At 72.2% G+C, this 111,807-nt stretch carries 108 protein-coding genes, 3 pseudogenes and 2 riboswitches (1 of these 113 only partly in view); of the genes and pseudogenes, 66 read left to right on the forward strand and 45 right to left on the reverse strand.

The window, feature by feature from the left end; translation table 11 throughout:
* The first annotated feature begins 168 nt into the window (after positions 1-168).
* The 10 genes from clsA (at position 169) to IE153_RS34900 (ending at position 10,639) form a co-directional block, all read left to right on the forward strand.
* On the forward strand, positions 169-777 hold the full coding sequence (clsA, locus tag IE153_RS34855) for a cardiolipin synthase ClsA (protein WP_189593716.1): 609 nt from the start codon (positions 169-171) through the stop codon (positions 775-777).
* Positions 778-891: 114 nt separating this feature from the next.
* Entirely contained in the window at positions 892-3,387 is a 2,496-nt protein-coding gene (locus tag IE153_RS34860) for a mannose-1-phosphate guanyltransferase (RefSeq protein ID WP_189593717.1), read from the forward strand.
* Positions 3,388-3,485: 98 nt separating this feature from the next.
* A complete protein-coding gene (locus IE153_RS34865; RefSeq protein ID WP_107057743.1) occupies positions 3,486-4,400 on the forward strand; it encodes a DUF881 domain-containing protein in 915 nt (304 codons plus the stop codon).
* Positions 4,397-4,729: a small basic family protein gene (locus tag IE153_RS34870; RefSeq protein WP_003988855.1), complete on the forward strand. Its 333-nt coding sequence runs from the start codon at positions 4,397-4,399 to the stop codon at positions 4,727-4,729. Before IE153_RS34865 ends, IE153_RS34870 begins: the two co-directional genes overlap by 4 nt.
* A 5-nt stretch (positions 4,730-4,734) precedes the next feature.
* Positions 4,735-5,673, forward strand: coding sequence for a DUF881 domain-containing protein (locus IE153_RS34875; RefSeq protein ID WP_189593718.1), 939 nt, complete (start codon positions 4,735-4,737; stop codon positions 5,671-5,673).
* 61 nt (positions 5,674-5,734) lie between these two features.
* Positions 5,735-6,688, forward strand: a complete 954-nt coding sequence (locus IE153_RS34880; RefSeq protein WP_102909885.1) for a zinc-ribbon and FHA domain-containing protein — start codon at positions 5,735-5,737, stop codon at positions 6,686-6,688.
* Between the two features lie 53 nt (positions 6,689-6,741).
* The gene (gene ftsR, locus IE153_RS34885) at positions 6,742-7,479 is read left to right on the forward strand and encodes a transcriptional regulator FtsR (protein ID WP_189593719.1); all 738 of its coding nucleotides are present in this window, start codon (positions 6,742-6,744) and stop codon (positions 7,477-7,479) included.
* Between the two features lie 86 nt (positions 7,480-7,565).
* Positions 7,566-8,039 (forward strand): bifunctional nuclease family protein, encoded by a 474-nt coding sequence (locus IE153_RS34890; protein WP_026253112.1) that lies wholly within the window; start codon positions 7,566-7,568, stop codon positions 8,037-8,039.
* A gap of 295 nt (positions 8,040-8,334) precedes the next feature.
* Positions 8,335-9,018, forward strand: coding sequence for a MerR family transcriptional regulator (locus IE153_RS34895; RefSeq protein ID WP_142165133.1), 684 nt, complete (start codon positions 8,335-8,337; stop codon positions 9,016-9,018).
* A gap of 166 nt (positions 9,019-9,184) precedes the next feature.
* Positions 9,185-10,639 carry a DNA polymerase IV gene (locus IE153_RS34900; protein WP_189593720.1) on the forward strand — a complete coding sequence of 485 codons (1,455 nt, stop codon included), beginning with the start codon at positions 9,185-9,187 and terminating at the stop codon, positions 10,637-10,639.
* Here IE153_RS34900 and IE153_RS34905 read toward each other — a convergent pair.
* Positions 10,558-10,932: a PRC-barrel domain-containing protein gene (locus IE153_RS34905; protein WP_189593721.1), complete on the reverse strand. Its 375-nt coding sequence runs from the start codon at positions 10,930-10,932 to the stop codon at positions 10,558-10,560. The two genes, IE153_RS34900 and IE153_RS34905, sit on opposite strands and share 82 nt — an antisense overlap.
* A gap of 113 nt (positions 10,933-11,045) precedes the next feature.
* Positions 11,046-11,141: riboswitch (glycine riboswitch) on the forward strand.
* A 175-nt stretch (positions 11,142-11,316) separates the two neighbouring features.
* Here IE153_RS34905 and gcvP point away from each other — a divergent pair.
* On the forward strand, positions 11,317-14,202 hold the full coding sequence (gene gcvP, locus IE153_RS34910) for an aminomethyl-transferring glycine dehydrogenase (RefSeq protein WP_189593722.1): 2,886 nt from the start codon (positions 11,317-11,319) through the stop codon (positions 14,200-14,202).
* Positions 14,203-14,269: 67 nt separating this feature from the next.
* On the opposite strand, the gene IE153_RS34915 is transcribed toward gcvP, so the two are convergent.
* On the reverse strand, positions 14,270-14,689 hold the full coding sequence (locus IE153_RS34915; RefSeq protein ID WP_189593723.1) for a TOBE domain-containing protein: 420 nt from the start codon (positions 14,687-14,689) through the stop codon (positions 14,270-14,272).
* Between the two features lie 94 nt (positions 14,690-14,783).
* Positions 14,784-15,179: a TOBE domain-containing protein gene (locus IE153_RS34920; protein WP_010041352.1), complete on the reverse strand. Its 396-nt coding sequence runs from the start codon at positions 15,177-15,179 to the stop codon at positions 14,784-14,786.
* A gap of 128 nt (positions 15,180-15,307) precedes the next feature.
* Between IE153_RS34920 and IE153_RS34925 the strand changes: the two genes are divergently transcribed.
* Positions 15,308-15,904 (forward strand): DUF1707 SHOCT-like domain-containing protein, encoded by a 597-nt coding sequence (locus IE153_RS34925; protein WP_189593724.1) that lies wholly within the window; start codon positions 15,308-15,310, stop codon positions 15,902-15,904.
* A 1-nt stretch (position 15,905) separates the two neighbouring features.
* Here the strand turns inward: IE153_RS34925 and IE153_RS34930 are convergent, their stop codons facing one another.
* Positions 15,906-17,885: an APC family permease gene (locus tag IE153_RS34930; protein ID WP_189593725.1), complete on the reverse strand. Its 1,980-nt coding sequence runs from the start codon at positions 17,883-17,885 to the stop codon at positions 15,906-15,908.
* Between the two features lie 424 nt (positions 17,886-18,309).
* Between IE153_RS34930 and IE153_RS34935 the strand changes: the two genes are divergently transcribed.
* Genes IE153_RS34935 through IE153_RS34950 form a run of 4 tightly spaced genes read left to right on the forward strand, consistent with a single transcriptional unit; the run spans position 18,310 to position 22,550 of the window.
* On the forward strand, positions 18,310-19,602 hold the full coding sequence (locus IE153_RS34935; protein WP_189593726.1) for an extracellular solute-binding protein: 1,293 nt from the start codon (positions 18,310-18,312) through the stop codon (positions 19,600-19,602).
* Between the two features lie 6 nt (positions 19,603-19,608).
* Positions 19,609-20,607 (forward strand): carbohydrate ABC transporter permease, encoded by a 999-nt coding sequence (locus IE153_RS34940; protein ID WP_189593727.1) that lies wholly within the window; start codon positions 19,609-19,611, stop codon positions 20,605-20,607.
* A complete protein-coding gene (locus IE153_RS34945) occupies positions 20,604-21,446 on the forward strand; it encodes a carbohydrate ABC transporter permease (protein WP_189593728.1) in 843 nt (280 codons plus the stop codon). Before IE153_RS34940 ends, IE153_RS34945 begins: the two co-directional genes overlap by 4 nt.
* Before the next feature lie 54 nt (positions 21,447-21,500).
* On the forward strand, positions 21,501-22,550 hold the full coding sequence (locus tag IE153_RS34950; RefSeq protein ID WP_189593729.1) for an endo-1,4-beta-xylanase: 1,050 nt from the start codon (positions 21,501-21,503) through the stop codon (positions 22,548-22,550).
* A 61-nt stretch (positions 22,551-22,611) separates the two neighbouring features.
* Here IE153_RS34950 and IE153_RS34955 read toward each other — a convergent pair whose 3' ends face one another.
* From IE153_RS34955 to IE153_RS34965, 3 genes are all read right to left on the reverse strand, one after another.
* Positions 22,612-23,637 carry a LacI family DNA-binding transcriptional regulator gene (locus IE153_RS34955; protein WP_229829324.1) on the reverse strand — a complete coding sequence of 342 codons (1,026 nt, stop codon included), beginning with the start codon at positions 23,635-23,637 and terminating at the stop codon, positions 22,612-22,614.
* 210 nt (positions 23,638-23,847) lie between these two features.
* Complete coding sequence (locus IE153_RS34960; RefSeq protein WP_030835828.1) at positions 23,848-24,051, reverse strand: DUF5999 family protein; 204 nt, start codon at positions 24,049-24,051, stop codon at positions 23,848-23,850.
* Between the two features lie 434 nt (positions 24,052-24,485).
* Entirely contained in the window at positions 24,486-25,070 is a 585-nt protein-coding gene (locus IE153_RS34965; RefSeq protein WP_189593731.1) for a hypothetical protein, read from the reverse strand.
* Positions 25,071-25,613: 543 nt separating this feature from the next.
* On the opposite strand from IE153_RS34965, the gene IE153_RS34970 reads away from it, so the two are divergent.
* On the forward strand, positions 25,614-27,131 hold the full coding sequence (locus tag IE153_RS34970; protein WP_189593732.1) for a glutamate-cysteine ligase family protein: 1,518 nt from the start codon (positions 25,614-25,616) through the stop codon (positions 27,129-27,131).
* Between the two features lie 68 nt (positions 27,132-27,199).
* A complete protein-coding gene (locus tag IE153_RS34975) occupies positions 27,200-28,000 on the forward strand; it encodes a CPBP family intramembrane glutamic endopeptidase (protein WP_189593822.1) in 801 nt (266 codons plus the stop codon).
* Positions 28,001-28,050: 50 nt separating this feature from the next.
* Here IE153_RS34975 and IE153_RS34980 read toward each other — a convergent pair whose 3' ends face one another.
* A complete protein-coding gene (locus IE153_RS34980; protein ID WP_189593733.1) occupies positions 28,051-28,869 on the reverse strand; it encodes a PhzF family phenazine biosynthesis protein in 819 nt (272 codons plus the stop codon).
* A gap of 166 nt (positions 28,870-29,035) precedes the next feature.
* On the opposite strand from IE153_RS34980, the gene IE153_RS34985 reads away from it, so the two are divergent.
* Positions 29,036-29,671, forward strand: a complete 636-nt coding sequence (locus IE153_RS34985) for a PadR family transcriptional regulator (RefSeq protein WP_189593734.1) — start codon at positions 29,036-29,038, stop codon at positions 29,669-29,671.
* A 91-nt stretch (positions 29,672-29,762) separates the two neighbouring features.
* Here the strand turns inward: IE153_RS34985 and IE153_RS34990 are convergent, their stop codons facing one another.
* Positions 29,763-30,191, reverse strand: coding sequence for a type II toxin-antitoxin system Rv0910 family toxin (locus tag IE153_RS34990; RefSeq protein ID WP_189593735.1), 429 nt, complete (start codon positions 30,189-30,191; stop codon positions 29,763-29,765).
* Positions 30,192-30,413: 222 nt separating this feature from the next.
* Between IE153_RS34990 and IE153_RS34995 the strand changes: the two genes are divergently transcribed.
* The 7 genes and pseudogenes from IE153_RS34995 to IE153_RS35025 all read left to right on the forward strand — a co-directional run bounded on the left by IE153_RS34995 (position 30,414) and on the right by IE153_RS35025 (position 38,220).
* Positions 30,414-30,962, forward strand: a complete 549-nt coding sequence (locus IE153_RS34995; protein WP_435811866.1) for a Clp protease N-terminal domain-containing protein — start codon at positions 30,414-30,416, stop codon at positions 30,960-30,962.
* Between the two features lie 85 nt (positions 30,963-31,047).
* Positions 31,048-32,052, forward strand: a complete 1,005-nt coding sequence (locus tag IE153_RS35000; RefSeq protein WP_189593823.1) for an EamA family transporter — start codon at positions 31,048-31,050, stop codon at positions 32,050-32,052.
* Between the two features lie 223 nt (positions 32,053-32,275).
* Positions 32,276-32,620, forward strand: a pseudogene (locus tag IE153_RS35005) (EamA family transporter); the annotation flags it as partial.
* Between the two features lie 180 nt (positions 32,621-32,800).
* Positions 32,801-34,930: an MMPL family transporter gene (locus IE153_RS35010; RefSeq protein WP_189593737.1), complete on the forward strand. Its 2,130-nt coding sequence runs from the start codon at positions 32,801-32,803 to the stop codon at positions 34,928-34,930.
* Positions 34,931-35,067: 137 nt separating this feature from the next.
* On the forward strand, positions 35,068-36,429 hold the full coding sequence (locus IE153_RS35015; RefSeq protein ID WP_189593738.1) for a sensor histidine kinase: 1,362 nt from the start codon (positions 35,068-35,070) through the stop codon (positions 36,427-36,429).
* A complete protein-coding gene (locus IE153_RS35020) occupies positions 36,426-37,097 on the forward strand; it encodes a response regulator (RefSeq protein WP_189593739.1) in 672 nt (223 codons plus the stop codon). Before IE153_RS35015 ends, IE153_RS35020 begins: the two co-directional genes overlap by 4 nt.
* A gap of 98 nt (positions 37,098-37,195) precedes the next feature.
* Positions 37,196-38,220 (forward strand): annotated as a pseudogene (locus IE153_RS35025) (transposase).
* 153 nt (positions 38,221-38,373) lie between these two features.
* On the opposite strand, the gene IE153_RS35030 reads toward IE153_RS35025, so the two are convergent.
* Together IE153_RS35030 and IE153_RS35035 are read right to left on the reverse strand one after the other, a co-directional pair.
* A complete protein-coding gene (locus IE153_RS35030) occupies positions 38,374-39,006 on the reverse strand; it encodes an FMN-binding negative transcriptional regulator (RefSeq protein ID WP_189593740.1) in 633 nt (210 codons plus the stop codon).
* Positions 39,006-39,698 (reverse strand): pyridoxamine 5'-phosphate oxidase family protein, encoded by a 693-nt coding sequence (locus IE153_RS35035; protein ID WP_189593741.1) that lies wholly within the window; start codon positions 39,696-39,698, stop codon positions 39,006-39,008. Before IE153_RS35035 ends, IE153_RS35030 begins: the two co-directional genes overlap by 1 nt.
* A 35-nt stretch (positions 39,699-39,733) precedes the next feature.
* On the opposite strand from IE153_RS35035, the gene IE153_RS35040 reads away from it, so the two are divergent.
* The gene (locus IE153_RS35040; protein WP_189593742.1) at positions 39,734-41,065 is read left to right on the forward strand and encodes an aminotransferase class I/II-fold pyridoxal phosphate-dependent enzyme; all 1,332 of its coding nucleotides are present in this window, start codon (positions 39,734-39,736) and stop codon (positions 41,063-41,065) included.
* Between the two features lie 34 nt (positions 41,066-41,099).
* Here IE153_RS35040 and IE153_RS35045 read toward each other — a convergent pair whose 3' ends face one another.
* Positions 41,100-42,053 (reverse strand): DMT family transporter, encoded by a 954-nt coding sequence (locus tag IE153_RS35045; RefSeq protein ID WP_189593743.1) that lies wholly within the window; start codon positions 42,051-42,053, stop codon positions 41,100-41,102.
* A 75-nt stretch (positions 42,054-42,128) separates the two neighbouring features.
* Between IE153_RS35045 and IE153_RS35050 the strand changes: the two genes are divergently transcribed.
* On the forward strand, positions 42,129-43,031 hold the full coding sequence (locus tag IE153_RS35050) for a LysR family transcriptional regulator (RefSeq protein ID WP_189593744.1): 903 nt from the start codon (positions 42,129-42,131) through the stop codon (positions 43,029-43,031).
* 450 nt (positions 43,032-43,481) lie between these two features.
* On the opposite strand, the gene IE153_RS35055 is transcribed toward IE153_RS35050, so the two are convergent.
* Positions 43,482-43,952: a pyridoxamine 5'-phosphate oxidase family protein gene (locus tag IE153_RS35055; protein WP_189593745.1), complete on the reverse strand. Its 471-nt coding sequence runs from the start codon at positions 43,950-43,952 to the stop codon at positions 43,482-43,484.
* A gap of 134 nt (positions 43,953-44,086) precedes the next feature.
* On the opposite strand from IE153_RS35055, the gene IE153_RS35060 reads away from it, so the two are divergent.
* Positions 44,087-44,737: a cysteine hydrolase family protein gene (locus IE153_RS35060; RefSeq protein WP_031105085.1), complete on the forward strand. Its 651-nt coding sequence runs from the start codon at positions 44,087-44,089 to the stop codon at positions 44,735-44,737.
* Here IE153_RS35060 and IE153_RS35065 read toward each other — a convergent pair.
* Positions 44,724-45,212, reverse strand: a complete 489-nt coding sequence (locus IE153_RS35065) for a Rieske (2Fe-2S) protein (RefSeq protein WP_189593746.1) — start codon at positions 45,210-45,212, stop codon at positions 44,724-44,726. The two genes, IE153_RS35060 and IE153_RS35065, sit on opposite strands and share 14 nt — an antisense overlap.
* A 198-nt stretch (positions 45,213-45,410) precedes the next feature.
* Between IE153_RS35065 and IE153_RS35070 the strand changes: the two genes are divergently transcribed.
* A complete protein-coding gene (locus IE153_RS35070) occupies positions 45,411-46,166 on the forward strand; it encodes a HipA family kinase (RefSeq protein WP_189593747.1) in 756 nt (251 codons plus the stop codon).
* Positions 46,163-46,576: a DUF3037 domain-containing protein gene (locus IE153_RS35075; RefSeq protein WP_189593748.1), complete on the forward strand. Its 414-nt coding sequence runs from the start codon at positions 46,163-46,165 to the stop codon at positions 46,574-46,576. The genes IE153_RS35070 and IE153_RS35075 overlap by 4 nt, the downstream gene beginning before the upstream one ends.
* 61 nt (positions 46,577-46,637) lie before the next feature.
* Here IE153_RS35075 and IE153_RS35080 read toward each other — a convergent pair whose 3' ends face one another.
* A complete protein-coding gene (locus IE153_RS35080; protein ID WP_189593749.1) occupies positions 46,638-47,123 on the reverse strand; it encodes an excalibur calcium-binding protein in 486 nt (161 codons plus the stop codon).
* 231 nt (positions 47,124-47,354) lie between these two features.
* Between IE153_RS35080 and fabG the strand changes: the two genes are divergently transcribed.
* From fabG to IE153_RS35105, 5 genes are all read left to right on the forward strand, one after another.
* Positions 47,355-48,116 carry a 3-oxoacyl-ACP reductase FabG gene (gene fabG / locus IE153_RS35085; protein WP_097215411.1) on the forward strand — a complete coding sequence of 254 codons (762 nt, stop codon included), beginning with the start codon at positions 47,355-47,357 and terminating at the stop codon, positions 48,114-48,116.
* A gap of 13 nt (positions 48,117-48,129) precedes the next feature.
* On the forward strand, positions 48,130-48,888 hold the full coding sequence (locus IE153_RS35090; RefSeq protein ID WP_033307414.1) for an SDR family oxidoreductase: 759 nt from the start codon (positions 48,130-48,132) through the stop codon (positions 48,886-48,888).
* A gap of 198 nt (positions 48,889-49,086) precedes the next feature.
* Positions 49,087-50,673 (forward strand): ABC transporter substrate-binding protein, encoded by a 1,587-nt coding sequence (locus tag IE153_RS35095; protein WP_189593750.1) that lies wholly within the window; start codon positions 49,087-49,089, stop codon positions 50,671-50,673.
* Between the two features lie 93 nt (positions 50,674-50,766).
* The gene (ung, locus tag IE153_RS35100) at positions 50,767-51,450 is read left to right on the forward strand and encodes a uracil-DNA glycosylase (protein ID WP_189593751.1); all 684 of its coding nucleotides are present in this window, start codon (positions 50,767-50,769) and stop codon (positions 51,448-51,450) included.
* 121 nt (positions 51,451-51,571) lie between these two features.
* Positions 51,572-52,072 (forward strand): hypothetical protein, encoded by a 501-nt coding sequence (locus tag IE153_RS35105; RefSeq protein WP_189593752.1) that lies wholly within the window; start codon positions 51,572-51,574, stop codon positions 52,070-52,072.
* Between the two features lie 665 nt (positions 52,073-52,737).
* Here the strand turns inward: IE153_RS35105 and IE153_RS35110 are convergent.
* Positions 52,738-53,250, reverse strand: a complete 513-nt coding sequence (locus IE153_RS35110) for a DinB family protein (RefSeq protein ID WP_189593753.1) — start codon at positions 53,248-53,250, stop codon at positions 52,738-52,740.
* Positions 53,251-53,293: 43 nt separating this feature from the next.
* Positions 53,294-53,884 carry a TetR/AcrR family transcriptional regulator gene (locus IE153_RS35115; RefSeq protein ID WP_189593754.1) on the reverse strand — a complete coding sequence of 197 codons (591 nt, stop codon included), beginning with the start codon at positions 53,882-53,884 and terminating at the stop codon, positions 53,294-53,296.
* Positions 53,885-53,965: 81 nt separating this feature from the next.
* Between IE153_RS35115 and IE153_RS35120 the strand changes: the two genes are divergently transcribed.
* Positions 53,966-55,150, forward strand: coding sequence for an FAD-dependent monooxygenase (locus IE153_RS35120; RefSeq protein ID WP_189593755.1), 1,185 nt, complete (start codon positions 53,966-53,968; stop codon positions 55,148-55,150).
* A 13-nt stretch (positions 55,151-55,163) separates the two neighbouring features.
* Entirely contained in the window at positions 55,164-56,069 is a 906-nt protein-coding gene (locus tag IE153_RS35125) for a Gfo/Idh/MocA family protein (protein ID WP_189593756.1), read from the forward strand.
* Here the strand turns inward: IE153_RS35125 and lnt are convergent.
* Both lnt and IE153_RS35135 read right to left on the reverse strand, forming a co-directional pair.
* Positions 55,993-57,558 carry an apolipoprotein N-acyltransferase gene (lnt, locus tag IE153_RS35130; protein WP_189593757.1) on the reverse strand — a complete coding sequence of 522 codons (1,566 nt, stop codon included), beginning with the start codon at positions 57,556-57,558 and terminating at the stop codon, positions 55,993-55,995. The genes IE153_RS35125 and lnt overlap by 77 nt on opposite strands.
* A 128-nt stretch (positions 57,559-57,686) precedes the next feature.
* On the reverse strand, positions 57,687-58,157 hold the full coding sequence (locus IE153_RS35135; RefSeq protein ID WP_189593758.1) for a nuclear transport factor 2 family protein: 471 nt from the start codon (positions 58,155-58,157) through the stop codon (positions 57,687-57,689).
* Between the two features lie 96 nt (positions 58,158-58,253).
* Here IE153_RS35135 and IE153_RS35140 point away from each other — a divergent pair, with 96 nt between their 5' ends.
* Positions 58,254-58,856 (forward strand): DUF4291 domain-containing protein, encoded by a 603-nt coding sequence (locus IE153_RS35140; RefSeq protein WP_189593759.1) that lies wholly within the window; start codon positions 58,254-58,256, stop codon positions 58,854-58,856.
* A 42-nt stretch (positions 58,857-58,898) separates the two neighbouring features.
* Here IE153_RS35140 and IE153_RS35145 read toward each other — a convergent pair whose 3' ends face one another.
* The 3 genes from IE153_RS35145 to IE153_RS35155 form a co-directional block, all read right to left on the reverse strand.
* Entirely contained in the window at positions 58,899-59,078 is a 180-nt protein-coding gene (locus IE153_RS35145) for a hypothetical protein (protein WP_097215398.1), read from the reverse strand.
* Positions 59,079-59,198: 120 nt separating this feature from the next.
* Positions 59,199-60,074, reverse strand: coding sequence for an undecaprenyl-diphosphate phosphatase (locus IE153_RS35150; RefSeq protein WP_189593760.1), 876 nt, complete (start codon positions 60,072-60,074; stop codon positions 59,199-59,201).
* 159 nt (positions 60,075-60,233) lie between these two features.
* On the reverse strand, positions 60,234-60,704 hold the full coding sequence (locus tag IE153_RS35155) for a winged helix-turn-helix transcriptional regulator (RefSeq protein WP_189593761.1): 471 nt from the start codon (positions 60,702-60,704) through the stop codon (positions 60,234-60,236).
* Positions 60,705-60,797: 93 nt separating this feature from the next.
* Here IE153_RS35155 and IE153_RS35160 point away from each other — a divergent pair, with 93 nt between their 5' ends.
* Positions 60,798-61,967 carry a thiolase family protein gene (locus IE153_RS35160; RefSeq protein ID WP_189593762.1) on the forward strand — a complete coding sequence of 390 codons (1,170 nt, stop codon included), beginning with the start codon at positions 60,798-60,800 and terminating at the stop codon, positions 61,965-61,967.
* A 22-nt stretch (positions 61,968-61,989) separates the two neighbouring features.
* Here the strand turns inward: IE153_RS35160 and IE153_RS35165 are convergent, their stop codons facing one another.
* Positions 61,990-62,781, reverse strand: coding sequence for a TVP38/TMEM64 family protein (locus tag IE153_RS35165; protein WP_189593763.1), 792 nt, complete (start codon positions 62,779-62,781; stop codon positions 61,990-61,992).
* A gap of 340 nt (positions 62,782-63,121) precedes the next feature.
* On the opposite strand from IE153_RS35165, the gene tuf reads away from it, so the two are divergent.
* Together tuf and IE153_RS35175 are read left to right on the forward strand one after the other, a co-directional pair.
* Entirely contained in the window at positions 63,122-64,291 is a 1,170-nt protein-coding gene (tuf, locus tag IE153_RS35170) for an elongation factor Tu (protein ID WP_189593764.1), read from the forward strand.
* A 110-nt stretch (positions 64,292-64,401) separates the two neighbouring features.
* Positions 64,402-65,247 carry a spermidine synthase gene (locus IE153_RS35175; protein ID WP_189593765.1) on the forward strand — a complete coding sequence of 282 codons (846 nt, stop codon included), beginning with the start codon at positions 64,402-64,404 and terminating at the stop codon, positions 65,245-65,247.
* Here IE153_RS35175 and IE153_RS35180 read toward each other — a convergent pair.
* Complete coding sequence (locus IE153_RS35180) at positions 65,209-66,513, reverse strand: MFS transporter (protein WP_189593766.1); 1,305 nt, start codon at positions 66,511-66,513, stop codon at positions 65,209-65,211. The two genes, IE153_RS35175 and IE153_RS35180, sit on opposite strands and share 39 nt — an antisense overlap.
* A gap of 107 nt (positions 66,514-66,620) precedes the next feature.
* Between IE153_RS35180 and IE153_RS35185 the strand changes: the two genes are divergently transcribed.
* Positions 66,621-66,953 carry a hypothetical protein gene (locus IE153_RS35185; RefSeq protein WP_031107976.1) on the forward strand — a complete coding sequence of 111 codons (333 nt, stop codon included), beginning with the start codon at positions 66,621-66,623 and terminating at the stop codon, positions 66,951-66,953.
* 69 nt (positions 66,954-67,022) lie between these two features.
* Here the strand turns inward: IE153_RS35185 and IE153_RS35190 are convergent, their stop codons facing one another.
* Positions 67,023-68,033: a DUF8017 domain-containing protein gene (locus tag IE153_RS35190; protein ID WP_189593767.1), complete on the reverse strand. Its 1,011-nt coding sequence runs from the start codon at positions 68,031-68,033 to the stop codon at positions 67,023-67,025.
* A 174-nt stretch (positions 68,034-68,207) separates the two neighbouring features.
* On the opposite strand from IE153_RS35190, the gene IE153_RS35195 reads away from it, so the two are divergent.
* A complete protein-coding gene (locus IE153_RS35195) occupies positions 68,208-68,645 on the forward strand; it encodes a DUF4442 domain-containing protein (protein ID WP_189593824.1) in 438 nt (145 codons plus the stop codon).
* A 200-nt stretch (positions 68,646-68,845) separates the two neighbouring features.
* Here IE153_RS35195 and galU read toward each other — a convergent pair whose 3' ends face one another.
* Positions 68,846-69,793 carry a UTP--glucose-1-phosphate uridylyltransferase GalU gene (gene galU, locus IE153_RS35200; protein WP_189593768.1) on the reverse strand — a complete coding sequence of 316 codons (948 nt, stop codon included), beginning with the start codon at positions 69,791-69,793 and terminating at the stop codon, positions 68,846-68,848.
* A gap of 351 nt (positions 69,794-70,144) precedes the next feature.
* On the opposite strand from galU, the gene IE153_RS35205 reads away from it, so the two are divergent.
* The 3 genes from IE153_RS35205 (at position 70,145) to IE153_RS35215 (ending at position 75,298) form a co-directional block, all read left to right on the forward strand.
* Positions 70,145-72,010, forward strand: coding sequence for an RICIN domain-containing protein (locus IE153_RS35205; protein WP_189593769.1), 1,866 nt, complete (start codon positions 70,145-70,147; stop codon positions 72,008-72,010).
* A 182-nt stretch (positions 72,011-72,192) separates the two neighbouring features.
* The gene (locus IE153_RS35210; RefSeq protein WP_189593770.1) at positions 72,193-74,577 is read left to right on the forward strand and encodes a phosphoketolase family protein; all 2,385 of its coding nucleotides are present in this window, start codon (positions 72,193-72,195) and stop codon (positions 74,575-74,577) included.
* An 82-nt stretch (positions 74,578-74,659) separates the two neighbouring features.
* Positions 74,660-75,298 (forward strand): DedA family protein, encoded by a 639-nt coding sequence (locus IE153_RS35215; RefSeq protein WP_031107054.1) that lies wholly within the window; start codon positions 74,660-74,662, stop codon positions 75,296-75,298.
* A gap of 78 nt (positions 75,299-75,376) precedes the next feature.
* Here the strand turns inward: IE153_RS35215 and IE153_RS35220 are convergent, their stop codons facing one another.
* A complete protein-coding gene (locus tag IE153_RS35220) occupies positions 75,377-75,904 on the reverse strand; it encodes a gamma carbonic anhydrase family protein (RefSeq protein ID WP_189593825.1) in 528 nt (175 codons plus the stop codon).
* 112 nt (positions 75,905-76,016) lie between these two features.
* On the opposite strand from IE153_RS35220, the gene IE153_RS35225 reads away from it, so the two are divergent.
* Positions 76,017-76,814, forward strand: a complete 798-nt coding sequence (locus IE153_RS35225) for an acyltransferase (RefSeq protein ID WP_189593771.1) — start codon at positions 76,017-76,019, stop codon at positions 76,812-76,814.
* A 238-nt stretch (positions 76,815-77,052) separates the two neighbouring features.
* Here IE153_RS35225 and IE153_RS35230 read toward each other — a convergent pair whose 3' ends face one another.
* Positions 77,053-77,910 (reverse strand): DMT family transporter, encoded by an 858-nt coding sequence (locus tag IE153_RS35230; RefSeq protein ID WP_097215384.1) that lies wholly within the window; start codon positions 77,908-77,910, stop codon positions 77,053-77,055.
* Between the two features lie 97 nt (positions 77,911-78,007).
* Here IE153_RS35230 and IE153_RS35235 point away from each other — a divergent pair, with 97 nt between their 5' ends.
* Positions 78,008-78,580 carry an XRE family transcriptional regulator gene (locus tag IE153_RS35235; RefSeq protein WP_189593772.1) on the forward strand — a complete coding sequence of 191 codons (573 nt, stop codon included), beginning with the start codon at positions 78,008-78,010 and terminating at the stop codon, positions 78,578-78,580.
* 43 nt (positions 78,581-78,623) lie between these two features.
* Entirely contained in the window at positions 78,624-79,181 is a 558-nt protein-coding gene (locus IE153_RS35240) for a YbaK/EbsC family protein (RefSeq protein WP_031107058.1), read from the forward strand.
* 60 nt (positions 79,182-79,241) lie between these two features.
* Here IE153_RS35240 and IE153_RS35245 read toward each other — a convergent pair whose 3' ends face one another.
* Positions 79,242-80,396 (reverse strand): cation diffusion facilitator family transporter, encoded by a 1,155-nt coding sequence (locus IE153_RS35245; RefSeq protein ID WP_189593773.1) that lies wholly within the window; start codon positions 80,394-80,396, stop codon positions 79,242-79,244.
* Between the two features lie 63 nt (positions 80,397-80,459).
* Here IE153_RS35245 and IE153_RS35250 point away from each other — a divergent pair, with 63 nt between their 5' ends.
* Positions 80,460-80,819: an ArsR/SmtB family transcription factor gene (locus IE153_RS35250; RefSeq protein ID WP_189593774.1), complete on the forward strand. Its 360-nt coding sequence runs from the start codon at positions 80,460-80,462 to the stop codon at positions 80,817-80,819.
* An 11-nt stretch (positions 80,820-80,830) separates the two neighbouring features.
* Here the strand turns inward: IE153_RS35250 and IE153_RS35255 are convergent, their stop codons facing one another.
* The 3 genes and pseudogenes from IE153_RS35255 to IE153_RS35265 form a co-directional block, all read right to left on the reverse strand.
* Entirely contained in the window at positions 80,831-82,054 is a 1,224-nt protein-coding gene (locus tag IE153_RS35255) for a 4-hydroxybenzoate 3-monooxygenase (protein WP_189593775.1), read from the reverse strand.
* Positions 82,055-82,076: 22 nt separating this feature from the next.
* Positions 82,077-82,685: pseudogene (locus tag IE153_RS35260) on the reverse strand (APC family permease); the annotation flags it as partial.
* An 88-nt stretch (positions 82,686-82,773) separates the two neighbouring features.
* Positions 82,774-83,202, reverse strand: coding sequence for a CoA-binding protein (locus IE153_RS35265; protein ID WP_189593776.1), 429 nt, complete (start codon positions 83,200-83,202; stop codon positions 82,774-82,776).
* Positions 83,203-83,299: 97 nt separating this feature from the next.
* Positions 83,300-83,460: riboswitch (cobalamin riboswitch) on the forward strand.
* Between the two features lie 83 nt (positions 83,461-83,543).
* On the opposite strand from IE153_RS35265, the gene IE153_RS35270 reads away from it, so the two are divergent.
* The 6 genes from IE153_RS35270 to IE153_RS35295 all read left to right on the forward strand — a co-directional run bounded on the left by IE153_RS35270 (position 83,544) and on the right by IE153_RS35295 (position 88,490).
* Positions 83,544-84,560, forward strand: coding sequence for an ABC transporter substrate-binding protein (locus IE153_RS35270; protein ID WP_189593777.1), 1,017 nt, complete (start codon positions 83,544-83,546; stop codon positions 84,558-84,560).
* Positions 84,557-85,609, forward strand: a complete 1,053-nt coding sequence (locus tag IE153_RS35275) for a FecCD family ABC transporter permease (RefSeq protein ID WP_435811868.1) — start codon at positions 84,557-84,559, stop codon at positions 85,607-85,609. The genes IE153_RS35270 and IE153_RS35275 overlap by 4 nt, the downstream gene beginning before the upstream one ends.
* Entirely contained in the window at positions 85,606-86,478 is an 873-nt protein-coding gene (locus IE153_RS35280; RefSeq protein ID WP_229829325.1) for an ABC transporter ATP-binding protein, read from the forward strand. Before IE153_RS35275 ends, IE153_RS35280 begins: the two co-directional genes overlap by 4 nt.
* A gap of 102 nt (positions 86,479-86,580) precedes the next feature.
* Positions 86,581-87,297: a hypothetical protein gene (locus IE153_RS35285; protein WP_189593778.1), complete on the forward strand. Its 717-nt coding sequence runs from the start codon at positions 86,581-86,583 to the stop codon at positions 87,295-87,297.
* Positions 87,294-87,836 (forward strand): SixA phosphatase family protein, encoded by a 543-nt coding sequence (locus IE153_RS35290; RefSeq protein ID WP_189593779.1) that lies wholly within the window; start codon positions 87,294-87,296, stop codon positions 87,834-87,836. Before IE153_RS35285 ends, IE153_RS35290 begins: the two co-directional genes overlap by 4 nt.
* A 27-nt stretch (positions 87,837-87,863) precedes the next feature.
* Complete coding sequence (locus IE153_RS35295) at positions 87,864-88,490, forward strand: YigZ family protein (RefSeq protein WP_031111701.1); 627 nt, start codon at positions 87,864-87,866, stop codon at positions 88,488-88,490.
* 60 nt (positions 88,491-88,550) lie between these two features.
* Here the strand turns inward: IE153_RS35295 and IE153_RS35300 are convergent, their stop codons facing one another.
* The gene (locus IE153_RS35300; protein ID WP_229829326.1) at positions 88,551-90,089 is read right to left on the reverse strand and encodes an MFS transporter; all 1,539 of its coding nucleotides are present in this window, start codon (positions 90,087-90,089) and stop codon (positions 88,551-88,553) included.
* A 71-nt stretch (positions 90,090-90,160) separates the two neighbouring features.
* On the opposite strand from IE153_RS35300, the gene IE153_RS35305 reads away from it, so the two are divergent.
* Entirely contained in the window at positions 90,161-90,763 is a 603-nt protein-coding gene (locus tag IE153_RS35305) for a MarR family winged helix-turn-helix transcriptional regulator (RefSeq protein ID WP_189593780.1), read from the forward strand.
* Between the two features lie 65 nt (positions 90,764-90,828).
* Here the strand turns inward: IE153_RS35305 and IE153_RS35310 are convergent, their stop codons facing one another.
* Complete coding sequence (locus IE153_RS35310) at positions 90,829-91,182, reverse strand: SDR family oxidoreductase (protein ID WP_308432231.1); 354 nt, start codon at positions 91,180-91,182, stop codon at positions 90,829-90,831.
* A 148-nt stretch (positions 91,183-91,330) separates the two neighbouring features.
* On the opposite strand from IE153_RS35310, the gene IE153_RS35315 reads away from it, so the two are divergent.
* From IE153_RS35315 to IE153_RS35325, 3 genes are all read left to right on the forward strand, one after another.
* On the forward strand, positions 91,331-91,726 hold the full coding sequence (locus tag IE153_RS35315) for an asparagine synthase-related protein (protein WP_229829327.1): 396 nt from the start codon (positions 91,331-91,333) through the stop codon (positions 91,724-91,726).
* A 183-nt stretch (positions 91,727-91,909) separates the two neighbouring features.
* A complete protein-coding gene (locus tag IE153_RS35320; protein ID WP_189593781.1) occupies positions 91,910-93,073 on the forward strand; it encodes an exonuclease SbcCD subunit D in 1,164 nt (387 codons plus the stop codon).
* Positions 93,070-96,066: an AAA family ATPase gene (locus tag IE153_RS35325; protein WP_189593782.1), complete on the forward strand. Its 2,997-nt coding sequence runs from the start codon at positions 93,070-93,072 to the stop codon at positions 96,064-96,066. The genes IE153_RS35320 and IE153_RS35325 overlap by 4 nt, the downstream gene beginning before the upstream one ends.
* Positions 96,067-96,068: 2 nt before the next feature.
* Here IE153_RS35325 and IE153_RS35330 read toward each other — a convergent pair whose 3' ends face one another.
* Positions 96,069-96,515: an Lrp/AsnC family transcriptional regulator gene (locus tag IE153_RS35330; RefSeq protein ID WP_142165198.1), complete on the reverse strand. Its 447-nt coding sequence runs from the start codon at positions 96,513-96,515 to the stop codon at positions 96,069-96,071.
* A 93-nt stretch (positions 96,516-96,608) separates the two neighbouring features.
* On the opposite strand from IE153_RS35330, the gene IE153_RS35335 reads away from it, so the two are divergent.
* Complete coding sequence (locus IE153_RS35335; protein ID WP_189593783.1) at positions 96,609-97,082, forward strand: rhodanese-like domain-containing protein; 474 nt, start codon at positions 96,609-96,611, stop codon at positions 97,080-97,082.
* Positions 97,083-97,127: 45 nt separating this feature from the next.
* Positions 97,128-97,646 carry an immunity 21 family protein gene (locus IE153_RS35340; protein ID WP_189593784.1) on the forward strand — a complete coding sequence of 173 codons (519 nt, stop codon included), beginning with the start codon at positions 97,128-97,130 and terminating at the stop codon, positions 97,644-97,646.
* Between the two features lie 275 nt (positions 97,647-97,921).
* On the opposite strand, the gene IE153_RS35345 is transcribed toward IE153_RS35340, so the two are convergent.
* Positions 97,922-99,613, reverse strand: a complete 1,692-nt coding sequence (locus IE153_RS35345) for a DUF885 domain-containing protein (RefSeq protein ID WP_189593785.1) — start codon at positions 99,611-99,613, stop codon at positions 97,922-97,924.
* 31 nt (positions 99,614-99,644) lie between these two features.
* Entirely contained in the window at positions 99,645-100,136 is a 492-nt protein-coding gene (locus IE153_RS35350) for an Lrp/AsnC family transcriptional regulator (protein WP_030835643.1), read from the reverse strand.
* 67 nt (positions 100,137-100,203) lie between these two features.
* Here IE153_RS35350 and IE153_RS35355 point away from each other — a divergent pair, with 67 nt between their 5' ends.
* A complete protein-coding gene (locus tag IE153_RS35355) occupies positions 100,204-101,448 on the forward strand; it encodes a trans-sulfuration enzyme family protein (RefSeq protein WP_189593829.1) in 1,245 nt (414 codons plus the stop codon).
* Between the two features lie 9 nt (positions 101,449-101,457).
* Here the strand turns inward: IE153_RS35355 and IE153_RS35360 are convergent, their stop codons facing one another.
* From IE153_RS35360 to IE153_RS35380, 5 genes are all read right to left on the reverse strand, one after another.
* Positions 101,458-102,714 carry a GNAT family N-acetyltransferase gene (locus IE153_RS35360; RefSeq protein WP_189593786.1) on the reverse strand — a complete coding sequence of 419 codons (1,257 nt, stop codon included), beginning with the start codon at positions 102,712-102,714 and terminating at the stop codon, positions 101,458-101,460.
* 109 nt (positions 102,715-102,823) lie between these two features.
* The gene (locus IE153_RS35365) at positions 102,824-104,386 is read right to left on the reverse strand and encodes an alkaline phosphatase D family protein (protein ID WP_189593787.1); all 1,563 of its coding nucleotides are present in this window, start codon (positions 104,384-104,386) and stop codon (positions 102,824-102,826) included.
* A 127-nt stretch (positions 104,387-104,513) separates the two neighbouring features.
* Complete coding sequence (gene pdxR / locus IE153_RS35370) at positions 104,514-105,953, reverse strand: MocR-like pyridoxine biosynthesis transcription factor PdxR (RefSeq protein ID WP_189593788.1); 1,440 nt, start codon at positions 105,951-105,953, stop codon at positions 104,514-104,516.
* A 67-nt stretch (positions 105,954-106,020) separates the two neighbouring features.
* The gene (locus IE153_RS35375) at positions 106,021-106,851 is read right to left on the reverse strand and encodes an alpha/beta fold hydrolase (protein ID WP_189593789.1); all 831 of its coding nucleotides are present in this window, start codon (positions 106,849-106,851) and stop codon (positions 106,021-106,023) included.
* Between the two features lie 107 nt (positions 106,852-106,958).
* Positions 106,959-107,612: an NADPH-dependent F420 reductase gene (locus tag IE153_RS35380; RefSeq protein ID WP_189593830.1), complete on the reverse strand. Its 654-nt coding sequence runs from the start codon at positions 107,610-107,612 to the stop codon at positions 106,959-106,961.
* Positions 107,613-107,721: 109 nt separating this feature from the next.
* On the opposite strand from IE153_RS35380, the gene IE153_RS35385 reads away from it, so the two are divergent.
* Positions 107,722-108,606, forward strand: a complete 885-nt coding sequence (locus IE153_RS35385; protein WP_189593790.1) for an RNA polymerase sigma-70 factor — start codon at positions 107,722-107,724, stop codon at positions 108,604-108,606.
* A 168-nt stretch (positions 108,607-108,774) separates the two neighbouring features.
* The gene (locus IE153_RS35390; protein ID WP_189593791.1) at positions 108,775-109,536 is read left to right on the forward strand and encodes a GntR family transcriptional regulator; all 762 of its coding nucleotides are present in this window, start codon (positions 108,775-108,777) and stop codon (positions 109,534-109,536) included.
* A 260-nt stretch (positions 109,537-109,796) separates the two neighbouring features.
* Here the strand turns inward: IE153_RS35390 and IE153_RS35395 are convergent, their stop codons facing one another.
* The 3 genes from IE153_RS35395 to IE153_RS35405 form a co-directional block, all read right to left on the reverse strand.
* Positions 109,797-110,945, reverse strand: coding sequence for an ROK family transcriptional regulator (locus tag IE153_RS35395; RefSeq protein ID WP_189593792.1), 1,149 nt, complete (start codon positions 110,943-110,945; stop codon positions 109,797-109,799).
* An 89-nt stretch (positions 110,946-111,034) separates the two neighbouring features.
* A complete protein-coding gene (locus tag IE153_RS35400) occupies positions 111,035-111,697 on the reverse strand; it encodes a response regulator (RefSeq protein ID WP_189593793.1) in 663 nt (220 codons plus the stop codon).
* A 14-nt stretch (positions 111,698-111,711) separates the two neighbouring features.
* A protein-coding gene (locus IE153_RS35405; RefSeq protein WP_189593794.1) for a sensor histidine kinase crosses the window boundary here: on the reverse strand, positions 111,712-111,807 show its end. It continues 1,074 nt past the right edge of the window; 96 of the gene's 1,170 nt are visible here — the last part of the coding sequence; its start codon lies beyond the right edge, outside the window; it ends in the stop codon at positions 111,712-111,714.

Genomic DNA, 111,807 nt, shown 5'->3' on the forward strand with positions numbered 1-111,807 from the left:
CCTTACAGCGCCGATGGTACTGCAGGGGGGACCCTGTGGGAGAGTAGGACGCCGCCGAACTCCTTTTATAGCTCTGGCTCTTGGGCGCACAGCCCAAGAGCCAGAGCTTTTTTGCGTTGAGGTAAGGTCAGGGAGCATCGTTGGCTCATTCCCACAGGAGGCCCCCGGGTGGAGGTTCAGGAGACTCGCGTCCAGACGGACCGTGCGCTCACCATCCCGAACATCCTCAGCATGGCCCGCCTCGTCGGCGTGCCCGTCTTCCTGTGGCTGATCCTGCGTCCTGAGTTCGGTGGGCCCAAGAGTGACGGGTGGGCCCTTCTGGTACTGGCCCTGAGCGGAGTCAGCGACTATCTGGACGGCAAGCTCGCGCGGCGCTGGAACCAGATCAGCAGCCTCGGCCGGCTCCTCGACCCCGCGGCTGACCGCCTCTACATTCTCTCGACCCTGGTCGGCCTCACCTGGCGGGAGATTCTGCCCCTCTGGTTGACCGCTGTACTTCTGGCGCGGGAGCTGGTTCTGCTGGTGATGGTTGGCATCCTCCGCCGGCAAGGCTATCCGCCGCCCCAGGTGAACTTCCTGGGTAAGGCCGCCACCTTCAACCTGATGTACGCCTTCCCCCTGCTTCTGCTCAGTGACGGAAGCGGCTGGATCTCGTCACTGGCTGCCATTTTCGGATGGGCGTTCGCCGGATGGGGTACAACGCTGTACTGGTGGGCAGGAGTCCTCTACGTGGTACAAGTCCGCCGCCTGGTCCGTGCGGACGCCATGGCCGATTGAACTCTCGGATGGTCCTGCTGCCGTAGCGGAGCGATGGCCCGTGCTGGATAAGTGAGGGACAATCCTGGCGGGGGAAGTCGGCTAGACCGTCTCTTTGAGGAGGACGCTTCCGACATGAAGGCCGTCGTGATGGCCGGAGGTGAAGGCACACGCCTTCGCCCCATGACCTCAAGCATGCCCAAGCCGCTCCTGCCGGTGGCCAACCGGCCGATCATGGAGCATGTTCTTCGGCTGCTCAAAAGGCATGGGCTCAACGAAACAGTCGTGACTGTCCAGTTCCTGGCTTCGCTCGTCAAGAACTACTTCGGTGACGGCGAAGAGCTCGGTATGGAGCTCACCTATGCCAATGAGGAGAAGCCACTCGGTACCGCCGGAAGCGTCAAGAACGCCGAGGAAGCGCTGAAGGACGATGCCTTCCTCGTCATCTCCGGCGATGCGCTGACGGATTTCGACCTCACCGATCTCATCAATTTCCACAAGGAGAAGGGTGCGCTGGTCACGGTCTGCCTGACGCGTGTGCCCAATCCGCTGGAGTTCGGGATCACCATTGTCGACGAGGAAGGCAAGGTGGAGCGCTTCCTCGAGAAGCCCACCTGGGGCCAGGTCTTCTCCGACACCGTGAACACCGGCATCTACGTGATGGAGCCCGAGGTCTTCGACTACGTCGAGCCCGATGTGCCCGTCGACTGGTCCGGTGACGTCTTCCCGCAGCTCATGAAGGAAGGCAAGCCCATCTACGGCTACATCGCCGAGGGCTACTGGGAGGACGTCGGCACGCACGAGAGCTATGTGAAGGCGCAGGCCGACGTCCTGGAGGGCAAGGTCGACGTCGACATCGACGGTTTCGAGATCTCCCCGGGCGTGTGGGTCGCCGAAGGAGCGGAGGTCCATCCGGACGCCGTTCTCCGTGGACCCGCCTATATCGGTGACTACGCCAAGGTCGAGGCCGGCTCCGAAATCCGTGAGCACACCGTCGTAGGCTCCAACGTGGTCGTCAAGAGCGGTGCGTTTCTGCACAAGGCCGTCGTCCACGACAACGTCTACGTCGGGCCCCACAGCAATCTGCGCGGCTGTGTGGTCGGTAAGAACACCGACATCATGCGTGCGGCGCGGATCGAGGACGGGGCGGTCATCGGTGATGAGTGCCTGATCGGTGAAGAATCGATCGTCCAGGGCAATGTTCGGGTCTACCCGTTCAAGACCATCGAGGCCGGCGCCTTCGTCAACACCTCGGTGATCTGGGAATCCAGGGGCCAGGCGCACCTCTTCGGTGCCCGTGGTGTCTCCGGCATCCTCAACGTGGAGATCACGCCGGAACTCGCGGTGCGTCTCGCGGGCGCGTACGCCACGACGCTGAAGAAGGGCTCGACCGTCACCACGGCCCGGGACCACTCGCGTGGTGCTCGTGCATTGAAGCGGGCGGTGATCTCCGCGCTGCAGGCCAGCGCGATCGACGTGCGGGACCTGGAGAACGTGCCGCTGCCCGTGGCCCGGCAGCAGACCGCGCGCGGCAGTGCGGGCGGCATCATGATCCGTACAACTCCTGGGGTGCCGGACTCCGTCGACATCATGTTCTTCGACGGGAACGGTGCGGACCTGTCGCAGGGTAGTCAGCGGAAGCTGGACCGGGTGTTCGCGAGGCAGGAGTACCGTCGGGCGTTCCCCGGTGAGATCGGGGATCTGCACTTCCCGGCCAGCGTCTTCGACTCGTACACCGGGTCGCTGCTGCGGAACGTCGATACGACAGGCATCTCCGAGTCGGGGCTGAAGGTCGTCGTGGACGCGTCCAACGGAAGCGCGGGACTGGTGCTGCCGAGCCTGCTCGGCAAGCTCGGGGTCGACTCGCTGACGATCAACCCCGGTCTCGACGAGTCCAGGCCGACCGAGACGGCCGACATGCGGCGGTCGGGGATGGTGCGGCTCGGGGAGATCGTGGCGTCCTCGGGAGCCGCGTTCGGTGTGCGGTTCGACCCCGTCGGTGAGCGGCTGTCGCTCGTCGACGAGAAGGGTCGGATCATCGAGGACGACCGGGCGCTGCTCGTGATGCTGGACCTCGTCGCCGCCGAGCGGCGCAGTGGACGGGTCGCGCTTCCGGTGACCACGACCCGGATCGCCGAGCAGGTGGCGGCGTACCACGGGACGCAGGTCGAGTGGACGACCACTTCTCCCGACGACCTCACGCGCGTCGGCGGCGAGGAAGGGACGATCTTCGGCGGTGACGGCAAGGGCGGTTTCATCGTCCCCGAGTTCAGCAGCGTGTACGACGCCACCGCGGCCTTCGTACGGCTCATCGGACTCGTGGCGCGGACACAGCTCACGCTCAGCCAGATCGACGCGCGCATTCCGCGGGCGCACGTCCTGAAGCGCGATCTGGCGACCCCGTGGGCCGTCAAGGGGCTCGTGATGCGGCGGGTCGTCGAGGCGGCAGGAGATCGCTTCGTGGACACCACGGACGGTGTGCGGGTGGTGGAGACCGACGGCCGCTGGGTGATGGTGCTGCCCGACCCGGCCGAGGCCGTCACCCACCTGTGGGCCGAAGGGCCGGACGACGCCTCCGCGCAGGCCCTGCTGGACGAATGGTCGGCGGTCGTGGACAGCGCCGGCCGGTAGAACGGGCTGCACGCGTGCGTGCCGGACAAGTGTCCCCAACGGGGCCTGTCCGGCACGCCGGTGGGGCCGTTCGGAGGTAGTGCTCGCGACGTGCGACGATGTGCGGCATGCCGCAGCAACCCCCCATTCGGAGCACACCCACGCGGCCCCGGCGCCCGGATGCGTCCATGTCGTTGCTCACCAACGTCATGGACCACAGCCTCGACGACGGATATGCCGAGGCCGCCGAGCGCAAGAAGGCCGCGGGCGACAGCGGCATGCCGAAGACGCTCAGGGCGAAGCTGGGGCTTGCCGCCGGACTGGTGCTCGCGGCCCTGGTCGTGACCGTCGGAGCGGCGCAGGCGCGGGTTGCCGCCCCGGTCGTGGCCAAGGAGCGGGAAGAGCTGGTCGACCGCATCGACCGGGAGACCGAGGCGGCGGACAAGCTGGAGGACTCCGTCGACGAGCTGCGCGGGGACGTGAGCGCACGGCAGCGCGAGGCACTGAAGCACAGCGGTGGCAGCGCGGACTCCGATCTTGCGGGCCTCCTGTCCGGCGCGGTCGCGGTGCACGGCCCCGGTGTGAAGCTCGTGGTGAACGACGCCAAGGAAGCCGCCTCGGGCGGCGACGGCGACCCGCGTGAGACCTCCGGTTTCTCCGACACCGGCCGGGTGCGTGACCGGGACATGCAACGCGTCGTCAACGGGCTGTGGGAGTCGGGCGCCGAGGCCGTCTCGATCAACGGGCAGCGGCTGACGGCGCTGTCCGCGATCAGGGCCGCGGGGGACGCCATACTGGTCGACAACAAGCCGCTGGTACCGCCGTACACGGTGCTGGCGGTGGGGGACGGGCAGCGGCTGAGCACACGGTTCCAGAACAGCGCGGACGGGTTGTACCTGAACGCGCTGCAGGAGAGCTACGGCATCAGGACAGGCATCTCCGTGGAGGACGACCTCCGGCTGCCTGCCGCACCGAGTGTGACCGTACGTACAGCACAGCCGAGCATTGAGAAGAGCGAGAAGGGCACATCGTGATCGCCGTACTGGGCCTCGTCGTGGGAGTCGTGGCCGGCCTGTTGGTCCGGCCTGAGGTTCCGGCGGTGGTCGAGCCTTATCTGCCGATCGCCGTCGTGGCGGCGCTCGACGCCGTCTTCGGCGGTCTGCGGGCCATGCTCGACGGCATCTTCGACGACAAGGTCTTCGTGGTGTCGTTCCTGTCGAACGTGGTGGTGGCCGCGCTGATCGTGTTCCTGGGCGACAAGCTGGGCGTGGGCGCCCAGCTGTCCACCGGTGTGGTGGTCGTCCTCGGCATCCGGATCTTCTCCAACGCCGCGGCGATCCGCCGGCACGTGTTCCGGGCGTGAGGCCGATGAGCGATCACGACGAGAAGCCGGACAAGCCCGCCGAGGAGCGCGGCGACGCGCGCGACGACAGCGCCGGGCCCGGGAACGGGCTGCGCAAGGAGCTGCCCCAGGAGGTGCCCGCGGCTGCGCCCGCCGCCGAGGAGACTCCCGAGGAGCCGGAGCGCCGGCAGGCAGCGGAACCACAGCAGGCGCCGGAACCGAAGCCGGAGCCCGAGCCGCGGCTGACCGGGCGGCAGCGGCTGGTGCAGGGGGTGTGGCCGCCGCGTGTCACCCGGGCACAACTCATCGTCGCGGTGCTGCTCTTCGGTCTCGGATTCGGGCTGGCCGTGCAGGTGGCCTCGAACAGCGACAGCGACAGTGCCCTGCGTGGCGCACGTCAGGAAGATCTTGTCCGCATCCTCGATGAACTGGATGACCGTACTCAACGTCTTGAGGACGAGAAGCAAGGTCTCGAGAAGCAGCGCGACGAGCTGGAGAACAGCTCTGACCAGGCCGAGGAGGCCCGGAAGCAGACGATCGAGAAGGAGAGGCAACTCGGCATCCTCGCGGGCACGGTGGCCGCGCAGGGGCCCGGCATCACCATGACGATCCAGGACACGAAGGGGACGGTCGAGGCGGACATGCTGCTCGACGCGATCCAGGAGCTGCGCGCGGCGGGTGCGGAGGCGATCCAGGTCAACGGCGTACGGGTCGTCGCGAGCACGTATCTCACGGACTCGGGCAAGGGTGTGGGCGTCGACGGGAACAAGATCAACGCGCCCTATCGTTTCAAGGTCATCGGCAAGTCGCAGGACCTCGAGCCGGCGCTCAACATCCCCGGAGGTGTGGTGCAGACTCTCGAGAAGGAACAGGCCACCGTCACGATCGAGCGGTCCACCGACATCGTCGTGGACGCCTTGCGAGCAGCGAAGCGGCCTGACTACGCTCGGTCGTCCTCGCAGTGAACCGGGGGTGCATGGGCGGCGTTCGGCGAGGGCATGAGGTTGCGGGGGGTCGGCGCACCGAATGGGCGGTGCGTGGTGGAAACTGTCTGGTGCAGACGGACGTTGTCAGGATGTCCGGGTCGGCCAGAGTGTTCAGTCAGGGTTCGTCCTGCCCCACGGGCGGGTCTGTTTCGGTCAAGGGGAATCGCCCGTGAAGTTGTTTGCGAAGTTGTTCGGCAAGAGCGCGCGAGAAGGCAGCGACAATGCGACCGCTCGCCATCGCGCACAGCCTGACGCGGAGGGCCAGCGGCCGCTGTTCCGGGACCAGGTCGGCGGCCCGGGCGGCGATGTTTCCGGTGGTCAGGGCGCGCCGTCGGTTGACCCTGCGCAGCCCGGCGGCATAGGTTTCGGGCAACCGTCAACCTCAAGTGCGGGTGGAGGGTTTTCCGACCCGTATGCGTCCAACGCCCCCGGTGGGCAGCCGCGGCAGGAGGATCCGATGTCGGCCCTGGTGTGTACGAGGTGCGGTAACCGCAACGCGGAGAACAGCCGTTTCTGCTCCAACTGCGGCGCGCCGCTGAGGGCGGGGGCGACGCCGGAGCGTCCGTCCGAGACGACCTCCACGATCTCCATCTCCGGTCTCGAGGCCTACGACAGCGAGACCACCGGTCAGACGCCGATGCCGACCCTGTCGCCCGAGGCTCAGGCCGCCGTCGACGCGCTGCCGCTGGGCTCCGCGCTCCTGGTGGTGCGCCGCGGGCCGAACTCGGGCAGCCGTTTCCTGCTGGACGGCGACCTGACCACGGCCGGCCGGCACCCGCAGAGCGACATCTTCCTGGACGACGTGACGGTGTCCCGGCGGCACGTGGAGTTCCGCCGTGGTCAGGACGGTTCGTTCACGGTGGCCGACGTGGGCAGCCTGAACGGCACGTATGTGAACCGGGAGCGGATCGACCAGGTCGCCCTGAACAACGGCGACGAGGTGCAGATCGGCAAGTACCGGCTGGTCTTCTACGCCAGCCAGCGGGGCTACTGACCGGGCTCGGTCCGGACAGGCCTCGGCGAAGGTCCATCCGTCAGGGAAGGTCCATGCTTCAAACACCGAGCGGCGGTGCCGGACACGGCACCGCCGCCACGGACAGTGGGCTGCTGAGCATCGGCGCGGTGCTGAACGCGCTGCGCGACGAGTTTCCCGAAGTGACCATCTCCAAGATCCGCTTCCTGGAGTCGGAAGGGCTCATCGAGCCGCAGCGGACCCCGTCGGGGTACCGCAAGTTCAGCGCCCATGACGTCGACCGCCTCGGCCACGTCCTGAGGATGCAGCGGGACCACTATCTGCCCCTGAAGGTGATCCGGGAGCACCTGGAGGCCATGGAGCGCGGTGAGGCCGTGCCGCTGCCGGTCGTGGGGCGTCAGCGGGACGGTGCGTCCGCCTCCGAGCCGCCCGAGGGGCCCACAGCGGCCAGGATCGGGCGGGATGAGCTGCTCGCCGCCGTCGGCGTCGACGAGCAGGAGCTCAAGGAGTGGGAGTCCTACGGCCTCCTCACTCCACTGGAGGACGGAGCGTACGACGCCGAGGCGGTCACCGTCGCCCTGCTCGTCGTCGAACTCGGGCGGTTCGGGATCGAGCCGCGGCACCTGCGGGCCATGAAGGCCGCCGCGGAGCGGGAGGCCGGTCTCGTGGACCAGGTGGTGGCCCCGCTCAGGCGGCACCGCAACCCGCAGACCAGGGCCCATGCAGAGGCCCGTACCAAGGAGCTGGCGGGGCTCACGGTGAAGCTGCACGCCGCTCTGGTGCAGACGGCGCTCGGGGTACGACTGCCCTGAGGCGGGGCCGGCTGCCGGGGGCCGGATCAGGCGCCCTATCCCGGCCCGACTACCCAAACGTCCCGAGCACGGCCTAGGGTTGCTGTGTGAACGAGCTCGATGTCGTAGGTGTCCGGGTCGAAATGCCCTCCAACCAACCGATCGTGCTGCTGCGTGAAGTGGGAGGCGACCGTTACCTCCCCATCTGGATCGGACCGGGGGAGGCGACGGCGATCGCCTTCGCCCAGCAGGGGATGGCTCCCGCGCGGCCGCTGACACACGACCTGTTCAAGGACGTGCTGGAAGCCGTCGGCCAGGAGCTCACGGAAGTGCGCATCACGGACCTGCGTGAGGGCGTCTTCTACGCGGAACTCGTCTTCGCCAGCGGTGTCGAGGTGAGCGCCCGTCCGTCCGACGCCATAGCGCTCGCGCTGCGCACCGGGACGCCGATCTACGGCAGTGACACGGTGCTCGACGACGCCGGTATCGCGATCCCGGACGAGCAGGAGGACGAGGTGGAGAAGTTCCGCGAGTTCCTCGACCAGATCTCTCCGGAGGACTTCGGCACCAGCAGTCAGTGAGTTGATCGAGGAGCGGCAGCGGTCGGAAGAGTCGTGTGGGCGGCCCGGCGGACGGTGTGGTCCGTGACCGGGCCGCCCGCCGTTTGTGTCATGGGTGAAATGCCCGCATGTGCCGGTGGCGCGTGAGAGCGTCATACGGTTCGTGCCGGACACATTCGGCTAGCCTTTCCCCGCGGTGGGGCACGGGAAACCACTCTCAGGGTGATTATCACTCGGCGTGGCGAGTGTGGCGATCGTTGACGCACCCCTGGTGACTGCCTACCGTCGAGAAGGCAGGTCAAGGACGGAGGTCGGCGTGAGAAGCAGCGGCGACGGTACGGCTGGGGGCGGCCCCGAGCGCAGTCTCAGGGCGAGCGGTCCGTACCCTCCCCCCGGCTCACGGCCCCTCCCGGGCGGGGGGTGCCCCCAGCCCGGTGGTGCGGCTGATCACGCTCCGCAGCGACCGACAGCGGTGCCGAGCAGCGGAGGGACGACGTCCATGGCGTCCGAGCAGATCGGCTATCGCGGTCCCACGGCCTGTGCGGCCGCCGGTATCACCTACCGGCAGTTGGACTACTGGGCCCGCACGGGGCTCGTCGAGCCGAGCGTGCGCCCCGCCTACGGGTCCGGGACGCAGCGGCTGTACAGCTTCCGGGACGTGGTCGTCCTGAAGATCGTCAAGCGGTTCCTCGACACCGGGGTGTCGCTGCAGAACATCCGCACGGCCGTCCAGCACCTCAGGGAACGCGGTTTCAGTGATCTGGAGCGCATGACGCTGATGAGCGACGGCGCGACGGTCTACGAGTGCACCTCGCCCGATGAGGTCCATGCCCTGCTCCAGGGCGGCCAGGGTGTGTTCGGGATCGCCGTGGGCGTGGTGTGGCGGGACGTCGAGAGCGCCCTGTCCCAGCTGCACGGTGAGCGCATCGACACCGGCGAGACCCTGGTGGGGCCCAACCCGGCCGACGAGCTGGCGCGCCGCCGGAACCGGGCCGTCTGATCCGTCGGGCGGCGCGGGATGTGCCGGTCGCAGGAGGAGGGACGTTTCCGCGCCCGGCCATAAGCGGTTTCCGATGGGGTGCCAGGGGGTACCTCAACGGCTTCCGGTGGGGCATTTCGGGCTGCCGCGCGGGGCGTTGTCAGTGGCGTAGGGCAGCATCGGAGTTGTGAGAACCGCGCCCACGATCCTGCATCTCGACATGGATGCCTTCTTCGCTTCGGTGGAGCAGGCGTCCAAGCCGAGTCTGCGGGGGAAGGCCGTGGTCGTGGGCGGGCTCGGGCCGCGTGGGGTGGTGGCGACCGCGTCGTACGAGGCGCGGGTCTTCGGGGTGCATTCGGCGATGCCCATGGGGCAGGCCCGGCGGCTGGCTCCCAACGCCGCGTATCTCGTGCCGCGCTTCACGCTCTACAAGTCGATCAGCGAGCGGGTGATGGAGCTGCTGCGTGCGCTGTCGCCTCTGGTGGAGCCGCTGAGTCTGGACGAGGCGTTCGTGGACCTGGAGGCCGGGGGCGTGGCCTGGGACGAGCCGTCGGCGCGGCTGGCCGGGGTCAAGCTGCGCGCGGACATACGGGCCGTCACGGGGCTCACGGGGTCGGTGGGACTCGCCGCCTCCAAGATGCTCGCGAAGATCGCCTCGGAGGAGGCCAAGCCCGACGGGCTGGTGGTGATCGAGCCGGGGACCGAGCGGGCGATGCTCGGGCCGATGTCGGTGCGGACGCTGCCCGGGGTGGGGCCGGCGACGGGGGACCATCTGAGACGGGCCGGGATCACCACGGTCGAGGAGATCGTCGAGGCGGGCGAGGACGAACTGGTCCGGCTGCTGGGGAAGGCGCACGGGCACGGTCTGTACGCCATGGCCCTGGCGCGCGACGACCGGCCGGTGGTGGCGGAACGCGAGACGAAATCGGTGTCGGTCGAGGACACCTACGACGTGGACATCCATGACCGGACGCGGGTCGGGCTGGAGGTGCAGCGGCTCGCCGAGCGCTGTGTGCGCAGACTGCGCGGGGCCGGGCTGTCGGGGCGGACGATCGTGCTGAAGGTGCGGCGGTACGACTTCTCGACGCTCACCCGGTCCGAGACGCTGCGCGGGCCCACGGACGATCCCGCGGTGATCCGTGAGGCGGCGGCCAGGCTGCTGGACTCGGTCGATACGACCGGTGGGGTGCGGCTCCTCGGGGTCGGGGTCAGCGGCCTCGCCGACTACACGCAGGAGGACCTGTTCGCCCAGGCGGCGGGGGAGCGGGCCGTGGCGGAGGGTCCGGTCGAGGAGCACGCCGTGGCGGCGGCCGAGGAGCAGCCGTCGCTCGCCGAGCGGCGGTGGCCCGCCGGGCACGACGTGCGGCATGCCGAGTTCGGTCACGGATGGGTGCAGGGCAGCGGCCTCGGGCGGGTCACCGTACGGTTCGAGACGCCCGACTCGGAGCCCGGGCGGGTGCGGACGTTCCGGGTCGACGATCCGGACCTGGAGGCGGCGGATCCGTTGCCGTTGGTGTTACGAGGGCCGGATGGGGGAGGCGGCGTGCCCGGGGCGGCGTCTCAGGCCGTCTCGTCGGTGCCCGCGAGCTTGCCGAAGTCGCGGTCCGGCAGCGGGGGCGGGGCGGCGACGTCGAGACCGTAGTGGTGGTAGAGCTGCAGTTCCTGCTCGGGGGAGAGGTGGCGGCCGACGCCGAAGTCGGGGGCGTCCTTGATCAGGGCGCGTTCGAAGGGGACGTGGAGGGCGCCCTCGATCAGCTCGCTGGGCTCCAGGGGGACGAAGGCGTCCCTGCTGAACAGGCCGGTCCGTATGGCCGCCCACTCCGGTTCGCCGGTGGCGTCGTCGAGGTAGACCTCGTCGATCGTGCCGATCCTGGTCCCGTTGCGGTCGAACGCCTTGCGGCCGATCAGGTTGCGCGGATCGATATCGGTTCGCACGGGCCCTCCACATGGTCGCACCTCATCCGTAAACACTACAAAACGGTACAAGTGGGGATGCGGCCACTCGAAGGTTCGTGCGTTGACCTCGCTGGTACGCTGGCAGCGGCTGTTGACCCCGCGCGGGAGAGTCCTCCAGACATCATCGGAGGCGCCGAAGGAGCAAATCCTCCCCGGAATCTCTCAGGCTCACGTACCGCACGGACGAGGTCACTCTGGAAAGCAGAGCGGGTGTCGACGGATTCCGCTCTCACCGACGGTGAAAGCCGGAGGCCTTCGGGCGATCCGGTGAAGCTCTCAGGTTGAGATGACAGAGGGGGAGGCCGTCCGGGTACCCGTGCCGTGGTGCCCCTCGCAGGTCGTGTCGACCAGGAGGCCTCCGTAATGACCGCCCACCGCATTCCGCTCTCCGAGCTCGAAGAGGCAGTCCCCTTCGAGCAGCGCCACATCGGCCCCGACCACGAGGCCTGCGCCAAGATGCTCGCCCAGGTCGGCTACGGCTCGCTGGACGAGCTCACCGCCGCCGCGGTTCCGGCCGTGATCAAGAGCGCCGAGGCACTGGACCTCCCGGGCGCCCGCAGCGAGGCCGAGGTGATCGCCGAGCTGCGCTCCCTCGCCGACCGCAACCAGGTCCTCGGCTCGATGATCGGCCTCGGTTACCACGGCACGTTCACGCCGCCGGTCATCATGCGCAACGTCATGGAGAACCCGTCCTGGTACACGGCCTACACGCCGTACCAGCCGGAGATCTCGCAGGGCCGGCTCGAGGCGCTGCTCAACTTCCAGACGACGGTCGCCGACCTGACCGGACTGCCGACCTCGGGCGCCTCCCTGCTCGACGAGGGCACCGCGGCCGCCGAGGCCATGGCGCTGTCGCGGCGCCTGGGCAAGAACAAGAAGGGCCTGTTCCTGGTCGACGCGGACACCCTGCCGCAGACCATCGCCGTGATCCAGACCCGTGCCGAGCCGACCGGCGTCGAGATCGTCGTCGCCGACCTCAGCGAGGGCATCCCCGCCGAGATCGCCGAGCGCGAGATCAACGGCGTGCTGCTCCAGTACCCGGGCGCCTCCGGTGTCGTGCGGGACATCAAGCCGGTCATCGACCGGGCGCACGAGCTCGGGGCGCTCGTCACCGTCGCCGCCGATCTGCTGGCGCTGACGCTGCTGAAGTCGCCCGGTGAGCTCGGCGCGGACATCGCCGTCGGCACGACGCAGCGCTTCGGCGTCCCCATGGGCTTCGGCGGACCGCACGCCGGCTACATGGCGGTCCAGGACAAGATGGCGCGCAGCCTGCCCGGGCGACTCGTCGGCGTGTCCGTCGACGCCGACGGCAACAAGGCCTACCGGCTGGCGCTGCAGACGCGTGAGCAGCACATCCGCCGTGAGAAGGCGACCAGCAACATCTGCACCGCGCAGGTGCTGCTGGCCGTCATGGCCGGCATGTACGCCGTCTACCACGGCCCGGAGGGCCTGAAGGGCATCGCGCGGCGCACCCACCGGTACGCCACGGTCCTGGCCGCCGGGCTCGAGGGCGGTGGCGTCGAGGTCGTGCACGGGGCGTACTTCGACACCCTGACCGTGCGGGTCGAGGGCCGGGCCGCCGAGGTCGTGGCCGCTGCCCGGGACAACGGGGTCAACCTGCGGCACGTCGACGCCGACCACGTCTCGATCGCCTGCGACGAGACCACCACGCGCGCCCAGCTGCGCGCCGTGTGGGCCGCCTTCGGCGTCGAAGGGGTCGTCGAGGCGCTGGACGCGGCCACCGAGGACGGGCTCCCGGCCGCGCTGCTGCGGACCGACGACTACCTGACACACCCCGTCTTCCACCAGCACCGCTCCGAGACCGCCATGCTGCGCTACCTGCGCAAGCTGGCCGACCGCGACTACGCGCTCGACCGGGGCATGATCCCGCTGGGCTCCTGCACCATGAAGCTCAACGCGACCACCGAGATGGAGCCGGTCACCTGGCCCGAGTTCGGGCAGCTGCACCCCTTCGCGCCCGCCGAGCAGGCCGGGGGCTACCTCACCCTCATCCACGAGCTGGAGGACCGGCTCGCCGAGGTCACCGGCTACGACAAGGTCTCCCTCCAGCCGAACGCCGGGTCGCAGGGCGAGCTGGCCGGTCTGCTCGCCGTCCGCGGGTACCACCGGGCCAACGGGGACGAGCAGCGCACCGTCTGCCTGATCCCGTCGTCCGCGCACGGCACCAACGCCGCCAGCGCCGTGATGGCCGGCATGAAGGTCGTCGTCGTGAAGACCGCCGAGGACGGCGAGATCGACGTCGAGGACCTGCGGGCCAAGATCGAGCAGTACCGCGACCAGCTGGCCGTGCTCATGATCACGTACCCGTCCACGCACGGTGTGTTCGAGGAGCACGTCGCCGACATCTGCGCGCAGGTGCACGAGGCGGGCGGGCAGGTCTACGTCGACGGGGCCAACCTCAACGCGCTCGTCGGGCTCGCCAAGCCGGGGCACTTCGGCGGCGACGTCTCGCACCTGAACCTGCACAAGACCTTCTGCATCCCGCACGGCGGCGGCGGTCCCGGCGTCGGCCCGGTCGCGGTGCGCGAGCACCTCGCGCCCTACCTGCCGAACCACCCGCTGCAGCCCGAGGCCGGCCCGAAGACGGGCGTCGGGCCCATCTCGGCGGCCCCGTGGGGCTCCGCCGGTATCCTGCCCATCTCGTGGGCGTACGTCCGGCTCATGGGCGGCGAGGGGCTGAAGCGGGCCACGCAGGTGGCCGTGCTCAGCGCCAACTACATCGCCAAGCGGCTGGAGCCGCACTACCCGGTGCTCTACACCGGCCCCGGCGGTCTCGTCGCCCACGAGTGCATCATCGACCTGCGGCCGCTGACCAAGGCGACCGGCGTGAGCGTCGACGACGTCGCCAAGCGGCTGATCGACTACGGCTTCCACGCGCCGACCATGTCGTTCCCGGTCGCCGGGACGCTGATGATCGAGCCGACCGAGTCGGAGGACCTGGCGGAGCTGGACCGCTTCTGCGAGGCGATGATCGCCATCCGCGCGGAGATCGAGAAGGTCGGCTCCGGCGAGTGGCCCGCGGAGGACAACCCGCTGCGCGGCGCCCCGCACACCGCCGGCGCGCTCGCCGGGGAGTGGGAGCACGCCTACAGCCGTGAGGAGGCCGTCTTCCCGGCCGGGGTGTCGACCGCCGACAAGTACTGGCCGCCGGTGCGCCGCATCGACCAGGCCTACGGCGACCGGAACCTCGTCTGCTCCTGCCCGCCGCTGGACGCGTACGAGGACTGACGACCGGCCGACCGGTCACAGGGAGGGGCTCCGCGGTGCGGGGCCCCTCCCGCCATGTATGGGCGAGTCATGCGGTGGCGAGTGACACCTCGGTCGCCTTGACCAGCGCGACGACGGGGGTCCCGGGCGAGAGGGCCAGGTCCTCCGCGGCGTCCCGGGTGATCGCGGCGGTCAGTTCGCCGCCCTCCACCGTGACGCGGACGGATGCCATCGCCTCGCCGGCGGCCAGTTCGGTGACCGTACCGGGGAGCTGGTTGCGGATCGACAGGCCCTCGATGGGCGCGGTCGCCAGGGAGACCTCCGTCGACTTCATCAGGGCGCGCACGGCGGTGCCCGGGGCGAGACGGAGGTCTTCCGCGGCTTCGCGGGTGATCGCCGCGGTCAGGTCCTGGCCGCCGGTGAGGCGGACCGTGACCGTCGCCATGGCCTCGCCCGTGGTGACGGCGGTGACGGTGCCGGGGAGCTGGTTGCGGATGCTCAGGCTCATGGGTGCACGGTAGCCCGGTGGTGGTGTTTTGGTCTGGTATGAGATGGTTTGCGTCGTCTCGGCCCGCGTGAAGCAGACCTTCGCCCTCCAGGCCTCAGACGCGGTCGATATGGACGTTCGTCGACTTCACGCGGGCCGTCGCCTCCATGCCCACCTCCAGCCCCAGTTCCTCCACCGCCTCGCGGGTGAGCAGGGAGACGAGCCGGTGCGGGCCGGCCTGGATCTCGACCTGGGCGGCGACGTCGCCGAGTTTGATCGCGGTGACGATGCCGGGGAAGGCGTTGCGGGCCGAGGTGTACGGGGTGTCCTCCTCGGCGGTGCCGGACCGGGCGAGTTCGACCGAGAAGGCGGCCAGGTCACGCCCGTCGACGAGCCGTCGCCCGGCCTCGTCGCGGTGGGTCGTGATGCGGCCCGCGTCCGCCCAGCGGCGGGCGGTGTCCGGGCTCACGCCGAGCAGCCGTGCTGCCTGGCCGATCGTGTAGGACTGCATGCCGGTCACGATAGGGGCGGGGCGAGGGAACGGTGGATGCGGGGTTGGCCGTTGGGTATAACGCGATATAGCGTTAGTGGTCGAGTGGGTGGGCCGGGCGGCGTGCCCGGGGGATCGGGGGTGGAGAGATGGCGGCCGAGATCGCGCGGACCGGAGGATCGCCCGAGGTGAGGGCGTCGCACGCGGACCGGGACCGGGTCGTGGACGTGCTGCGCGTCGCCGCGGGTGAGGGGCGGCTCACCCTGGAGGAGCTCGAGGAGCGACTGGAGACGGCCCTGTCCGCACGCACGGTGGGCGAGCTCGCCGTGCTGACGGCGGATCTGCCCTCGGTGGCCGGTCAGGCGTCCGGTGAGGCCGAGGACGTCGTCCGGATCCGGCAGGAGGGGGCCTCGGCCCGCCGGGGTGACGGCTGGGCGGTGCCGCGGCGGCTGGAGATCCGTTCGGCGTGGGGTGAGGTGACTCTCGACTTCACCGACGCGGTGATCACCCACGACACCCTGGACATCGACCTGGACCTGCGGGCAGGCGCCCTGAAGCTGCTGACCCGGCCGGGTGTCGTGGTCGACACCGGCGGCCTGGTGCTGAACCACTCCGGGATCAAGGCCCGCCGGCCGGCCGACGCCCCCGTCCTGCTGCGGATTCGGATCACGGGCGAGATCCACTACGGGCAGGTCGTGGTGCGCCCGCCGCGAAGGGGCTTCGGGAGGAACGGCGCGACGGCCTGACTCAGCCCACGTGCACCCTCGGCCGCCGCTTGCGGTCCGGCTCCGCCTCACGCAGGACCTCGCGGGTCACCGGGGCGACCTCGCCCTGCCCGAACAGGAAGAAGCGCAGGAAGTTGGCGAAGGGTCCGCCCTCGGTCCACTCGAAGTAGATGTGCGGGGTGCGGCCCGTCGCGTCGCGGACGTGCAGTAGCAGCGCGGCCAGGGCGTTGGGGATCGAGGACGATTCCAGAGTCAGGACGCGGTAGCGGCCGTGCAGCACCTCACCGCGTACGGTCAGGCCCGCCTCGAACTCGGAGGGGTCGGTCACCGTCACCTCGACGAAGACGAAGTCCTCCTGGCCGGACACGTCGTTGTCGTGCCGGATCTGCTCGATCTTGTCGCGGTACTCGGCGATGTCGCGCCGGTCGGGCTCGTTGGCGATGAACCGTATCCGGCGGCTGGCCATGTCCCGGACGAAGCGCTCCGCCATGTCGTCCAGCGTCACGCTGGTCACGCGCAGCTCGAAGGCCCGGGCCAGCCGTGACAGCAGGGAGACCAGGATGATGCCGGCGATGAAGCAGGCGCCGATCTTCACGCCGTCCGGGCGCTCGATGACGTTGAGCACGGTCGTGTAGAGGAACACCGCGGAGATCACCGCGAAGGCGATGGTCCAGTTCCGCTGCCGGGCCTTGCGGGCGGCGATGGTCACCGCGATCGCGGCGGAGCTGATGAGGACCAGCACGCCGGTGGCGTAGGCGCCGCCCTGCGCGTTGACGTCGGCGTCGAAGATCCAGGTCACCAGGAAGGCGATCAGGGTGAAGACGATGACCATGGGCCGCACGGCGCGGGCCCAGTGCGGGGCCATGCCGTAGCGGGGCAGGTAGCGCGGCATCAGGTTGAGCAGGCCGGCCATCGCGGACGCGCCGGCGAACCAGAGGATGGCGATCGTCGAGACGTCGTAGACCGTGCCGAAGGTGTTGCCCAGGTAGTCGTGGGCCAGGTACGCGAGCGCACGGCCGTTGGCCTGGCCGCCCGCCTCGAACTCCTTCTCCGGGATGAGCAGGGTGGTGATGAAGCTGGTCGTGATCAGGAAGACGCTCATGATCAGCGCGGCCGTGGTGAGCAGCTTCTTCGTGTCGCGGATGCGGCCGGTCGGCCGTGCCTCCGTGTCGTCCGGGTCGCCCTGGACGTGCGGCATCACGGCGACGCCCGTCTCGAACCCGGAGAGCCCGAGTGCCAGTTTCGGGAAGACGAGCAGGGCGACGCCGATCATGGCGAAGACGTTGCTGTGCTGGGTGGTGAGGGCGCTCGACCAGTCGGTGATCACATGGCCGGCGGTGATGACGTGGTAGAGGCCGACGACCACCACGACCGCGTTCAGCGCGAGGTAGGCGCCGACGAGGGCGACCGCGACGCCGATCGCCTCCAGGAAGCCCTTGAGGAACACCGCCCCGAGCAGGGCCACCAGGACCAGGGTGATCAGCGTCTGTTTGTCGTGCAGGGCACCGGTCAGATGGGGGTTCTCCACGAGGTGGGTGGAGGCGTCGGCGGCCGACAGTGTGATGGTGATGAGGAAGTCGGTGGCGGCGAACCCCAGCAGGGTCAGCACGAACAGCTTGCCCTGCCAGAAGGAGAGCAGCCGTTCCAGCATGGCGATCGAGCCCTCGCCGTGGGGGCTCTCCTCGGCCACGCGGCGGTAGACGGGCAGGGCGCCGGCCAGGGTGACGACGACCAGGACGATGGTCGCGATCGGTGACAGCAGTCCGGCGGCGAGGGCCGCGATGCCCGGCTGGTAGCCGAGGGTCGAGAAGTAGTCGACGCCGGTCAGGCACATCACCCGCCACCAGCGCTGTCCCCGGTGCGGGGGCTCCGGCTGAGCGTGGGGCCCGGTGTGGCCACCGTCCTTGCCCATGTCGGACAGGCCTTCCAGCATCCAGGCGCGCAGACGGCCGGGTGGAGTGGGTTCCGGACGGCTCGGTGCCGGGTGCTCGGTGGTGGCCATCGACGTGCTCCCGATGTGCGGCTCAGCGTGGTTTCCGGCCATCACTGGACGGCCCGATCAGCGTAAGCGGAGCGTGATGCAGTGGCCCATGAAAGAGAGGGCTGAGGGCGTCAAGCTTCCGTTAAGACTGGCGGGCCGGGCGGCCGCAGGGGTGAAAACGCGAGATGAGACCCCGTGGCACGACTCCGCCCACGGAACGAGCGCTGCCGATCCGCGGCTCGAACGCGGACACCCTGTGTGATCGCGGCCGTGCGGCCTTCGGAACGTTCGCCTGTTGATCCGAATGTTTCGCGACCGCGACCGGGCCCTGCTCCGCAGAGAGATTGACCGCGTACAAGGGGTTGCCACCCTTTGGCCGCTGTCTCTAGGGTGCGGCAGCAACGAAGCTTTCTGGATCTCGTTCGAAACTTTCGAGGAGGGCATGATGGGCGACCCGGCACTGTCCCGCCGCGGCTTCCTGGCGGCCTCCGCCGCGGCCGGTCTGGGGATGACGGCACTGACCGCATGCGGCGGGGACTCGGACGGAGGGTCGTCGGGGACGACCACGATCGAATGGTGGAACATCTCCACCACCCAGCCGGCCAAGGGCGTCTGGGCCGCTCTCGCCCGGAAGTACGAGGCGCAGAACCCCAAGGTCAAGATAAAGATCGTCCAGATGGAGAACGACGCCTACAAGTCGAAGATGACGGCGTTGACCGCCTCCGGGAAGCTGCCCGACATCTTCCACACCTGGGGCGGCGGCGTGCTGAAGCAGCAGGTCGACGCCGGGCTCGTCGAGAACCTCACGGACCGGACCAAGCCGTGGGGCGACGCCCTGCTGCCGGTCGCCCGAGAGCCGTACCTGCTCGACGACCAGGCCTACGGCATCCCGTTCGACATCGGCATGATCGGCTTCTGGTACAACAAGGCGCTCTTCGAGAAGGCCGGCATAGCCGAGCCCCCGACCACCTGGAGCGACTTCCTCGACGCCGTGCGCAAGCTGAAGGCCGCCGAGGTCACACCGCTGGCCCTGGCCGGCAAGGAGAAGTGGCCCGGCATGTACTACTGGGCCTACCTGGCGATGCGCACCGCCGGCGCCGAGGCGCTCCAGAAGGCCTACGACGACAAGGACTTCACCACCGCCGCCTTCGTCGAGGCGGGCGAGCACCTGAAGGAACTCGTCGGCCTCCAGCCGTTCCAGAAGGGCTTTCTCGGCGCCGCCTACTCCACCCCCACCGGTCAGGCCGCCACCGTCGGCAACGGCAAGGCGGCCATGGAGCTCATGGGCCAGTGGGCGCCCACGGTCCAGGCCGACGCGGGCAAGGGCCTCGGCAAGGACCTCGGCTTCTTCCCGTTCCCCGCGGTCGAGGGAGGCAAGGGCGCCATCACCGAGGTGTTCGGCGGAGGCGGCGGGCACGCGCTGCGCCGGGGCGCCCCGCAGGAGGCCGTCGACTTCCTCAAGTTCTTCGCGTCCGAGGCCACCGACCTGGAACTGGTCAAGAAGACCGGTGTGCTGCCCGTGGTCCCGGCGGCCGAGAGCGCCATCGCCGACCCCAACATCAAGGCCGTACAGGCGCAGCTGAAGGCGGCCACCGGCTTCCAGCTCTACCTCGACCAGGCGTACGCGCCCGCCGTCGGCCAGGAGGTCAACGACAGCGTGGCCGCGCTCATCGCCGGCTCCAAGTCGCCCGGGCAGGTCGCCCAGTCGATCACGAAGACCGCGAAGGAAGAGCAGTAGCCGGCGATGACCTCCACGTTCCTGCCGGACAAACGGACCGGCCCCGGCGCCGGTTCCCCGCCCCCGGCCGCGGACCGGCCCACGGGTCGGGCCCGGCGCCGCACGCTGCACTGGCTTACCGCGGCCGGCTTCCAACTCCCGGCCCTGGTGCTGTTCCTGGGGCTCGTGCTGCTGCCGATGCTGTTCGCCCTGTACGCCGCGTTCTTCCGCTGGGGCGGCTTCGGCATGCCCTCCGACTACATCGGCGGCGAGAACTTCACCCGGCTCCTGAAGGACGACGTCTTCCTCGGCGACCTGTGGCGCTGCCTCGTTCTCGTGGTGCTGTCGCTCGCCGTCCAACTGCCGTTCGCCCTCGCCATGGCCGTCCTGCTCAACCAGCGGATGCGCGGCCGGGCGGTGTACCGGATGCTGTTCTTCGCCCCGTACGTCCTGTCCGAGGCCATCACCGGAATCCTCTTCGGCATGATCTTCGCCCCGGACGACGGCTTCGCCGACCAGGTCCTCGGCAAGATCGGGCTGGAGGGGCTGGGCGGGGAGTGGTTCGCGGATCCGTCCACCGTCATGGCGACCGTGTTCCTGGTCATGACCTGGAAGTACTTCGGCTTCCACATGATGCTCTACCTGGCCGGACTCCAGGCCGTCCCGCGGGAGCTGACCGAGGCGGCGCTCATCGACGGGGCGAATGCCTGGCAGCGGTTCCGCAACGTCACGCTGCCGCTGCTCGCGCCCACCCTGCGCATCAGCGTGTTCCTGGCGGTCATCGGATCGATCCAGCTCTTCGACCTGGTGTGGGTGACCACCGCGGGCGGCCCCGACCACCACTCCGAGACCATGGCCGTGACCATGTTCCAGTACGGCTTCAAGCGCTACCAGGTCGGCTACGCCAGCGCGATCAGCGTCGTCATGTTCGGCATCAGCCTCGTCTTCGCCCTCGCCTACCAGCGGTTCGTCCTCCGGCGCGACCTGGAGGGGGCCACCACGACCATGCGGGGTGACGGAAAATGACAGCAAGTCAGAAGACCCGGGCGAGGGGGAGGGCCTGGAGCCTGCACCTCGTCCTGACCGTCGTCGGCGCGGTCATGGCCGTCCCCCTGCTCTACGCCACGCTCTCCGGCTTCAAGTCCACCGACGAGCTCTCCCGCAACCCGGTCGGTCTGCCCGAGTCGTGGGTGGCCTCCAACTACACCCAGATCCTCGGCTCGGGGGACTTCTGGCGGCTGATCGGCAACAGCACGCTGATCGCGATCGGTACGACCGTCCTGATCGTCGCGGTCTCCGCCCTGTCGGCCTTCTCCTTCGCACGGTTCGCCTTCCGGGGCCGGGAAGCGCTGTTCACGCTGTTCACCATGGGGCTGATGTTCCCGTTCGCGGTGGCCGCCCTGCCGCTGTTCCTGCTGCTGCGCTCCCTGGACCTGCTGGACAACCCCCTCGGCGTGATCCTGCCGCAGGCCGCCTTCGGACTGCCGATGACGATCATCATCCTGCGGGGCTTCTTCCGGCAGATCCCGGGCGAGCTGGAGGAGGCGGCCACGCTCGACGGGTGCAGCTCGTTCGGCTTCTTCTGGCGGGTGCTGCTGCCCATGGCCCGGCCCGCGCTCGGCACCGTCTCCGTGCTGGCCGTGGTCACCAGCTGGAACAACTTCTTCCTGCCGCTGCTGGTGTTCACCGACTCCCAGTGGTGGACGCTGCCGATCGGCGTCCAGCAGTTCCAGGGGCAGTACTCCGCCGACTACGCCAAGGTCTTCGCCTATCTGGTGCTGGCCATGGTCCCCGCCCTCGCCTTCTACTCGGTCGCCGAGCGTCAGCTCGTCGGCGGCCTCACCGCCGGCGCCACCAAGGGCTGACCCGCGCCACGAACGTACGGCTCTACCCACCCACCCGTCGTGAGGAGTCGCACCATGCGCACCACCCGTCTCAGACTCGCCGGCGCCGTCGCCGCGCTCCTGGTCGCCGCCGGCATCGGCGCCGGCACACCCGCCCAGGCGGGGCACCAGCAGCCCACTCTCGCCGACCTCGCCCAGCGGCACGGCCGCTACTTCGGCAGCGCCACCGACAACCCCGAGCTCGTGGACGGACCGTACAAGGCCCTGCTCGGCAGCGAGTTCGACCAGATCACGCCCGGCAACGGCATGAAGTGGTACGCGACGGAGCCCCAGCAGGGCGTGTTCGACTTCTCCCAGGGCGACGAGATCGTGAACCTCGCCCGGGCCAACCGGCAGAAGGTGCGCGGCCACACTCTGGTCTGGCACAGCCAGCTCCCCGGGTGGCTCACCAGCAGGGAATGGACGGCCCCGGAGCTGAGGGCCGTACTGAAGAAGCACATCCAGACGGAGGTACGGCACTACCGGGGCAAGGTGTTCGCCTGGGACGTCGTCAACGAGGCGTTCAACGAGGACGGCACCTACCGGGAGTCGGTCTTCTATAAGACGCTCGGGCCCGGCTACATCGCCGACGCCCTGCGCTGGGCACACCAGGCCGATCCGCGCGTCAAGCTCTACCTCAACGACTACAACATCGAGGGGATCGGCCCGAAGAGCGACGCCTACCACCGCCTGGCCAAGGAGCTGAAGGCCGCGGGCGTCCCGCTGCACGGCATCGGCCTCCAGGCCCACCTGGCGCTGCAGTACGGATATCCGGCCACCCTGGAGGACAACCTCCGCCGCTTCTCCCGGCTCGGTCTCGACACCGCGCTCACCGAGGTCGACATCCGGATGCAACTGCCCGCGACCGAGGAGAAGCTGGCACAGCAGGCCGAGTGGTACACCGACGTGACCGAGGCGTGCCTGTCGGTGCGGCGGTGCGTCGGCATCACGCTGTGGGACTACACCGACAAGTACTCGTGGATCCCGGCGTTCTTCCCGGGCGAGGGCGCGGCCCTGCCGTGGGACGAGGAACTGCGGCGCAAGCCGGCGTACTTCGCGCTGCGCGAGGCGCTCGGGGGGAGGTAGCGGGGGTGGGCGGCGCCCTGCCGGACAGGGGGTGGCGGGGCGCCGTACCTCGCGGTGGAGGTCAGGCCGGGGGCGCGGTGCTCGCCCGGACCACCAGGTCGGTGCCCAGCTCCACCCGTGGTGAGTCCGGCTGCTCGTCGCGGGTCATGCGGAGCACCGTGCGCACGGCGAGTTTGCCCATGTCGGCCAGGGGCTGGCGGACCGTCGTCAGGGGCGGTGCCGACCAGCGGACCTCCGGAAGGTCGTCGAAGCCGACCACGCTCATGTCCTGCGGCACCCGCAGCCCACGCCGGCGCAGTGCCTCGATCGCGCCGAGTGCCATCTGGTCGCTGGCCGCGAACAGCGCGGTCGGCGGCTCGGGAAGGTCGAGCAGGGTGGTGCAGGCGGTGAACCCCGACTCGGGGCGGAAGTCGCCGGGGACGACCAGGGAGGCGTCCATCGTGATGCCGGCGCCCTCCAGGGCCGCGCGGTAGCCGTCCAGGCGGGCCCGGGAGCACAGCAGCCGGGGCGGTCCGGCGATCAGGCCGATCCGGCGGTGACCGAGGGACAGCAGGTGCTCGGTGGCCGCCATGCCGCCCGACCAGTTCGCGGCGCCGATCGTGGGGGCGTCCAGGGCGGGGGCGCCCGCCGGGTCGACGACCACGAGAGGAACGCCGAGGATCCGCAGCTCCTCGTGCAGGGTCGGATCCAGGGCGGACGTCACGAGGATGACGCCGTCGGAGGCGCGGGCCCGCAGGTTGCGCATCCACTCGTGGGCGTCGCCCGAACGCCCGTGGATGGCCGAGACCACCGTGCCGACCCCGGATGCGTGCGCGACCTCCTCGACCCCGCGGATGATCTCCACGGCCCAGGGGCTGTCGAGGTCGTTGAAGACCAGGTCGAGCAGGGCGGCACGGGCGCCCGGGGCCGCGGGGCGCTTGCGGTAGCCGTGTCGGCGCAGCAGGTCCTCGACCCGGGCCCGGGTCTGCGGCGACACGTCGGACCGGCCGTTGACGACCCGGGACACGGTCGGCACGGACACACCGGCCTGCCGGGCGATCTCCGTGATCGTGACCTTGCCCTCGGCGTCGGCCCCACGTGCTCCCACTTGCCCCACCTCCGTCGACGGGTGACCGCGAAACTTCCAGGAGTCTTCCGGAAAACGGGCATCCCTGGGAAGGCGTACGAGGCGGGAACGGAACGTGGCGGCGGGTGACGGAAAGTGACGGCCTGCGGACATGCGTCGGGGCCGGTGCGCAGGGTGTCCTGCGGCCGGCCCCTCATGTCTGCCGGCGGGGCGTCCCCCCGCCGAACGGCCTCAGGCGGCCGTCATCACCTGGCCGGCCAGCGGGCGGTGCGGGGCGATGGCCCGGCCGTCCGGCAGCAGCTCGCCGGTGTCCTCGAAGAGCACCACGCCGTTGCACAGCAGGCTCCATCCCTGTTCCGGGTGGTGCGCCACGAGGCGGGCGGACTCCCGGTCGGCGGAGTCGGCTGAGGGGCACTGGGTCTGGTGCTGGCACATGGGTGGGATCTTTCGCTGGGTCGAGATGGACGATGGGATTGCGTCGGCTGAGTCGGATGTCGTGTCTGTTCCGCGGCTAGAAGTGTCGTTCATGGCCGCCCCCCGTTGTGATAAGTCGTCGGAACCCAGTGTTGCCCCACGGGCGTCAATCCGCAGGGATTTCGCGGCACCGCTTCTTACAGGTTCAGGACGCATCACCCGCGCGGACGGTTCATCCCAACTGCACTGTCCCTTCGGGTGGTTCGCACTGGCCGGATAGGGCTAGTCCGCTCGGGTCGGATCCCTTCCGGCTCGTACGAGCCAATGAATGCTCGTACGAGCGATCGTGTGAGCGATAAAGGGATCGTGCGAGCGGTTCGTGGTCGAACGTGCGGTAAATGAACGACCCCGCCGCCGGGAATTCGGCGACGGGGTGCGGAGAACTGCGGGGTGCTTCAGGCGGGTGAGCCGAGGAGTCTGGTGGGAGCCGCCCGGTGGGTCAGCACCGGGAGGAGTTCGGCGACGCGGTGCGGGCGGTGGGCCGCTATGCCGGGAGGCGCCGGCGCCAGCGGAACGAGCAGGTCGGTGGCGGCGGGGTGGCCGGTGGCACCGTCCGCGGTGCAGTCCTCGTGCAGCCAGAGCGTCAGCATGTACAGGCCCGGCACCGACAACAGGCGGGGCTGGTACGGCTGCGGCATCGTCTCGGCCTGGCGCAGGGCGCGCTCGGTGGAGGTGATGTACGGGCCCTCGAAGAAATGGGAGAAGGCCCAGCCGTCGGGAGTCAGCATGGTCTCCGCCGCTGCCACGGCGTGGTCGCCGCAGCGGATCAGGAAACGCCACCCGGCCAGCCGGGTCGCGGACACGCCCTCGGCGGTGACGTGGTCGAGGACGTGCACGGGCAGGGGGAGCTCGGGTGTGGCGGGTCCCTGGGTGCCGAGCAGGGAGGGAGTTCGGGCTTCGCGAACCGCGGTGGGAGAGGAGAGCGCAGTGAGGACGGAACGGAGTGCGGGCGCGGGAGCCGGAGGGACATGCAGCGGCATGGTGGGTCGCCTCTCATTCAAAGGCACGGTGGCGCGAGGGCGGGGGCGGACGGCGCTGTCAGCTCACGAGGGTCAGAGAGGCAGGGGCCGGGTCATGTGAACGAGAGGGGGGTGGGGTCCGCGTCGCCTCGACGGCAGGACCCATCGACCGTGGGCGCCAACCTTCTGCCTTGTTCGCGGAGTTTATACGACACGGGTTCAGACTGTGTTTCGTCTAGCCGTTTCCGGTGAGTAGAACAAGGGTACATTCGGTCGGCGTTACGCGAGAATTATCCCGATTCCAGGTGGGGTGCACTGCGATGACCTCGGCGCATGTCCGCGAACCGGTCGGCCCATTCTCGTCGGCGTTTTTCACGAGTTCCCGGGGGCCGTTACCCGTCCTGTGTGACTTGCCGAGTGAATGTGCCACCGGTCACACGTGACCAGCGTAGCGGCCGACGGGTCCGCCCGGGACGTTATCGATCGCTTTCACTGGGCATCCTCCACCTGACCGGGACCCAGACAGCCGGATCCCGGCCCGCATCACCGAGAAGGGACGCTTCGATGGGGGAGAAGGTCGCGGCAGGCCGGTTCGACCTGTCCGATCGCCAGCGCTACCGCGACAAGCTGCGTCAGTGTCTGACGGGCTTGGAGCGACTCCTGGCGGAGCAGCGGTTCGATCGCCCCAAGAACCTCATGGGGCTGGAGATCGAATTGAATCTCGCGGGTGCCGACGGCATGCCGAAAATGTTGAACGGGCAAGTCCTCGAACGCATCGCGAGCCGTGACTTCCAAACAGAACTCGCCATGTTCAACCTGGAAGTGAACATTCCTCCACACCGTCTGGGGGGCCGGGTTTTCGACCGTCTCGCGGAGGAACTCCGTACGTCACTGGCATATGCCGACCGAAAAGCCGGCGAGGTCGACGCGGGAATTGTGATGATCGGTATTCTGCCGACTCTCGACCGTGACGACCTGGTGTCGTCGAACCTCTCCGACGTCGACCGGTACACCCTCCTCAACGACCAGATCGTGGCCGCCCGCGGCGAGGAGTTCACCCTCGACATCGACGGCGTGGAGCACCTGAGCTGCACCTCGAAGTCCATCGCGCCGGAGGCCGCCTGCACCTCGGTGCAGCTGCACCTCCAGGTCACCCCGGCCCGCTTCGCCGACGTGTGGAACGCGGCCCAGGCGGTCACCGCCGCGCAGATCGCCGTCGGCGCCAACTCGCCCTTCCTCTTCGGCCGCGAGCTGTGGCGCGAGTCGCGGCCCCCGCTGTTCCAGCAGTCCACCGACACCCGCCCGCCCGAGCTCCAGGCCCAGGGCGTCCGGCCGCGCACCTGGTTCGGCGAGCGCTGGGTCGGCTCGGCGTACGACCTCTTCGAGGAGAACCTGCGCTACTACCCGGCCCTGCTGCCGATCTGCGACGACGAGGACCCGCTGAAGGTGCTCGACCAGGGCGGCACACCGTCGCTCGCCGAACTCGTCCTGCACAACGGCACGATCTACCGCTGGAACCGCCCGGTCTACGGCATCGCCGACGGGGTCCCGCACCTGCGCGTGGAGAACCGCGTCCTGCCGGCCGGACCCACCGTCATCGACGTCATCGCGAACGCGGCCTTCTTCTACGGGGTCGTCCGGGCCCTGGCCGAGGAGTCCCGGCCGGTGTGGACCCGGCTGCCGTTCGAGGCGGCCGCCGCCAACTTCGACGCCGCGTGCAAGGACGGCATCGACGCCCGCTTCACCTGGCCCCGGCGCGGCCGGTACAGCGGCATGGCCGAGGTCGACGCGGTGAACCTGATCCGCGACGAGCTGCTGCCGCTCGCCGAGGCCGGGCTGGACGCCTGGGGAGTCGAGCCGGCCGATCGCGATCTGTACCTGGGCGTGATCGAGGAGCGGTGCCGGCGCCGGGTGAACGGAGCGAGCTGGCAGGCCGCCACGTTCCACACGGCACTGGACGCCGGCCTCTCCCGGGACGACGCGCTGGCCGCCACCACCCGGCGCTACCGCGAACTGATGCACAAGGGCGACCCGGTGCACACCTGGCCGGTGGGACTGCCCGAGCCGGTGTCGCTGGGCTGACTCCGCCGCCGGGACGGGATCCCGCTGCCGCCATACTGATCCGACAGGTCGGTGAAGTGGAGGCAGGTGTGCAGGCGGAGGCGAGCCCGGTGGGCGATTCCATTCCCCAGCAGGGGCTCTCACGGCGGATGCTCCGCAACGAGACGCTGCTGGTCCTCGCGCTGTCGCTGGGCGCGAGCGGAGTGTCCGCGCTGATCAGCTTCACCGGGTCGGTCACCAAGCCGGGCGGCCTCAAGGACCAGGCGGCCACGATGAACGCCTCGGCGGCGCCCGGGCGGCCCTGGCTCGACCTCGCCTGGCAGCTCTTCGGGATCACCACGGCGCTGGTGCCCGTCGCGCTCGTCGCGCACTTCCTGCTGCGGGAGGGCGCGAGCCTGCGCACGATCGGCTTCGACCGCACCCGCCCCTGGCCCGACCTCGGCCGCGGAGCGGCGATCGCGGCGGTCATCGGCAGCACCGGCATCGCCTTCTACCTCGCGGCCCGCGGCCTCGGCTTCAACCTCACCGTGGTGCCCGAGGCGCTTCCGGGGGTGTGGTGGAAGTACCCCGTGCTGATCCTCTCGGCGATCCAGAACGCCGTGCTGGAGGAAGTGATCGTCGTCGGCTACCTGTTGCGCCGCATGGGCCAGCTGGGGTGGACCCCGACGGCGGCCCTGGTCGGCAGCTCCGTTCTGCGCGGCTCGTACCACCTCTACCAGGGCATCGGCGGCTTCGTCGGGAACATGGTCATGGGCGTCGTCTTCGTCTGTCTCTACCGCCGCTGGGGGCGGGTCGGCCCGCTCGTGGTCGCCCACTCACTGCTCGACATCGGGGCGTTCGTCGGCTACGCACTGCTGGCGGGCAAGGTGGGCTGGCTGCCGACGGCGTGACGTGACACGGGAAGGGGCGTACGACGGTGTCGTACGCCCCTTCGTTCGTCTCAGGCCAGCAGGTCGCCCTCGATGACGGTGACCGCCGTGCCGGTCAGCAGGGTGCGGTCGCCGCGCAGTTCCGTGCGGACGCGGCCGGAGCGGGCTGAGGCCTGGAGACCGGTGAGGCCGGGGCGGCCCAGACGCTCGGACCAGAACGGGGCGAGTGCCGTGTGGGCGCTGCCCGTGACCGGGTCCTCGTCGACGCCGACGTTCGGGAAGAAGCAGCGCGAGACGAAGTCGTAGCCCCGGGCCGGGTCCTCGGCGCGGGCGGTGGCGATGACGCCGCGCTCGGAGTGCGCCGCGAGGGCCCTCAGGTCGGGGCGGAGGCCGTGCACCGTCTTCTCGTCGGCGACCTCGACGAGCAGGTCGCCGATGTTCGGACCGGTGTCGAGGACCGTGAGCGGCTCGGCGCCCAGGGCCTCGGCGAGGCCCTGGGGCGGGTCGGTCCGGGTGAGCGGGGCCGTCGGGAAGTCGAGCGTGACGGAGCCGTCCGCGGCGGGCGTGGCGACGAGGACGCCGCTGCGGGTGGCGAACCGCACCGGGCCCGTGTGCGCGCCGGTCGTGTGCAGGACGTGGGCGGTGGCGAGGGTGGCGTGGCCGCACATCGCGACCTCGGTGGCCGGTGTGAACCAGCGCAGCGCCCAGTCCGCCTCGGCGCCCCCGGGGAGCGGGTGGGCGAAGGCCGTCTCGGCGTGGTTGACCTCCAGGGCGACGTTCTGCAGCCAGGTGTCGTCCGGGAAGGCGTCCGCGTCGGGCAGGAGCAGGACCCCGGCCGGGTTGCCGGAGAAGGGGCGATCGGTGAAGGCGTCGACGATTCGGATCCTCATGCCCCGACGCTAGGGCGCCCACGAAGCCGCAGGCCAAGGCCAATTCGGGAGTGGCGGCCCTAATTCCGCCGACCGGGCCTCACGGGCAGGGCCTTGTCCGCCGAGCGGTACCGATATATCGTTGAAGCATCGCGACAGATCAACGATGGAATGGAGAGTGGTTGCGATGCGTACCCACGGATTCGAGCGTGGACATGGACACGGCGGCCCGCACCACGGTCGGGGTGGCTTCGAAGGGCTGCGCGCGGCCTTCGGGCCCTTCGGGCCGGGCGGGCCGGGCGGCCCCGGCTGGGGCGGGCCCGGCGGACCGGGCTTCGGCCCGGGCCCCTGGGGTGGTCGAGGGCGCGGGGGACCACGGGGGAGGGCGCGGCGCGGTGACGTACGCGCCTCGATCCTGGCCCTGCTGAAGGACCGGCCGATGCACGGCTACGAGATGATCCAGGAGATCGCCGAGCGCAGCGGCGGGGCGTGGAAGCCCAGCCCCGGCTCGGTGTACCCCACCCTCCAGCTGCTGGAGGACGAGGGGCTGATCGCCAGTGCGTCCGAGGGCGGCAAGAAGCTGTTCTCGCTCACCGAGGCGGGCCGCGAGGCCGCCGAGGAGGGGCCCGAGGCGCCCTGGGAAGAGGCTTCCCGCGGGGTCGACTGGGAGGCCCTGGGCGAGATCCGTCAGGCCGGCTTCGGTCTGATGGAGGCCTTCGGCCAGGTCTGGAAGACCGGCAGCAAGGAGCAGCGGGAGAAGGCGGTCGGCGTCATCAACGAGGCCCGTAAGAAGCTGTATCTGATCCTCGCCGACGAGGACTGAAGCGCGCAGGAGACGAAGCGCCCCCGGAGTGGTCCGGGGGCGCCTCGGCGTGCCAGGGGTGTCACGTCACCAGCCCGGCGTGCCGGGGGTGTCAGGTCACCAGCCCGTCCAGCTTGCGCAGCGACTCGTGCAGGGCCGCCGTGGCCGAGTCCTTGAGTTTCCCCGCCATCAGCGACACCGTCGCGCCCGTGAACTCGCCGTCGATGCGGACCGTCGTGGCGTCGCCGTCGGGTGTGAGGGTGTAGCGCGTCGCGACGGTCACCGCCATCGGGCCCTTGCCGCGGATGGCGAGCACGCGGGCCGGCTCCAGCTCCTCGACGGTCCACGCCACCTCGGCCGGGAAGTTCATCAGCCGCATGTTCTCCTGGAACGTCGCGCCCACCTCAAGGGGCTCCGGGCCGCCCGCCGGGAAACTCGTGTGGGTCGCGTTCCACTCGCCGTACGCGGACCAGTCCGTGAGCGTCGCCCACACCTTCTCGGCCGGCGCCCCGATGCGTGCCTCCGCGCTGACTTCGGCCATGCGACCACCTCTTCGTCTCGGGCTGGGTGTCGCGGAACGTAGCCGCGGCGACCGCAATGTTCAATACTGACGAACCGTCAGCCGTGTGCGGTCTCCGCCTGAATCTGCCTGATCTCCTCCGTAGGGAGGAGATTCCGCTCGCTGGAGTCCACTTCCCGTGGGACGCGAAAATGCTCCCCGCCGGGGATGACCCGGGTCCGCGGGACTGATGGGGTAGAGGATGTGCAACCCCGTACCCCCCGGCAGTCGGCCCATGAGCACGGCATTCAGCGCGTGGACAACGATGCCAGGCTCAGTGACGAGCTGGCGTCGGTGGTCGGCGGTGCCCGGCGCCGGGCCGTCCGGGACGGGGACCGGCAGATCGACACCGCCCATCTGCTCCACTCGCTGCTGGAATCCGACCCCGAGGCGCGTGCCGTCTTCGGCGAAGGGCCGCAGATCGCGCGGCTGCTCGGCTATCTCGTCCAGCGCAGCATCGGCTACGGCCTGCGCTGGCAGAGCGGTGTGGAGGACTCCGGCGCCGTACCCGTGGTGACGGAGACGGCGGGCTTCTCCCCGCTCGCCGCCGGGTGCATGGAGTACGCCTGCGAGCGCGCCGCCGGGCGCGGTGGGCCGGCCCGCGGCACCGACCTGCTCGCGGCGATCGTCGTCGACCCGCAGGCGCGCGCGGTCGAGGTGCTCGAACGAGCCGGCATCGACCCGCACGAGGTGATCGCCCGGCTCGACGGCTGGTCCGGCCTCACCGAGGAGTGCGGCGAAGCCACCTGCTGAGCGGCACGGCGCGGGCCGATCGCCCCGTCCAGGCTGTGAGACAGGTGCCATAGGGGATGACGCTCCTGTCATGGCCTGCCATCATGTGCCGGTGCGTACCTCTGACAGCAGCGTGAGCGGGCGCGGCAGGGGTGTGGGGCTCGGCCTCGCGCTCCTGTCCGCGGTGGCCTTCGGCGGATCCGGTGTCGCGGCCAAGCCGCTGATCGAAGCAGGTCTGGACCCGCTGCACGTGGTGTGGCTGCGGGTGGCCGGGGCGGCCCTGGTGATGCTGCCGCTCGCCGTGCGCCATCGCGCGCTGCTGCGCCGGCGTCCCGGGCTGCTCGCCGGGTTCGGACTGCTGGCCGTCGCCGGTGTCCAGGCCTGCTACTTCGCCGCGCTCTCCCGGATCCCCGTCGGGGTCGCGCTGCTCATCGAGTACCTGGCGCCCGCTCTCGTGCTGGGCTGGGTGCGGTTCGTGCAGAAGCGGCCGGTGACGCGGGCCGCAGCCGTCGGTGTCGTCCTCGCGGTCGGTGGACTCGCCTGTGTCGTCGAGGTCTGGTCGGGCCTCGGCTTCGACGCCCTCGGACTGCTGCTCGCGCTCGGCGCGGCCTGCTGCCAGGTCGGCTACTTCGTCCTGTCCGACCAGGGCAGCGACGCGGGGGACGAGGCGCCCGACCCGCTCGGCGTCATCGCCTACGGGCTGCTCGTCGGCGCGGCCGTGCTGACCGTCGTCGCCCGGCCCTGGACCATGGACTGGTCGGTGCTCCAGGGCACCGCGAGCATGGACGGCAGGCCCGTCGCCGCCGTCGTGCTGCTGGCGTGGATCGTCCTCGTCGCCACGGTCGTCGCCTACGTCACCGGTGTGGTCTCCGTGCGGCGGCTCTCCCCGCAGGTCGCGGGGGTCGTCGCCTGTCTCGAGGCGGTCATCGCCACCGTCCTGGCCTGGGTCCTGCTCGGCGAGCACCTCTCGGCGCCGCAGATCGCCGGTGGGGCCATCGTGCTGGTGGGCGCCTTCATCGCGCAGTCCTCGACGCCCTCGAAGGGGTCCGAACAGCCGGTGGCGAGCGGCGGCCCGGAAAGGGAATTGTCCCGGCGCGGGACCAGCGCCTAAGGTGCCGATCATGCCTTCCGCACGCGTTCTTCCGCCTCCGGCCGCCTGAGGCGGGCCCTCCGGAGACCGCGCCCGGCGATGCGCCGCCGCGCAGAACGGTGCTGCCCGCAGACGAAGTCCGTGGACCCCTGATCCCCACTGATCCGGGGCCCTTCCCGAACTTCCGCGCACCCGCCGCCGCTTGTCGCGTGCGGCGCGTCGGGCGCGACTGCGGAGAGAACACGTGTCGACCACCACCTCCGGCCTGCCCGTCGGGCGAGGCCTCCTCTGTCTGATCGTCGCCGGTGTCGCCTGGGGCACCGCGGGCGCGGCCGCCTCCCTGGTCTACCGGACGGGCGACATGGGGCCCGTCGCCCTTTCCTTCTGGCGCTGCGCCGCCGGGCTCGTCATGCTGCTCGCCGTCCGACTGGTGCGCCCGCGCGCCGCGACCCCAGTGCGTGAACCGCTCGGCCGCCGGGCCCAGCGGACCGGGGTCACCGGGCTCGGCCTCGCCGTCTTCCAGACCGCGTACTTCGCGGCCGTCTCCACCACGGGCCTCGCCGTGGCCACCGTCGTCACCCTGGTCGCGCGGTTCCCCGCACCCCTTCCGCGGCGGCGTGCCATCCGCCGCTTACTCCCCAGGGAGTAATCCGCAGCCGCCGTCACCCCCGGCAGTACGCGTCACCTCGCCCTCCCGCCCGACGAAAGCCGTGGTTCTCACCGGAAGTCTGGAGACCGAAGCAGACGTCACCCGGAGGGAGATCGGTCGATGAGGGCCGGAGAGACAACCGCTACGACGAGGCTGGGGCCGGGGCGCGGGCGAGCCGTTCCATGGGCGGTGCTCGGGCTGTGGATTGCGGTGATCGCACTCGTCGGGCCGTTCGCGGCGAAGCTCGCCGATGTGCAGCACGACAAGGTCACCGACTACCTGCCGGCGAGCGCGGACTCGACGCAAGCGGCGAAGATCGAGGAGAAGTTGCCCGGTGGCGAGACCACCGAGATGGTGCTCGTCTACCACCGGGACGGCGGGCTCAGCGCCGCCGACCGGAAGACCGCGGCCGGGCAGGTCGCGCAGATCACCCGACAGCACGAGCTGATCGGCGGTACTCCCCAGGGGATTGCGTCCAAGGACGGCACGACCCTGATGTACCCGGTCGCCAGCAACGAGCCCGGGGCGGACGAGGAGAAGCAGGACCAGCTCGTAACCGACGTTCGCAAAGTCGCCCAGGACGAAGGCGGGTTGAGCGTCGATGTGGGCGGCACCGGCGCGCTGGGCACCGACTCCGGCGCAGTCTACGATTCGCTCGGTGGACCGCTGCTCTACACCACCGTCGCCGTCGTCGCCCTACTGCTGATCCTGATCTACCGCAGCCCCGTGCTGTGGCTCGTGCCCCTCGTCGTCGCCGGGATCGCCGACTATATGTCGATGGGCGTCGCCTACGGCCTCAACCAGGCCTTCGGCACGACCGTCTCGGGGCAGAGTTCGGGTGTGATGACGATCCTCGTGTTCGGGGCGGGCACGGACTACGCGCTGCTGCTCATCTCGCGCTACCGGGAGGAACTGCGGCGCATCGAGCGACCGTACGAGGCCATGGTCGCCGCCCTGCGCGGCTGCGGGCCCGCCGTGCTCGCCTCCTCCGGCACCGTCGCCGCCGGACTGCTGTGCCTGCTCGCCGCCGACCTCAACAGCAGCCGGGGCATGGGCCCGCTCGGCGCCGTCGGCGTGCTGTGCGCGCTGATCGCGATGCTGACCCTGCTCCCCGCCGTCCTCGTACTGGTCGGACGGCGGGTGTTCTGGCCGCTCGTGCCCGCCTTCGGGAGCACGCCCAAGCAGCGGCGGAGCCTGTTCACGGCGATGGGCAGCTCTGCCGGACGCAGGCCGCTGACCGTACTCGCGAGCGGTGCCGTACTGCTCGGCGCCCTCGCCCTCGGCTCGTTCAACCTGCCGGGAGCGCTCAAGCAGGAGGACTCCTTCGTCAAGAAGCCGGAGTCCGTCGTCGCGATGGAGACCCTCGCCAAGTCCTTTCCCGACAGCGGCAGCCAGCCCATCGACGTGATCACCCCGCAGGGGCGCGCCGACGAGACCCTCGCGACAGTCCGCGGCACACCGGGCGTCGGCAGCGCGGAGAAGGGGCGTACGGGAGACGGCTGGACCGAGATCTCCGTCTTCGCCAAGAGCGCACCCCAGTCGGCGGGGGAGACCACCACCATCAAGTCCCTGCGGGACGAACTGAAGGGCTCCTACGTCGGCGGGGACAGCGCCCAGCAGATCGACCTGGAGGACACCAACGCCCGGGACACGAAGATCGTCGTACCGCTCGTCCTCGTCTTCGTGATGCTCATCCTGATCGGGCTGCTGCGGAGCCTGGTCGCACCGCTGCTCCTGGTGGTCGCGGTCGTCGCGGTGTGGGGCGCCTCCCTCGGAATCGGCGGACTGGTCTTCGAACCGCTCCTCGGCCACAAGGGCACCGATCCGGGGCTCGGACTGCTGTCCTTCGTGTTCCTGGTCGCCCTCGGCGTCGACTACGGCATCTTCCTCATGCACCGGATGAGGGAGGAGTCCCTGGCGGGAGCGGAACCGGCCACGGCGGCACTCACCGCACTGCGCACCACCGGCGGCGTCATCGCCTCCGCCGGACTCGTCCTCGCCGCGACCTTCGCCGTGCTGACGAACATGGGACTGGTGCAGCTGGTCCAGCTCGGCTTCGTGATCGCCGTCGGCGTCCTGCTCGACACCTTCCTCGTACGGACGTACCTGGTGACCAGCGCCAGCGTCGCCCTGGGCCGGAAGGTGTGGTGGCCGGGAGTGCTCTCACGGGAGCCCGGGCCGGCCGAACCGGCCGGGTCGAGCGGACCGACCGAGCCGCCCCGGCAGCCGGAAACCGTCAGCGCACCCTGAGCACGCTGTCCGAAGGCCTCGTTCGAACGCTCTGATCGAGCACGCTGATCGTGCACCTTGATCCGGCGGGCCCGCCCCGGCGCCTCTGCTTCCGCAGGGGCGCCCGGGTTCCCGCACGAGTACCGGAAGATGGAGCCGTGGAAGAACGGGGAACCACCACAGGGGTACGCGACCGGTCGGCGGCGGAGACGGCGGCCGGTGGCGGCGGGCGGCCCCGTCTCGCCGAGCGCATCATGTCCGCCATCAACTGCGAACCGCTGACCGTACCGCACCGCACCCGCAACGACGCGGTCCTCGCCCTGTGCGTCGCCGTGCTCGCCGTAGCCATCACCCTGACGGGCGGCGAAGGGACCCGGCCCGACCATCTCAGCTGGACGCTGCTGCTCGCCGGGCACGTGCCCCTCGTATGGCGCCGGCGCAGTCCGTTGGTGGCCCTGCTCGGGGTGGTGGCCTGCATGGCTCCGTACTACGCCTTCGACTACAACCCTGCCCTGCCCGTCCCCGCGATCGTCCTGGCGCTCTACACCGTGGCGGCGACCGGCACCGTACGCCGCACGCTGCTCACCGGTGTCGCCGTCCTCGGTCCGACACTGATCAGCAACGGCCTCACCAACTCGGAGGGGGCGCTGGAGTCCCTGGAGATCTCCGGCTGGATGATCGCGGTCGTGTTCGTCGGTATCGCCGTCCGCTACTACCGCTTGTACGTCGCCTCCATCGTCGAGCGGGCCGAACGGGCGGAGCGCACCCGGGAGGAGGAGGCCAGGCGCCGCGTCGCCGAGGAACGGCTGCGGATGGCCCGTGACCTGCACGACCTGCTCGCCCACAGCATCACGCTCATCGGCGTGCAGACGTCCGTGGCGGCCCACGTCCTCAGCGCCGACCCCGAGCGCCTCGATCGCAAGGCCGTCGCCCAGGCACTGGACGACATCGCGGGGACCTGCCGGACCGCCCGGGGGGAACTGCGTACGACGCTGGAGGTGCTGCGGGCGCATGACACGGACGTGGGAGTGGACGCGGATCCGGGGCCCGGTTCCGTGTCCGGTTCTGTTTCCGGGGCCGAGGACATGCGGGGGCCGCTGCCCGGGATCGACGGACTGGCCGATCTCGCGGAGACCGGCCGGGTGGCCGGGGCCAAGGTCGAACTGTCCGTCCGCGCGGACGACATCCCGCCCTCCGTGGGTGCCGCCGCGTACCGGATCGTGCAGGAGGCGCTCACCAACGCCGTACGTCACGGCGGCCGCGAGGACCTCACCGTGCGAGTGGGTCTGTGGACCGTGGACGGCGCACTGCGGGTGAGTGTCAGGGACGACGGGACGGGCGGGGACGACGGCTCGGGCGGCGGAGCGGGCCCGTCCGACGGCACGCCGGGGTTCGGGCTCATCGGAATGCGGGAGCGGGCCCGTAGCGTGGGCGGCACGCTGGACGCCGGCCCGGGGCCCGCCGAAGGCTTCGAGGTGACCGCCACACTGCCGCTGTCCCGGGGGGACGAGGTTCGATGACCATCCGCGTACTGCTGGCCGACGACCAGAACCTCGTACGGGCCTCCTTCGCGATGCTCGTCTCGTCGGCCGGGGACATGGAGGTCGTCGCCGAGGCGGGCACCGGGCGGGAGGCCGTGGCGCTGGCCCGGTCGGCGCGGGCCGATCTCATCGTGATGGACATCCGCATGCCCGACCTCGACGGGATCGAGGCGACCCGGCTCATCGCCGCCGACGAGGATCTCGCGGGGGTGAAGGTGCTCGTCCTGACGACGTACGAGACCGACGAACACATCGTCGAGGCACTGCGGGCCGGGGCGTCCGGCTTCCTCGTGAAGGACATCAGGCCGGCCGAACTCCTCGACGCCATCCGGACGGTGGCCGCGGGGGAGTCCCTCCTCTCGCCCGGTCCCACCTCGCGGCTGATCGCCCGCTTTCTGCGCGCGCCGAACATCGGGACGACATCCGCGGTGGGCGGGCCGAGCGGGCTGTCCGAACGGGAACGGCAGGTGCTCGCGCTGGTCGCGCGCGGTCTGAACAACCCCGAGATCGCCGACGCGTTGGGACTCAGCCCGCTGACCGCGAAGACCCATGTCAGCCGGATCATGGGCAAGTTGGGGGCGCGGGACCGGGCGCAACTGGTGATCGTGGCGTACGAGTCGGGGCTTGTGATGCCTGGGACCGTCTGAGTTCGGGCCGACTTCGGGGCTTGTTCAGGTAGCGTTCCGGGGTCGGTTGTACGGTCCCTCAACTCCCTGTGGTTGCACGGGCATTGCTCTGTCCCTCGGTGCACCCTACCCAGTCGCGTCCGAAGCTCGTCGTGTCGGCCGATGGCCACGGGGTGGTCAGCCACGCCGGCTCCCGCTTGCTGGCCGATCTCTCCAATGTCACCAGCCTGACCAGCGCTTTCACGGACGCACTGCGTCCACTGCGACCGCGTGGCACCGGGCACGGCCCCGGCCGGATCGCGGTAGATCTCGCGATCATGCTCGCCGACGGCGGCGAGGTGATGGCGGACCTGGCCCTGCTGCGCGACCAGGTCGACGTTTTCGGCCCTGTCGCCTCCACTCCGACCGCCTGGCGCCTGCTGGCCGGCATCGATTCGGCTGCACTCGCGCGCCTGCGCTCGGCCAGAGCCACCGCCCGGGATGTCGCCTGGCTGCAAGCCACCGAGACCACGGCAGGGATACCCGCTGCCCGCGCGGGTCGACCTGCCCGGTCTTGTCCTGGACCTCGACGCCCCCCTGGTCACCTCCCACTCCGAGAAGGAGCAGGCAGCGGCGACCTACAAGCGAGGCTTCGGCTACCACCCGCTGCTGTGCTTCCTGGACAACACCGGCGAAGCCCTGGCCGGGGTACTGCGGCCGGGCAATGCCGGCGCCGACACCGCCGCCGACCACATCGCAGTCCTGGACGCTGCCTTGGCCCAGATCCCCGACGCCCACCGCCACGGCACCGACATCCTCATCCGCGCCGACAGCGCCGGAGGCGCGAAAGTCTTCCTCGCCCACGTCCGAGCACTGCGCGAGCGGGGAATCCACACCTTCTTCTCCGTCGGATACGCCGTCACCGAACCAGTCCGCCGCGCAATCCGTGCCTGCCCGACCACCTGTGGCACCCCGCGCTGGAGCAGGACGGCACCCTGCCTCCGTCGAGCCGAAGAAGCTCCGCCACCGGCTGCTGCACGCAGCCGCCCGCATCACCCGCGGCGGCCGCCGCCTTTACCTGCGGATCTTCGCTACCTGGCCCTGGCGAGACGAGCTCGTCAGAGCGTTCGCCCGCCTCGCCACCCTGCCACGGCCAGCGACCTGACCGGCACACCGTCCCCGCCCACCCACGACCCGAGGAACTGGAGCACCCGACCCGAGCGTCGGGCCTCAGCCATGCCCGCCCGACGGCAAGCGGCCAACAACCACGGTTCGCCGCGATCAGCCCGGCTGATCACTCCCAACCGAAACGCGGAGGCTAGGCCTCCTGCCTTCGCAGGAGATGGTCGCGCGCCCTGGAGTCGCCCGGACCGCTGCGGTCCGCCAAGCCCGCGGCGATCCGGTCCCGGACGTCGGCGGGCCTGTGGTTCGCGTACTTGAACTTGGCACGCACGTCCGTCACTTCGAGGCGCAGGCCGCGGATGCCGGCCAGCATCCTGCCGTACGGGGCCTCGCCCACCGCCGCCCGTGCGGAGCCGCCCCGCGGCTGGAAGTGGTCGACCTGGCGGTTGAGGAGCGCGGCCTTCTCCGCCGGGTCGTCCACGACATGGGCGCGGCAGCGGAGCTGTACGGCCGCGTAGAAGCTCGTCGGGGTGCCGTGCTCGGGCGGGACGTCCGGGGCGGCCTGCCAGGGGCCGGGCACGAACACGTAGTCGTCGACCACGCTCAGCAGGACGTCCGGGCCGGCCTCCAGCGCGGGCCAGAGCGGGTTCGGGCGGGCGAGATGGGTGACGACCTCGCCGCGCACGGCGTCGTAGACGAAGTGCAGGGGCTGGACGTGGGGCGGTTCGCCCGGCAGGCCGTTGACGGCGAGCTGGCCGAAGTCGTGTTCGGCCAGCCACCGTTGCCACTCGGTGTCGTCGCGGGGCGCGTCCCAGGGGTGGATCAGCATCAGAAGGCCGCGAGGTAGCCGGGCAGTTCGGTGCCGGGGGCCAGGCCGGGGTCGGCGTCCGGCGTGCCGTAGGCGCGCCGCACCGGGACGACACCGGCCCAGTGCGGGAGGGCGAGGTCCTCCGGTTCGTCGTTCACGCCGCCGGTGCGCAGCTTCGCGGAGACCTCGTCCAGGTCCAGGCGGATCACGGCGGTGGCGGCCAACTCCTTCTTGTTGGCGGGGCGCGAGTCCGCGGAGCGGCCGGGCACGACGTGGTCGACCAGCGCGTCCAGCGCCTGTCGCTTCTCCTCGGCGTCCGTCACGTCGTGGGCGACGCCGTGCACCACCACGGAGCGGTAGTTGATCGAGTGGTGGAAGGCCGAGCGGGCCAGGACCAGACCGTCGACGTGCGTGACCGTCAGGCAGACCGGAAGACCCGGGTCGGCCTGACCGGCCGCCCGCAGCGGACGCGAGCCCGTCGAGCCGTGCACGTACAGCCGTTCGCCGACCCGGGCGTACAGCGTGGGCAGCACGACCGGCGCCCCGTCGCGGACGAACCCGAGATGGCAGACGTAGGCCTCGTCGAGTATCGCGTGCACCAGGTCCCTGTCGTACGAGGCCCGGTCCGGGGAGCGGGTGGGGACGGTGCGGTCGGACGGGGTGTAGGCGGTGTCGGGCTGCGACGGCGTCTGCGTCTGCGCGGTCCCCTGCATGGCGCTCTCCATTGCACTAGTGCATAATTGGCTTTGTGCTAGGAGAGTATCCGATCAGTGGGCGTCGCGCAGCGGACATTTCCGCGAGCATCGAGCGAGCCGTGGGGGCCGGTCAGCTGCGGCCCGGTCAACTGCTCCCTCCCATGCGGGAGTTGGCGGAGCGGCTGGGGGTGAATCCCAACACGGTCGCGGCCGCGTACCGCACCCTGCGCGAGCGCGGGGTCATCGAGACCGCGGGCCGGCGGGGCAGCCGGGTGCGGCCCGCGCCGGCGACGACCGGGCGGGAGCACTTCCGGGTGGAGGTCCCCGAGGGCGTGCGGGACGTGGCGCAGGGCAATCCTGACCCGGCGCTGCTGCCGCCCCTCGCGGGCGCGTTCGCCGCGGCGGCGGAGGAGGGCGACCGGGCGCCCGTGCTCTACGGGGACACCCCTCTGGAGCCGGAGCTGGCCAAGATCGCGCGGGCCGGACTCGACGCCGACGGCGTGCCGGACGGGCCGCTCGCCGTGGTCTCCGGAGCCCTCGACGGCGTCGAACGAGTGCTGGCGGCCCACCTCAAGCCCGGTGACACCGTCGCCGTCGAGGACCCCGGCTGGGGCCGCACCCTCGATCTCGTGCCCGCCCTCGGGCTGCGGACCGTCCCCGTCGGCGTCGACGACGAGGGGCCCCGGGCGGAGGACGTGCGTGGCGCGCTGGAGGCCGGGGCGCTGGCCCTGATCGTCACCGACCGCGCGCAGAACCCGACCGGCGCCGCGGTGAGCGCCGCCCGCGCGCGTGCCCTACGCGCCGTGCTCCGGGAGCACCCGGAGGTCCTGCTGATCGAGGACGACCACGGCCACGGCATCGTCGACGTGCCCCTGCACCCGCTGGCCGGAGTCACCCGGCACTGGGCGTTCGTGCGCTCCGCCGCCAAGGCCTACGGCCCCGATCTGCGCCTCGCCGTGCTCACCGGGGACGCCGTCACCGTCGACCGCGTACGCGGGCGGCACCGGCTCGGGCCCGGCTGGGTCAGCCGGCTGATGCAGCGGGCCCTGGTGCGGCTGTGGGCCGACGGCGCGGTGGACACCGCCGAGGTGGCGGCGTCGTACGGGCGGCGGCGGGACGCGCTGATCGGCGCGCTCGAACGGCGCGGTGTGGCCGCGTACGGGCGCAGCGGGATGAACGTGTGGGTGCCCGTACCGGACGAGACCGGCGCCGTCGCCCGGCTGCTGCACGCCGGCTGGGCCGTGGCCCCCGGCGCCCGCTTCCGGCTGAGCGCACCGCCCGGCATCCGCGTCACCGTCTCCACGCTCGCCCGGGGCGAGATCGATGCGCTGGCCGACGCGATCGCCGCGGCCCTCGGGCCGGCCCCGGCGCGGAGCTACGACTGAGAAGGCGTCGGCCGGGGCCCTCGGGTCCGCGGAGCTACGGCTGAGGCACCTTCCGGGGCTTCGGCCGCACCTGTGTGAGCGCCGCCCCCGTCAGCACGATCACCGCCCCGACCGGCGTCGACCAGGCGAGCGCCTCACCGAGGAGGGCGACACCCGCGGCCGTGGCGATCACTGGGACGAAGTACGTGACCATCTGCGCGGTCGTCGGGCCGACCTCCGCGACCAGGCCGTACTGGAGGAGCATCGCGAGGCCCGTGCCCAGCGCGCCCAGGGCGGCGATCGCCAGCAGCGGCACCACGGACACCCGGGTGGGCAGGGTCGTGAACAGCGAGGTGACGACCGCCAGCTGGACCGTGGCGAGCAGCAGCTGGGCGCCGGTCATCGACAGGTGCGAGTGGCCGGTGCCGGCCAGCGTGCGGCGGACGTAGATCCAGCCGATCGGGTAGCTGAGGGAGGCGAGCAGGGCCAGTGCCGTCCCGGTGGCGTCCAGGCCGTGGAAGCCCTGCCAGGCGCCGAGCACCGTGAGCACGCCGAGGAAGCCGAGACCCAGCCCCGCGACCCGCACCCGGGTCGGCCGGTCCTCCGACAGGGCGACCAGCGACAGCGCCATGCCCCACAGCGGCGAGGTCGCGTTGCAGATGCCCGCCAGCGTGGACGGGATGGTCAGCTCGGCGTACGCGAACAGGGAGAACGGCAGGGCGTTGAGCAGGAACGCGGCGACCGCCAGATGCCCCCAGGTGCGCGCCCCGCGCGGCAGCCGTTCACGCCGCACCGCCATCGCGGCGGCCAGCACCGCCGTGCCGAACACCAGCCGGCCGAGCGTCACCTGGAACGGCGCGTACCCCTCGGTGCCCACCTTGATGAGGAGGAAGCTGAAACCCCAGATCAGGGACAGGGTGGCGAACCGGAGGCGCCAGTCGAGGCGGCGGCGGGGCGGTGCGGACGGGGCGGTGGTGACCCGGTCGGCCGGGGTGGTGACGGTGCTCATGCCAGCCACGATGCGGCACCGGAACCTCGTAGCACAATCGAGATTTCGCACTCGGTACCACGTAGCATTGCTTACATGTTGAACCTCGAGCGCCTGCGCACCCTCGACGCCCTCGCCCGGCACGGATCGGTGAGCGGCGCGGCCGAGGGGCTGCACATCACGACGTCCGCCGTCTCGCAGCAGCTGTCCAAGCTCGAGCGGGAGGTCGGCCAGCAGCTCCTCGCCAAGAACGGCCGCGGGGTGCGGCTCACCGACGCGGGCCGGCTGCTCGCCGAGCACGCCGGGCGCATCCTGTCCCAGGTGGAACTGGCCCAGTCCGACCTGGAGGCGCAGCGCGGGCAGGTCGTCGGCGAGCTCAGGCTGTCGGCGTTCCCGACGGCCGCACGGGGGCTGTTCCCACACGCGCTGGCCGCACTGCGCGAGCAGCACCCCGCGCTCCGACTGCGCTCCTGCGAACTCGAACCGGAGCAGGGCATCGCCGGGGTCGTGCGCGGCGACCTCGACCTCGCCGTGGTGCTCGACTGGTACAACAAGCCGATGGCGCTGCCCGACGGGCTGGTCAAGGCGTCGATCCTGGACGACCCGGCCGAGGTCGCCATGCCGGTGGGCCACCGGCTCTCGGAGCGCGCGGAGGTGGATCTCGCCGAGTTCGCCGACGACGAGTGGATCACCTGGGGCGAGGGCGAGTTCTGCCACGAGTGGCTGATGTTCACGCTGCGCTCCAAGGGCGTCGAGCCGATCGTCGGCCACCGCGCCGCCGAGAACCACACCCAGCTCGCGCTGGTCGCCGCCGGCCTCGGTGTGTGCATCGCCCCGACCCTCGGCCGCCACCCCGTGCCCGCCGGGGTCGTGACCGTCCCCCTCCGGCAGCGGGTCCGGCGGCACGTGTACGTCGTCTGGCGCGCGGACGCGGACCGCCGCCCGTCGATCCGGGCGGCGGTGAAGGCCCTGCGGGCGGCGGGGGAGAGCGTCGGCTGAGACCCGGAGGCGGCCGCGGCCCCGGCCGCGCGGTTGTCGTTTCGGGGGAGCGGCTGCCCCGCCCGGGCCGTGGCTGTGCTTTGGGGGGTGCGGCTTCCGCTCGGGCCACGGGTGTGGCTGCCGGGGAGTGGCTTGCGTGCCGGGGCCGCGTGGCTTTGGTTTACCGGGGGTGCTGCCGCCGCCCGGGTCCGCGGCGGTGGTGCAGGGTGAACGGCATGCGCCGCTTGGGCCGCGTGGCTGTCGTTTCGGGGGGCGCTGCTGCCGCCCGGGCCACGGGTGTGGTCCCGGGGGAGTGGCTGGCGCCGCCCGGGCCGCGCGGCTGTCGTTTCCCGGGGAGCGACCGCCGCCCGGCCCGCAGCCGGAGTTCCTGGCCGCGGCCGCCGCCCGGCCCGCGGCCGGAGTTCCTGGCCGCGGCTTCCGTCCGTGCCGCGGCCGGAGTCCCTGGAGCGGCTACTGCCCGGCCAGCTTGCGGAAGTCCCAGGAGACGATCTTTTCCGGGGTCAGACGGATCCAGGCGTGCCGGCCGTCGTGCGGCATCTCCTCCAGGCCGAAGTTCTTCCGCGCGAACAGCGTCTCCGGCACGTCGAGTTCGGCGCGCAGCTCACCCGTGCGCGGTATCTCGCCCACGAACTCGACGGTGCCCGACAGCTCGGCGCCGCGCAGCTCGTCGTAGTCCTCGCCGGTGTCGACCACGATCGCCACCCGCGGGTCGCGCCGCAGGTCGGTCCACCGCTTGCTGCGGACGACCGAGTACAGCCACATCGAGGCGCCGTCCCAGGCGAACCACAGCGTGCTCACGTGCGGCGCCCCGTCGGTCGACACCGTGGCGACCCGGCAGGTGCGCTGGGTGGTCAGGAAGTCGTCCAGCTCGCCCGGCGTCATCATGATCTTCCGGCCTCTGCGCTGCTGCGTGACGGTCATGCGCCCCCTCTTTCTCCCACGTCGTGCCAGAGGAGATCCTCTGACATCACGTCAGAAAAGGATGAGTGCTCTTCCGTCCGTGCGCAATGGTGGTTACGCTCGCCCGCCCGGCCGCCGGTGACAGGGGGAAACCCGTGCCCTCGTACGAAGCGCTCAGCGAGCTCCTCGAACCGCGCACCACCGTGCTGCTCACCGTCGAGTGCCAGGAGGGCGTCGTCGGGGAGGACAGCGCCCTGCCCGAACTCGCCGAACAGGCACGCGCCGGCGGTGCCCTGGCCAACGTCGCCCGTCTGGTGGCGGCCGCCCACGACGGCGGCGTCCAGGTCGTCCACGCCGTCGCCGAGCGCCGCCCCGACGGCCGCGGCGCCAACAGCAACGCCCGTCTGTTCCGCGCCGCCGCACGGCTGCCCGTCCAGCAGCTGGCCGGCACACCGGCGGTGCGGGTGGCCGCCCCGATCGAGGTCGCCGAGGAGGACCTCGTCGTACGGCGCCTGCACGGGCTGTCACCCGTGCAGGGCACCGACGTCGACCCACTGCTGCGCAACCTCGGCTGCCGCACGCTGATCGTCACCGGGGTCTCGGCCAACGTGGCCGTCCCCAATGCCGTGTTCGACGCCGTGAACCGCGGCTACACCGTCGTCGTTCCGGCGGACGCCATCGCGGGAGTGCCGTCCGACTACACCCCCGCGATGATCCGCCACACCCTCGCGTTGGTCGCCACGGTCGCGACCACGGACGAGGTGCTGGCGTGCCTGGAGCGTCCGCGTGGGGTCAGGCGAGCGTGATGGAGTCGCCGTTCACGCTGATCTGCTTCGCCTCCAGCGGCTGGACCGCCGGCCCCTTCTTCACGCTGCCGTCGAGGACGGAGAACTGACTGCCGTGGCAGGCGCAGGAGATGATGTCGTCCTTGAGGTCCACCATCGGACATTTCTGGTGGGTGCAGATCGTCGAGAAGGCCTTGTAGTCGCCCGCGGCCGGCTGCGAGACCACCACCTTCTCGTCCTTGAAGATCTTGCCGCTGCCCTCGGGGATGTCGGCGGTCTTGGCGAGCGCCGCGCCACCGGCTCCCGCTCCGCCGGACGAGCCGCCTCCGTCGTTCGTCGCGCCGCCGCCGGCGGCGCCCTGTTCGGTGGACGGGTCGGACGCCTTGTCCTCCGACCCGCACGCCGTCAGCGCCACGGTGAGCCCCGCCGCGCCGACCGCCGCCACGACGGTGCGGCGGCTCGGTCCCGACATCGGCTGAACTGATTCGCTGGTCATGCTGACGTTCCTTCCGGGGATTCGTGATCTGCGGAGAGGTACGGCCCTTGCGGACCGGCTGTTCAGACCATGTCGAAATCCTGACCCGATCTCGGAAGGACACGGGTAAAGCGGAGCTGTCGGTTCGCTGTCGGGTTCCGACCCGCCCTGCCGCGAGGCCGTCACCGCGGTCGCCGCGTGCGTCAGTAACCTGGGGCGATGCTCAAGGAAGTGATCGCGACCCGTTTCATCGCGCCCCTGCGCGAGGGCGGTTCGCTGCCCGGCCTGGTCGAGGCCGACGACTTCGGCACCTACGTCCTGAAGTTCACCGGTGCCGGACAGGGCCGCAAGACACTCGTCGCCGAGGTGGTCTGCGGGGAGCTCGCCCGTCGGCTGGGGCTGCGGATGCCGCGCCTGGTCACCGTCGAACTCGACGCCGAGCTGGGCCTCGGCGAACCGGACGAGCAGGTGCAGAGCCTGCTCAGGTCCAGCGGCGGCACCAACCTCGGCATGGACTTCCTCTCCGGCGCGCTCGGCTTCGACCCGCTCGCCTTCCCGGTGAGCCCCGAGGAGGCCGGCCGGGTCGTCTGGTTCGACGCCCTGATCAACAACGTCGACCGGTCCTGGCGCAACCCCAACCTGCTGAGGTGGCGGGGCGAGTTGTGGCTCGTCGACCACGGCGCGACGATGATCTGGCACCACAACTGGCCCGGCGTCCAGGCCTCCGCCGCCCGCCCCTACGACGCCTCCGACCACGCGCTGGCGTCCTTCGCGCCCGATGTCACCGCCGCCGCGGCCGAGTTGGCGCCCCTGGTCACCGAGGAGCTCCTCGCCGACGTCACCGCACAGATCCCGGACGCCTGGCTCCTGGACGAACCCGGCTTCGCCACGCCCGACGACCTCCGGCAGGCCTACGCGCGCCCGCTGCTGGCACGGGCCGCCGACATCCACGACCGCATCCAGGGGCTGAAGTGAACGACCGGCACATCATCAAGGGCGGGCCCCGGGACCGCCACGTCTACGAGTACGCCGTCCTGCGCGTCGTCCCGCGCGTCGAACGCGGCGAGTGCATCAACGCCGGCGTCCTCGTCTACTGTCGCGCCGCGTCCTACGTCGGTGCCCGCACCCACCTCGACGAGACCCGGCTGCTGGCTCTCGACCCCCGCGCCGACGTGGCCGGGGTCCGCGCCGCCCTGCGGGCGGTGGAGGGGCTGTGCGCGGGTGGCCCGACGGCGGGCCAGGCGGCGGCCGACGACCCGGGCCGCCGCTTCCGCTGGCTCGTCGCCCCCCGCTCCACGATCGTCCAGCCCGGCCCGGTGCACACCGGCCTGACCACGGACCCGGCGGCGGAGACCGGTCGGTTGCTGGACCTGCTGGTGAGGTGACCTGCCGGCGAGGTGACAGCCGTCTCCCGGGGGCCGTCCCCACGGCCGCCCCGCCCGGCGGTCAGCGCCGGCGGCGCCTCACCACACAGCCGGCGGCGACGGCGGCACCCGCCGCGAAGGCCAGACCGATGGCGAGGTCCCAGTCGCTCGGTCCCGAGGCCACCGCACCCCCGAGCCCGCCTCGCACACCCTGGCTGGGAGCGCCGGTGGGAGTGGCGGTCACGGGAGCGGAGGGGCTGCCCGAGGGACTGACCGAGGACGAGGGGCTCACGGACGGACTGGCGGAGGGGCTGGACGAGGGGGGCGACGTCGTGGGGTCGATGATCCCGCGGCGGGCCAGCGCCTCGCACGCGACACCGTCGTCGCGGCCCTGGTCCTCGTCCAGCCTGTTGGGATCGCTCGGATCCGCGTCGAAGACGGCCTGCGCGTCCTCCTGGAAGGCGAAGTCGCGGCAGTCCAGGTCCTGCCGGGCATGAGCGGGGTCGGCCAGCGGCACGATCGCGGCGATCGCGAACAGCGTGCCGAGGGCACCGGTGCGACGGCGCATGGTGCGCCTCCCTTCCGGCCACGGGTGGCTCGCGCTCCGACGCTAGGCGCGAAGAGGTGCGGCGGCGCGTGGCCGTAGGCCGATCGGGTGTCCCGGAGGAGGCTGCCGGGCAGGGTGGGGCCGGGGTGATGGATCACATGCCGCCCTGGGCCGTTGACACCGCGTGCCAGGGCTTCTAGCGTCACACCCACTGAAGGTACTAAGCGGTCGCTCACCTGAGGAGTAGCAGTCATGTCCACCACTGACCAGCGGGTTGCCGTCGTGACCGGTGCCGCGCGCGGTATCGGTGCCGCCACCGCCGTACGACTGGCCGCCGAGGGCCGCGCGGTCGCCGTGCTCGACCTCGACGAGGCGGCCTGCAAGGACACCGTCGAGAAGATCACCGCCGCGGGCGGCAAGGCCATCGCGGTCGGGTGCGACGTCTCGGACGAGGCGCAGGTCGAGGCGGCCGTCGCGCGGATCGCCGAGGAGCTCGGCGCGCCGACGATCCTGGTGAACAACGCGGGCGTGCTGCGCGACAACCTGCTGTTCAAGATGAGCGTCTCCGACTGGGACACCGTCATGAACGTGCACCTGCGCGGCGCCTTCCTGATGTCCAAGGCCTGTCAGAAGCACATGGTGGACGCGGGCTTCGGCCGGATCGTCAACCTGTCGTCGTCGTCCGCGCTCGGCAACCGCGGTCAGGTGAACTACTCGGCCGCCAAGGCGGGTCTGCAGGGCTTCACCAAGACCCTCGCCAAGGAGCTCGGCAAGTTCGGAGTCACCGCCAACTCCGTCGCCCCCGGCTTCATCGCGACCGAGATGACCAAGGCCACCGCCGACCGCGTCGGCATGGGCTTCGAGGACTTCAAGGCCGCCGCCGCCACCCAGATCCCGGTGGCCCGGGTCGGTGAGCCGGAGGACATCGCCAACGCCATCGCCTTCTTCACCGGCGAGGCGGCCGGATTCGTCTCCGGCCAGGTGCTGTACGTGGCCGGCGGACCGCTCGACTAGAGGACGAACAGACATGACTTCCGTGGAACTCTCCGGCAAGGTCGCCCTCGTCACGGGCGCCAGCCGCGGCATCGGTTACGGCGTCGCCGAGGCCCTGGTCGCGCGCGGCGACCGCGTGTGCATCACCGGCCGCAACGAGGACGCCCTCAAGGAGGCCGTCGAGCAGCTCGGCGCCGACCGCGCGGTCTACGTGGCGGGCAAGGCGCACGACGAGGCCCACCAGGCCGTCGCCGTCGAGCGCACGATGGAGGCCTTCGGCCGCGTAGACTATCTGGTCAACAACGCGGGCACGAACCCCGTGTTCGGGCCGATCGCCGACCTCGACCTGAACGTGGCCCGCAAGGTCTTCGAGACCAACGTCGTCTCGGCGCTCGGCTTCGCCCAGCGGACCTGGCACGCCTGGCAGAAGGACAACGGCGGCGCGATCGTCAACATCGCCTCCGTCGCGGGCCTGTCGCCCTCGCCGTTCATCGGCGCGTACGGCGTCAGCAAGGCCGCGATGATCAACCTGACCGTGCAGCTCGCGCACGAGTTCGCGCCCAAGGTGCGGGTCAACGCGATCGCCCCGGCGGTCGTGAAGACCAAGTTCGCCCAGGCCCTGTACGAGGGCCGGGAGGAGGAGGCCGCGGCGGCCTACCCGCTGGGCCGGCTGGGCGTCCCCTCCGACATCGGGGGCGCCGCCGCGTTCCTCACCTCAGAGCAGTCCGACTGGGTCACCGGCCAGACGCTCGTGGTGGACGGCGGCATCTTCCTCAACGCCGGAACCGGCTGACGAGGACCGCGTACGCGGATCGGCACGGGCGCCCGTTGACACAAACGGCGCCCGTGTCGGCGTAAAGGCGTCGCAAAGCGCGATGACAACGTCGTCAAAGGTTTATCGATCAAGAGGCCATGGACGGGGAGGGTCAGCGGGCGCGGCACTGCGGTATGGTCTGCCGACCCTTGGTATGGCAGATCGAGGAGCGTGCGCGTGTTCAACCGGAACCGATGCCTGCGGCGGGTGGCGGCCATCGCGTCCATATCGGCCCTGCTCGCCGGATGTGGCGTGCTGTCGTCCGATACCCCGGAGGACGAAGGGCCGATCGTCGTGGGCACCACCAGTGCGCCCAGCACGCTCGACCCTGCCGCTTCGTGGGACAGCTCCTGGGAGCTGTTCCGCAACATCTACCAGACGCTCCTGAGCTATCCGACGGGCGCGAGCACGCCCCAGCCGGACGCTGCCGAGAAGTGCGGCTTCAGCGACGCCTCGAACCAGGTCTACCGCTGTGAGCTGCGCGAGGGCCTGAAGTTCTCCAACGGAGACGCGCTCGACGCCCAGGCGGTGAAGTACTCGTTCGACCGGATTCGCAAGATCAACGTCAACGGCGGCCCCGCGGGTCTGCTGGGCAGCCTCGAGCGGGTCCAGGCGCCGAACGACCGCGAGGTGATCTTCCACCTGAACAAGCCGGACGCCACCTTCCCGTTCGTGCTCGCCACCCCCGCCATGTCGATCGTGTCCCCGGAGGCCTACCCGGAGAACAGCCTGCGCAAGGGCAGTGACGTGGTCGGGTCCGGGCCGTACTCCCTCGACTCGTACTCCGACGGCAAGGAAGCCGTCCTCGTCCGCAACGACTCCTACAAGGGTTACGCGGAGCGCCGGAACGACGCGGTGACCGTCCGCTACTACCAGGACTCCGCCACCATGGTGAAGGCCCTGCGGGACGAGAAGATCGACGTGACCTACCGCGGTCTGGCCGCGGGCGACGTCGTCGAGCTCCAGAGCAAGTCCTCCAAGGACGAGGAGATCCAGCTCGTCGAGGGCACCGGCACCGACATCAACTACCTGGTGTTCAACCCGAAGGACTCCTGGGCGAACAAGAAGGCCGTGCGCCAGGCCATCGCGCAGGTCGTCGACCGGGCGGCGATCGCCCACAAGGTCTACAAGGACACCGTCGACCCGCTGTACTCCATGGTCCCCAAGGGCCTCACCGGCCACACCACGGGCTTCTTCGACGACTACGGCGACCCCGACGTCGCCAAGGCCCGCAAGATCCTCACCGAGGCGGGCATCAACCAGCGCGTCCCGCTCACCTTCTGGTACACGAGCGACCGCTACGGCTCCGAGACCGCCGGGGAGTTCAAGGAGCTGAAGCGCCAGCTCGAGGCTTCCGGCCTGTTCTCGATCAGCCTGAAGAGCCGCCCCTGGAAGACCTACGTCGAGGGCTACCAGAAGGGCGAGTACCCGGTGTTCGGTCGTGGCTGGTTCCCCGACTTCCCGGACGCCGAGAACTTCATCGCGCCGTTCGTCGGCGACCAGAACGCCCTCGGCACGCCCTACCCGGCCCCCGAGATCACCGGCGATCTGCTGCCCCGCTCGCGCCGGGAGAGCGACCGCGCGAACGTGGTGAAGGAGTTCGAGGAGGCCCAGCAGGTCCTCGTGGACGACGCGCGGCTGCTGCCCCTGTGGCAGGGCCGGCAGTACGTGGCGGCCAGCCGGGACGTCTCGGGCGCGGAGCGGGCCATGGACCCGTCGACGATCATGATGATGTGGGAGCTGCACCGCAAGACCGCCTGGTAGACGGTCCGGCACCGGGCTTTCCCGGGCGCGTTGTCAGTGGTCGCCTGTAGGTTCTGTGGCCTGGAAGTGACCGCACATCGTGAGGACGTTGACGTGACCGACATCGCCATGCTGCCCGAGTCCTGGCGCGGGGTTCTGGGCGACGAGCTGCAGCAGCCCTGGTTCAAGGAGCTGACGGAGTTCGTCGAGGAGGAGCGGGCGAAGGGTCCCGTCTATCCCCCGCGCGAGGAGGTCTTCGCGGCGCTGGACGCCACGCCGTACGACGGGGTCAAGGTCCTGATCCTCGGACAGGACCCGTACCACGGCGAGGGGCAGGGGCACGGGCTGTGCTTCTCGGTCCGGCCGGGTGTGCGGGTCCCGCCGTCCCTGCGCAACATCTACAAGGAGATGCACCAGGAACTGGGCACGCCGATCCCGGACAACGGCTATCTGATGCCGTGGGCCGAGCAGGGCGTCCTGCTGCTCAACGCGGTGCTCACGGTCCGCGCGGGCGAGGCCAACTCGCACAAGGGCCGCGGCTGGGAGAGGTTCACCGACGCGGTGATCCGGGCCGTGGCCGAGCGCCCCGACCCGGCCGTCTTCGTGCTGTGGGGCAACTACGCGCAGAAGAAGCTGCCTCTGATCGACGAGTCCCGGCACGTCGTGGTCAAGGGCGCGCACCCCTCGCCCCTGTCGGCGAAGAAGTTCTTCGGCTCGCGCCCCTTCACGCAGATCGACGAGGCGGTGGCGGCGCAGGGACACACGCCGATCGACTGGACGATCCCGAACCTGGGCTGAGGCCCCCGGCCGTACGGCCGTGCCGTCACGGGCCCGGCGCCGTCCGGAGCCGCCTGAGCCGGATCGCCCCCGCCTGCGGTTAGCGTCGGCAGCAACAGCCGGCGAGTGCGCGGAGGACGTCGTGGCGGAGCGGCAGGAGCAGACGGCGCCGGATGCCGTGCTGACCCGGATCGGGCAGGTCGTCATGCTGCACCACGCCGGGGACCGGGAGGAGGCCCGGCAGCGGCTCCTCGGCCTGTGGGCGGAGCTCGGCGAGCACGGCGACCCGCTGCACCGCTGCACCCTCGCCCACTACCTGGCCGACACCCAGGACGACCCGGCGGACGAACTGGCCTGGGACCTGCGCGCGTTGACGGCGGCCGAGGAGGCGAGGCAGGAGGCGCTCGCGGTGACCGCGGTGGTCGCGCTCTACCCCTCCCTGCACCTGAACCTGGCCGACGACTACATCAGGCTCGATCGCCGCGCCGCCGCACGCACGCACCTGCGGTGGGCCCGGGAAGCCGCCCTGGCCCTCGCCGACGACAGCTACGGCGAGGGTGTGTGGGCGGCCATCGGACGGCTGGAGTCCCGGCTGGGGGAGGACGGCCCGGGGCCGTGGACGCCGCCGCGGCAGCGTCCCTGAGGCGGCGGGTGCCGCGGGTCAACGCCCGTACGTGTCGCGGCAGATCGTCGCCTCCGGGCTGTCCGCCCGCCACCCCCCCGTAGCGCCTGCCCAGCGCGCACACGTCCGAGCTGTCCGGGACGCTCCTGTGGACGTCCTGCCGTACCGACTCCGAGACGTCCGCGAGGCGGGGGTGCGACCGCTGGGGGCTGCGCGGGGCGGGGTCGGGGCGTTCCGGACGGGCGGGGCGCGGGCGGGCGTCGTGGTGGCCGGGCCGGGAGGTCCCGTGCTCCGGGGAGAGGGCCGCGGGCGTGGTGGCGGGGCGGGGCGCCGACGCGGCCGGCTTCGGGCGGTGGGACGCCTCTTCGATGAGTTGCAGGGCTTCCCGGGCCGGGGCCTGCACGATCGGTGTCTCCGCCTCGCCCTCCGGCTGAGGCGCCGACGGCCGGGACGGGGCCGCCGAGGGCGCCGGCGCGGAGGGGTGCGGGACCGTCGTACAGCCGGAGAGGGCCGAGACCGCCACGGTCACCAGGAGCGTCGCTGTGGTCGTCGTTCGATGCATCCGCGCAACTCTGGTGTGTCCGGCCCGCGGTGGGGCGGCGGACAGGCGGAGGATGCCCCGCACGGGTGATCTCGCGCCCCGTACGGAGGGCGTCGGTGCGACAGGGGTGACGGCAGGGGCGGCGTCAGTCGCCGGTCGCGCCGTCGACGCGCTCGCGGAGCAGGTCGGCGTGGCCGTTGTGCCGCGCGTACTCCTCGATCATGTGCGTGTAGAGCCACCGCAAGTTGAACCGCTCGCCGGTGCGTCGGTGCTTGCCCTCGGTGATGTCGTCCAGGCCGAAGCGGGCCGCGTTGCGCCGGGCGGTCTCGATCTCGGACTGCCAGGTGGCGTACGCCTCCTCCCACGTGTCGGACTCGGACAGATGGAACTCGCCGTCCGGATCTTCTTCGGTGTAGTAGATCGGGCCGGCGTCCTCGGCCGCGAGCACCTTGCGGAACCAGCCCCGCTCGACCTCCGCCATGTGCCGCACCAGTCCCATCAGGCTCAGCTCGGACGGTTCCACCGCGGCGGTGCGCAGCTGGGCCTCGGTCAGGCCCTCGCACTTCCAGGCGAGGGTCTGTCGGTGGTAGTCCAGCCAGCCCTCCAGCATCGTGCGCTCGTCGGCGGTGGTGGCGGGCTCTCGGCGTTCGTTCGTCATGTACGCATCCTTTCCGAGCCGCCTCCGCCGCACCACAAGATTTTCAGCCCCCGAGCATCCCCTCCAGCAGTTCCCGCAGTCCGGCCCGGACCTCCTCCAGGCTCGGTGTGTCCGCGCCGAACGACCCCGCCACGCAGCTGAACATCAGCCCGTCCGCCCAGGCGATCAGCGACAGGGTGTGCCGGGCCGGGTCCGTCGAACCCATGCCGGTGACCAGGGCGGTCAGCTGGTCCCGGAATCGGGCGCCCGTGGCGTCGAAGAACGCCCGAAGCTCGGGGCGGCGCGTCGCCTCCAGGGCCAGTTCGTACCGGGCGAGGGTGAGCGCGCGGTTGTTCGTCAGGGCCCGGTGGGCCGCCAGGGCCAGCGCGTCCACCAGCGAGCCGGTCCCGGCCGCCGGGTCCGGCATCTCGTGCAGGGCCAGCACCCGCGCCTCACGGTCGGCCAGCCGCCGCACCGCCAGTTCCAGCAGGGCCTGCCGGGTCCGGGCGAGATTCGACGTGGAGCCCTGGGGGAGTGCGGCCGCCTGGTCGACCGCCCGGTGCGTGAGGCCGCGCATCCCACGCTCGGCGAGCAGGGCGAGGGCGGTGTCGGCGACGAGGTCGGAGCGGCTGGGACCGGCGTTGCTTACGGACATGGGCTCACGCTACCCGTCCGACTACAGCTGTAGTAACGTCGACGGCGTCACTACAGCTGTAGTCACATACGAGGAGGAGCCATGACGCAACCCGGGCACGCCGTCGTGATCGGCGGCGGTATCGGAGGCCTGACCGCGGCGGTCGCCCTGCACCGGCGCGGCCTGCGGGTCACCGTGCTGGAGCGGGCCCGTTCGCTGGAGCCGGTCGGCGCGGCGATCTCCCTCGCGCCCAACTCCCTGCGCGCACTGGACGTCATCGGCCTCGGCGACGAGATCCGCGACCTCGCCGCCTGGTCGGGGGACGGGGGCTTGCGCGCTCCGAGCGGGCGGTGGTTCTCCCGCTCCTCCGCCGAGGCCGCCGCCGAGCGCTTCGGCGGCCCGCTCGTGCTGCTGCCCCGCGCCACCCTGATCGAGCGTCTCGCCGCCCTGCTCCCGGGGGACGCCGTCCGCACGGACGCCGCCGCGGTGCTCGCCGACAGCGGAGGACCCGGCCGGGCAGCTCGCGTCACGACCGCGGACGGCGACCTCGAAGCGGACCTGGTGGTCGGCGCGGACGGCGTCCGGTCCGCCGTGCGCGGGGCGCTCTTCCCCGGCCATCCGGGGCCCGTCTACTCCGGCTTCACCACCTGGCGGGTCGTGATCCCCGTCCCCGGCGCCCGGTTCGACTCGCACGAGACCTGGGGCCGGGGCCGCCTCTGGGGCACCCACCCGCTGAAGGACGGTCGCGTCTACGCCTACGGCGCCGCCCTGACCCCGGCCGGCGGCCGGGCGCCCGACGACGAGAAGTCCGAGCTGCTGCGCCACTTCGGCGACTGGCACGACCCGATCCCCGCCGTGCTCGCCGCCGCCCGGCCCGACGACGTCCTGCGCCACGACGTCCACCACATCGCCCAACCCCTGCCCGCCTACCACCACGGCCGGGCCGCCCTGCTCGGCGACGCCGCACACGCCATGCCCCCGAGCCTCGGCCAGGGCGGCAACCAGGCGATCGAGGACGCCGTCGTGCTCGCCCACCACTGCGACGACCTCGCCGCCTACACCGCCGCCCGGCTGCCGCGCACGACCGCCATCGCACGCCAGGCCGTGAGGGCTGCCCGGCTCAGCCTCATGAGCAGCCGGGCCGGCATCGCCGTGCGCGACACGGCCGTCGCCGCACTGTCGAAGGCCGGGCCCGCCCTGTTCCTGCGCAGCTTCGACGGCATCGCCGACTGGGCGCCCCCGCAGCGGCCGTATGCTTCCGGGCAGACCCCGGCAGGCAACCGTTAGAGGAGATCACCCCGTGAAGGTCGGCTGCATCGGACTCGGTGACATCGCGCAGAAGGCCTACCTCCCGGTCCTCGCCTTCCAGCCCGGGGTCGAACTGCACCTGCAGACCCGTACGCCCGCCACGCTCGACCGGGTCGCGGAGGGCCTGCGCATCCCGCGGGAGCGGCGGCACACCACCCTCGACTCCCTGCTCGCGGCGGGCCTCGACGCGGCCTTCGTGCACGCGCCCACGCTCGTGCACCCGGAGATCGTGACGCGGCTGCTGGAGGCCGGCGTACCGACCTACGTCGACAAGCCGCTCGCCTACGAACTCGACGACTCCGCGCGGCTGGTGGCGCTCGCGGAGGAGCGGGACGTGAGCCTCGCCGTCGGCTTCAACCGGCGCTTCGCCCCCGGCTACACGCAGTGCGCGGACCATCCGCGCGAGCTGATCCTGATGCAGAAGAACCGCATCGGGCTGCCGGAGGAACCCCGCTCGATGATCCTCGACGACTTCATCCACGTCGTCGACACCCTGCGGTTCCTGGTGCCCGGCGAGGTCGACGACGTGACCGTGCGCGCCCGGGTCCGGGACGGGCTGCTGCACCACCTGGTGCTCCAGCTCGCCGGGGACGGCTTCACCGCGCTCGGCGTGATGAACCGGCTCAGCGGTTCCGCCGAGGAGATCCTCGAGGTGTCCGGGCAGGACACCAAACGGCAGGTGGTCAATCTCGCCGAGGTGATCGACCACAAGGGGCAGCCGACCGTGCGGCGGCGCGGGGACTGGGTGCCGGTGGCCCGCCAGCGCGGGATCGAGCAGGCGGTGCTCGCGTTCCTCGACGCGGTCCGGGCCGGCAAGGTGCTCAGCGCCCGGGACGCGCTGGAGACCCATGAACTGTGCGAGCGGGTGGTACGCGCGGTTCAGGAGCGGACCGCCTGAGCCGCAGGGTCCGTGCGCCCTCGCCGACGACCCACAAGGCGAGGATCACCATCGCCGCGTGCACCGTCCAGTCGCCGTGGCGGACATAGGGCGTGGTGCCGTGGGCGAGGGGGACGTCGTAGATCCACGCGGCCGAGGCGTCCGTACCGAGCCATGAACCGATGCGCCGACCGTCCGGGCCGTAGACGGCGGAGACGCCCGTCAGGGTCGCGTGCACCATGGGGCGGCCGGTCTCGGCGGCGCGCAGCGCGGCCAGCGACGCGTGCTGCTCGGGCGCCCAGCTGTGCTGGAACGTGGAGGTCGACGACTGGCCGATCAGCACGTCGGCGCCCTCCCGCGTGAGATGGCGGGTCATGTCGGGGAAGGCGGTCTCGAAGCACACCAGCGGGCCCACGCGCAGGTCGTCCCCGACGTTCATCACGATCGGCTGCGAGCCGCGCCTGCGGTCCTCGCCCGCGGCCTTGCCGACGGAGGTGGCCCAGCCGAACAGCGACCGGGCCGGGATGTACTCGCCGAACGGAACGAGCCGCATCTTGTCGTAGCGCTCGCCGGTCAGTCCGTCGGGCCCGACCAGGACCGAACTCTTGTAGATGCCGGGCTTGTCGGAGCGCCGGGCGTCCACGTTGACCAGGATGTCGGCGCCCGTCGCGCGGGACAGGTCCGCCAGTCGCCGGGCGAGGCCGGGCCGGTCCCCGAGGTCGAAGCCGACGCTGCTCTCGCCCCAGACGATCAGGTCGACGTCCTGGCCGGCGAGCCGGCGGGTGAGCTGCTCCTCGCGGGCGAACCGGGCGTCCGGGCCGACGATGACGCCCGGCTGCACGACGGCGATCCTGACCTGGCCGTCGACGGCGGGGCGGGGTGAGAAGGCCCAGGCGGCCGAGGTGGCGGCGGCCGTGGCGACCAGACCGGCCACGGCGGGCACCCGGGCCCGCCGGACCGCGACGAGGACGGCGACCGCGACGTTGACGGCCACGAGCAGGTAGCTGAGCAGCCACACCCCGCCGACCGAGGCGAGCCGCAGCGCGGGCTCCGCCTGCCACTGGCTGCTGCCGAGCATGCCCCAGGGGCCGCCGAGCCCCTGCCAGGAGCGGACCAGCTCGACGGCCAGCCAGCCCGACGGCAGCACCACGAGGGCCACCGCGACCCGACCGGGGGAGGGGAGGCCGCCGAGCAGACGGCGCACCAGCCAGCCCCACGGGGCCCACAGGGCGCCGAGGAGGGCGGCGAGGACGATCGTGAACACGTGCAGGCTCGGCAGCAGCCAGTGGTGCATGGCCAGCATGAAGCCGAGGCCGCCGCACCAGCCGTCGAGGGCGGCCCGCTTGCCGGTCGGCGCGGTGCGCAGCAGCAGGATCCAGGGGACCAGCGCGGCATAGGCGCACCACCACAGCGACGGCGCGGGGAAGGCGAGGACGGGAAGGGCGCCCGCGACCGCCGCGGCGGCCGAGCGGCGCCAGGGGGAGGCGAGCCAGTGGCCGAGCGTCTTCATAGGCGCCTCCTACCCGCGGGTGCCTCCAGTGTGCGCCCTGCGGACGATCTAGGACACAGGACGCCCGTCAGTTGACCACAGGTGCCTTCTCCGTCTCGGGAAGGCACCGCCGCTTCACCCGCGCCCGGTCAGGGGGCCACAGGTGCGCTCTTCGGCTCGGGAAGACGCCGCCACTTCTCCCGTACGACCACCTCGCTCAGCCGCCAGCCGTCGTCCGTGCGCAGGGCGGCGAAGGCGTACCTGCCGCCGCACACGAAGTCCGGGGCGGGCCCGGCGGTGGCCATGGGATTGACGTAGTCGGCCTGGACCTCGGCGGTGTCGCCGGTGTCCTGCTCCCAGATCCCGAAGCGCACCCGCCGGTTGACGATCAGGTGCTGCCGCATCGGGAACAGCCGCAGGCTCTCCGCGAGCCACGCGGCGACCGCCCGGGCTTCTCCCTCGATGCCGCCGGCCGAGCGGTAGTCCGCCCGCCCGCGAGGGGCGAACAGCCGCCGGTACGCCTCCCAGTCGCCGTCGTCGACCGCCACCGCGTAGTCGGTGATCAGCCCGTCCACGGCCAGCCGGTCTCTCACCGTAGCGAGCTCCACGCGCTGCGTCATCGGATCAGTGTTGGGCATGGCGGGGGCCGGGCCAAGAGCCGTGCGGGAGTGATATTCGGTGGCCGCCGAGGGGCGGCGGGGCCCAGCCTGTCCGTCGTGAACGAACGACACGAACCGAAGTTCCAGGTGCGCGCCCGCCACACCGCGTCCACGATCACCGTCTACCAGGCCTACCGCCCGGAGATCGGCGGCCCCGCCGCCCGCCACGGCCGCTTCCCGGCCGCGTGGAAGCGGGAGCGCATGACGTGGATCAAGCCGTCGTTCCTGTGGATGATGTACCGCTGTGGCTGGGGCTCCAAGGAGGGCCAGGAGACGGTTCTGGCGATCGAGATCGACCGCGAGGGCTTCCTCTGGGCGCTGCGCAACGCCTGCCTGTCCCATCACGTCCCCGCCCTGCACGGCGACCAGGCCTCCTGGAAGCGGCAGTTGAGGCAGGCGCCCGCGCGGGTGCAGTGGGATCCGGAACGGGATCTGCACCTCGACCCGCTGCCGCACCGGTCGCTTCAGCTGGGGCTCGCCGGGGAGGCCGCCGCGCGCTACGCGGACGAGTGGATCGTGGGGATCGAGGACGTCACGCCGCTCGCCACGGAGATCCACGGGCTGGTGCGCGCGGGGCAACCGGAGTCGGCCGCGGGGCTGTTGCCCGAGGAGCGGCCCCTAAACCTCGACGACGAGGTGCTGGCGCGGCTGCGCGCCTAGAGAGGGGAAGGAACGGGGCGGAAAGGCGACTGCGGGGGCTGCTCAGGCCGCCTTGACGACGCTGCCTCGGATCGCGGCCGCCCACTCGACGACGAGCAGCTCGTACTCCGCGCGCTCCTCGGCCGACAGGGTGCCGCCCGTGCGCTGCCACAGCGCACGGATCTCGTCGTTGACCTCGGCAGCGGACCGCACGGAACCAGGGGTCACGAAATCGGGGGACATGCGGACAAGCCTAGGGGCAGCCACTGACAGCCCGCTACCGGACGGCTACCCGATCCCTATGCGGTTGGTCACGAGAGCGGGGTCACACGGCCTGGAACCCGCCCCGGAATCCGTCCCCGGTCAGCCCGCCGACTCGGCCGCGTGCGGACTCAGCGCACCCATGCTGACCAGCGCGATGATGAGGATGCCGAGCGCGATGCGGTAGTAGACGAACGGCATGAAGCTCTTGGTCGAGATGAACTTCATGAACCACGCGATCACCGCGTACCCGACGCCGAAGGCGATGATCGTCGCGAAGATCGTCGGACCCCACGACACATGGCCGCCCTCCGTGGCGTCCTTCAGCTCGAACGCGCCCGAGGCGAGCACCGCGGGGATGGCGAGCAGGAAGGAGTAGCGGGCCGCGGCCTCGCGCTTGTAGCCCATGAACAGGCCGCCGCTGATGGTGGCGCCGGAGCGGGAGACGCCCGGGACGAGCGCCATGGCCTGGCAGACGCCGTAGATCAGGCCGTCCCGGACGCCCAGGTCCTCCAGGGCCTTGCGCTGCTTGGGCGCGCGGTGCTTGCCGCCGCTCTCGTCGCGGGCCGCGAGCCGGTCGGCGACGCCCAGGACGATGCCCATGCCGATCAGCATCGTCGCGGTGATCCGCAGATCGCGGAACGGCCCCTCGATCTGGTCCTTCAGTGTCACGCCGAGCACACCGATCGGGATCGAGCCGACGATGACCAGCCAGCCCATCCGGGCGTCCGGGTCGCTGCGCAGCGCCTTGTTCGTCAGCGAGCGCGTCCACGCCGAGATGATCCGCCCGATGTCCTTGCGGAAGTAGATCAGCACGGCTGCCTCGGTGCCGATCTGCGTGATCGCCGTGAAGGCCGCGCCCGGGTCCTCCCAGCCCGAGAAGGCCGCCGTCAGCCGCAGGTGGGCGCTGGAGGAGACGGGGAGGAACTCGGTCAGCCCCTGGACGAGTCCGAGGATGAGTGATTCGAACCAAGACATGAGGTAGCGGAGTCCAAGTGCCGATCGCGGGAACGGACGATGGGCACACCGGGCCGCCGTTGTGGTGATCGGGGGATCATGTGCGCCGAGGGGGAAGCGTAGCGTCCCCGGAAGGCCGCCAGGACACAGGGGTTTGGAAGCCGCCGTTGACCAGGGCGATCAGGCGGCGGTGGGTCCGGTCACCGTCCAGCCCGGTGCCTGGGGGCGGGCCGTGAGGTCCTCGTGGCGCACCTCGTCGCCGCATGCCCGGCAGGTGACGGCCGGGGCGAGGGGTCGGCCGCAGGAGTGCTCCAGGACCATCGGCCGGTCGCCGTCCGCCCGGAGATGGCGGTCGCCCCACGCCATGAGGGTCATCAGCACCGGCTCCAGCTCCAGACCCGCCGGGGTCGGCCGGTACTCGAAGCGCTGCGGGCGCTCGCTGTAGAGGTGCTTGGCCAGGATCCCGGCGTCGACGAGCCGGCGCAGCCGCGTGGCCAGGATGTCGCGGGGGGCGCCGATGTTGCGCACCAGCTGGTCGAACCGGCCGTTGCCCAGGCACACCTCCCGCAGTACGAGCAGGGAGTACTTCTCGCCGACGAGCGCGAGGGTGTCGGCGATGGAGCAGGGGCGCGGGTCTTTGCTGGCGGCCATGAGGGTCAGTCTAGAAGAGGGTTGGAATTTCCAACCCTGCGGGCTACGGTGAGTTCGGATTTCCTACTCACCGGTAGTCGTGGAGGCCCGCACATGCGTGACGCAGTCATCGTCGAAGCCGTACGCACCCCGATCGGCAAGGGCAAGCCGAACGGCGCCCTCGCGCACGTCCATCCCGTTGAGCTCCTCGCCCACACCCTGCGCGCCCTCGTCGAGCGCTCCGGGGTCGACCCGGCGCTCATCGACGACGTCATCGGCGGCACCGTGGACCAGGTCGGCGAGCAGGCCATGAACACCACCCGCTACGCCGTGCTGTCCGCGGGCTTCCCGGAGTCGGTGCCGGCCACCACCGTGGACCGCCAGTGCGGCTCGTCCCAGCAGGCCGTGCACTTCGCGGCGCAGGGGGTGCTCTCGGGCGCCTACGACCTGGTCGTGGCGTGCGGGGTCGAGTCGATGAGCCGGGTGCCGATGTGGTCGAACGTACCGGCGGGCAAGGACCCCTTCGGACCCGGGGTCGCCGAGCGCTACCCGGAGGGGCTCGTTCCGCAGGGCGTGAGTGCCGAGCTGATCGCCGCGAAGTGGTCGATCGGCCGCGAGCAGCTGGACGCCTTCGCCGTCTCCTCCCACCAGAAGGCCGCGGCGGCCTGGGAGGGCGGGCTCTTCGACGCCGAGGTCGCGCCGCTGGAGGGCGTCACGCGCGACGAGTGCGTACGGCCCGGCACCACCCCCGAGATCCTCGCCGGCCTCAAGCCCGCCTACCACGACCCCGGCTTCGCCGAGCGCTTCCCGCAGATCGAGTGGAACGTCACGGCGGGCAACGCCAGCCCGATCAACGACGGTGCCTCGGCGGTGCTCATCACGTCGAGCGAGACCGCGGCCCGGCTCGGACTGCGCCCGCTCGCCCGGCTGCACAGCTTCGCCGTCACCGGCTCCGACCCGCTGCTGATGCTCACGGGCGTGATCCCGGCGACCGAGAAGGTGCTGCGCAGGGCCTCGCTGACCCTTGACGACATCGACCTGTTCGAGGTCAACGAGGCCTTCTCCAGCGTCGTACTGGCCTGGCGGCAGGAGACGGGCGCCGACCTGGCCCGGGTCAACGTGCGCGGCGGGGCCATCGCGCTCGGGCATCCCCTCGGCGCGAGCGGCACCCGGCTGACGACGACGCTGGTGCACGCGATGCGGGAACGGGGCGCCCGGTACGCGCTCCAGACCATGTGCGAGGCGGGCGGACTCGCCAACGCCATGGTCCTGGAACGGGTCTGACCCGGCCGGGCGTGACGGCGCGTCAGAGGCGGCGCAGCTGGTGCCGCTTGCGCCAGGCCACCACCACGCCTCCCAGCGCGGGCAGGGCGATGCACGCCATGGCGATCAGGAAGGCGGGAGAGGTCGGGGTGGACGCACGGGCGCCCGCGACGGCGTAGGCGGCAGTGTTCGGGATCGAGCCGAGGCCCGTGGCCAGCAGGAACGGCAGCAGACCCATGCGGGAGACGGAGGCGCAGTAGTTCGCGGCCCAGAACGGCACGCCCGGGAACAGGCGCACCATCAGCATCGACCGGAAGCCGTGCCGGCTGAGCTGGCCGTCCGCGGCCTTCAGCCAGCGCCCCCGCAGCAGGGGCCGCAGGGCGTCCTGGCCCAGCGCCCGGCCCAGGCAGAAGGCGATCCCGGCGCCGAGCACCGTGCCCGTCAGGGCCACGCCGAGGCCGAGCTGTGAACCGAACAGGGCGCCGGCCGCCAGGTTCAGCAGCGGCCTCGGCACGAACGCCACGGTGCACACGCCGTACGCCACCGTGAACACCGCCGCCGCCGCGGCGCCACCGAGCTGTGGCGGCCAGCCCTCTGTCAGCAGCCGCTGTGGCTCGAACAGCAGCACCCCGCACGCACCGGCGGCGAGCAGCGCGACGAGCAGGGACAGCCGTGACCACGGGGAGAGCAGAACTCTCGTGCAGCGAGCGGCGAAATGGGTCGGTACGGCGGGCGAGACGGTCGTTGCCGGGGGAACGGCGACGGCGAGCTCCGCGGCGGTGGCCCGGGGAGAGGCCGTGGCGGTGCCCCCAGAGCGGGTGGTGGCATCGAGCATCCGGTGACACTAACCGACAAATGTGTGTGATCGCCGTATGGTTCGTCTCACGAGCGTCACAGCCGGCGGTGCCCAACCCCGTGCGCGGGCAACCGAAAACCATTCGACGTGCGGTAAAGCGTCGGCAATGATCGACGACATGTTCCGGCACGCCTTCGCCCTCGCAGCATCCGTGGTCACGGATGCCCCGAAGGCTGCCGTCGTCGATCTCACGGCCGTCATGGACGGCGCCCGAAGCTGACCCTCTCCGGTTCGTCCGGCGGACCCCGCAAGGGGAGGGTCGGGCAGGTCCTCGGGGTCCCACTTCTTCTTCGCTGAGCAGACGCTTCGAGGTACAGCCATGTCCAAAACGGCTTATGTCCGCACGAAACCGCATCTCAACATCGGCACGATGGGTCATGTCGACCACGGCAAGACCACGCTGACCGCCGCCATCACCAAGGTCCTCGCCGACCGCGGCAGTGGCGCGTTCGTGCCGTTCGACCGGATCGACCGAGCGCCCGAGGAGGCGGCGCGCGGCATCACCATCAACATCGCGCACGTGGAGTACGAGACCGACACCCGGCACTACGCGCACGTCGACATGCCGGGCCACGCCGACTACGTCAAGAACATGGTCACCGGCGCCGCCCAGCTCGACGGGGCGATCCTCGTCGTCTCCGCGCTCGACGGGATCATGCCGCAGACCGCCGAACACGTCCTGCTCGCCCGGCAGGTGGGCGTCGACCACGTCGTCGTCGCCCTCAACAAGGCCGACGCGGGCGACGAGGAGCTGACCGACCTGGTCGAGCTGGAGGTCCGCGACCTGCTCACCGCGCACGGCTACGGCGGCGACTCCGTACCCGTCGTACGCGTCTCGGGTCTGAAGGCGCTGGAGGGGGACCCGCGCTGGACGGCGTCGATCGAGGCGCTGCTCGACGCGGTGGACACGTATGTGCCGATGCCGGAGCGGTACCTGGACGCGCCGTTCCTGCTGCCGGTGGAGAACGTGCTGACCATCACCGGGCGGGGGACCGTGGTGACCGGGGCGGTCGAGCGGGGTGTGGTGCGCGTCGGCGACCGGGTCGAGGTGCTCGGGGCCTCCGTCGAGTCGGTGGTCACGGGCCTGGAGACCTTCGGGAAGCCGATGGAGGAGGCGCAGGCCGGGGACAACGTGGCGTTGCTGTTGCGCGGCGTGCCGCGGGATGCGGTGCGGCGGGGGCATGTGGTCGCGGCGCCGGGGAGTGTGAAGCCGCGGCGGCGCTTCTCGGCGCAGGTGTACGTCCTGTCGGCCCGTGAGGGCGGGCGGACGACGCCCGTCTCCTCCGGCTACCGGCCGCAGTTCTACATCCGGACCGCGGATGTGGTCGGGGTGGTCGACCTCGGTGAGGTGGCGGTGGCCCGGCCCGGCGACACCGTCGCCATGACCGTGGAGCTGGGGCGGGACGTGCCGTTGGAGCCGGGCCTCGGGTTCGCCATCCGTGAGGGTGGCAGGACTGTGGGGGCGGGGACCGTGACCGTGGTGGGTTGAGGTCGTGGGGAACTGCGGGCCGTGCGGGGCTGGTCGCCCACGCGGCGGAGCCGCATATCGGAACAGCCCCGCGCCCCTTGCGGGCGTTGCCGCGCAGGCACAATGAAGGGGTGAACGAGCCTGTACCAGTCGCCCGGTCCGTCGACCACGGGTTTGCCAAGCTGATGCCCGACGTCGACCGGGAACGGGCCTGGCTGCTCACCGTGGACGGGGCGCCGCAGTCCTACGTCGATCTCGACGAGCCCGGGCATCTGGAGTTCGAGTACACGCGGCGGCTCGGGCACGTGCTGGATGTCGTGGCCGAGCCGGGGCGGGCGCTGGACGTGGTGCATCTCGGGGGAGGGGCGCTCACCTTGCCCCGGTACGTGGCCGTGACCCGGCCGGGCTCGCGGCAGGACGTCGTCGAGGCCGACCGGGGGCTGCTGGAGCTGGTGACCGAGCATCTGCCGTTGCCGCAGGGCGCGGACATCGCCCTGCACGCGGCGGACGCCCGGGTCTGGCTGGAGCACGCTCCCGAGGCCTCGGCGGACGTTCTCCTCGCGGACGTCTTCAGCGGGTCGCGGGTGCCGGCGCACCTCACCTCCGTCGCCTACGTCCGTGAGGCCGCGCGGGTGCTGCGGGGGAGCGGGGTGTATCTCGCGAATCTCCCCGACGCCGCGCCCTTCGCCTTCCTGCGGTCGCAACTCGCCACGCTCGCCACCGCCTTCGAGGAGCTGGCGCTGATCGCCGAGCCGGGTGTGCTGCGGGGGCGGCGGTTCGGGAACGCCGTGCTCGTCGCCGGGCATCAGCCGATCGACGTGGCCACGCTGGCCCGGCTCACCGCCGCCGACGTCTTCCCGGCCCGGGTCGAACACGGCACCGGGCTGCGGAAGTTCATCGGAGGCGCGCGGGCGGTGCGGGACGAGGACGCCGTGCCGTCACCCGAGCCCCCCGACGGGGCGTTCGGCATCGGCTGACGCGCGCTCGCTGCCGCCCCGGGCCACCGGTGTGGTCCGGCGGCGCAGATTGCGGACGTCCGGTACGCACAGCACCGCCGCCGTGACCAGGACGACCAGGCCGGCGCAGCCCCACAGGGCCGCCGTGCGGCCGAAGGCATCCTCCGCCGGGCCGGCCGCGGCCGTGGCGAGGGGGACCAGTGCGACGGAACCGAACCAGTCGTACGCCGAGACGCGGGAGAGCTTGTGCTCGGGGATCTCCTGGTGCAGTGCCGTCATCCAGGAGACGCCGAACACCTCCACCGTCGCACCGGCGACGAACATCACCCCGAACAGGACACCGATCGGCACCGGCACGGCGAGCGCGGCGGAGGGCAGGGCCAGGGGGAACACGCAGAGGGTGCCGGCGAGGAGGAGACGGCGGGGCTTCCAGCGGGTCATGAGCAGGGCGCCGGCGACCGTGCCCGCGCCGAACGCGCCCAGGGCCAGTCCCCAGGGGGCCGCGCCGCCGAGGTGGTCGCGGGCGACGAGCGGGCCGTAGACCGCGTCCGCGGCGGCGACGACCGCGTTGGCGACGGAGAACTGGACGACGATGCCCCACAGCCAGGGGCGGCCGGCGAACTCCTGCCAGCCGTCCCGCAGATCGTCGATCAGGCCGCCGCCCGGCGCGCGGGGCGGGATGTGGCCGACGTCGAGGAAGGCCCGCAGAGCCCCGGCGAGCGCGAAGGCCGCCGCGTCCGCCGCGAGCACCCAGCCGGGCCCGATCGCCGCGACCATGGCCCCGCCGAGCGCGGCCCCGCCGAGGACCGCGCCCTGCATCGCCATCCGGAACACCGCGAACGCGCGACCCGCGTGCTCGCCTTCGACCGAGGACATCAGCATGCCCTCGGCGGCCGGTCCGAAGAAGGCCTGGCCGGTGCCGCCGAGCGCGGCGAGCAGCATCATGTGCCACAGCCGGGGCTCCCCGGTCAGCACCAGCACGGCGAAGGCCGCCTGCGAGAGGCAGTTGAGGACGTTGGCCGCGACCATCACCCGGTGCCGGGGCAGCCGGTCCGCGACGGCGCCGCCGATCAGCAGGAACAGCACCAGCGGCAGGGTCCGCGCCGCCGCCACCAGGCCGACGTCACCGCCGTCGCCGCCCGTTTCGATGACCGCGAACGCCGCCGCCACCAGGGCGCCCTGGCTGCCCAGGCCGGTGACGACCGCGGCGGCGGTCAGCAGGGAGTAGTTGCGGCCCGCCCAGGCGGGTCTGCGGGGGCTCCGGGAGGAGGCGGTCGGGGACGTCACCGGCCGACTATCGCCGCTGGGGGCCCGTCCTGCCAAACCGTTTGCGCGGCGTCACGGCGCACAGATAAGTTGATCTTGACTTTGCTTTGAATCGGGGAAGGAAACACATGCACAAGCGTTCTGCCACGCTGCTGGCGACGGCGGCACTCATCGGTGCCGCGCTGCCCGTCATGGGCGCGGGCTCCGCCTCGGCGGCCGGTGCTTTCAAGTGCCAGCCGACGTCCCACGACTACGTGGTGGTCAAGGAGAAGACCGCGGTCCACGCCAGCTTCTCGGCGAACGCCAGGGTGGTCGGCTACGTCTACAAGGACAACAAGGTGCACGCCTACTGGGACTGCACCAACTCCTCGGGCAACCCCTGGGTCTGCATCGGCAGCTGCCGCGTCGACGAGGACTCCATCTCGGGCCGCTGGGTCTACCGCGGGTACCTGAAGGGCTGACGCCCGTCACGACGCTCCGGTGAGCCGGGCCCGCCCCTCGACAGGGGCGGGCCCGTTCCGCTTTCCGGATCAGCCGCCGGTCGGCTCGCCGTGCAGCCGGACCGTGCTGAGGATCTTCATGACGGTCTTCTCGGGCACCTCGCCCTTGACGCCCTTGGCGCCGAAGAAGCTCCAGGCGACGAAGTCGCCGGCGGAGTTCTTGAAGCCGAACGTGATCGCCTTGCCGTCGCTCGCGCACTTGCCCGTGTCGGGCGTGTTCTCCGAGTGCGCCCAGGCGACGCTGCCCTTCACGCCCGAGGCGGTGGTGTACGGCTTGGCCTTGTCGTCGGTCTTGACGCTCTTCTTGTCCGGCTGGGTGTAGCCGCCGTACACCCACCAGGCCACCTGGTTGACCGCGACCTCGTTCGTGTCCTTGGCTCCGTCGGCGCCCTTGGTGCCCGCCCCGGCCAGGGACTCGGTCTCGGTCCTGCCGTCCTTGTTGTCGTCGCTCGTGCACCACTTGGACTTGTAGAACGCCGGCGCCGACATGGTGATCAGCGGCTTGCCGTCGTCGGACTTCTCGTCCTCGAAGAACACGGACGACGTCGGGGACGCCACCTCCCAGTCGGCCGGAACGTCGAAGGCCGTGCCCCACTTGGGGTTGATGACGACCTTCCAGCCCTTGACCGTGGGCTTGGCGTCCTCGCCGCCGCGGGGGTTGTCGCCCGTGGCGGGGGCGCTGGGCTCCTCGGCCGACGGGCTCGACGACGCCGTGCCGCCCTTGCCGTCCTTGCCGCCGTCCGCCGTGTCGTCCTTGTCGCCGCCCAGCACCAGGAAGCCGGTGACACCGGCAGCCACGACCACCGCCGTGGCGGCGATGATCGCGACCAGCTTCGTCCGGCCGCCGCCACCGCCCTGCGGGGACTGCGGTGCGCCGGCCGGCGCGGGGGTGCCCCACTGCGGCTGCTGCCCATACGGGTTGGGCTGCTGCTGGTACCCCGGCTGCTGGTACGGATTCGGCTGCTGGTACCCCGGCTGCTGGTACGGGTTGTTCGCTTGCGGGTTCTGCTCGCCCCCGGGCGGCTGCTGTCCTGGCCACATGGGCAGCCACCCTAGCCGCGCTCCGACACGTTTCGGTCACTGCCCGTGGACGGAGACGTAGCAACCCGGGGACAAGGTGGTGTGGATGTCGTGAGGACCGATGCGGCGGTCGTCACACCTGCCTGGCCAGCCGTCTCTACTCGTGAGTAACATGCGGCCATGAGCGCAGACCAGATGTCCATCGGCGAGATGCTCGCCGCCACGGTGCCCATGGCCCGCACCCTGAACCTCGAGTTCCTCGAGACCTCGCCGGAGCGGGCCGTGGTGTCGCTGCCCGACCAGGGCGAGTACCACAACCACGTGGGCGGCCCGCACGCCGGTGCGATGTTCACGCTCGGCGAGTCCGCCAGCGGGGCGATCGTGCTGGCCGCGTTCGGGGACCAGCTCTCGCGCGCCGTACCGCTCGCCGTCAGCGCCGAGATCTCCTACAAGAAGCTGGCGATGGGCGCCGTCACCGCCACGGCCACCCTGGGCCGCCCGGCCGGCGAGGTCGTCGCGCAGCTGGACGCCGGTGAGCGCCCCGAGTTCCCGGTGACCATCGCCATCCAGCGGGCCGACGGTGCCGTGACCGGCGAGATGACGGTGGTGTGGACCCTGCGGCCGAACGGCTGATCAGGCGGTCGCGTGGGATCCGCCGGCCCGATAGCTGAAGAGCTGGCCGCCCGTGCCCTGCGGCCTGACGGCTGGAGAGGTGGCCGCCCGTACTCTGCGGCCTGACGGCTGGAGAGGTGGCCGCCCGCACTCTGCGGCCCGACGGCTGATCAGAGGGCCGCGTGTGCGTAACCCCGGCCGAGTGCCGGGGCTTTCGCATGTCAGGCCGCCACGTCCCGGTGCCCGGGGCGCGCTCCGTCCAGCTCCTCGAGGAACTCCCTGAGCCATGCGACGAACTCCGGCCCCAGGTCGGGCCGTTCGCACGCCAGCCTGACCACGGTGCGCAGGTAGTCGGCCTTGTCGCCGGTGTCGTAGCGCAGGCCCTTGAAGACGACCCCGTGCACCGTGCCGCCCGCGGCCAGCTCCTGCAGGGCGTCCGTCAGCTGGATCTCGCCGCCCCGGCCCGGCGGGATGCGCTCCAGTACGGGGAAGACGGCAGGGTCGAGGACGTAGCGGCCGATGACGGCGTAGCGGCTCGGCGCGTGCTCCCGGGCCGGCTTCTCGACCAGGCCCGTGACGCGGACGACGTCCTCCTCGCCGGTCGGTTCGACGGCGGCGCAGCCGTAGAGGTGGACCTGCTCCGGCGGGACCTCCATCAGGGCGACCACGCTGCCCAGCCGGCGGTCGCGGACGTCGAGCATCCGGCTCAGCAAGCTCTCGCGCGGGTCGATCAGGTCGTCGCCCAGAAGGACCGCGAAGGGCTGGTCGCCGACATGGCGGCGGGCGCACAGCACGGCGTGCCCGAGGCCGAGCGGGTCGCCCTGGCGGATGTGGTGGATGCTCGCCAGCTGCGCCGGGTCGCGCACCGCGTCCAGTCGTACGGTGTCGCCCTTGGCCGCGAGGGCCTGTTCCAGTTCGAAGGCGTGGTCGAAGTGGTCCTCGATGGCCCGCTTGTGCCGGCCGGTGACCATCAGGACGTCGTCGAGCCCCGCCGCTGCCGCCTCCTCGACGACGTACTGGATGGCGGGCTTGTCGACGACCGGCAGCATCTCCTTGGGCGTCGCCTTCGTGGCGGGCAGGAAGCGGGTGCCTAGACCGGCGGCCGGGACTACCGCCTTGCGGACGCTGCGGGCGGGGGCGGCCGGGGTGGAAGGGTGGGGGGCGATCATGCGGCTCATGCTGGCGCGCGGAGCTGAGAGCGGGCCGAGAGCCGCATGGGAACGCGCTGTGGAGTTGGAGATTTCGTGGACCAATCGCCTTTGTGTGCACACAACTTGCCGCCCTCGGCGGCCATGTTTTCGAAAGCCGGTACGGATACCGCCGGTAACATATCTGAATTCCCCTCGTTTTGAACCTGGGTCATCCGAACTCCTTGTTACCTGTCAGTCGCATGTGCGAAAGTGAGCCGCCTCACAGCCGAGTCCGCAGCTGACGCGGCATAGGTATGCACCAATCACCCACCTGCTTTCCGACGGACGCGCAATTCGCATGCCGTTCTGCGGCTGGAAGGAAATGGTTCCGTGCAATCCCCCAACCCCCCACGCCCGCCGTACCCGCCACGACCCGGAGCGGGGCCGGCGGAGTCCGATCGCAATCTCCTCGCCCGGGTCGGCGAACCCGCCGAAGGGCCGCGCGCCGTCGCGCTGTTGCTGGCACGGCACTGGCGCGCGGTCTATGAGTACGCCGTGATCTGCCTCGCGGCCTCGGAGGACTCCGCGGCCATGGCGGCGGCCGCCGCCTTCCGCAGGGAACTGGCCCGGCCGGGCGGCGGCGCCCTGCGTCCGCGGCTGCTCACCGCCGTCCGGGAGACGGTCGGGGAGTGGGCCGCCGACGACGGCATTTCCACCGTGCTGCCGGAACTCCGCAAAACCGTCGGCGCCCGGGGTCTGCGCGCCGCCCGGCCGGGGACACCCGAAAGGCGGCGCCTCGCGGAGCGCGCTTTCCGGGGCCTTCCGGGGGCTTCCCAATGCCTGCTCTGGCACACGGAGGTCGAGGCCGAGACCATATCCGTACCGGCCGGTCTGCTCGGGGTGGACGCAGCCATCGCGTCGGCCGCCCTGGAGCAGGCGCGCGAGCAATTCCGGACCGGGTGCGTACGCGCGCACCGGGAACTCGCACCGACGCAGGAATGCCGCTACTACAACCGCCTGTTGGACGTTCCCATGCGTCGCGGCGGGGCGTTGCTGCCGGATGTGCAGCGGCATCTCATGGCCTGCCGCTACTGCCGTCACGCCGCCGAACAACTCAGTCATTTCGAGGGCGGTCTCGAAGACCTGCTCGTCGAGACGGTGCTCGGCTGGGGCGCCCGCCGCTACCTGGAATCACGACCGGGCCGCGACGAGGGCCGGCGCGCCCTGCCCGCGGGCGGACGCCACCGCATGCGGCCTCGTGACCTGCCGGCGACCGGCCGGCCCGGGTCGCCGAGGCGGCACACCAAGGCGCTGGCCGCCGCGATCGGGGTGACCTCCCTCGTGCTGCTCGCAACCCTCCTCGCCGCCCGGGGCTGGACGGAGGAGGGCGGCACCGGCGACCCGCAGGCCACCTGGGGCGCGGTCAGCGGCCACTCCGTCGACCCGGACCGCGCGGGCCCCTCGTCCGTCGAGCCGGACTCCACGCAGTCCTCGTCCGCCGTCTCCCCGTCGGCTGCCTCCGTCGGCAGCTCCGCAGAAGTGGCCCGGGGACGGCTGCGCAACCTCGACGACAACCTGTGCCTGGACGTCCCGGGCGGGCGGACCCGGGCGGACGCCCGCATCGTGCTGTCCGCCTGCTCCACGAGCGGGTCCCAGCAGTGGTCGTACCAGGACGACGGCGTTCTGCGCAGCGCCGCCGACCCCACCCTGTGCCTCGGCTCCGACACGGCCAAGGGCTCGGTCGTCCTGGCCGGCTGCCTCGTACACGCCGGGGTCGTCCGCTACGACCTGACCGTGCGCGGCGAACTCCTGCCCCGCGGCGGCAAGGGACGGGCCCTGACCCCCGGCAAGGGCCGGGACGTGATCGTCACCGGCCGGGACGGGTCCGAGGCGCAACGCTGGGCACTGGAACCGGCCGCCGCGCCCGGAGGTTCGGGGGAGTCCCGGGAGAAGCGGGCCGAGGACACTCCGCGGGAGAGCCGTGGGCAGCGCACCCGGCGACCGCACGACGACACCCCGCCCGGGCCGCCGGACACCGCACCCCGGGATCTGCCGCAGGAGCGCTACGAGACGAGGTTCGCGCAGGTCGGCTGCTGCGAGGACGCCGAGCCCGGCGCCGACGAAGCGGCCGCGGGGCCCGGCCCCGACGTCCTCGGTCCGGCGACCGCGACCGTGGCCGACGCCGTGACGAAGGTGCACTCCGTCGCACTGCCGGCGGACGCCGTTACGGCAGTGCACTCCGTAGCCCTGCCGTAGAACGGGCACGGGGTCGCCCGGGTGGGCGGCCCCGTGGGCACGGGATCTGCGCCGGGAGCGGACGCGAGGGTGGGGCGGCCGGGCGAGACGGGCGGCGAGGCATGGCCGAGAGGCGCCTGGCATCGAACCGGAACAAACTGGTACTCCTCCTGAGTCCGCCCGCAGAACCCAGGGAGTCACTCATGCCCGAGGCCCCGCGCCAGGACAGCAGGACCGCGCCGACCGACGAGGAACTGCGCACGCTGGACGCCCACTGGCGGGCCGCCAACTACCTGGCGGCCGGTCAGATCTACCTGCTGGCGAACCCCCTGCTCACCGAGCCGTTGCGGCCCGAGCACATCAAGCCGCGGCTGCTGGGCCACTGGGGCACCTCACCCGGGCTGAACCTCGTCCACACCCACCTCAACCGGGTGATCAAGGCACGCGAGCTGGACGCCCTGTGCATCTGGGGCCCGGGCCACGGCGGGCCGTCGGTCCTCGCCAACTCCTGGCTGGAGGGCAGTTACAGCGAGAAGTACCCGGACGCCTCCCGGGACGCGCAGGGCATGGAGCTGCTCATGCGGCAGTTCTCCTTCCCCGGCGGCGTGCCCAGCCACGTCGCCCCGGAGGTGCCCGGCTCGATCCACGAGGGCGGCGAACTCGGCTACTCCCTCGCCCACGCCTACGGCGCCGCCCTCGACAACCCGGACCTGCTGGTGACCTGCGTGATCGGCGACGGCGAGGCGGAGACCGGCCCGCTCGCCGGGTCCTGGCACGCCAACAAGTTCCTCGACCCCGTCCACGACGGCGCCGTCCTGCCGATCCTGCACCTCAACGGCTACAAGATCGCCAACCCGACCGTGCTGTCCCGCCTCCCCGAGGAGGAGCTCGACGCGCTGCTGCGCGGCTACGGCCACGAGCCGATCCACGTCGCCGGCGACGATCCGGCCACCGTCCACCGCGCCATGGCCGAGGCCATGGACACCGCGCTCGACCGCATCGCCGCCGCACAGCGCGCCGCCCGCGAGGACGGCGTGACCGAGCGCCCGCACTGGCCGGTGATCGTGCTGCACACCCCCAAGGGCTGGACCGGCCCGGCCGAGGTCGACGGCGAACCGGTCGAGGGCACCTGGCGCGCCCACCAGGTGCCGCTGTCCGGCGTCCGCGACAACCCCGACCACCTGCGGCAGCTGGAGTCCTGGCTGCGCTCGTACCGCCCCGAGGAGTTGTTCGACGCCGAGGGCCGCCCGGTCGCGGACGTCCTCGCCTGCGTCCCCGACGGCACCAGGCGCCTCGGCGCCACCCCGTACGCCAACGGCGGACTGCTCGTCCGCGACCTGCCGGTCCCGTCCCTGGACGACTTCGCCGTACCCGTCGACAAACCCGGCACGACCATGCACGAGCCGACCCGGGTCCTCGGCGACCTCCTCGCCCGGGTCATGCGCGACACCGCCGACCGCCGCGACTTCCGCCTCGTCGGCCCGGACGAGACCGCCTCCAACCGGCTCCAGGCCGTCTACGCCGCCAGCGGCAAGGCCTGGCAGGCCGGGACCCTGCCCGTGGACGAGCACCTCGACCGGCACGGCCGGGTGATGGAGATCCTCTCCGAACACCTCTGCCAGGGCTGGCTGGAGGGCTACCTCCTCACCGGCCGGCACGGGCTGTTCTCCTGCTACGAGGCGTTCGTGCACATCGTCGACTCCATGGTCAACCAGCACATCAAGTGGCTGCGCACCTCGCGCAGGCTGCCCTGGCGGGCCCCCATCGCCTCCCTCAACTACCTGCTGACCTCGCATGTGTGGCGGCAGGACCACAACGGCTTCTCCCACCAGGACCCCGGCTTCGTCGACCACGTCCTCAACAAGAGCCCCGAGGTCGTCCGGGTCTACCTCCCGCCGGACGCCAACACCCTGCTGTCCGTGGCGGACCACGCCCTGCGCAGCCGCGACTACGTCAACGTGATCGTCGCCGGCAAGCAGCCCTGCTTCGACTGGCTGTCGATGGACGAGGCCCGGGTCCACTGCGCCCGCGGTGCCGGCATCTGGGAATGGGCGGGCACCGAGGACGGCGCCGATCCCGACGTCGTGCTGGCCTGCGCCGGTGACGTCCCCACCCAGGAGACCCTGGCCGCCGCACACCTGCTGCGCCGCCACCTGCCCGAGCTGTCCGTCCGGGTCGTGAACGTCGTCGACCTCGCCCGGCTGCTGCCCCAGGGGGAGCACCCGCACGGCATGAGCGACTTCGAGTACGACGGCCTGTTCACCACCGACAAGCCGGTGATCTTCGCCTACCACGGCTACCCCTGGCTGATCCACCGCCTGGCCTACCGCCGCACCGGCCACCAGAACCTGCACGTGCGCGGCTACAAGGAGGCCGGCACCACGACCACGCCGTTCGACATGGTCGTCCGCAACGACCTCGACCGCTACCGCCTGGTCATGGACGTCATCGACCGCGTCCCCGGCCTCGCGGTCCGCGCCACGGCCGTACGCCAGCGGATGGCCGACGCCCGCACCCGCCACCACGCCTGGATCCGCGAGCACGGAACCGACCTGCCGGAAGTCGCCGAGTGGAGCTGGAACGCCTGAGCCGCAGGGGACGTCCTAGGAGCCGGTAGGCTTCCCGTGCACGCAGGGAAGCTCGCAGGAAGCCCAGGGAAAGGAACCGGCGTTGCACGTCCAGGAGTGGCTCGAAACCGTACCCGCCGTCGCCGTATACGCACTGGTGGGGCTGGTCATCGGCCTGGAGAGCCTGGGCATCCCGCTGCCGGGCGAGATCATCCTCGTCTCCTCCGCCCTGCTGGCGTCCCAGCACGGCGAGATCGACCCCGTCGTCCTCGGCGCCAGCGCCACCGCCGGCGCCATCATCGGCGACTCGATCGGCTACGCCATCGGCCGCAAGGGCGGACGGCCCCTGCTGGCCTGGCTGGGCAACAAGTTCCCCAAGCACTTCAGCGAGGGCCACATCGCCACCGCCGAGCGTTCCTTCGAGAAGTGGGGCATGTGGGCCGTCTTCTTCGGCCGGTTCGTCGCCCTGCTCCGGATCTTCGCGGGCCCCCTCGCCGGCGTGCTGCGCATGCCGTACTGGAAGTTCCTCATCGCCAACGTCCTCGGCGGCATCGTCTGGGCGGGCGGCACGACCGCGGTCATCTACTACGTCGGCATCGTCGCGGAGTCCTGGCTGAAGCGCTTCTCGTGGCTGGGTCTGGTGGCGGCGGTCCTGGTGGGCCTCACGTCCATGCTGGTGATCAAGCGCAAGGCGAAGAAGGCGGGCCAGAACCTGGAAGCGGCAGAAGCACAGGTTCCTTAGGGGCGCGGGGCTGTGTCGATATGCGGCTCCGCCGCGTGGACGCGAGCAACCACCCACGACCCACGCCCGTCGAACCACCTACGCGTGCACGTCCCGATGCGCCTTCGCCAACTCGGCGTACATCGTGCCGTTGAGGGTGACGCCCTGCCGCTCCTCCTCCGACAGCTCCCGCCGAACCTTCGCGGGAACCCCCGCCACCAGTGACCCGGGCGGCACGACCATCCCCTGCGGCACCAGCGCCTGCGCGGCGACGAGCGACCCGGCCCCGATCACCGCCCCGTTCAGCACCGTCGCGCCCATCCCGATCAGACAGTCGTCCTCGACCGTCGCCCCGTGCACCACCGCGTTGTGCCCGATGCTCACCCGCTCCCCGACGTTCACCGGGAATCCCGGATCGGCGTGGAGCGTGCAGTTGTCCTGGACGTTGCTGCTCGCCCCAACGGAGATCGTCTCGACGTCGCCGCGCACCACGGCTCCGTACCAGACGCTCGCCCCCGCCCCCAGCGTCACGCCCCCGATCACCGACGCCGTCGGCGCCACGAACGCCGTCGCGTCGATCTCCGGCTCTCTGCCGCCGATCCCGGTGATCATCGCCCGCTGCGCCATGTCCGCCTCCCGAAACGTCGTAGACAACGCGCACACCGTACGCCACCCGGTGGGGCGAAGATCACAGGCCACCGACGCCGCGGGCGGAGCTACCGCTGAGTACCGTGAGCTCGTGCCGAAGCGCAAGAACACGTTCTCATCCTGGCGGCGGAGCCTCACGCAGCGCGCCGTCCACGCGGGCTGGGCGTGGTTGCAGCGGACGGCCTCCGTCACGGCCGAGCACCCCGGCCGGTACCGCTTCGGTGCGATGGGAACAGGTACCAGACTCGCCTTCCCGCTCGGCACGGTCTTCGGCGAGCCGTGGATCCATCTCGGCTCCCACTGCATCATCGGCGAGCAGGTCACCCTCACCGCCGGCCTGATGCCCGACCTCGACCTCGGCCCGGACCCGATCCTGCGCCTCGGCGACGGCGTCGTCCTGGGCCGCGGCAGCCACGTCATCGCCGACACGACGGTCACGATCGGCAGCGACTGCTACTTCGGCCCGTACGTCTACGTCACGTCCACGAACCACTCCTACGACGATCCGCACGAGCCGATCGGCAAGCAGTGGCCGCGGATGGAGCCCGTGGAGATCGGGCCCGGCTGCTGGATCGGCACGGGAGCGGTGATCCTGCCGGGCGCCCGGATCGGGCGGAACGTGGTGGTGGCCGCGGGTGCGGTCGTACGGGGCACGGTGCCCGACCACGCCGTGGTCGCGGGGGCGCCCGCCCGCGTCGTACGGCGCTGGACCGCCGCCGACGGCTGGCAGCCGCCGCTGCGCACCCCGGCGCCGGTGCCGATACCGGAGGGCGTCACCCCCGAGCAGCTCCGTGCCCTGTCGGGCCTGGACGAGGAGACGGCGGCCCGGCTGGCGGAGCTGGACGAGGAGGCGGCGACGGGACTCGCGGAGCTGGAGCCGGGGGCCTGAACCACCGGGTTCGCCCGCTGCGACGAGACCTCGGAGTCGCAGCCGGGTTCGCCCGATGCCACGTGACCTCGGAGTCGCGGCCGGGGTGGCTCGATGCCACGAGACCTCGGAGCCCAGCCGGGTTCGCCCGATGCCACGAGACGGCGGAGCCGAAGCGGCGCTCGCCCGACGCCATGAGACCTCGGAGCCGCAGCCGGTTCAACCCGGTGTCACGACACCCCCGGAGTCGCGGCCGGGTTCAGCCCGAGGCCAGCAGGACCGTCCCCACCAGGGCCAGGCCCGCGCCCGCGGCCTGCACCGCCCGCAGCCGTTCGCGCAGGAAGCCCCGTGCCGCCGCGGCCGTCACCACCGGGTACAGGGAGGCCAGCACGGCCGCGACCGTCACCGGGCCGTGCTGTGCCGCGATCGAGTACGTGCCGTTGGCGGCGACGTCCGCGAGGCCGACGAAGGCGAGGGCGGGCAGGGTGCGCCAGGGGAAGCCGTCCGCCGGCAGGGCGGGCGCCCCGCGCCGCACCGACACGAACAGCGCGAGCCCGCCCGCGGCGACGTTCGTCACCCGCTGCACGAACAGGGCGAGGAACAGGCCGGTCAGTGTCGTCGACGCCTCGGCGATCAGGGCCATCACCGCGCCGAAGCCGAACGCCGCGAGCAGGGTCAGAACGATGGCCTGCCGCTGGACGGGAGCGCCGCGGAACTGGGGACCGCCCGCGAGGCACACACCCGCGACGGCCACCAGGATGCCGGTGAACTGCAGCAGGCCGGGGCGCTCGCCCAGCATCAGGCCCACCCCGACCGGCACCGCCACGCCGATCGACCCCAGCGGAGAGACCACGCCCATGGGGCCCAGCGCGAGCGCCTTGTAGAAGGCGAGCATCGCCACCGGACCGACCAGCCCGGCCGCCACGGCGAACCACAGTTGCGGCCCCGCCTCGCTCCAGCCGCCGGTCGCCACCACGACCGCGCCGAGCACCACGACCGCGATCGACTGCGAGACCACGACCACCGTGAGCGCGGGCGTGCGCCGGGTCAGCAGACCGCCGCCGAAGTCGGCCAGTCCCCACAGCAGGCTGGTGGCCAGGGCGAAGAGCGCTGTCATGGGACGGATACCTCGCAGTACAGTTCAGTGAACGATCAGGTGAACCACACCATAGTGCAGTGCGTTGCACTGTGTCATACAGAATATTGGACGGAACGTGTCGGACCTCGACCTGCTGACCCAGTCCCTGGCGCGGAGCGTCAAGCACTGGCGCGCGGTGCGCGGCTTCACCCTGGACGTGCTCGCCGCCCGGGCGGGCGTCAGCCGCGGCATGCTCATCCAGATCGAGCAGGCCCGCACCAACCCCAGCCTCGGCACCGTCGTCAAGATCGGCGACGCGCTCGGCGTCAGTATCACGACCCTGCTCGACTACGAGCAGGGCCCGAACGTGCGCGTCATCCCGGCCGACCAGGCCGTACGGCTCTGGCACACCGACGCCGGCAGCTACAACCGGCTCCTCGCGGGCACCGAGGCGCCCGGCCCGCTGGAGATGTGGGACTGGCGGCTCATGCCCGGCGAGAGCAGCCCGTCGGACCCGCACCCCGCCGGCACGACCGAACTGCTCCACGTCACGGCGGGCGAACTCACCCTCACCGTCGACGGCGTCGAGCACCGCGTGCCCGCCGGCGCCAGCGTCCACTTCGAGGCCAACGTCCCGCACACCTACGGCAACACCGGTGACGCGCCCATGGAGATGGTCATGGCCGTCTCGGTGCCGCCCGTGACCTGAGACGCCCGGACCGCCGCCGGGCCGCTGTTGTTAGCGTGCGGCCATGCGCGCACCCATCGGACACTTCGACGACGCCCGGCCGGCCCCCGCCTGCCTCGACGAACTCACCGGCCCGGTCGCCGACGCCGTACGCCACTGGCAGGGCAGCGTCCCCGCCGAGCAGATCGTCTACGTCGACACCGACCCGGAGTGGGCCGACACCGCCACCTTCGTGGAGCACTACGGGCAGGATCTGCTGGAACGGTCGGCGAACTGCGTGGTGGTCTCGGGCAAGCGGGGCGGCGAGTCCACGCTCGCCGCATGCGTCGTGCTGTCCACCACCCGGGTCGACGTGAACGGGGTCGTGCGCCGCCGGCTCGGTGCCCGTAAGGCCTCCTTCGCCTCAATGGACACGGCGACCGGCGAGACCGGCATGGAGTACGGCGGCATCACCCCGCTCGGATTGCCGGACGGCTGGCCCCTCCTGGTGGACGCGGCCGTCGTCGACCTGCCGTACGTGCTCGTCGGCAGCGGGCGGCGCCGCGGCAAGCTGCTGGTCCCGGGCAAGGCCTTCGCCGAACTGCCGCACGCCGTGGTGCTGGAGGGGCTCGGGGTTTCCTGACCCGACGCCGCGATGAGCCGGCCGGCGGTGGGTCCGGTGGCGGCTTCAAGGTCTCCCGGTCTACGCCGCGATGTGGTGGGCCAGCGGCAGATGGGGGTCGCTCTCGCCCGGGGCCGGCTCGGGGTCGGCGTGCACCAGGGCCGCGGTCAGCCGCGGTACCGCGTGCAGGAGCGCGTGCTCGGCGTCCACGGCGATGCGGTGGGCCTCGCGCACCGTCGCACCGCCGTCCACCACGACCGCCACCTCGGCGCGCAGCCGGTGGCCGATCCAGCGCAGCCGCAGCTCACCCACCCCGCGCACCCCGGGCACCTCGGTCAGGGCCCGCTCGGCGCGGTCCACCAAGGCCGGGTCGACGGCGTCCATCACCCGGCGGAACACCTCCCTGGCCGCGTCCCGCAGCACCAGCGCGATCGCCGCGGTGATCGCCAGTCCGACGACGGGGTCGGCCAGGTGCCATCCCAGGGCCGAGCCTCCGGCGCCCAGCAGCACGGCCAGCGAGGTGAAGCCGTCGGTGCGGGCGTGCAGCCCGTCGGCGACCAGCGCGGCCGAGCCGATCGAGCGGCCGACACGGATGCGGTAGCGCGCCACCCACTCGTTGCCGGCGAAGCCGACGAGGGCGGCCACGGCGACCGCCGGGACGTGCTGGACCGGGCGCGGATCCAGCAGCCGGTCCACGGCCGTCCAGCCCGCGAAGACCGCGGACGCGGCGATCGTCAGCACGATCACGAGACCGGCCAGGTCCTCGGCCCGGCCGTAGCCGTAGGTGAAGCGGCGCGTGGCCGCGCGCCGGCCCAGCACGAAGGCGATCCCGAGCGGGACGGCGGTCAGCGCGTCCGCGGTGTTGTGCACCGTGTCGCCGAGCAGCGCCACCGACCCGGAGAGCACCACCACGACCGCCTGGGCCAGCGCCGTCACGCCGAGGACGGCGAGCGAGACCCAGAGGGCCCGCATCCCGCGGGCCGAGGACTCCAGGGCGGAGTCGACCTTGTCGGCCGTCTCGTGGGAGTGCGGGGCGAGGAGGTGGGCCACCCGGTGGCGCAGACCGTGCCGGTGGCCGTGGCCAGGCGGGTTCCCGTGGCCGTGCCCCCGGCCGGGCCGGTGCTCGTGGCCGGGCGAGTGGCCGTGGTCCTGCCGGTGGCCGTGCCCCGTCGAGTTCCCGTGATCGTGCCCGCGGGTGTGCTCATGAGGGTGGGCGTGCTCGTGCCGGTCGCTCACGTGGATCCCCTTCCGGTGCGCGCGAGAGTGGACGTACCCGGTGCGTGGGGCCATTATGTGCGTATGAGCGCACGCATGCACCTGTCATCTGCGCATGATGCGCATCCGCGCAGTCCCGGCGAGGAGCAGTTCGCGCTCGCCGCCGAACTGCTGGCCCTGCTGGGGGACCGGACCCGGCTCGCCCTTCTGCATGCGCTGGCCGGTGGAGAGGCCGACGTCACGACGCTGACGGAGGCGTGCGGGGCGGCCCGGCCGGCCGTCAGCCAGCACCTGGCGCGACTGCGCCTCGCGGGTCTGGTGGACACGCGCAAGGAGGGCCGCCGGGTGATCTACTCACTGCGCGACGGTCATCTGCGCAGGCTCGTCGACGAGGCGCTGAACGTGGCCGACCACCGGCTCAGCGACCGGCCCCCGCACGACTGAGCACGGCTCGCTCAGTAGCGCGCCGCCGTCCCGAGGTACTGCTCGGCGAAGGCGGCGGCCGCCGTGGGCGAGGTGAACAGACGGCGCAGCCGGGCGAGCGCGGTGCCCGCGCGGAACGGGTCGCCCGCCGCCGTGCCGTGGTACACCTCGGACAGCCACTGCGAGAACTCCTGGTAGTCCCACACGCGCCGCAGGCACGCCTGCGCGTAGCCGTCGAGGCCGCTGCCGTCGCCGGTGGTGAGCCGCGCGACCAGGGCGTCGCCGAGCAGGAAGGCGTCGTGCAGGGCGAGGTTCATGCCCTTGGCCGCGATCGGGGCGACCAGATGGGCCGCGTCGCCGGCGAGGAAGAGCCGGCCGTGCGCCATCGGTTCGACCACGTAGTCGTGCATGTCCAGCACGCGCTTCTCGATCAGCCGGCCCTCGGTCAGTGGCGGCACACCGGCCGCCCCGAGCCGTTCCCGCAGCTCCGACCAGACGCGCTCGTGCGGCCAGTTCTCCACGTCGTCGCCCGGCGGGCACTGGAGGTAGTAGCGGGTCACCTCCGGGCCGCGGGGCATCTGGCCGGCGAAGCCGCTCTCGTGGCAGCCGAACAGCACACAGTCGGTGGACGGGGGCGCCTCGGCGAGCAGGGCCAGCCAGCCGATGCCGTAGTCGTGCCGCGCGATCCGGACCCGCTCGGGCGGGAGCGAGGCCCGGCTCACGCCGCGCGCCCCGTCGCAGCCCGCGACGAAGTCGCAGTGCACGACCTGGCGTTCGCCCGTCTCGGGGCAGGTGTACGACACCGACGGCCGGTCGCTGTCGACGTCGTGGAGCCGGACGTCCCGGACGCCGAAGCGGATCGCGCCGCCCCGGGCGTCGGCGTACTCGCGCACCAGGTCCGTCACCAGCAACGGCTGCGGGTAGACGAAGTGGTGACTGCCCGTCAGTTCGCCGTACGGGAACCGGTACCGCTCCCCGTCGAAGCGGAACTCGCACGCGGTGTGCAGCTCCGCGCGGTCCAGCAGGTTCCGGGCGAGGCCCCGCTTCTCCAGGCCCCGCACGGCCCATTCCTCGATGACCCCGGCCCGGGGCCGCTGTTCGATGAACTCCCGGGTCTCGGTCTCCAGCACCAGGCAGTCCACGGACGCGGCCCGCAGGATGGTGCCGACGGTCAGGCCCGCGGGACCGGCGCCCACGACGACGACCGGAAAGCGTTGCGGGGCGCCGGAGTCGGCGGGCGGAAGGGGGTGGGTCATGCGCACATTATGGAGGCCGTTGTCAGTGGACGGGCACCTCCGCGACGGCCACCTCCTCGATGCTCCGCTCGATCTCCCCGGACACGGAGGCCGAGGCCCGGGCCCAGTAGTAGATCGCCAGCGAGAACACCGCGATGACCAGCATGTCCCACCACAGGGCGAGATGCCCCTGGCCACCGAAGCCGCCTTGCCAGGAGATGACGCCCATGCCCAGCAGATAGACCGGCAGCCACTGGGCGGCCTTCCAGCCGAGCCGGGGCGCGTCGGGCAGGCCCTTGCGCGTGGCGTACCAGGCGTAGCCGCCGAGCAGGACGTAACCGAGGACGATGGCCACGCCCAGCCGCCACAGGGTGTCCCAGGTGGACCAGTAGATGATGAGGTCAGCCACCACGAACGACAGCGGCGAGAGAACCTTCCCGCCGGGCAGGCGGTAGGGGCGCTCCCAGTGCGGCAGCCGGTCCGCGAAGACGCCGTAGGCCAGCGGGGCACCCGCGTACATCAGCACGCTCGCCGAGGTGATGAAGCTGACCAGTTGCTGCCAACTCGGGAACGGCAGGAAGCAGACCACGCCGGTCACGAAGGACACGATCAGCCCGAACCACGGAACGCCGCGCGCGTCGGTGCGGACGAAGGAGGCCTCGGGTGAGGAATCGGTCGTCCGACCGAGGAAGTCGAGTTGTGCAGCCTTGACCGGGCGCGGGTGTTTCCTGGCGAACGCTTCAGGGTTTCTGTACGCCGTGATGAGACAGCCGTGGGATCTCGATCGCCGGGCAGCGGTCCATCACCATCTCCAGGCCCGCCGCGCGGGTCCGGTCGTACGCCGCCTCGTCGACGACGTCGAGCTGGAACCAGACGCCCTTCGCGCCCGTGGCGACCGCCTCGTCCGCGACGGCCCCGGCGAGATCGCTGTTCACGAACACGTCGACGACGTCCACGTCGAAGGGGATGTCCGCCAGGCTCGCGTACCCCTGCTCCCCGTGCACCGTCTCCGCCTTCGGGTGCACCGGCACGACGCGCTTGCCGAAGCGCTGGAGCACGGCGGCGACGCCGTACGCCGCGCGCCGCTGGTTCGACGACAGGCCCACCACGGCCCAGGTGTCGCCGAGCTCGGTGAGGATCCTGCGGACCGTTGCCTCGTCGCCGTACACCGGCGGCCTCCTCGGAAGTCGGGGACGAACTGTTCCTCCTGCAACGGCGCCGGGTGCGCGGTGATTCCCCGGGCGGCCTCCGTGATAGCTTGCCGAGGCCAGTCGAACCCATGTACGTGGGTCAGGGAATCCGGTGCGAATCCGGAACTGACGCGCAGCGGTGAGGGGGACGGGCGGGGCCTCGGCCACTGGACTCCCTCGCGGACGTCCGGGAAGGCGCCCCGATCCGGGTGAACCCGAGTCCGAAGACCTGCTGGCGGCCCCCGCGGCCGCGTGCGGCGGGGGAGCACCGTACGACCGGGCTCCGCGAATGGGCCCTCGACGCCTGAGGACTGGTTCCCGTGCCCCTCGCCCCACCCGCCCGCGCCGCCGCCCTGCTCGCGGCCGGCTCCCTGCTCCTGACCGGCTGCGGCGGCGCAGCGTCCCCCGACGCCAAGGCCGCCGTCACCCTCACCAACTGCGGGCACGAGGTCCGCGTCGCCGCCCCGCCGCAGCACGCGGTGTCCCTCAACCAGGGCACCACCGAGATCCTGCTCTCCCTGGGCCTGGCCGACCGCCTCGCGGGCACGGCCACCTGGACCGACCCCGTGATGAAGGGGCTGGAGAAGGCCGACGCGAAGGTGCCGCGCCTCGCCGACAACAACCCCTCCTTCGAACGCGTCCTGGACACCGAACCCGACTTCGTCGCCGCGTCCTTCGTCTCCACCCTCGGCAAGGGCGGCGTCGCCACCCGCGAGCAGTTCGAGAAGCTCGGCGTCCCCACCTACGTCTCCCCGTCCGACTGCGTCGGCAAGGACAACTCGGGCGGCGGCGACGGTGCCCGCGACAAGGCCCTGGGTGTCGACACCGTCTACGGCGAAGTCCGGGACCTCGCGACCGTGTTCGGGGTGAAGAAGCGCGGCGACGCCCTCGTGGCCTCACTCCGGCAGCGCATGCAGAAGGCCACGGCCGGCATCGACGCCTCCGACGTCACCCTCCTCTACTGGTTCGCGAACTCCGAGTCGCCCTACCTGGCGGGCTGTTGCGGGGCGCCCGGCATCATCACCCGGGCCCTCGGCGCGAAGAACGTCTTCGACGACACGCACCAGGAGTGGCCGCAGGTCAACTGGGAGACGGTCGCCGACCGTGACCCCGACGTCCTCGTCATCGGCGACCTGACCCGCAAGTCCCAGACCGCCGAGTCCGCCGCGAGGAAGATCGCCTTCCTGGAGTCCAACCCCGTCACCAGGAACATGGACGCCGTCCGGCACAAGCGGTACGTGCTGCTCAGCGGGCAGGCCATGAACCCGACCATCCGCACCGTCGAGGGTGTGGAGCAGGTGGCCGCCGGGCTGCGCCGGTTCGGGCTGGTGAAGTGACCGCCCAGGGGCTGCCGGTTGCCGGGACCAGGCCCCGGCGCCGGGCAGGACTCGTGCTGGGCGCGGCCGGGACCGTCGCGCTCGTCGCCTCCCTCGCCGTGGCCATCACCATCGGTCCCGCCGACATCCGCGTCGGCGACGTGTGGTCCGTCGTGGCCGCCCATCTCGGCCTCGGCCGTTCGGAGCTGACGCCGATCCGGGACGGGATCGTCTGGCAGCTGCGGCTGCCGCGCACCCTGCTCGCGGCCGTGTGCGGGGCGGGACTCGCCGTGTGCGGTGCGGTGATGCAGTCGCTGCTGCGCAACCCGCTGGCCGACCCCTTCGTGCTCGGGGTGTCCTCGGGCGCCTCCACCGGAGCGGTCCTCGTGGTCGTGCTGGGCGTGGGTGGCGGCGCCCTGCCGGTGTCCGCGGGCGCGTTCCTCGGCGCCCTGCTGTCGTTCGCGCTGGTGCTGCTGCTCAGCCACACCCTCGGCGGCACCACCGACCGGGTCGTCCTCGCGGGCGTCGCCGCCATGCAGCTCTTCTCCGCCCTCACCTCCTTCGTCGTGATGACCTCCGCCGACGCCGAGACGACCCGAGGCGTGCTGTTCTGGCTCCTCGGCTCGCTCGGCGGCGCCGGCTGGACCGACGTGTGGCTGTGCCTGGCCGTGCTGGTCGTGGCCCTGGTGGTCTGCCTGTCCTACGCCCGTACCCTCGACGCCTTCGCCTTCGGGCAGGACGCGGCGGCCGCGCTCGGGGTGTCCCTCGCCCGGACCCGCCTGGTGCTGCTGTGCGTCACGGCCCTGCTCACGGCCGCGCTGGTCAGCTCGGCCGGGGCGATCGGCTTCGTCGGACTGGTCCTGCCGCACGCCGCCCGGGCCCTGACGGGCCCCGGGCACGCGCGGCTGCTGCCGGTCACCGCCCTCGCGGGTGCGGTGTTCCTCGTGTGGGTGGACACCCTGGCCCGGACCGTCCTCGATCCGCAGGAGGTCCCGGTGGGGGTCGTGACGTCGCTGATCGGGGTGCCCGCGTTCGTGGCGGTGCTGTACCGGACGAGGAGGGCGCGATGAGCGGGGCGGAGACATCGGCGGAGGCGGAGGGCGCGGTGAGCGGCGCGGGGGCATCGGTGGCGGAGGGCGCGGTGAGCGGGGCGGAGGCACGGGTGGGGGCGGGGCTGCGGGCCGAGCGGGTCAGCCGCCGCGCCGACGGGCGCCTCATCCTGGACGGCGTCGCCCTCGCGCCGGAGACCGGCTCCACGGTCGGCGTCCTCGGACCCAACGGCTCCGGCAAGTCCACGCTGCTGCGGTTGCTGGCCGGGCTGCTCACGCCGACCTCCGGAATGGTCACCCTCGACGGCACACCGCTGGGCGACCTGCCCCGCCGAACGGTCGCCCGCCGCCTCGCCGTGGTCGAGCAACAGTCCGACACCCAGGTCGCGTTGACGGTCGAGGACGTCGTACGGCTGGGCCGCGTCCCGCACCGCCGCGCCTGGACACCCGCCTCCGCGGACGACGAACGGGCGGTGCGTGCCGCCCTGGAGCGCACCGGCCTCGACGGCCGGGCCCGGCAGCTCTGGCACACCCTCTCGGGCGGTGAACGCCAGCGGGTGCAGATCGCCCGCGCGCTCGCCCAGGAGCCCCGCGAACTCCTCCTCGACGAGCCCACCAACCACCTCGACATCCACCACCAGCTCGACCTCCTCACCCTGATCACGGGTCTGCCGGTCACCACCGTCGTCGCCCTGCACGACCTCAACCTCGCGGCGATGTACTGCGATCGGGTCGTCGTGCTGTCCGCGGGGCGGGTCGTGGCCGTGGGCACTCCGGGCGACGTCCTCACGGCGGAGCTCGTCGCCGACGTGTACGGGGTGCGGGCCGCCGTCAGCCGCGAAGGGCCCAAGGGGCGGCCCCATGTGCGGTTCCTGGGCACGCTGGCCTGACAGGAGCGGCCGGGCACGCCATGGGCGTGGCGATCACGCCACGGCGGCCGGAAAACGCCGAACCTGCCTGCGTGTGCCCGCCCACCCGCCTACGCTCACCTCGTGCTGCGCATCATCGACGCCCGAACCCGTGAGCCGGTCGACGCCGCCCCGGCCCGCCGGGGCCTGACCCGTGTCGAGGTGCACGCACCCGGCTCCGACACGACGAACCTGCGAGTGCTGCTCGTCGGGGACCTGCTGGTACGGACCCTGGAGCTCGGCGGCACCCCGGTGTGGGCGCTGCTGACCGGCGGTCGCCGGCAGGCGGAGCTGCGCGCGGACGCCGCGACGCTCGGCATCCGCCCCTTCGAGGACAGTCCCGACGTCGGTGCCGGTCTGGGCGAGTCCCAGGTCGTCCACGTGACCACCGAGGACGGGGCGACACCCGACGGGGTGCGGATCGCCGTCGCGCCCGCGGAGCCGGGCCCGCCGCACCCCTCCGACCCCGCCGTCCTGCGCCTCGCCCTGATCAGCCGGCACCACGGCACCCCCGTCAGGCTGGAGGCGGCCGGGTTCGACGACGCCCGCGCCACCCTCGCCCGCTGGCGCGGCGCGGTCGCCCGCTGGGCGCGGCAGCCCTCGCGGCCGGTCCCCGACGACGTACGGGACCGGCTGCGTGACGCCTGGGACGACGACCTGGACGTGCCGCGGGTGCTGGACGTCCTGCGTCAGGTCGAGACCGAGCCGGAACTGGCGGACGGTGCCCGCTTCGAGACCTACGCCTACGCCGACCGGCTCCTCGGCCTCGACCTCACCCGCGACCTGGGATCCCCGTCATGATCGAACGCTCCGGGGCGGGCCCGCTGCGCCGCCTGATCGTGCTGCGGCACGCCAAGTCCGCCTGGCCCCTGGACGTCGTCGACCACGAACGCCCCCTCGCCCCGCGCGGCCGCCGGGACGCCCCCGCGGCCGGGCGGGCCCTGGCCGACGCCGACCTCCTGCCGGACCTGGCGCTGTGCTCCACCGCCGTCCGCGCCCGGCGGACCTGGGACCTCGCCGCCGCCGAGTGGGGAACGCCTCCGCCGGTCCGGCACGACCGGCGGCTGTACGCCGCCGGACCCTCCGGCCTGCTGGCCGTGGTGCACGAGGTGCCCGCCGCGGTGGAGACGCTGCTGCTGATCGGGCACAACCCGGGCCTGGAGGAACTGGTCCTGGCCCTCGCCGGTGACGGCCTCGACGACACCCTGGAGCAGGTCCGCACGAAGTTCCCCACGTCGGCGATCGCCGTCCTGTCCTGGCGCGGCACGGCCTGGCGGGACCTCGCCCCCGGCACCGCGCTGCTCACGTCCGTGACCGTGCCCCGGGGCGCCAAGAGGTAGCCCCGGGCCCGCGCATAGGCTGGCCGGATGCCCGACGAATACCGCACGGTCGCCGGCGCCGGCGTGCACGAGACCGAGGTCAACCGCTCACGCTTCCTGTGCGCCCTCGCCCCGGCGGCCACCGAGCAGGAGGCCCAGGACTTCATCGCCGCGGTCCGCAAGGAGCACGCCGACGCCTCCCACAACTGCTGGGCCTACGTCATCGGCGCCGACGCCTCCGTCCAGAAGGCGAGCGACGACGGCGAACCCGGCGGCACCGCCGGCGTCCCCATGCTCCAGATGCTGCTGCGCCGCGACATGCGGTACGTCGTCGCCGTCGTCACCCGCTACTTCGGCGGGGTCAAACTCGGCGCCGGCGGGCTCATCCGGGCGTACGGCGGAGCGGTCGGCGAGGCCCTGGACACCCTCGGCACCCGCACCCGCCGCAGGTACCGGCTGGCCACGGTCACCGTCGACCACCAGCGGGCCGGCAAGCTCGAGAACGACCTGCGCACCGGCGGGCGCGACGTCCGGGACGTGCGCTACGGGGAGGCCGTCACCCTCGAGATCGCCCTCCCGGACGCCGACGTGCCCGCCTTCCGTTCCTGGCTCGCCGACGCCACCGCCGGCACGGCCGGCTTCGAGGCGGGCGGGGAGGCGTACGGGGACGCGTGACGGCGGCTCCGCCTCGCACACGGCGGTGCGGCACGGGCCGGGTCCGGTCGCCCGCCGAGGTCAGCGGGGCCCGGCTCCGGTCCGGCCGCCCTCGGCCCCCTCCCCGTCCGCACCCGCCGGGACGCGGCCCAGCCGGAACGCGAGCAGCGCCGTGCCGACGGCGAGGGCCGCGAGGACGTACGCGGTGCGGTCGAAGGCCGCCGCGAAGTCGGCCAGGTCCGTGTCCGGACCCGGCGACTGGGGATTGGTACCCAGGAAGCCGCGGTACAGGGCCCCGATGACGGCTACCCCGAAGGCCATCCCCGCCTGGGTGACGGTGTTGAGCACACCGGACCCGGCGCCCGCGTCGTCCGGGTGGACCCGGGTGAGAACGGTGTCCACCAGGGGCGCGACGACCAGGCCCTGCCCCAGTCCGGACACGCCCATCACGGCGGCGAGCGCGACCGCCTGGTCCGTGCCGTCGAGGCCGGTGACGGCGGGCACGGCGACGAGACCGGCCGCCATGACCAGGCCGCCCGCCACCGACACCCCGATACCGAACCGGGCGGCGAGCCTGCGGCACGCGGCCGAGGCGACGATGAACCCGAGGCCGAGCGGCACGAAGACCAGGCTCGCGGCCAGCGGGGTCTGCCTCAGGCCCGACTGGAGGTGATAGGTGAGCACCAGGAACAGCCCGGCGTTGCCCGAGAAGAACATCAGCACCGTGCCCATGCTGAGCGGGAACCCCTTGGCCCGCAGCAGCCGGGCCGGCAGCAGCGGGTCGTTTCCGGCGGCCTCCGTCCGGCGCTCCCAACGCAGGAACGCCAGGGTACCGACGGCGCCGAGGACGAAGCACGGATACGTCCACCCGGGCCAGCCGTGCTCACCGCCGAGGATCAGCGGGATCAGGACGAGGGGCAGCAGCACGGCGGTGAAGGCCGCCCCGGCGATGTCCAGGCGCGGCCGGTCCGCGCTGCGGCTCTCGCTGACGGCGGGCATGGCCGCGCACAGGATCGCCGCGCCGATCGGCACGTTGATCAGGAAGATCATGCGCCAGCCCAGACCCGCCACGTCCAGGTCCAGCAGCAGGCCGCCGCCCACGAGGCCGGCGATGACGCCCGCGCCGATGGAGGCGCCGTAGGCACCGACGGCCCGGGCGCGGTCGCGCTCGTGCACGAAGACGGCCCGGATGAGGGAGAGCACCTGGGGTGTCATCACCGCGGCCGACAGGCCCTGCAGCACCCGCGCCGCGATGAGCGTGCCCGGGCCGGGCGCGAGCGCGCACAGCAGGGACGTCAGGGTGAAGGCGGCCACGCCGTACTGGAAGGTGCGCTTGCGGCCGATCCGGTCGCCCAGACGGCCGCCGGTTACCATGCCCGCTGCGTAAGCGATCACGTACCCGTCGATCACGAACTGGAGCTGGCCGAACCCGGCGTTCAGGTCCGCCTGGATCCCCGGAGCGGCGACGTTCACGATGAACATGTCGATCTGGCTCATGAACATCGCCAGCAGGACCACGGTGAGTCCCGCCCAGTCCCGTCCGGTGGCTCGAGGAGGGCCGGTGGTGGTGGAGGCCCCGGCCGTGGCCTTCGGACTCGCTTTCCGTGTCACAGTGCGCATATCACCACTCGTCGTCGCATACGTTTAGCACTAAATTCAGATCTAAATGTAGCAGGTGGAAGGGAATCCCCATGAGGACGCCGGAACGAAGCGATCGCCGGCCGGCCGCCGCGGGCCCGACAGGAGACGACCCCGCGGACGCCATCGCGGCCGCGTGGAGCCGCGAGCGCCCCCAGACCCCGGTGGACTCCATCGGCGTGGTCACGAGGATCTGGCAGCTCGCCAAGCACTTCGGCGACGATCGCCGACGGGTCCTGGCCGAGGCGGGGGTCGACCCGGCCACCCTGGACCTGCTGAGCGTGCTGCGCCGCAGCGGGCCTCCCTACACGATGAGCACCCGGGACCTCGCCGGGCACTCCCTGGTCACCGCGGGTGCCATCTCGCAGCGGGTCGCACGAGCCGAACGCGAGCACCTGGTCACCCGCCGCCCGGCCCCCGGCCGCAGCCGCGCGGTGCTGGTGGAACTGACCACGGCCGGGCACGAGTTGGTCGAGCGCACGGTGGACCGGGTGCTCGCGCGCGAGGCCGAGCTCCTCGAAGGCCTGGGCGCGGAGCGGCAGGAGGCGCTCGCCGAACTGCTGCGCGAGCTGCTCGGCGACGTGCAGGAACAGCTCAACGTGCGGGGCGTGTCCCACGTGGGGCACGCGGGCCTCGACCACCCGGAGCAGCGCTGATCCATTCGCTCCGGCCGTCACGGGCCCGACGGCCCTCGTGCCCCTGGGGCGCCGCCGGGAGCGGCTCAGTAGCCGTGGGCGCTCGGCGCGTCCTGTCCGCCGTCCACGGGGATGTTCGCCCCGTTGACCGCCCGGTCCGAGAGCAGGAAGGCGATCACCTCGGCGACACCCCGCGGATCGACCAGGCGGCCGCCGGGGAACTCCTGCTCGAACCGGCGGTAGGCCTCCGGGTCCTCGTCCCGCAGCCTCGCCCAGCCCTTGCCCTCGATCAGCATGGAGCCGGGCGAGACGCAGTTGAACCGGACGCCCCGGGGGCCGAGCTCGCGGGCCAGGGAGGCGGCCAAGTGGATCTGCGCGGCCTTGGCCGCCGCGTACGGGGCCGGCGGTGCGGGCTTCCAGCCGGAAATGGAGGAGACCAGTACGGCACTGCCCCGGTCTCGGCAGCGGTCCGGCGGCCTCGCGCAGGGCGATCGCCGGACGGGTGACGTTCAGGCGGCACGTCCGGTAGCACGTACTCGACCAGCCGGTGGTCGCAGAAGGGCACCCCACTTCGCCCCCGCCGCGGAGGTGCCGTGCCTGTGGGTCACCTACCGGGCCGTCGGTGCCCTTGAGGCTGGAGGTGCGGGCAACACGCCCTGGGGCCTCAAGACCCCCGGCGGCGACCCCAAGGGTCTGCTCGAGCGGGCCACCCGCGACATCGTCCCCCGCTCCGTGCTGGAGCGCCGCAAGAGCCCCTACCCGGCCACCGCCGACCAGCTCTACGAGAAGAACCTGCGCGCCCGGCCCCAGACGCGGCTCGCCGACCGGCCCTCGCCCGCCTTCGACGTCGTCGACGCCCGCGAACTCGCCCGGCTGCTCGAACACCCCCAGGGCCACTTCGACACGCAGCTGCGCCGCAACGGACTGGAGACCGCTCTCTATCTCGACCGGTGGATGCGGGAGTACGGCATCGCGCCGGAATGACCTGCTGCAGAGCACAGTTGCGGACATTTCCTCTGAATTGCCGCCGGAGAGGCGTGGCGCTCCGGGGTTCGTGGTGGAGCAGGTGCCCCCACGCGTTAGCGTGGTGGGTCTGACGGCGAGCCGGACCGGCTCGCGGCGGCCGAAGCGGACAGCAGGGGGAGACATGCAGGCCGGAGCGGCGTCTTGAGGCTGCTGCACACCTCCGACTGGCATCTCGGCCGGGCCTTCCACCGGGTGAACATGCTCGGCGCCCAGGCCGAGTTCATCGGCCACCTCGTCACCACCGTGCGGGAGCGCGCCGTGGACGCGGTGGTCGTGTCGGGAGACGTCTACGACCGCGCCGTGCCGCCGCTCGCCGCGGTCGAGCTGTTCGACGACGCCCTGCACCGCCTCGCCGCTCTCGGCGTGCCCACGGTGATGATCTCCGGGAACCACGACTCGGCCCGTCGGCTCGGCGTCGGAGCCGGGCTGATCGGGCGGGCCGGCATCCACCTGCGGACCGAGCCGTCGGCGTCCGGCACCCCGGTGGTGCTCGCCGACGGCGACGGCGACGTCGCCTTCTACGGGCTGCCGTATCTCGAACCGGCCCTGGTGAAGGACGAGTTCGGAGTGGAGAAGGCCGGGCACGAGGCCGTGCTCGCCGCCGCCATGGACCGGGTCCGCGCCGACCTCGCCGCCCGCGCGCCCGGCACCCGCTCCGTCGTCCTCGCCCACGCCTTCGTCACCGGCGGCGAACCCAGCGACAGCGAGCGGGACATCACCGTCGGCGGCGTCGCCGCGGTGCCGGCCGGGGTGTTCGACGGCGTCGACTACGTGGCGCTCGGGCACCTGCACGGCTGCCAGACCCTCACCGACCGCGTCCGCTACTCCGGCTCCCCGCTGCCCTACTCCTTCTCCGAGGCCGCCCACCGCAAGAGCATGTGGCTGGTCGACCTGGCCGCGGACGGCTCCGTCGACGCCGAGCGCGTCGACTGCCCGGTGCCCCGCCCCCTGGCCCGGATCCGGGGCACCTTGGAGGACCTGCTCGCCGACCCGGACCTGGCACGGCACGAGGAGGCGTGGGTCGAGGCGACGCTGACCGACCCCCTCCGCCCGGCCGACCCGATGGCCCGGCTCACCGAGCGCTTCCCGCATACCCTCAGCCTCGTCTTCGACCCCGCCCGCGACGACGCCGAGCCCGAGGTGTCGTACGCCCGGCGCCTCGCCGGCCGCAGCGACCAGCAGATCGCCGAGGACTTCGTTGCCCATGTGCGCGGCGCCGGGCCCGACCCGCACGAACAGGGCGTGCTGCGGGACGCGTTCGACGCGGTGCGGGCCGACGAGACCGTACGGGAGGTGGCCCGGTGAGGCTGCACCGGCTCACCCTCACCGCCTTCGGCCCCTTCGGAGGCACCCAGACCGTCGACTTCGACGACCTGTCGACGGCCGGGCTGTTCCTGCTGCACGGCCCCACCGGCGCGGGCAAGACATCCGTCCTCGACGCCGTCTGCTACGCCCTCTACGGCTCGGTGCCGGGCGCCCGGCAGGGCGGCGCACAGGGCACGGCCCTGCGCAGCGACCACGCCGCATCCGCGACCCGCACCGAGGTCACCCTCGACCTCACCGTCGCCGGACGCCGCCTGGAGGTCACCCGCCAGCCGCCCTGGGAGCGCCCCAAGAAGCGCGGCACCGGCACCACACTGGACAAGGCCCAGACATGGCTGCGCGAGTACGACGCGCCGGCCGGGACCTGGAAGGACCTCAGCCGCTCCCACCAGGAGATCGGCGAGGAGATCACCCAGCTGCTCGGCATGAGCCGGGAGCAGTTCTGCCAGGTCGTGCTGCTGCCGCAGGGCGACTTCGCCCGGTTCCTGCGCGCTGACGCCGAGGCCCGCGGCAAACTGCTGGGCCGCCTGTTCGACACCCGCCGCTTCGCCGACGTCGAGAAGCGCCTCGCCGAGCGGCGCCGCACCACCGAGACCCAGGTGCGGGACGGGGACGCGGAGCTGCTGGCCGACGCCCACCGCATGCAGCAGGCCGCGGGCGACGCCATGGAGCTGCCCGAGCTGGCCCCGGGCGAACCGGGACTCGCCGACGCCGTACTGAACGCGGCCGCCGTCGCCCGCAGCACCGCCCGCGAGCAGCTCACCGTCGCCGCCTGCACGCTCACCGCCGCCGAGTCCGCGCAGGCCGCCGCCGGCCGCGCCCTGGACGACGTACGCGAACTCGCCCGGCTCCAGCGGCGGTTCGCGGAGGCCAGGGAGCGGGCGGCGCGCCTGGAGCAGGGAGCCGAGGCCTACCGGGAGGCCCTGGCGCTCATGGAGCGGGCCCGCAAGGCCGAAGCGGTCGCGCCCGCCCTGGACCTGCGCGAGACCTCCGAAGCCGAACACCGCCGGGCGGCCGCCGCCGAGGCACGCGCGCGTGCCCTGCTCCCGGACACCTTCGCCGACGCGGGCGCGGCCGGGCTGGCCGCCGCCGCACGCCGGGCCGCCGAGGAACTGGGCGGGCTCGACTCGGCCCGCCGGGCCGAGCGGCGCCTGGCCGAACTCCTCGACGAGCGCGCCGGCCTGGACCGCCAGGACCGCGCCGACGCGGACCTCCTGCACGAGGCGGAGGCCTGGCTCGACGGCTGGGAGGAGACGCGCACCGCACTCCAGACCCGGGTCGACACCGCGCAGCAGGCGGCCGCCCTCGCCGAGCAGCTCGCCGAGCGGCGCGAGCCCGCACAGCAGCGGCTCCGGGCGGCCCGGATGCGCGACCAGCTCGCCCAGGACACGGACCGGGCGGTCGACCGGGTCCGCACCGCGCAGGACGACACGCTCCGGGCCAAGCAGCACTGGCTGGACCTCAAGGAGCAGCGCCTGAACGGCATCGCCGCCGAACTGGCCGCACACCTCACCGACGGCGCACCCTGCGCCGTCTGCGGCGCCACCGAACACCCCGACCCCGCCCGCAAGGTCGCCGGGCACGTCGACCGCGAGGCGGAGGAGCACGCCCTCACGGCCTACCAGCGCGCCGACGAGCAGCGCGCCGAGGACGAACGGCGACTCGCCGTCGTACGGGAGGCCCTCGCCGCGGCCACCGCGGAGGCCGGTGACAGCCCCACCGAACAACTCGCCCGTGAAGCAGCGGAGTTGGAGGAGCGGTACGCGCAGGCCCGCAGTGCCGCGGCCGAGCTGCACGCCGCGCAGGAACGGCTGCGGCAGGCCGGGCAAGAGCACGAACGGCGCCTCGCCGCCCGGCAGGAGACCGCCGTCCGGACCGCCTCCCGGGTCGGTCACCGGGAGCGACTGGACCGCGAACGGGCCTCCCTGGAAACGGAGCTGGACCGGGCGCGCGGCTCCCTGGACAGCGTCGCCGCGCGGGCCGCACAGCTCGAGCGGCGCACCGCGCTCCTCACGGACGCCGCCGACACCGCCCGCGTCGCCGAGGACACCGCCCAGCGGCTCAAGGACGCCGACGCCCGGCTCGCCGACGCCGCCTTCCGCGCCGGCTTCGAGACCCCGCAGGCCGCGGCCGCCGCCCTCCTCGACAACGCCGCCCACCGCGAACTGCAACGCCGTCTGGACGCCTGGCAGCACGAGGACGCCGCCGTACGGGCCGTCCTCGCCGAGGCCGACACGGCCGCGGCGGCCCGCGAGCCGCACGCCGACCTGGAATCGGCCCAGCAGGCCGCCGACGAGGCGGCCCGGAGGCTGCGCGACGCCGCCTCCGCCCATGACGCCGCCGGCCGGCGCTGCGCCGAACTCGACCGGCTCTCCGCCCGGGCGACCGCCTCCGTGCGCCGGCTGGCGCCGCTTCGCGAGGAGTACGACCGCGTCGCCCGCATGGCCGGCCTCGCCGCGGGCACCTCGGCGGACAACGAACGCCGCATGCGCCTGGAGTCCTACGTCCTGGCGGCCCGGCTGGAGCAGGTCGCCGCCGCCGCGACCGTCCGGCTGCGCCGCATGTCCTCCGGCCGCTACACCCTCGTCCACTCCGACGACCGCACCGGACGCGGCCGCAGCGGGCTCGGACTGCATGTCGTCGACGCCTGGACCGGCCGCGAACGCGACACCGCGACCCTGTCCGGCGGCGAGACGTTCTTCGCCTCGCTCGCCCTGGCCCTAGGCCTCGCGGACGTCGTCACGGACGAGGCGGGCGGGGTGCGGCTGGACACCCTCTTCATCGACGAGGGCTTCGGCAGCCTCGACGACCAGACCCTCGACGAGGTCCTCGACGTCCTCGACTCCCTGCGCGAACGCGACCGGAGCGTCGGCATCGTCAGCCACGTCGCCGACCTGCGGCGGCGGATCCACGCCCAGCTCGAAGTGCTCAAGGGCCGGTCCGGCTCGACACTGCGCCAGCGCGGCACCGGCTGACGTCAGCGCCCCAGGGGACGCCCGGGGAGGGGCGAGGAGTACACCACGCTCGTGGTCACCGAGCCCAGCGCCCCGATCTTCCCCGACACCTCCTCCAGGTGGCGCATCGAGCGGGCCGTGACCTTGATGACGAAGCAGTCGTCCCCCGTGACGTGGTGCGCCTCCAGGATCTCGGGCGTGACGGCGACCAGGTCGTGGAAGGGCTTGTAGTTGCCGTTCGGATACCTCAGGCGCACGAACGCCAGGATGGGCAGGCCCAGCCGCTCCGGGTCCACCACCGCCGCGTAGCCCCGGATGACCCCGGCCTCCTCCATGCGGCGCACCCGGTCGGTGACCGCGCTCGCGGACATGGAGACGGCGCGGGCCAGCTCGGCGAAACTGGCCCGGCCCTCCCGCTGGAGGACGTCCAGAATGCGCCAGTCGGTGGCGTCCGGGGAATACTCGGTCATGCCCGAGGGATAGCAGGGGAATCCCCGGCGGATCAAGCAGAGCGCCGGGGATCGTCACTTCAGGGACGGCACCGGCGGCCGTAGTTTTGCCGCATGACCACCACCGTGAACCCCGTCCTGCGCGTCGCCCCCGCCGCTCCGGCCGAGGCCGCCGCCCACTTCCGCGCGGGTCTCGCCTTCCACACCGACGTGTCCGACGTCGCCGCCGCACTCGCCGCCGGCGGCGACCCCGGCTTCGTCCTCGTCGACTCCCGCTCCACCGAGGCGTGGGACCAGGGCCACATCCCCGGCGCGCTCCACCTGCCGACCGCGCTCGTCCCCGAGCAGGCCGAGCGGCTCCTCGACCGGTCGGTGCCGGTCGTCACGTACTGCTGGGGTCCCGGCTGCAACGGCGCCGCCCGGGCCGCCCTGGCCCTCGCCGAACTCGGCTACGGGGTCAAGGAGATGCTCGGCGGTTTCGAGTACTGGGTGCGCGAGGGCTTGGCCTTCGAGACCTGGCAGGGGCGCGAGCGCAGGGCCCCGGACCCCCTGACGGCGCCCGTGGACACCGGCGACTGCGGCTGCTGAACCCCCGATCCTTTGCCGCGAGTTGACCCTGTAGGTTCTTGCGCCATGGTGCGATACGCGGAGCCGGGCGCAGTGGAATGGGTGGAGTCGGGCGGCGGACCGCTGATAGCGGTGCCGGAGACCGTCCTGCCGTTCTGGGCGGGTGCCGACGGCGAGGAGACGGCCTCGGACTACGACCGGGCCTGCGAGGTGGACGGCCACGTCGGCCTCCTCCCGGTCGGCGACTCCACCGCCCTGGTCCTGGGCGACGAGCCCGCCTCGACCGCCTACCTGCCCGACCGGGGCATGTTCGTCCGGTGGTGCGCCGGCGACTCCGAGCACGAACTGCTGGCGAGCGTCCCGCCGGCGACCGCCACGGCGGAGTGGGGACCGGAGACGACCTGGAAGGTGCCCGGGCCCGTCCGCCTCTTCGACGCGGCCTGGCCCGGGACGGGCCTCGCGGACACCGACCAGGTCCGGGTGGCCCTGGAACCCGGCAGATACGCGGTCCGCGCGGCGAGGGTCCAGCCGGGCCCGGAGGCCTGGCTGGACCTGATCGAGCTGCGCCTCCTGACGCCGCGGTAGCGACGCCCTGCGGACGCGCCAGCATCATGACGCCGCGGTAGCGACGCCCTGCGGACGCGCCAGCATCATGACGCCGCGGTGGCGACGCCCTGCGGACGCGCCTGCATCATGACGCCGCGGTGGCGACGCCCTGCGGACGCGCCTGCATCATGACGCCGTCGTTGCGACGCCCCGCGGATGCGCCTGCCTCTTGGCGCCGCGGTAGCGACGCCCCGCGGACGCGTCTGGCTCCGCGAGAGCGGCGCCCCGCAGCCGCGCCTACAGCTACGACACGCCTACAGCTGCGACAGTTCGTCAACCAGGTCGTCCAGACCCAGCGACCCCTGGGACAGCGCGGCCATGTGCCAGGCCTTCGGGTCGAAGGCGTCGCCGTGGCGGGCGCGGGCGTTCTCGCGGCCCAGCAGCCAGGCCCGCTCGCCCAGCTTGTAGCCGATGGCCTGGCCCGGCATGGACAGGTAGCGGGTCAGCTCGCTCTCCACGAAGTCCGCGGGCCGGCTGCTGTGCGAGCCGAAGAACTCCTGCGCCAGCTCGGCCGTCCAGCGCTCGCCGGGGTGGAAGGGCGAGTCGTCCGGGATCGTCAGCTCCAGGTGCATGCCGATGTCGATGATGACGCGCACCGCGCGCATCATCTGGGCGTCCAGGTAGCCGAGCCGGCGCTCCGGGTCGGTCAGGAAGCCCAGTTCGTCCATCAGCCGCTCCGCGTACAGCGCCCAGCCCTCGGCGTTGGCGCTCACCATGCCGACGCTCGCCTGGTAGCGGGAGAGGTTCTGCGCCACGTGCTTCCACTGGGCCAGCTGGAGGTGATGGCCGGGCACGCCCTCGTGGTACCAGGTCGACACCAGGTCGTAGACCGGGAAGCGCGTCTCGCCCATGGTGGGCAGCCAGGTGCAGCCCGGCCGGGAGAAGTCGTCCGACGGCGGCGTGTAGTAGGGGGCCGCGGCACTGCCCGGAGGGGCGATGCGCGACTCCACCCGGCGCACCCGCTCGGCCAGGTCGAAGTGGGTGCCGTCGAGCGCGTCCATCGCCTCGTCCATGAGGCTCTGCAGCCAGTCGCGGACCTCGTCGACGCCCTCGATGTGCGTGCCCTGCGCGTCGAGGTGGGCCAGCGCCTCCCACGGCGTGCCGGCGCCCGGCAGGATCTTCTCCGCCTCGCTCTTCATCTCGCCGAGCAGCCGGTGGTACTCGGACCAGCCGTAGGCGTACGCCTCGTCCAGGTCGAGGTCCGTGCCGTTGAAGTAGCGCACCCAGCGCGCGTACCGCTCCCGGCCCACCACGTCCGGCGCGCCCTCGATCGTCGGCGCGTACACGTCCCGCATCCAGTCGCGCAGCCGCACGACCGCCTCGGTGGCCGAGCGGGCGGCGGCGTCCAGCTCGGACCGCAGGGCCTCGGGGCCGGCCGCCGCGTACTGCTCGAACCAGCCGTGACCCTCGCCGTCCGCGTCGGCCCACTCACCGAGCTGCGTCACGAAGGTGGCGGTGGCGCGGGGGCCGGCGTACAGCTTCCGCTCCAGGCCGAGCGCCAGGGACTCCCGATAGCCCTCCAGCGCGGCCGGGACACCGCGCAGCCGCTCGGCGATCGCCGCCCAGTCCTCCTCCGCCTGCGCGGGCGTCACGGTGAACACCTGCCGCACCGCGTGCGCGATGGAGCTCAGGTTGCTGACGGAACGAAGGCTCTCGTCGGCCTCGTGGACCGCCAGTTCGGCGCCCAGCCGCTCGCGCAGCAGCCGTGCGCACCGGCGCTCGATGTCACTGTCCGCGCCGGGCAGCCGCTCGGCCTCGTCCAGCCGGGCCAGCGTCCGCCGCGCCAGCTCCGCGAGCGCCTCCTGCCCGGCGGGCGAGGTGTCGGGCAGCCTGCTCGAACTCTCCTTGTCGCCGAGGAACGTGCCGGTGATCGGGTCGAGGGCGACGAGCTCGTCGACGTACGCGTCGGCGACCTCTCGGGGCAGCGGGCTCTTGATCTCAGACATGCCGCCATCCTCGTACGACGGACCGCGCACGTCACGCCGATTGAGCCGAGGGCGAAGGCGGCAGCAGCGGCCCGCACTCCCACTGCTGGAAGATCAGCCGGGTCTCCACCCGTGCCACCTCCCGCTGCGACGTGAACTCGTCCAGCACCAGCCGCTGCAGGTCGGCCATGTCGGCGACCGCGACATGGACCAGATAGTCGTCGGGACCGGTCAGGTGGAAGACCGTCCGCGACTCCGGCAGGACCCGGATCCGCTCCACGAACGGTCCCACCAGCTCCCGGCGGTGCGGCCTGACCTGCACTGACAGCAGGGCCTCCAGTCCCCGTCCGAGCTTGGCCGGATCCAGCTCCAGCCGGTGCCCGAGGATGACGCCCGACCGGCGCAGCCGCGTGACCCGGTCCAGACACGTCGACGGCGCCACTCCGACCTGCGCGGCGAGATCCCGGTAGGTCGCCCGGGCGTCGTTCTGCAACAGCCGCAACAGATGGAGATCCACCGGATCGAGTACGACAGATTCAGCCATCGGCCGAACGTAGCACGGGAGCCGTACCCGGCAGCCCGGCCGATGTTCACCCTTGCGCACCATGGACATGGACACAACGAGCACGCGCGCCCACGACGACATACGCACCGCACCGCGAGCCCTCGCCACCGAGGCCGTGCACGCCGGGCGGGACGACCTCGCCCGGCAGGGTCTGCACGCCCCGCCCATCGACCTGTCCACCACCTACCCGTCGTACGACAGCCGCGGCGAGGCGGCCCGGATCGACGCGTTCGCCACCACCGGCGCGGAGCCGGACGGCCCGCCCGTCTACGGACGGCTGGGCAACCCGACCGTCGCCCGCTTCGAGACCGCCCTGGCCCGCCTGGAGGGCACCGAGGCGGCAGTGGCGTTCGCGAGCGGCATGGCCGCGCTCAGCGCCGTCCTGCTCGTCCGCGGCTCCATGGGCCTGCGGCACGTCGTCGCCGTACGCCCCCTGTACGGCTGCAGCGACCATCTGCTCACCGCCGGGCTGCTGGGCTCGGAGGTGACCTGGACCGACCCGGCCGGTGTCGCCGACGCCCTGCGCCCGGACACCGGACTCGTCCTGGTCGAGTCCCCGGCCAACCCCACGCTCGCCGAGGTCGACCTGCGGGCCGTCGCGCACGCCTGCGGCTCGGTGCCGCTGCTCGTCGACAACACCTTCGCCACGCCGGTCCTCCAGCGCCCCGCCGAGCACGGGGCCCGGCTGATCCTGCACAGCGCCACCAAGTACCTCGGCGGACACGGCGACGTCCTCGCGGGCGTGGTCGCCTGTGACGAGGAGTTCGCGGGCCGGCTGCGGCAGGTGCGCTTCGCCACGGGCGGCGTGCTGCACCCGCTGGCCGGCTACCTGCTGCTGCGCGGCCTGTCCACCCTCCCCGTCCGGGTCCGGGCGGCCTCCGCCACGGCGGCCGAACTCGTCCGCCGCCTCGCCGCCGACCCGCGCGTCGCCCGCGTCCACTACCCGCGCATCGGCGGCGCGATGGTCGCCTTCGAGGTGTACGGCGACCCGCACGAGGTGATCGGCGCGGTTCGCCTGATCACCCCGGCGGTGAGCCTCGGCAGCGTGGACACCCTCATCCAGCACCCGGCCTCCATCAGCCACCGCATCGTCGACGCGGACGACCGCAGGGGAGCCGGCGTGAGCGACCGGCTCCTGCGCATGTCGGTGGGGCTGGAGGACGTGGAGGACCTCTGGTCGGATCTGGACGCAGCCCTGGGACGACGCCCCGAAAGGGCGCGGGGCTGTGCTGATGTGCGGCTCCGCCGCGTGGGCGCGAGCAACCACGAAGCACCCGCACTCGCCGACTGACGCACGCCCCTACGACGCGGAGGCGCTCCCCAGCTCCTCCGCGCTCGTCACGACCGCCTCACCCAGCCGCGCCGTGATCACCAGCGTGCCCTCCTCGACCTGGTAGTCGAGAGGCAGCCCCAGCCCGCGCATGGCGGCGACCATGCCCGTGTTGGACGCCTGCGTCACGGCGTACACACTGGAGCACCCCGCCTCGACGGCCATGGCCACGAGCCGCGACAGCAACTGCGCACCGACGCCCCGCCGCTGCCACGCGTCCTCGACGAGCAGCGCGACCTCCGTCTCGTCCCCGTCCCACAGGAGGTGACCGAGCCCGACGACCCGCCCGGACGCCGTCTGCACAGCGAGGGTGCGCCCGTACCGCGGACTGAGCAGGTGGTTGAGGTACCGGTCGGCGTCACCGACGGGCCCGTGATAGCGCAGCCTCAGCGTGCTCGCAGAGCAGCGCTCGTGCATCGCCCTGGCCGCTTCGAGGTCACGGGTGTCGGCCCGCCGCACGGTGATGTCGCTGCCCTCGGCGAGCGTGAGCACGTCCCGGCCGTGCGGCAGGCGCGGTCCGAGCCGGGCGTCGAGTTCCACCAGGGCCCTGGCCCGGGCGAACTCGGTGGGGGTGAAGGGCAGATACGGCCGCTCGACGGTGATCACGCCGCCTTCCGGGCCGCGCAGCCTCATCACGGTGTCGTCGAGCGCCCCCTCCACGGGAACGCCTCCCGTGGCCCGACCGCCGCCGGCCGGAGCGGGACGGGACCGGATCGTGCACCGGCCGAGCAACTGCCGCAGGGCCAGCGGAAGTTCCGCCGCGTCCAGGGCGGTGCGGGCGGCGAGCCCGAGGACCCGGGTCGGCGCGTCCACCAGGTCGTGGGCGTCGGCCCGCTCGATCCAGGTGTCGGTGCCACCGGCCGACTCGACGGCCGTGGTGACATCGGACGCAGCCAGACCGGCCGGGCCCCGCAGCAGGAACTCGTCGACCGTGCCCGTGGCCAGCGGGTGCGTCTGCAGGCTCAGGATGTCGACGCGCCGCCCGGCCAGGGCACCGCACAGCGCGGCCAGGGACCCCGGTTCGTCCTGAACCGTGGTCCGCATCCGCCACAGGGTGTTCGCCCCCGGCACCGGCTCCGGTGCCGGGGACCCGGTATCACCCGTCGGCGGTGCGTGTTCCTGGCGTCGTGTCCGCCAGGCGTGGAACGCGGCCGTGGCCCGCTGCCACGAGGTGGCGGGGCGGCAGTTGTCGTCTGGGTGCGTCACTTGAGTCACTTCTCGCGTCATGCACCCACTGTGACGGAACGGTGTTGCGTGATCGCGAACGCATTGTGACCGGCGGGTAAAGGGGGCAGTCTGCCCCCTTTGTCAACGCTTCAAACGTTGCGCTCCGTACCTACTGGCCGACCAGGCCCGGCTGCAGGGTCTGGGTGAACAGCACGGCGCCGTCCTGCTCCCGCAGACGTACCGTCAGCTCCCCGCTGTGGCCGTCGATGTCGACCTCGCCGAAGAACTGGTAACCGCCGGCGGGGGAGACGTTGGCGGTCGTCGGCGCCTTCACGAACACGCGGTCCGGGCCGAAGGTGGCGTCGAGCGCGCTCGCGGGGAAGGCACCGGCGTTGAGCGGGCCCGAGACGAACTCCCAGAACGGCTCGAAGTCGGTGAAGGCGGCCTTGGACGGCTGGTAGTGCTGCGCCGAGGTGTGGTGCACATCGGCGGTCAGCCACACCGTGCCCGTGATCCGGCGGTGCTTGACGAACCGCAGCAGTTCGGCGATCTGCAGCTCGCGGCCGAGCGGCTTGCCGGGGTCGCCCTGGGCGACGGCCTCGATGTTCGGCGCGTCCGGGACGACGAGGCCGATCGGCATGTCGGCGGCGATCACCTTCCACACCGCCCGGGAGCGGGACAGCTCGCGCTTGAGCCACTCCAGTTGCTCGCGGCCGAGGATGCCCTGCGGGTCGACCGGCTGGTCGTCCGGCGAGTTGGCGTTGCGGTAGGTGCGCATGTCCAGGACGAACACGTCCAGAAGCGGGCCGTGGTGCTGCACGCGGTAGACCCGGCCGTCGGGGCTGCGCAGCGTGGAGATCGGGAAGTACTCGGAGAAGGCCCTGCGGGCGCGGGCGGCGAGCACGTCGACGTTCTTCTCGGTGTACCGGGTGTCGGTGAGGATCTCGCCCGGGTACCAGTTGTTGAGGACCTCGTGGTCGTCCCACTGGACGATGGACGGGACCCGCGCGTTGAAGGCCCGCAGGTTCTCGTCCAGGAAATTGTAGCGGAAGTTGCCGCGGAACTCCGCGAGCGTCTCGGCGACCTTCGCCTTCTCCTCGGTGGTGATGTTCCGCCAGGTCCGGCCGTCGGGCAGGGCCACGGTGCCGGTGATCGGGCCGTCGGCGTAGATGTTGTCGCCGCTGCAGAGGAAGAAGTCGGGGTCGAGGGCGCCCATCGCGTCGTAGATGCGGTAGCCGCCGAGCTCCGGGTTGATGCCCCAGCCCTGCCCGGCCAGGTCGCCGGACCAGACGAAGCGCACGCCGTCACGGCGCCTGGCGGATGCCGTGCGGAACGTGCCCGTGACCGGCTCGCCGGCGCGTCGCGGGTCGTCGGGGTCGGCGAGCAGCACGCGGTAGTGGATCTGCTCGCCGGAGGGCAGGCCGTGCAGCCGGGTCGTGCCGGTGAAGTCGGTGCCGGGGCCGAGCAGCGGCCCGTGCCATCGGCGGGGGTTGCGGAACGACTCGGTCGCCGACGTCTCGACGATCATCCGGGCCGGCCGGTCGGAGCGCACCCACACCAGCCCGGAGTCGCAGGTCACGTCCCCCGCCTGCACCCCCCACCCCGCCGTCGGGCGCCCGGAGCGGGCGAAGGCGGGCGCCGCGCCGAGAGCGGTGGGCAGGGACAGGGCCGCCGACGCGGCGAGGGAGCCACGCAGGACGCTACGGCGCCCGGGCAACGGACGGTGTGACATGGATGCGCCTCCAGGGACGGGATCCGGCCAAGTGTGCAGAGCCACACCTACTGGCTCGCCGCAGCGCACACACGAACCCCAAGTGAACAACTGACCGCAGGGTGAGGGAACGCGCGAACCGGTCGGCTCACCCGGTCGCCGCTTCGGCCATCAGACGCACGCCCTCGGCGATCCGGGCGGGCGGCACATGGGCGTAGCCCAGGACGAGCCGGATCTCCTTGTCCCCCTCGGGTCCGGCCGGCGCGTGGGCGTAGGCCGAGAGCGGGCGCACCGCGACCCCCGCCTCCGCCGCACGCGCGAGGAACCGCTCCTCGGGCCCGTACCGCTGCGGCAGCGTGGCGATCACGTGCAGGCCCGCGGCGATCCCGGACACCTCCGATCCGGGGAAGTGCGCGTCCAGGGCGGCGACCAGCGCGTCGCGCCGGTCGCGGTAGGTGCGCTGGCAGCGGCGCAACTGGCGGTCGTAGTCGCCGCGCTCCAGGAACCGGGCGAACAGGGCCTGGTCGAGGGCCGGGTGGCCGAGATCCATCGTGCGCTTGCGTTCGACGACCTCCTCCGTCCAGGACTCCGGCACCAGCAGCCAGCCCAGCCGCAGGCCCGGCGCGAGGGACTTGCTGACCGAGCCCGTGTACGCCACGTGGTCCGGGTCGAGGCCCTGGAGCGCGCCGACGGGAGCACGGTCGTAACGGAAGTCGCCGTCGTAGTCGTCCTCCAGGACGATGCCGTCCACCGACCGCGCCCAGTCCAGCAGTTCCGCGCGCCGACGGGCCGAGTAGGCGAGGCCGGTGGGGAACTGGTGGGCCGGAGTCGTCACCACGGCCCGCACGCCCGAGGACCGCAGCGGCTCCAGGGCGACCCCCTCGTCGTCCAGCGGCAGCGCCACCGCGGTGACGCCGGCCGAGGCGTACAGCGCGTCGTGCTGGGGACTGCCCGGGTCCTCCACACCGACGGTGCGCACCCCGCGCGCGTGCAGCGCGAAACCGAGCAGCGCCGTCGCCTGGGCCACCCCGGAGACGACCACGATCCGCTCCGGATCGGCCACCACGCCCCGCCGCCGGGCGAGCAGTTCGGCCAGCGCGGTGCGCAGCCTCGGCAGCCCGCGCGGATCGGGGTAGCCCAGCTCCTGGTGCGGGAGTTCCGCCAGTACGCCGCGCTGCGCGGCGGCCCACGCCGCGCGCGGGAACAGGGCCAGGTCCGGCGTCCCGGGCACGAAGTCCGCGCGGGCGCCGGGGATGCGCGGGGCCAGGTCGTGCGTCCGCGGCCGTGCGGCCCGAACGGCCGCGCCCACCCAGGTCCCGGCGCCCCGGCCGCTGCGCAGATACCCCTCGGCCGTCAGCTGCTCGTACGCCTCCGTGACCAGCCCGCGCGAGACCCCCAGGTCCGCCGCGAGGTCCCGGCTCGACGGCAGCCGGGTGCCCGGCGCGAGCCGGCCCGAGCGGACCGCCGCGCGCAGTGCCGCCTGCAGGGACCGGCCACGCGTGCGTGCCGGAGCCGAGACGGCGGGGAGCAGCAGCTCCCAGGCGGCGGACGCCGTACCGTCGCCCGGGTCCCGCTGCACTGGTCTCATGAGGGGAGACCTTAGAGGGTTCCCAAGGGAGGGGAGACCGTTGAGGTGCGCCGCCCCCCGGGGCGGGTCAGCGGCTGCCGTCGAGGACCACCCGGGCCACCAGCGCCGGGTCGTCGTTCATCGGGACGTGGCCGCAGCCGGGCAGCCGCACCAGCCGGGCCCGCGGGATCACGCCCTTGGCGCGCACGCCCTGGCGGGGGATGAGCAGCCGGTCCCGGCTGCCCCACGCCACGGTGACCGGCGTGCCCACGATGTCGTCGGTGAACTGCACGGTCCGCCCGGAGCGCAGTGTCTCGGAGAAGCCCTGGGCGTTCGCCAGCGCGAGCGTCTCCGCGACCACGGCCTCGGGTGAGCGGCGGCCCGGGCGGGCGTAGATGGTGCTGGTCAGCAGGGTGCGGCCGAGGGCCGGGCGGGCCAGCCGCTCGACCACCGGCGGCGGCAGGCGGCGGGCGATCTGCCGCATCGTCGACAGCACGGTGAAGGCGTAGCGGCGCTCGGCCTCGTTCCAGAACCCGGCGGGGGACAGGGCGGTCACCGAGCGGACGAGCCGGGCCCGCGCCAGGTCCAGCGCCAGCAGGCCGCCGAGCGAGTTGCCCGCCACGTGCGGCCGGTCGATCTCCAGCGCCCCGAAGAGCGCCGTCAGGACCGTGCTCATCGTGGGCAGGTCGTGCGCCATGCCGTCCGGGAGCGCCGGTGAATCGCCGCAGCCGGGCAGGTCCACGGCGATCACGTCGCGTTCGGCCGCGAGCGCGGGGATCACCGGTTCCCACGCCTGCCGGTGGTGGCCGATGCCGTGCAGCAGGAGCAGCGGTTCGCCGCTGCCCCGGCGTGTGTAGGACAGGGTCACGCTCTGCTCGCCCTGCGCGGAGGCGACTTTGAAGGAGACGGTGGCGGACATGGGGTGCTCCTCGGCTGTACTCGCTGACGGACGCCGTAGACAGCTTGTCAGCAATTGCTACCCGCGGGTAGCCCCATGGGGGCGCCACCTTCACGGCGCCGGACCGCTCAACGGGCCCGCCGCACCTCCAGGTTGAACTCACCGTGCCCGAACTTCTGGAACAGGCCGACCCACAGGGGCAGCCACATCTCCACGGCGCGAGCCGCCCGGATGCCGCCCAGGTCGAGGACGCGCTCCGCGGGCCAGCCGAACTCCCCGAGCAGCGCCGTCACCTGCTCCTTGGCGCCCGGGTCGTCCCCGCAGACGAAGACGTTGTGCTCGCCCGGCACGCTGGCCGGATCCACCATCACCCGGCAGTTGACCGTGTTGAGCGACTTCACCACGCGCGCGTGCGGAAACGCCCGCTGGATCTGCTCGCCCACGCTGTCCGAGCCGACCGGGGACAGCCGCAGCTCGCCCTCCTCGAAGGCCAGCGGATTGGACACGTCCACGACGACCTTCCCGTCGATGTTCTCCGCCCCGGCCGCCTCCAGCGCGGCGAGCGCCACCCGCCCGCCGACCGCGTTCACCACGACCTCACCGAACTCCGCCGCCTCGGCGAACGTCCCCGCGCCCGCCTTCGGGCCGGCCGAGGCGGCCCACTGGACGGCGGCCGTGTTGTCCCGCGTGCGCGAGCCGAGCCGCACCTCGTGGCCCAGCTCCACCAGCCGTCCGCCGAGCGTGCGCCCGACCTGCCCCGTGCCCAGCACCGCGTACCGCATCGCCACCTCCGCAGCCGTGCCGCCGCTCACCGGCGTCCTGCCGGCCATTCTGTCCGGGAAGGGGTGGTTCCGCCTGGACAGGGCACCATCGGTGGGCTGGGATGGAGCCGTGACCACCGAGACCGCGACCGACGTCTTCGAAGCCCACCGTCCCGTCCTGCTGGGCGTCGCGTACCGCATGCTGGGCCGCGTCGCCGACGCGGAGGACGTGGTCCAGGAGGCCTGGCTGCGCTGGTCCGGCGCCCCTCGCGAGGACGTGCGCGAACCGCGCGGCTACCTCGTGCGGATCACCACCCGGCTCGCCATCGACCGCCTGCGCCAGATCAAGGCACGCGGCGAGACGTACGTCGGCCCCTGGCTGCCCGAGCCGTACGTCACCGACTTCGGCGACACCGTGCCCGACACCGCCGAGCGGGCCGTGCTCGCCGACTCCGTCTCCGTCGCCGTCCTGGTCGTGCTGGAGTCGCTGTCACCGCTGGAGCGGGCCGTGTTCGTGCTGCGCGAGGCCTTCGCCTTCCCCTACGCCGACATCGCCGCCATGCTCGACCGCGGCGAACCGGCGGTGCGTCAGCTGGCCGGGCGGGCCCGCAGGCACGTCGAGGAGCGGCGCCCCCGTTACGAGGTCGACCCCGCCCAGCGCCGCGACTTCACCGAGCGGTTCCTCGCCGCTGCGGCCGACGGCGACCTCGAAGGCCTGATGGCGCTGCTCGCCCCGGAGGTCCGGCTCGTCGGTGACAGCGGCGGCAAGTCGCAGGCGCCGCTGCGGGTCCTGCAGAGCGCCGACAAGGTGGGCCGCTTCCTCGTCGGTGTCGCGCAGAAGAGCCTCCCGGGCCTGTCCGTGCGGTTCCTGGAGCTCAACGGAGGCCCGGCGGCGCTGATCCTGTCCGGCGACAAGCCCGACTCCGTCTTCCAGCTCGACGTGGCCGACGGCCGCGTGCAGTCGGTCTACATCGTCCGCAACCCCGACAAGCTGCGGTCGCTGGCCGCCGCGTAGACACGCCGCCGGGCCGGTCAGCGGCCCCTCGTACAGGCCCCGTGAACGTTCCCGGCCATTGGTCTTGACCAAGGATCAGGGCCGCCCTATGGTCGCAGAGAAGTGCAACAACCTTTAATAAACAAGGGCGCTAAAACGCCGCCGACCACGGCGATTGCGGAGGACAGGGTGGGGACCACGCAGCTGGAATCGGTGCAGGAACCGAAGTACTGGCATCTCAAGACGGTGCTCAGTGAAGCGCTCGACTCGGAGTTCGCGGTGGGCGAGATCCTGCCCAACGAGCGCGACCTCGCGGCCCGCTTCGGCGTCGCCCGCGCCACGCTGCGCCAGGCACTGGAGCAGCTCGAACTCGAAGGCAGGCTGCAACGCCGCCGCGGTGTCGGTACGACCGTCGCGCCGCCCCGCATGGGCGTCTCCCTCGGCACCGGCCCGCACACCTGGCCGGGCGGTTCCGAGGACGACTGGCAGCCCGTCGACTGCACCACCGCCGTGCCGCCGGCTGCCGTCGTCGACGCGCTGGAGACCGGCCGCGACGAGCCCGTGCACATCGTGCGGCGCTCCCGCGTCTCGCACGGCCGGCCGGTCGCCGCGGAACTGCTGTACATCCCGCAGCCCTCGGTGCCCGAGCTCACCGGCATCGACGCGCCGTCCGGAGCGGCACGCGCGCGTGCGGTGCTGCGGGAGCTGCAGCGGCCGGCGCTGGAGCGGCAGGAGAACGCGGTGGAGCTCGGCTCCGCCGGGGCCGAGGAGGCGAAGGAGCTGGACCGGCTGCCGGGGGCGCCCGTGCTGGTGGTGACCACACGGTTCGTGGCCGGGGGGCGCACGTCCGCGTTGTCGGTGGCGACGTACCGGGCTGACACGTGCCGATTGACCTTCGGTGACTCGGGTGGCGTGGAGATTCACCCCGGGCCTCGGCAGAAGGCGTCCTGACCGTTCGGAACGGGGGCGGGGCGGGGGCGGGGCTTGGCGGGCTGCCGGGGGCGTCGTGACCCGTCGCGCCCACGCGGTGGAGCCGCATATCGGCACAGGCCCGCGCCCCTGAAGCCGGCGGCCGGGGCGTCGTGACCCGTCGCGCCCAGGCGGTGGAGCCGCATATCGGCACAGGCCCGCGCCCCTGAAGCCGGCGGCCGGGGCGTCGTGACCCGTCGCGCCCAGGCGGTGGAGCCGCATATCGGCACAGGCCCGCGCCCCTAAAGGGGGCGCTGTTCCACTGCGAAGAGTTGTTCTTCCACGTGGTCCAAGGCGAGCCGTAGGGCGCCCGTCGCCACTGCCGCGTCTCCCAGGGCGGAGAGGGTCACCGCCGGGGGGCGCAGGCAGTAGCGGGCGAGCTCCTCGCGGAGGGGGGCCAGGACGCCGTCCAGGCCCGCCGCCCAGCCGCCGATGACGACCAGCTCGGGGTCCAGGGCGAGGACGAGGGCCGCCACGTCGTGGACCAGGCGCTGGATGAAGCGGTCGACGGCCGCGCGGGCCCGCTGGTCGCCCTCACGGGCCTGCGCGAAGACCTCGGCGACGGCCTGCTCGTCGAGCGGGTGGAGGGGTTCGTCCGTGGTGGACAGGAGCGTCTCGGGCGTCACCCCCCGGCCCAGCAGATGCAGCGCGCCGATCTCGCCGGCCGCCCCGCCGTAGCCCCGGTGCAGCCGGCCCCCGATCAGGGAGCCGGCCCCCGGGCTGAGCCCGGCCAGCACGAACACCACGTCGTCCGACTCGGTGGCCGCGCCCTTCCAGTGCTCGGCGACGGCCGCGGCGTTGGCGTCGTTCTCCACCAGGACCGGGCACTTGAACGACCGGCCCAAGCGCTCGCCCAGCCGCAGCCCCGTCCACCCCGGCAGCGCCGTGCCCAGCCGGACCGTGCCGTCGGCCTCGACGATCCCGGGCGTCGCCACGCCCACGGCCCGCAGCGAGCCGCGCGCGACCCCGGCCCGCCGCAGCAGCTCGGCGACGGCCCCGCGCAGCCGCTCCAGCCGCTCGTCGGCCCCCGCCGTCTCCGGCACCTCCTTGGCCTGGGCGCCGATCACCCGGCCGTCCAGGTCGGACAGCAGCGCGGCCACCCGGTGCGCCCCGATCTCCAGCCCGAGCAGATGCCCGGCCTCCGCCCGGAACCGGAACCGCCGCGCCGGACGCCCCTGCCGTCGGGCAGCGCCCTCCTCGGCGGCCTGCTCGACGACGAGCCCGGCCTCGATGAGCCCTTCGACGACGCCCTCCACGGTCGGCCGGGACAGCCCCGTCACCCGGGTGATCTCGGTCAGCGTCGCGCAGTCCGTGGCGCGCAGCGCGTGCAGCACCACCGCGGAGTTGATCCTTCGCAGCAGCGAGGGATCCCCGCCGGTCAGCCGCCCCACCGTCCGTCCTCCCAGGTCGTGCGCGTGTTGGCCGGATCGTACTTCGGCAGGGCACACCCCGGCGAGGGGCGGGCACCGGACCTCGGTGATCAGCCCGGCGCCACGAAGCCCGACTCGTACGCCGCGATCACCGCCTGGGTGCGGTCCCGTGCCCCCAGTTTCGACAGCACCGCGCTGACATGCGACTTCACCGTCTCGGTCCCGACGATGAGCCGGGCGGCGATCTCCGCGTTCGACAGGCCCCGCGCCATCAGCCGCAGCACCTCGGCCTCGCGTTCGGTCAGCTGGGCCCGCTCCAGCACGGCCCGTGCCGCACGGTTCCCGCCGGTGTCCCCGTACTCGGCGGCGAGCTGCCGCACCGAGGCCGGGAACAGCAGCGACTCGCCCTCCGCGATCAGCCGCACCGCGTGCACGATCTCGGCGGGCCGGGCCCGCTTCAGCAGGAACCCGTCGGCGCCCGCCCGCAGCGCTTCGTAGACGTACTCGTCGTTCTCGAAGGTCGTCACCACGAGGATCCTCGGCGGATCGTCGACGGTCCGCAGCAGCGCCCGGGTGGCCTCGATGCCGTCCAGCAACGGCATCCGTACGTCCATGGCGACCACGTCCGGCCGCAATCGCCGTACGAGCGGGATCACCGCCGCCCCGTCCGCGGCCTCCCCGACGACCTCGATGTCGGGCTGCGCCTCCAGCACGGCCCGCAGACCCGCGCGCACGAGGGGTTCGTCGTCGACGAGGAGAACGGTGACCGGCATCGGACCAGCGTAGGTCAACTCAGGGGTAGTTCGGCATGGACCTGCCAGTCGCCTTCGTCCGGTCCGGTCCGGGCCCGGCCGCCGAGCAGCGCCGCGCGTTCCCGTATCCC

This window comes from Streptomyces massasporeus, assembly GCF_014648995.1.
In the GTDB taxonomy this organism is placed as follows: domain Bacteria; phylum Actinomycetota; class Actinomycetes; order Streptomycetales; family Streptomycetaceae; genus Streptomyces; species Streptomyces massasporeus.

What these genes read in the sequence shown, in the direction of transcription:
- IE153_RS34860 (WP_189593717.1), top strand. Translation starts at nt 892, where the DNA reads ATGAAGGCCGTCGTGATGGCCGGAGGTGAAGGCACACGCCTTCGCCCC.
- IE153_RS34865 (WP_107057743.1), top strand. Translation starts at nt 3,486, where the DNA reads ATGTGCGGCATGCCGCAGCAACCCCCCATTCGGAGCACACCCACGCGG.
- IE153_RS34875 (WP_189593718.1), top strand. Translation starts at nt 4,735, where the DNA reads ATGAGCGATCACGACGAGAAGCCGGACAAGCCCGCCGAGGAGCGCGGC.
- IE153_RS34880 (WP_102909885.1), top strand. Translation starts at nt 5,735, where the DNA reads ATGGGCGGTGCGTGGTGGAAACTGTCTGGTGCAGACGGACGTTGTCAG.
- ftsR (WP_189593719.1), top strand. Translation starts at nt 6,742, where the DNA reads ATGCTTCAAACACCGAGCGGCGGTGCCGGACACGGCACCGCCGCCACG.
- gcvP (WP_189593722.1), top strand. Translation starts at nt 11,317, where the DNA reads ATGACCGCCCACCGCATTCCGCTCTCCGAGCTCGAAGAGGCAGTCCCC.
- IE153_RS34915 (WP_189593723.1), bottom strand. Translation starts at nt 14,689, where the DNA reads ATGAGCCTGAGCATCCGCAACCAGCTCCCCGGCACCGTCACCGCCGTC.
- IE153_RS34920 (WP_010041352.1), bottom strand. Translation starts at nt 15,179, where the DNA reads ATGCAGTCCTACACGATCGGCCAGGCAGCACGGCTGCTCGGCGTGAGC.
- IE153_RS34925 (WP_189593724.1), top strand. Translation starts at nt 15,308, where the DNA reads ATGGCGGCCGAGATCGCGCGGACCGGAGGATCGCCCGAGGTGAGGGCG.
- IE153_RS34930 (WP_189593725.1), bottom strand. Translation starts at nt 17,885, where the DNA reads ATGGCCACCACCGAGCACCCGGCACCGAGCCGTCCGGAACCCACTCCA.
- IE153_RS34935 (WP_189593726.1), top strand. Translation starts at nt 18,310, where the DNA reads ATGGGCGACCCGGCACTGTCCCGCCGCGGCTTCCTGGCGGCCTCCGCC.
- IE153_RS34940 (WP_189593727.1), top strand. Translation starts at nt 19,609, where the DNA reads ATGACCTCCACGTTCCTGCCGGACAAACGGACCGGCCCCGGCGCCGGT.
- IE153_RS34945 (WP_189593728.1), top strand. Translation starts at nt 20,604, where the DNA reads ATGACAGCAAGTCAGAAGACCCGGGCGAGGGGGAGGGCCTGGAGCCTG.
- IE153_RS34950 (WP_189593729.1), top strand. Translation starts at nt 21,501, where the DNA reads ATGCGCACCACCCGTCTCAGACTCGCCGGCGCCGTCGCCGCGCTCCTG.
- IE153_RS34960 (WP_030835828.1), bottom strand. Translation starts at nt 24,051, where the DNA reads ATGTGCCAGCACCAGACCCAGTGCCCCTCAGCCGACTCCGCCGACCGG.
- IE153_RS34965 (WP_189593731.1), bottom strand. Translation starts at nt 25,070, where the DNA reads ATGCCGCTGCATGTCCCTCCGGCTCCCGCGCCCGCACTCCGTTCCGTC.
- IE153_RS34970 (WP_189593732.1), top strand. Translation starts at nt 25,614, where the DNA reads ATGGGGGAGAAGGTCGCGGCAGGCCGGTTCGACCTGTCCGATCGCCAG.
- IE153_RS34980 (WP_189593733.1), bottom strand. Translation starts at nt 28,869, where the DNA reads ATGAGGATCCGAATCGTCGACGCCTTCACCGATCGCCCCTTCTCCGGC.
- IE153_RS34985 (WP_189593734.1), top strand. Translation starts at nt 29,036, where the DNA reads ATGCGTACCCACGGATTCGAGCGTGGACATGGACACGGCGGCCCGCAC.
- IE153_RS34990 (WP_189593735.1), bottom strand. Translation starts at nt 30,191, where the DNA reads ATGGCCGAAGTCAGCGCGGAGGCACGCATCGGGGCGCCGGCCGAGAAG.
- IE153_RS35010 (WP_189593737.1), top strand. Translation starts at nt 32,801, where the DNA reads ATGAGGGCCGGAGAGACAACCGCTACGACGAGGCTGGGGCCGGGGCGC.
- IE153_RS35020 (WP_189593739.1), top strand. Translation starts at nt 36,426, where the DNA reads ATGACCATCCGCGTACTGCTGGCCGACGACCAGAACCTCGTACGGGCC.
- IE153_RS35030 (WP_189593740.1), bottom strand. Translation starts at nt 39,006, where the DNA reads ATGCTGATCCACCCCTGGGACGCGCCCCGCGACGACACCGAGTGGCAA.
- IE153_RS35035 (WP_189593741.1), bottom strand. Translation starts at nt 39,698, where the DNA reads ATGCAGGGGACCGCGCAGACGCAGACGCCGTCGCAGCCCGACACCGCC.
- IE153_RS35045 (WP_189593743.1), bottom strand. Translation starts at nt 42,053, where the DNA reads ATGAGCACCGTCACCACCCCGGCCGACCGGGTCACCACCGCCCCGTCC.
- IE153_RS35050 (WP_189593744.1), top strand. Translation starts at nt 42,129, where the DNA reads ATGTTGAACCTCGAGCGCCTGCGCACCCTCGACGCCCTCGCCCGGCAC.
- IE153_RS35055 (WP_189593745.1), bottom strand. Translation starts at nt 43,952, where the DNA reads ATGACCGTCACGCAGCAGCGCAGAGGCCGGAAGATCATGATGACGCCG.
- IE153_RS35065 (WP_189593746.1), bottom strand. Translation starts at nt 45,212, where the DNA reads ATGACCAGCGAATCAGTTCAGCCGATGTCGGGACCGAGCCGCCGCACC.
- IE153_RS35070 (WP_189593747.1), top strand. Translation starts at nt 45,411, where the DNA reads ATGCTCAAGGAAGTGATCGCGACCCGTTTCATCGCGCCCCTGCGCGAG.
- IE153_RS35080 (WP_189593749.1), bottom strand. Translation starts at nt 47,123, where the DNA reads ATGCGCCGTCGCACCGGTGCCCTCGGCACGCTGTTCGCGATCGCCGCG.
- fabG (WP_097215411.1), top strand. Translation starts at nt 47,355, where the DNA reads ATGTCCACCACTGACCAGCGGGTTGCCGTCGTGACCGGTGCCGCGCGC.
- IE153_RS35090 (WP_033307414.1), top strand. Translation starts at nt 48,130, where the DNA reads ATGACTTCCGTGGAACTCTCCGGCAAGGTCGCCCTCGTCACGGGCGCC.
- IE153_RS35110 (WP_189593753.1), bottom strand. Translation starts at nt 53,250, where the DNA reads ATGACGAACGAACGCCGAGAGCCCGCCACCACCGCCGACGAGCGCACG.
- IE153_RS35115 (WP_189593754.1), bottom strand. Translation starts at nt 53,884, where the DNA reads ATGTCCGTAAGCAACGCCGGTCCCAGCCGCTCCGACCTCGTCGCCGAC.
- IE153_RS35120 (WP_189593755.1), top strand. Translation starts at nt 53,966, where the DNA reads ATGACGCAACCCGGGCACGCCGTCGTGATCGGCGGCGGTATCGGAGGC.
- lnt (WP_189593757.1), bottom strand. Translation starts at nt 57,558, where the DNA reads ATGAAGACGCTCGGCCACTGGCTCGCCTCCCCCTGGCGCCGCTCGGCC.
- IE153_RS35135 (WP_189593758.1), bottom strand. Translation starts at nt 58,157, where the DNA reads ATGACGCAGCGCGTGGAGCTCGCTACGGTGAGAGACCGGCTGGCCGTG.
- IE153_RS35145 (WP_097215398.1), bottom strand. Translation starts at nt 59,078, where the DNA reads ATGTCCCCCGATTTCGTGACCCCTGGTTCCGTGCGGTCCGCTGCCGAG.
- IE153_RS35150 (WP_189593760.1), bottom strand. Translation starts at nt 60,074, where the DNA reads ATGTCTTGGTTCGAATCACTCATCCTCGGACTCGTCCAGGGGCTGACC.
- IE153_RS35155 (WP_189593761.1), bottom strand. Translation starts at nt 60,704, where the DNA reads ATGGCCGCCAGCAAAGACCCGCGCCCCTGCTCCATCGCCGACACCCTC.
- IE153_RS35160 (WP_189593762.1), top strand. Translation starts at nt 60,798, where the DNA reads ATGCGTGACGCAGTCATCGTCGAAGCCGTACGCACCCCGATCGGCAAG.
- IE153_RS35165 (WP_189593763.1), bottom strand. Translation starts at nt 62,781, where the DNA reads ATGCTCGATGCCACCACCCGCTCTGGGGGCACCGCCACGGCCTCTCCC.
- tuf (WP_189593764.1), top strand. Translation starts at nt 63,122, where the DNA reads ATGTCCAAAACGGCTTATGTCCGCACGAAACCGCATCTCAACATCGGC.
- IE153_RS35185 (WP_031107976.1), top strand. Translation starts at nt 66,621, where the DNA reads ATGCACAAGCGTTCTGCCACGCTGCTGGCGACGGCGGCACTCATCGGT.
- IE153_RS35190 (WP_189593767.1), bottom strand. Translation starts at nt 68,033, where the DNA reads ATGTGGCCAGGACAGCAGCCGCCCGGGGGCGAGCAGAACCCGCAAGCG.
- IE153_RS35195 (WP_189593824.1), top strand. Translation starts at nt 68,208, where the DNA reads ATGTCCATCGGCGAGATGCTCGCCGCCACGGTGCCCATGGCCCGCACC.
- galU (WP_189593768.1), bottom strand. Translation starts at nt 69,793, where the DNA reads ATGATCGCCCCCCACCCTTCCACCCCGGCCGCCCCCGCCCGCAGCGTC.
- IE153_RS35210 (WP_189593770.1), top strand. Translation starts at nt 72,193, where the DNA reads ATGCCCGAGGCCCCGCGCCAGGACAGCAGGACCGCGCCGACCGACGAG.
- IE153_RS35220 (WP_189593825.1), bottom strand. Translation starts at nt 75,904, where the DNA reads ATGGCGCAGCGGGCGATGATCACCGGGATCGGCGGCAGAGAGCCGGAG.
- IE153_RS35230 (WP_097215384.1), bottom strand. Translation starts at nt 77,910, where the DNA reads ATGACAGCGCTCTTCGCCCTGGCCACCAGCCTGCTGTGGGGACTGGCC.
- IE153_RS35240 (WP_031107058.1), top strand. Translation starts at nt 78,624, where the DNA reads ATGCGCGCACCCATCGGACACTTCGACGACGCCCGGCCGGCCCCCGCC.
- IE153_RS35250 (WP_189593774.1), top strand. Translation starts at nt 80,460, where the DNA reads ATGAGCGCACGCATGCACCTGTCATCTGCGCATGATGCGCATCCGCGC.
- IE153_RS35255 (WP_189593775.1), bottom strand. Translation starts at nt 82,054, where the DNA reads ATGACCCACCCCCTTCCGCCCGCCGACTCCGGCGCCCCGCAACGCTTT.
- IE153_RS35280 (WP_229829325.1), top strand. Translation starts at nt 85,606, where the DNA reads ATGAGCGGGGCGGAGACATCGGCGGAGGCGGAGGGCGCGGTGAGCGGC.
- IE153_RS35290 (WP_189593779.1), top strand. Translation starts at nt 87,294, where the DNA reads ATGATCGAACGCTCCGGGGCGGGCCCGCTGCGCCGCCTGATCGTGCTG.
- IE153_RS35295 (WP_031111701.1), top strand. Translation starts at nt 87,864, where the DNA reads ATGCCCGACGAATACCGCACGGTCGCCGGCGCCGGCGTGCACGAGACC.
- IE153_RS35300 (WP_229829326.1), bottom strand. Translation starts at nt 90,089, where the DNA reads ATGCGCACTGTGACACGGAAAGCGAGTCCGAAGGCCACGGCCGGGGCC.
- IE153_RS35305 (WP_189593780.1), top strand. Translation starts at nt 90,161, where the DNA reads ATGAGGACGCCGGAACGAAGCGATCGCCGGCCGGCCGCCGCGGGCCCG.
- IE153_RS35330 (WP_142165198.1), bottom strand. Translation starts at nt 96,515, where the DNA reads ATGACCGAGTATTCCCCGGACGCCACCGACTGGCGCATTCTGGACGTC.
- IE153_RS35335 (WP_189593783.1), top strand. Translation starts at nt 96,609, where the DNA reads ATGACCACCACCGTGAACCCCGTCCTGCGCGTCGCCCCCGCCGCTCCG.
- IE153_RS35340 (WP_189593784.1), top strand. Translation starts at nt 97,128, where the DNA reads ATGGTGCGATACGCGGAGCCGGGCGCAGTGGAATGGGTGGAGTCGGGC.
- IE153_RS35345 (WP_189593785.1), bottom strand. Translation starts at nt 99,613, where the DNA reads ATGTCTGAGATCAAGAGCCCGCTGCCCCGAGAGGTCGCCGACGCGTAC.
- IE153_RS35350 (WP_030835643.1), bottom strand. Translation starts at nt 100,136, where the DNA reads ATGGCTGAATCTGTCGTACTCGATCCGGTGGATCTCCATCTGTTGCGG.
- IE153_RS35355 (WP_189593829.1), top strand. Translation starts at nt 100,204, where the DNA reads ATGGACACAACGAGCACGCGCGCCCACGACGACATACGCACCGCACCG.
- IE153_RS35360 (WP_189593786.1), bottom strand. Translation starts at nt 102,714, where the DNA reads ATGACGCGAGAAGTGACTCAAGTGACGCACCCAGACGACAACTGCCGC.
- IE153_RS35365 (WP_189593787.1), bottom strand. Translation starts at nt 104,386, where the DNA reads ATGTCACACCGTCCGTTGCCCGGGCGCCGTAGCGTCCTGCGTGGCTCC.
- pdxR (WP_189593788.1), bottom strand. Translation starts at nt 105,953, where the DNA reads ATGAGACCAGTGCAGCGGGACCCGGGCGACGGTACGGCGTCCGCCGCC.
- IE153_RS35375 (WP_189593789.1), bottom strand. Translation starts at nt 106,851, where the DNA reads ATGTCCGCCACCGTCTCCTTCAAAGTCGCCTCCGCGCAGGGCGAGCAG.
- IE153_RS35380 (WP_189593830.1), bottom strand. Translation starts at nt 107,612, where the DNA reads ATGCGGTACGCGGTGCTGGGCACGGGGCAGGTCGGGCGCACGCTCGGC.
- IE153_RS35400 (WP_189593793.1), bottom strand. Translation starts at nt 111,697, where the DNA reads ATGCCGGTCACCGTTCTCCTCGTCGACGACGAACCCCTCGTGCGCGCG.